We start from the raw sequence: 115,343 nt of genomic DNA, 5'->3' as shown, positions 1-115,343 counted from the left end.
CGCATCCGGCACCAGCTGCACCATCGCGGGGCTCGCCACGGGGCCGGTCACACTCACGCGCACGACCGCCTCGGTCACCTGGCCGGCCGAGTCGACGACCCGCGCGCGCGCGGGGTGGATGCCCACGCCGCTCGCCACGAAAGAAAAGCTCGCGCCGCTGCCCGTGACGCGGCCCTCGTAGTACGGCGACGAGAGCAGCTCCCACGTGATCGACGCCGTCAGATCGCCGTCCTCCATGTCGAGCGCGCTGGCCGTCACCATGACACTCGCCCCGTTCGCCACGCTCTGGCTGGCGGACACCGTCAGCTCGGGCGCGTCGTCCACCGGGCCCGCGTACGTGCTGCCCCAGCCCATGACCAACGCGTCCGCTTCATCCGTGAGGCTCGCGGCGCGCAAGATCGCGTCCGCATCGTAGTGGAACGGAAAGTTGGTGGTGTCGTTGCCGGGGTTGATCTCGATCTCGGCGCCCACCACCGTGCGCAGGCCGGCTGCCAAGATGAACACGGGCGTGGTCACGGTGCTCATGGTCAGCGAGCGCACCACGTGCGGGCGCACCTCGGCGGCGTCCCAGTCGTAGTCGCGCGTGATCACGTGCACGATGGGGCTCGCGCCGCGGTAGTCCACCACCATGCCGTAGTACTCGGTCTCGTCGGCGTCGAAGAAGCCCTGGAACATGCCGTTGTAGTCGAGGCCGCCCGTCGCGGTGACCCCGAAGGCCTGGTCCGTCGTGCCCACGCTCGTGCCGTTCAGGTTGTGGGTCGCGCTGCACACGCCCACGCCGTAGGGCCCCAGCTCGTCCGTGGTGCGGTGCCCCTCGAAGTAGAAGACGCCGGCGCCGGGCGGAATGGACACGTTCGAGCGCACACCGCCGAAGTCGAGGTCCAGATCGGCGCCCAAGAGGTCGTAGTCGCGCAGCCGCACGTCCGGGTCGCGGTCTGCCGCGTTGAGCGTCACGGGCGTGTGCCCCTCGAAGGTGGCGGTGAGCGTGCGTGCCTGACCCACCATGATCACGCACGGGCCCGTCCCGCTGCAGACGCCGCCGCTGTCGGCCCAGCCGGCGAAGGTGGAGCCGGGCTCGGGGGCCGCGCTGAAGGTCACCAGCTGGCCATGGATGAATTCATGGGTGCAGCTGTCGGTGCAGTCCACGCCAGTGGGTGTGGACGTGACCGTGCCCGCGCCGCTGCGCAAGCTCGTGACGTTCACGGTGTGCGTATAGCGACGCAGCGCGAAGCTGGCGGACACTTCGGTGTCGCGGGTGATGGTCAGCTCGCAGGCCCCCGTGCCGCCGCAGTCGCCGTCCCAGCCCTCGAACTCGGAGCCAGCCACCGCGCTCGGCGTGAAGCTCAGCATGGTGCCGTAGGCCACCACCTCCGTGCAGTCGCTGCCGCAGGTGATGCCGCTCGCGGCCACGCTGCCCATGCCGTCTCCGCTGCGGGTCACCAGTACGTCGTACTGCACCTGTTCGAAGCTGGCGGTGACTTGGATGTCCCCCGTGACCGTCACCTCGCAGGTGCTGGCGGTGCCCGCGCTCGCGCACGCGCCGCCCCACGCCAGCAGCGCGCTGCCGGCCTCGGGGGTGGCGTGCAGGATCAGCTCGTCACCATGGCCGACGTGGGCTCGGCACGTCCCGCCGCAGTCGATGGCGTCTCCCACCGACGTCACCGCACCGACTCCCGTGCCCAGCAGTGCCACCTCCAAGTCGTAGACGTGGGGCTCGAACGTGGCGACTGCGATGGATGCTTCCGCCAGTGTGACGGTGCACTGCGCGGAGGTCCCGGTGCAGGCACCGCTCCAGCCCACGAAGCTCGAGCCCGGCACGGCCACGGCGGTGAGCGTCACCGCCTCATTGGCTGGGAAGCGGGCGCTGCACTCCACGTCACAGTCGATCCCCGTCGGAGACGACGTGACGCTGCCGGTGCCCGCACCCGCGATGAGGACGGTCAGCGCCTCGAGTCCGTCGTCCACCTGGGCGAACGTCACCTCCACCATGATGTCGGCGTCCACCACCACGTCGCACGTGGCGCCGCTTCCGCAGGCGCTCGGGCTCCACGCCACAAGCGACGACCCCGAGTCCGGGCTGGCCTCGAGGTGCAGCGTCGCCCCATGCGTGAGGTTCGCGTAGCAGCGACCACCGCTCGCCGCGTCGCAGTCAATCATGCTCTCCCCGGTCACCCGGCCCGTGCCATCGCCGAGCACGCGCACCACCACCACGTGGGTCTCCGGTCCCGCATCCACGGGCGGAGCGACGGCGGCCTCGCCGCAGCCGGCCGACATCAACGCTACAACCCAGATCCAAGAGAACTTCGCGCGCATGGTCCACCCCGGTGAAGAGGGTTCTGATATGGGCCGAAAGTTCCATGTATGCAAGTGTGCGTGTCGGCCGTACGTGGCGAGACATCGTGGCTCTGAGCGCGCGGGAGGATAAAGTCCCCGCGGTGTCCGCTCCGCTCGAACCCTACGTGCGCGCTCGCGACCGCGGCATGTCCGACGAGGTACGCGAGCTCTCCACCCGGGTGATCGATCCGCGCGCAGCGTCGCTGGGCTTCCTGCTGGTGGCCGGGGTGGGCGCGTTCGTGCTGTGGTGGCTGGCCGAGTCGCTCTGGCGCGAAGCGGACCACGAGACGGCGGCGACCCGCGCGCTGCGGCAGCTGGCGGACCCCGAGCCCACGCTCACGGCGGGTCACCGCGTGCGCCCCATCGTGATCCTGCTGCTGGACGGCCTGCGCGTGGACGAGGCGGCGCGCCTGCCCGCGATGCGGGCGTTCCGCGAGGGCGCGCGTACCGGCAGCCTGCTCTTTCCGAACCCCACGCTTTCGACGGGGGCCTACCACGCGCTGGTCACCGGGGCGCCCAACCGGCTGACGGGGGTGTTCACCAACCGCTACCACCGCACGTCCGACGCTGGGGTGGCGCGCGTGGACACGCTCGGCGACCGCGTGCGCGCGCTTCACGGCCGAGAGCGCTACCTGGGCGAAGATCTCGACTGGCTGTTGCAGCTGCTGACCCCCTCACTCGCGGCCCGCGAAGTCCTCGCCACGCGCGACTTCGACGCGACGGTGCGGCGCGCCATGGCCGAGCTCGCAGCGACCGCGGAGCCTGGCCTCTTGGTGGCGCACCTCCTGGCCGTGGACGAGAGCGCGCACGCAGGTGGCGTGACCAGCGCGGCGCACCGCGAGGCCTTGCGGCGCGCCGACGCCCTGATCGCCGAGCTTCACCGACAAACGCGCGAACAGCCCGGCCTCGTGGCCCTGGTGCTGGCGGACCACGGGCACCTGGCTGTGGGTGGACATGGCGGCGACGAGCCCGAGGTGATGCGAGCGCCGTTTGCCCTGCGCGCAGATGGGCTCGCGCCGGGCCACATCGAGGACCTGCCGCCCGAGTGCGTGCCGCGACTGCTCACGTTGGCTAGCGGCCTGCCCACGCCGCGCTCGTCCACCTGCGTGCTCTTCGACGCACCCGCACCTGAGCGATTGCTCGAGCGCGCGGCCTTCGCGGAGGACGCCGCACGTCAACAGCGGCTGTACCACGAGGCGCGCACACTGGGTGTGCTGGGGCTCGCCATGCTGTTGGCGCTCATGGGTCTCGGAGCCACCAAGCGCAGCTTCACGGGGCTGGACGCGGGGAGCTTGCTGGCGCCCCTGGTGTGGCTGGCCGGCGTGGTGCTCGGGCACCGTCTGCTGCTGCAGAAGCCGTTCACCCTGAGCGCGCTCGATGTGGTCACTCCGCACCTCGTGAGCGTCGGGGTCCTGGGCGTGAGCTCGGGGGCGCTGGGGATTGCGCTCGGCGCGCTGCGAGCCACGCGGAACGGGCGTCCACCCACGCCTCCCAGGCTGGCCCTGCGGCGGGCGTCGGGCGCCCTGGTGTGGGCGTCGATCGCCGCTTTCGCCTTGGCCTGGGCGCGCATCGGGGGTTCGTACTCACCCTGGCCACTGACCGCTTTCGCGGCCTACGCCCCTGTTTTCCTGGCTGCTGCCGGCATCGGAGCGCTGATCGTAGCGGCGCTGGTGTTGTTGGGGACCGTAGCCAAACGGGAGGATCCGTACTATGAGCGGCCCACGGCAGACGGGGGACCGTCCACCGGCTCAGGAGACATCACGTGACGCAGCAGACCCCCCTCGACGCTCTCGCCGTCAACACCATCCGCGGCCTCTCCATGGACGCGGTGCAGGCCGCCAACTCCGGGCACCCAGGCACCCCGATGGCGCTCGCGGCGCTGGGCTGGACGGTCTTCACCAAGCTGCGCAAGCACGACCCGATCTCGCCGGAGTGGGCCGACCGCGACCGCTTCATCTTGTCCTGCGGCCACGCGTCCATGTTGCAGTACGCGCTGCTGCACCTCACGGGCTACGACCTCTCGCTCGACGACATCAAGCAGTTCCGCCAGTGGCACAGCAAGACGCCGGGGCACCCCGAGCTGCACGACACGCCGGGCGTGGAGGTCACCACCGGTCCGCTCGGGCAGGGCATCGCCAACGCGGTCGGCATGGCCATGGCCGAGCAGTTCCTCGCGGCGCGCTTCAACCAGCCGGGGCACACGCTGTTCGACCACAAGGTGTGGGTCATCGCGTCCGACGGAGACCTGATGGAGGGCGTCTCGGCCGAGGCCGCCTCCATGGCCGGGCACTTGAAGCTCGGGAAGATCATCGCGTACTGGGATGACAACAGCATCACCATCGACGGCCGCACCGACATCTCGTTCACCGAGGACGTGCTGGCGCGCTACCGCGCCTACGGCTGGCATACCGAGAGTGTGGACGACGGCGAGGACATCGAGGCCATCTTGGCCGCGTCGCGCAAGGCCGAGGCCGACCCGCGCCCCAGCCTGATCCGCGTGAAGACCATCATCGGTTTCCCGGCGCCCACCAAGAAGGACTCCCCCGCCGCGCACGGCGCGCCGCTCGGAGCCGCCGAGATCAAGGCCACCAAGGCCATCATGGGCTGGCCCGAGGAGCCCTTCCACGTGCCCGCCGAGCTCGGCGCCGCGCGTGACGCCGCCGTGGCCGCAGGCGCCAAGCACAAGGCGGCTTGGGACGCGCAGCTCGCGGCCTACCGCGCGGCCTTCCCGGAGCTGGCTGCTCAGCTGGACGTCGCGCTCGCCCAGGGCCTGCCGGAAGGCTGGGACGCGAACCTGCCCAAGTTCGAGCCCAGCGCCAAGGGCGTGGCCACGCGCAAGGCCAGCGCCACCGTGTTGAACGCGCTGGCCAAGGCCATCCCGCACCTGGTCGGCGGCTCGGCCGACCTCGCGGGCAGCAACGGCTCGGAGCTCAGCGGCCTGCCGTTCTACGGGCGCGTCGGCGCGGGCGAGGTGCCGCGCAACATCAACTTCGGCGTGCGCGAGCACGCCATGGGCTCGGCCCTCAACGGCATGGCGCTGCACGGCGGCATGATCCCCTTCGGCGCCACGTTTCTCATCTTCGGCGACTACATGCGCCCCACCATGCGCCTGGCCGCGCTCATGAAGCTGCGCACGCGCTACATCCTCACGCACGACAGCATTGGCCTCGGTGAGGACGGCCCCACGCACCAGCCGGTGGAGCAGCTGTCCACCATGCGCGCCATCCCCGGGTTCGCCACGTTCCGCCCCGGCGACGCCAACGAGACGCGCGAGTGCTGGAAGGCCGCGCTGCAGTGGGAGGGCCCGGCGGCGCTGGTGCTCACGCGCCAGGACATCCCCACCATGGACCGTGACGTCAGCGGCACGCAGCGCGGCGGCTACATCCTGAGCGAGGCCGAGGGCGGCGCAGCGCAGGTGGTGATCATCGCCTCGGGCAGCGAGGTGGAGCTGGCCATCAAGGCGCAGGCCACCCTCGCCGCCAAGGGCGTGCGCGCCCGCGTGGTGAGCCTGCCCTGTTGGGAGCTCTTCGAGGCGCAGGACGCCGCCTATCGCGACAGCGTCATGCTGCCCGACCTCCGCGCGCGTGTGGCCGTCGAGGCCGGCAGCGGCTTCGGCTGGGAGCGCTACCTCGGCATGCGCGGCCGCTTCGTGGGCATGAAGGGCTTCGGTGCTTCGGCCCCTGCCGAGCTGCTCTACGAAAAGTTCGGGATCACGGCCGAAGCCGTGGTCGAGGCGGCGCTGGCGCAGCTGAGCTGAGCTGGCGTGGGCCGCGTTGCTCCCCACGCTGGCTATGCCACCTCTCCCCGAGCGACATGGAGAACTTGCGCGGCATCCTCTTGATGGTGGCTTCGATGGCGGGTTTCGCCCTCGAGGACATGTTCATCAAGTGGACGTCCGCCAAGATGCCCACGGGGCAGATTCTGGTGATGCTCAGCGTCTCGGGCACCCCCATCTTCGCGGCGTTGGTCCTCCGCCAGGGTGTTCCGCTCTTCACGCGCGACCTGTTCCACCCCGCGGTGGTCGCGCGCAACGTGGGCGAGATGGTGGGCACCCTCGGGTTCATCACCGCCATCACGCTCACCCCGCTCACCAGCGCGACCGCCATCTTTCAGGCCACGCCGCTCGTCGTCACGCTCGGCGCGGCGGTGCTCTTCGGCGAAGAGGTCGGCTGGCAGCGCTGGCTCGCCATGGCGGTGGGCTTCGCGGGCGTGCTCATCGTCATCCGTCCGGGCCTCGATGGCTTCGAGCCCGCATCGCTGTGGGCAGTGCTTGCCGTGTTGGGCCTCTCGATGCGTGACGTGGCCACGCGCCGCGTGCCGCCCAGCATCGTCACCATGCACCTCGCGTTCTCCGGCTTCATCGCCGTGGGCGTGCTCGGCGCGGCGATGCTCCTGGTGAGCGGCGGCGCCATCGTGCCCACCGGCGTGCAGCTGGGCCACCTGACCGGCGCGCTCACCTGCGGCATCGTCTCCTACTGGGCCATCACGGAGGCCATGCGCCTCGGCGACGTGTCCGTCGTCACGCCCTTCCGCTACTCGCGCCTGATCTTCGCGCTCATCATCGGGGTCTTTGCGTTTCACGAGCGCCCCGATCTCCCAACGCTGTCGGGGGCCACCCTCATCATCGTCTCCGGCCTCTACACCCTCAACCGCGAGCGTCAGCGCCGCCGCAACTCGAGGCTCCCGACATGACCGAGTGGATAGGCTTCGTCGCCGCGTTCTGCACCACGGCCGCTTTCATCCCGCAGGTGGTGCAGGTCTGGCGCACGCGCCGCACCGATGATCTCTCGCTCGGGATGTTCTCGCTGCTGACGGTGGGCATCGCCCTCTGGCTCGTGTACGGGATCCTGCACGACAGCGCGCCCGTGTACCTCGCCAATGGCTGCACGCTGGTGCTGGCCGGGTACATCCTCTACATGAAGCTGACCGAGGGGTCGCGCCGCTCCTGAGGCGCCTGCTGCTGCGACGCTTCCGTCGCCCGCCCCGAGTATGGCAATCTGCTGCGGAAGGCGTCCTGCTGCGAAATCGAGGCCAAGGTGCTGACTAGTGTCCGTGTGCCAGAGGCGTTCGCGCCCATCTTCGAGAAGGCGCAAGAGTACGTCCAGCGCTACTTCTCCGGCGTACGCTTCAGCCCCGAGCACGGCACCATCGGCATCGCAGACGAGCGCTACGTCCTCGTGCGCGCCGGCTCGCTCTCGGTCGAGTTCTTCGACGTGGTGCGCGGTCTGTATGGCGACACGCGCGACGAGGGTGTCTCCGTGGCGCGCGAGATCCTGTTCGACCTCGCCCACGCCATGGGGCTGGCCGATGCGCGCGTCTTCGCCGAGAAGATGGGCGTGACCGAGCCCATCGACCGACTGTCGGCGGGGCCCATCCACTTTGCCTATGCGGGCTGGGCCTTCGTGGACATCCACCCGGAGAGCGCCCCAGCACCCGGAGACGACTACGTCCTGTACTACGATCACCCGTACTCGATGGAGGCCGACGGTTGGATCGCCGCGGGGCGTGTGGCCGACTTCCCCGTCTGCGTGATGAACGCCGGCTACTCCTCGGGCTGGTGCGAGTCGAGCTTCGGCATCCCCCTGGTGGCGAGCGAGATCACCTGCCGCGCCAAGGGCGACCCTCACTGCCGTTTCATCATGGCGCCGCCGCACCGCATCGAGGGGCGCATCCGCGAGTACCTGGCGGCCCATCCCGGCGTCGTGCCGGAGCCCACCGCCATCGAGGTGCCCGGGTTCTTCCGGCGCAAGTCCACCTCCGAGGCGCTGAGCGCGCGGACCGAGCAGCTGTCCGCCCAGAACGCCGAGCTCGAGCGCCGAGTGGCCGAGCGCACCGCCGCTCTCCTTCGCGCCAACGAGGCGCTCTCGCGCGAGCTGGTGGAGCGCCGCGAGACAGAGGCGGCGCTGCGGGAGTCCGAGGAGCTGAACCACCGCATCCTCGAGGCGGTGCCCAGCGGCATCGTGCACGTGGCGCTCAGCGGGGCCATCCAGTCGGCCAACGCAGAGGCCCAGCAGATCCTCGGGCTGAGCTACGACGCGCTCACCCAGCGGTACACCTCGGACTTCGCCAGCGTCACCATCTGGGAGAGCGGAGAGCCCGCAGCACCCGAGGACTACCCCGTGACCCGCGCGCTCGCGACCGGCCTCGCGCAGCCTCCGGTGACTTTCGGCGTGCGTCGCCCCGACGGGAAGACGTCTTGGGCCATCTTCCGCGCGGTCCCCGTGCGCGATCCGCACTCGCGCGAGGTCAGCGGCGCCATCGTCACGTTCGTGGACATCACGCAGCGCAAGGCGGACGAAGAGCTGCGTCGGCGCCTCGAAGAGAAGGTTCAGCGTTCGCAGAAGCTCGAGAGCCTGGGTCTCTTGGCCGGTGGCATCGCGCACGACTTCAACAACCTGTTGGTGGGCATCCTCGGGAACGCGTCCTGGCTGGCCAGCGGTAAGGCGCAGGGCACGCGCGAGTGGGAGGCCACGCAGCGCATCGTGACCGCTGGGCGGCGCGCGGCGGACCTCACCAAGCAGATGCTGGCGTACTCCGGTCGGGCGCGCCTCGAGACCGTCCGCGTCAACCTGCCCGAGGTGGTGCGTGAGATGCACGAGCTGCTGCACGCGTCCATTCCGCAGAGCGTGCGCGTGGAGTTCGAGCCCGTCGCGGATGCGCTGTGGGTGGAGGGCGACCCGGCCCAGCTCGGGCAAGTGATCATGAACCTGCTCACGAACGCGTACGAGGCCACCAGCGCGGCGATGCGCAGCGCTGGGAGCGTGCGCGTCTCCACCACGCGCGTGACGCTTCTCGCGGGTGCACTGGCGGACATGGTCGAGCACGAGCGCGCCCAGGCGGGGGAGTTCGTCTGCCTCACGGTCATGGACGATGGCATCGGCATGGACCACGAGACCATGCAGCACGTCTTCGATCCGTTCTTCACCACCAAGGAGCTCGGCCACGGGCTCGGGCTCGCGGCCGTCCTCGGCATCATTCGCGCACACCGTGGCGCGCTCGACATCGCCTCGGAACCGGGCCGTGGGACCACCTTCCGCGTCTTCATCCCCGAGGCGCCGGGCCCCTCGAACATGAGCCCGCCCCCGAGGCCCGACCGACCACCAGCAAAGCTCACGGGGCTCTTCCTGGTGGTGGACGACGAGCCCGTGGTGCGCGCCGTTGCTTCTGCAGTGCTCGCGCAGCTGGGTCTGACCGTCATCGAGGCGCGCGATGGCGCGGAGGGCATCGCCATCTATCGCCGCCACATGGGTGAGCTCCAGGGCGTGTTCCTCGACCTGACCATGCCCGTGCTGGATGGCTTCGAGGTCATGCGCGAGATCCGCGCGAAGGACCCCATGCTGCCCATCGTGCTGTGCTCGGGCTACGACCGGCACGAGGTCATCGCTCGCTTGCCTCAGGATCCCCGCTGTCAGTTCCTGGCCAAGCCTTTCACAGTGCACGAACTCGAGGACGCCGTGCGCACCCTGATTGGCGTCTGAGCCGCAGCAACACGTCGGGGACATGACCATTCTTCCCGGGGCCCCGTTGACATAATTTTCAACTGGTGTCGTAGTGAACTCATGCCGTTCTCCACTTCAATGGTTGGAGCCGCGCTCCTGGGTGCGATGATCTTCCTGTCACCCGCAGTGGCCAGCGCACAGACGCTGACGTCCATCTGGCGCGACTTCTACCAAGGGTGTGCGCAGGACGAAGAGCATCGCCAGCTGTGCGCCTGCGCGGCGACCGAGTTCATTCAGCGCTGTCAGGGCTTGGGCAGCGGCAGCCCCGTGCAGGTGGCGCAGTGCGTGCAGCGCAACCAGGACGCGTGGCTCGACCCGGTGGTGGAGCTCTGCCACGGGTACGGTGCCCTCCACGTCGCCGGGCCGGTGGCCACCCCCACGCCGCGCGCGGTGTCGGGCCGCGGCGCCACGATGTCGCAAGACGCCGTGTGGTCCGCCGCCTACGAGGGTTGCGAGCCCAACATGACGCCGGGCGCCCACCGCGAATACGCCTGCGCCTGCGTCGCGTCCTACGTGGTGCAGACGTGTGCCGCGAGCGGCTCGGTGCCGGCCCGGCACGTCTCTTCGTGTGTGCCGGCGATGCGGTCCGAGATCGAGCGCGTCACGCCTCTCTGCTCGCAGTTCGGGGCGCTCGCCACGGGTGCCGCGCCCGTGACGGCTGCCACCGCACCGGCGCCGCCAGCAGCACCGACCCACCCCGTGGCCGTCCAGCTCTGCAACGAGCTCGAAGATCTGCCGGACCCCACGCAGCGCCTCGAGTGCGCGCGTGTGATGACCACCGTGACCTCGTCGGACGTGCAGGCATTCCTCGGGTACCTGCCGTCTGCGGGCCGCGTGCGCCTCTTCCGAGACGCGGGCTCGAACCCGGCTGCGGTGCGTGCGCACTTCGCGCGCAACCGCGGCCTCGAAGTGGTGTTCAGCGGGCCCCGCCCGGCCGTCTACGTCATCCCGGGAGCGAGCCCGCAGCTCGTGCTCTTGGACTCTGACGTGGTGGATGCCCCCGCCCCCGAGGCACGTTTTCGCTGGAACGCACAGACCGTGAGGTGGGAGCTGGTCAGCATCGACTACGCTTCCGAGTGAGCCCATGACCTCACCGATCATCCTGACCCCCGACACTCACGTCTTCGTGCTGACCGGCGCGGGCATCAGCGCCGAGAGCGGCCTTGCCACGTTCCGCGACGCCGGCGGCCTGTGGGAGGGCCACCGCCCCGAGGACGTGGCCTCACCCGAGGCCTGGGCGCGCGACGCCCGCATGGTCTGGCGCTTCTACTCGGAGCGGCGCGCGAAGGCAGCGAGTGCACTGCCCAACCCCGGACACGCGGCGCTGGCCAAGCTCCAGCAGGAGCTCGACCCGGGTCACCTGTTCCTGTGCACCCAGAACGTCGACGGGCTGCACGAGGCTGCGGGGTCCACGGCGTTCCACATGCACGGCGAGCTGTTCAAGACGCGCTGCGAGAACGCGGGGTGCACGCTGCCGCCCTTCGAGGACCACGCCCTCTACTTCGACGTCATGCCCAGCTGTGAGCGCTGCTCCGCCAGGCTGCGTCCGCACATCGTGTGGTTCGGCGAAGAGCCCTTCGGCATCACGCGCATCAAGCGCGAGGTGCAGAGCTGCGACCTGTTCGTCACGGTGGGGAGCAGCGGCGTCGTGTATCCGGCTGCGGGCCTCGTGCGCGAGATCACCTATCGCAGGCAGATGGGCGACGACTGCCGGGCCGTGTACGTGGGGCTCGAGGAGCCAGCCAACGCCGACAGCTTCCAGGATGTCAGGCTCGGGAAGTCCGGCGCCATCCTGCCGGAGCTCTTCGAAGTGGAGCGTTGAGCGCGGCGCTCCCGGCCTCTGGCAACACGTCCTCCTGTGTCGTGCCTGCGCGTGGCCGCCGAGTGTCCCCTGGTTCCCCCGGACACTCCTCGGCGACCACCGCGCTGCATTCGAACGAAGACGCGCGCGACTCAGAGCGAGCCGCGTTGCCTCACTGACAGGCCGCGGGGACCGTCGCGCCGGGCATGGCCGCGAGGCCCTGACGCCAGCCGTCGATCGCCGCCTGGCAGCCGGGCTCCGCCGCGGCGCCAGCAGCGCCCGCCTGGCGCACGCCGGAGCAGGTGGTCTCGGCGTTGAGCGAGCCAGCCATCGCGGGGCTGAGCGCGACCATCGCCTCGATGTAGCCGGTGCAGCACGCGGCAGCGCGCTCACACACGCCACCACCACCACCGGCGGCGGGCGCCGCAGCGGCAGGCGCAGCGGCGGCCGGCGCAGCGGCGGCCGGAGCAGCAGCGGCAGCGGCGGGCTCGGCCGGAGCCTCTTCACCGCCACAGCCAATTCCCAGCACGAGCGCCCCCGCAAGGATGAGTTTCGAAATCTTGTTCATGGTTTCTCCTTCTTCTCGTTCAGCTCCGGGTTGGAGCGGGCGCCATGAAACCACATTTTCGGTCAATTGGGAGCCCTCTCCCCGCGGATTGCACCGACACACTGTCAGGTGCCCAGTGCAGGTCTTCGTGCCACACTCCCGTGACACTTTGGTGCCGCGCGGGTTGCGGCACGCAGAGTCTGGGGATCAAGGGGACCAAGCCGATGAGCGCAGAGACGCCCCGAGCTGCCCAGGATGCTTTTTTGGCCCGGGGATTAGGGACCTCGGCAGGGGGCGACCTTTGTTGCATTGCAGGGGTTCCGCCCCGTGATGCTTTGCAGCCGGTCGGCCACCCCGACTAGCCACGCCCACCGCACGGCTGAGGTAGGCTGCGGCGATGTGCTGCTTCTCCCAGCCCGTGCGCTTCGTGGGTGGAACCAAGATCTTCGCGCGTGGCCTGCCCGACGGACGGCAGGCGCTCGTGTACGCCATGGAGATCGAGATCGACTCGGAGCTCGCCATGGTGCTCCCCATCCCAGTGCCGCCGGGCTCACCCGACGACGCCGTCTCCTTCGTGTCGCTCGAGGGCTACGACCGCTTCTTCGACGACCTCGCGGCGGCGTTTCCGGCTGTGTACGCGGCCGCGCCGCAAGCCAAGGGAGGCTTCGCGCGAGGCGGCCCCGCAGCGCCCAAGCTGGTGGTGCACGACGTGGGGCTCTTCGAGGCCAGCTTCGTCCCCACGCGCGCCGACTTCGACCGCCTGGACCAGCGCTTCCGGATGCCCAAGAGCGTGTGGGACGAGCTGGCCGTCGTGCGCGACATGGGGTTCGCGGTGTTCCGCCTGAAGCCCAAGAAGAAGGGGCTGTTCGGGCTGGGCGGGGGCGGGCGTCAGCGCATCCACCCCATGGCCTTCCTGTTTCCGCGGCGCGACCCCCATGCGCTGTTCTTCCCCACGCTCCACGTCCACGACGGCCACGTGCCGGCCACGGCCCACTTCGATCACGCCCTCTATTGTCAGCCGGACGCTCTGCTCGGTGCGCTGCTGGCCTGGACGCCTTCGACCGAGCCGCTCGGACACAGCATGGACACCGAGAAGGCACGTGGGCTCATCGCGGCGGGGGAGCCTGGCCGGCAGCTCGCCATCTGGGGCGCGCAGCCCAACGTCGACTGCGTGTTGCGCGCGCCCGATGGTGTCCAGCTTGCGGACGTGATGGGGGCCGGCGCCACGCACCGCTACGAGCTGCGATTGCACGCAGCGTTCGGGGCCGCGCCCTCGGACGCGCGCCGGCAGGCCTGGCGCCACACTGCGCGGGAGCGTGCGCCGCAGCTGGTGTCGGCGCTGCGTGATGGCGTGTCAGAGCTCTGCGCCCGCCAGCAAGCCGCTTGGTCGCTCGCCGCGCTCGACCCCACGCTCCCGCCGCACTTCCTGAACGGGCGTCAGCTGTGGAGCGGGACCACCTACATGGACGGCCGCCCGGCAGAGGCCGGCGGACCGGGGCGGGTGGTCATGCAGGTCTTCACCGAGCGCGTGGAGCCACAGCTCATCGAGCTCGCGTTCCGGCGCCTGCCGGACCCGCAGCAAGTCAACGTCATCTTCGACGCGTTGGCAGGCCTGCTGGACCGGTCCGTCGCCTGACGGTGGGGGCCGCTCCGGCCCTCAGCGGGCGCGCATGCGGATGGGCAGCCCACCCGCCGGCGTGAGCGTGATGTTGCGGCGCTGCGTGCGCACCGTCTTCACCTCGGCCACCGGGGCGAGGTCTTTCAAGATGGTGGCCAGCACGATGCGCATCTCGTAGAGCGCGAACGCCTCACCGATGCAGCGCCGCAGACCGCCGCCGAACGGGAAGAACGTGTACGGCGTGGGCTTGTGGTCGATGAAGCGCATGGGGTCGAAGCGCTCCGGGTCCGGCCAGGTGTCGGGGTCGTAGTGCACCAGGTAGATGCTGCAGCCCACGGCCACGCCTGCGGGCAGGTCCACGCCGCCGATGCGCGTGGGGCGCTTCACCACGCGTCCCACGCCGGGGATCACGGGGTGCATGCGCAGCGACTCCTTGCAGACCGCGTCCAGGTACACCAGCTCGCGCGAGCGCTCCACGTCCAGCTCCTGTGCGCCGTCCAGCACACCATCGAGCTCGGCCTGCACGCGCGCGAGCACGTCCGGGTGAATCGACAGCCGGTGCAGCGTCCACGAGATGGCGGTGGCGGTGGTCTCGTGCCCAGCCACCAGCAGCGTGAAGAGCTCGTCGCGGATCTCCTCGTCGCTCATCGCCGTGCCGTCCTCGTGCTTGGCCTCGAGCAGCATGGACAGGATGTCTTCGCGAGGCCCTTCGCGCCGCCGCCGCGCGATCAGCGCGTCCATCTCCTGGTGGATCTGGCGGCGCAGGCGCAGAAACCGCCCCCAGGGCGACAGCGGCCCGAGGTCGCGCTGGAAGACCTGCACGATGTACAGGGGGTTGTCGAGGATGCGCAGCCCGCTCGCCAAGAGGCTGCGCATGCGGTCCTGATCGGCGCCGTCCTCCATGCCGAACACCGTGCGCAAGATGACCTCGAGCGTGATGGCCTGGCTCTCGGTCTGCATGGTGAAGCGCTTGTCGCGTGGCCACTCACGCGTGGCTCGCGCGGTGATGTCGCGCATGGCCTCGCCATAGGCGCGCATGCGGTCACCTCGGAAGGGCGGCAGCAGCAGGCGGCGCTGCGAGCGGTGGCGGGCACCATCCAGCACCAGCACCGAGTACGACCCCAGGAACGGCTCGAGGATCCCGTTGGCTTCGCCCGCGTGCATGACGTCGTCGCTGGTCGCGAACACCTCACGGATGGCCTCGGGCTCGCTGAACTGCACCAGCCGGGGGATGCCCGGGATGTGCAACGTGGCCGTTTTGCCGTACTCACTGCGCACGGCGCGCAGGAACGATTGCGGCGTCAGCAAGAACGACAGCATCTGCACGGCCGGCGGGGCGGTCGGGCCGTCAGGCAGGCCGTCCATCCGGGCGCGGGGAGTCCCGAGCGCCACGCGGCGCGCGAATTGGTCAGCGAGCGAGATCGGAATGTCCACCCGGCAAGCATGGCACCTCGCTCGGGCCACGTGCGCGGACTTTTTTTCACGCGGCGCCACGAAACCCCTGGGGAGCGGCCACCCATTCGACAATGCCCCGGCACAGTCATTCCAGTCTCACTGAAGGCGACGCGTCGGTGGCAGCTCGCCAGTTCCTCCGTGGTCGCGGTGCGTCTAGCTCGGCCTGGTGTGTCCTGTCGTGTATGGTGGCCGCCTGTGACGCGGGCACGCCCAGCGTGGAGGACGCCAGCGTGGACCTGACCTGTGTGCTGGACCGCGAGTGTCAGGACGGGGTGTTCTGCAACGGCGAAGAGCGCTGCATGCCCGGCGCCACCGACGCCAACGAGCGCGGTTGCGTTCTGGCGCTCGGGGTCACCTGCCCGCTGGGCTACGGCTGCGACGAGGAAGAGCGCTTCTGCCGAATCGAGTGTGCATCCGCCGCCGATGGCGATGGCGACGGTCACGTGGCCGTGGCGTGCGGCGGGGACGACTGCGACGACGCGGATCCCAACCGCTTCCCCGGGAACGCCGAGGTGTGCGATGCCGAGGGCCACGACGAAGACTGCAACCTCGAGACCTTCGGCTTCGTGGACCAGGACGGGGACGGCTCGGCGCTGGTGACCTGCTGCAACCAGGACGACGAGACCGAGCTCTGCGGAGACGACTGCAACGACGCGGACTCGCTGATCAACCCGCGCGCGGGGGAGGCCTGCGACCGCGTGGACAACAACTGCGACGGGCTGGCCGACGAGAACTGCCCCTGCATGCCCGGGACCTCGGAGGTCTGCGGCTCGACGGAAGCCGGAGACTGTCAGCTCGGGCGCCGCTTGTGCATCGACGGAATCCTGGGGGAGTGCATCGGCGCCATCTACGAGGCGGAGGAGATCTGCGACGGGAACGACAACGACTGCGATGGCCAGACCGATGAGGCCACGCTGCGCACGTACTACGAAGATCAGGACGGTGACGGCTACGGAGTCGGGGCCTCGACTCGCCTCGCGTGCAGCGTGCCGGACGGCTGGGCCTCGAACCCGCTGGACTGCGACGACGCGCGCACCTTCGTGAACCCGGCGGTCCCCGAGAGCTGCAATGCGCTCGACGACGACTGCGACGGAGACACGGACGAGGGGCTCGAGCGCACGTTCTACCTGGACGATGACGGTGACGGGTTCGGCGCCACCGCCTCCGCCAGCATGGCGTGCACGCCGCCCAGCGCGGACCACACGGAGCGCGGGGGTGACTGCGACGACGCCTCGGCGGCGCGCAGCCCCGTGGGGCTCGAGGCCTGCAACGGCGCCGACGACGACTGCGACACCAGCACGGACGAAGGCGTGCTGCGCACGTACTACCTGGACGCCGACGGTGACGGCGTGGGTGGTCTCACGACGCAGAGCGCGTGCTCGCCCCCCACCAACTACGTGGCCCTCGGCGGCGACTGCGCGGACAGCAACGCGGCGCGCTACCCGGGCCGCTTCGACGCGTGCAACGGCGTGGACGACGACTGCAACGGCTCCATCGACCCGGGCTGCGACTGCGAAGACGGGGACACGCAGACCAACTGCGGGCCCGCCACCGGCATGGGCGAGTGCGTGATCGGCACGCAGCTCTGCATCGGCGGGCAGTGGGGGGAGTGCGTGGGCGCCGTGGCCACCAGCCTAGAGACCTGTGACGGCCGCGACGAGGACTGCGACGGCGTCATCGACAACGGCGTGCGGGCCACGGGCTGCTTCGCCGACGCCGACGCCGACACCTACGGCACGGGCATCGCCACCACGCAGTGCCGTGACGCCGCGCGCCCCGCGCATGGCTTCTGCCCCGCGGGCTACACCAACCGCGGCGGCGACTGCAACGACAGCGACGCGTCGGTACGGCCGGGGTCGACCGAGGCCTGCAACGGCCGCGACGACGACTGCACGGGCAGTGCCGATGACGGCATGGGGATGGTCTGCATCGCCGGGTCGAGCCGTGCGGGAGTGGGCAACAACGGGTTCTGCGCGAGCGTGCCGGGGACCTACCAGTGCGTGGCGTGCACCAGCGAGGTCTTCACGGCGTCACCCCTGCCGAGACCTGCAACGGCCTCGACGACGACTGCGATGGCGCGGTGGACGATGCATTCTCCTGCGTTCGGAACTCGACGGCGCATGCGTGCGTGACGGGCTGCGGCACCGTGGGCACCCGCAGCTGCAGCGCCTCGTGCTCGTTCGTGGGTCAGACGTGCTCCGGCGTGGAGGTGTGCAACGGCTGCGACGATGACGCGAACGGTACGCCCGACAATGGCTTCGGCTGCGTGCTCGGCTCCGTACAGACGTGCTCCCGGACCTGCGGCGCGGCGACGCTCATGGGGACCCGGCGCTGCTTGAGTGACTGCAGCGGCTACAGCGCCTGCACGCTGGCCGAGCAGTGCAACGGCTGCGACGACGACGGAGACGGGACGGCAGACAACGGGTTCTTCTGTCCGCAGAACTCGGTGACCTTCTGCACGACACCGTGCGGCACTCCCGGCCAGCGCGTCTGCAACGGCACCTGCACGGCTCACGTGAACGCGGCTTGCAGGGCGGTGGGAGAGACCTGCAACTACTGCGACGATGATGGCGATGGCAACTACCAAGACGACAGCGGGCTCGCATCCACGTTCGTCGACCGCGAGCCCTCGTGCGTGAGCATGACGACGTCCAGCGCGATCACGTCGTGTCCCATCCCTGGGCCCATCAACGGTCACGTGGTCACCTTGGTCAACGGCACCGCCAATGACGCCGGGGCGACCTGGGTGGACGAGCACCTCGGCTGGGGTCTCGTACGACTCTCGGTCCTGATGCAGGTCTCGAAGCCCCTCGCGGCGGACCTTCCCGCAGATGGATGGGCGGTCGTTCTTTCGGACGGAGGTACGGGGACGCTCGGAGGCGTTGGCGGGGGGCTCGGTGTGCCCATGACGCGCACGGGCATCGCCGTCGAGTGGCGCTTCTACGGAGCCAATCCGAACGTGGACCAGCCCGACACCATCACGGTGCGACGGCTTACGGGTACCGGTACCGGTACGGTGCTGGCGACCGGAACGGTGACGGCTGCAGCGGACTTCGGAACCGGCGACATCTCGCTCATGCAGCGACTGGATGTCGAGTACACGCCGGATGATCTGAACACCATCGCCGACGAAGAGCGTCTGTACGTCTACGCCACGGGCTCGGGGTCGCCGATCATCATGCTCAGCTCGGCCAACTGGCTGAATGGTGAGGTGACGGCAGGGTCACCGATCTCGATCGGTGTCACCGCGGCAACCGGAGGGCGCACGTTCACTGGTGGAGTCATGTTGGGCCGCGACTTCGCGGAGAGTGCGGCCGCGTCCTATTTCGCGTTCGAGGACGTCTGCTACTGAACTGAATGGAGGCCGCGGCCATGGGGGCCGGCCCGAGATCCTCAGCGCCCGCGCAACACGATGCGCGCCATGGCGGCGCCCGTGCGCAGCTTGTCGCGCAGCCCAGCGGGTGGCCGCAGGTGGCGGTGGCCGCGCAGCAGCGTCTTGCTCTTCACCTTGGTCTGCACCTTCTCGGCGATGACCGGGTTCAGGTGCCCGTCCGCCGCCAGCTCCGCGAAGAGCGCGAACACGTTGCCCAGGTCGAAGAAGTCGCGCTGCTCGCTGAACTTGCCGTCGCCCGCGTAGCGGAACCACGAGCCGCCAACGCCGGCCACTTCATAGTCCGTTCCGTCAGCCCGCTTCACGGGCGCAATCTGCTTCCAGAACGCCACGATCTCGCCCAGCGTCTCGTCGATGAGCACGCGCTGGTAGGGGTACTCCCAACCCTCGAAGCCCTTCATCTGGTAACCGATGGCCACGTCCTCGATCTCGCGTCGCCCGCGGGCCTCGAACTCCTCGTTGGGCCCGATGTTCCAGCGGTAGACGGCGTCATCGGTGTAGAACGGCCCGAGGTGTGCGATCCAGTCGCCCGCGGCTTCGGCGCGGCGGTTGGCCTCGAGCCAGGCGTCCAGGGTCTGCTCCAGCTCCGCGCGCGTGAACGTGCGGGCGGGCTTCGGGTTGATGGCCTTCACGGTGGTCATGGCAGCTCCTTCACGGTCAGGTCGCGGGGTCAGGTCGCGAGCTCGAGCACCACTTCCGGCGCACCCGGTGGGCCGTAGGGCCCCTCGAAGCGCACCAGGCGGAAGGGCGCCTTGGTCTCGTAGGACATGCGGTACTTGGGCACCAACGGGCGCATGAGTTTCGCCACGGTGGCGCCCACGTTCACCCAGTCGTTGAGGTCCGGGTACATCTCCACGTCCAGCACTTCCAGCTGCCCGGCGGGCACCCGCAGCGTGCTGGTCTTGCCCTGCTCCACGTACACGCGCGCCACGAAGCGGTCGTTGATCCACGCGTGGAACGAGCGCGCCTTCTTGTCGTACGGCAGCCAGCCCAGCATGAAGGGCAGGGCGACCTCGGGGTACAAGTTGGGCGGGAGCCCCAGCGTGTTGGACTTGTGGTCGGCCTCCTCGAGGCGCACGCGGGTGTCCGTGTGGTCGAAGAGCTCGCGGCGGAACGCGCCGCCGCGGACGTTGCTCTGGTCCACGTGGCAGTGCAGGGACTCGGTGATGCGCCCGGTCTTGAGCGGATGCTCGAGCGCCAGCGAGAAGCCGTCGCCCGAGGGTGCGAAGGTCACGGTGCTCCTCCCGTTCCCCGCCAGATCCAGGATGTTCGCGGCGTCCAGCACCGTGTGGAACGCCCGCTTGGTGCGGGGTGTCAGCACATAGCTGCTGGACGTGAGATACCCGGGGGGCGGGGGCGGGAGGAAGTCGTGCATGACGTCAGCCGGCGCTCAGCGCGGCGTCGTAGTTGGGCTCTTGCACGATCTCGGGCACCAGCTCGGTGTGGACGACCTTGTTGTCGCCATCGAGCACCACCACGGCACGCGCCGTGAGGCCCTTGAGCGGACCGCCCAGCATGGTCAGGCCCCAGTCGTCGCTGAACGAGCTGCGGAACGAGGAGAGCGTGACGACGCCCTCGATGCCCTCGGCCCCACAGAAGCGCTTCTGCGCGAACGGCAGGTCGGCGCTGATGGCGAGCACCACGGTGCCCTCCTTGCCGGCGGCCTGCTTGTTGAACGCGCGCGCGGTGGCCTGGCAGACGCCCGTGTCGTAGCTCGGGTTGATGGTCAGGATCTTGGTCTTGCCAGCGAAGTCCGCGAGCGACTTCTCGCTCAGGTCGGCGCCCACGAGGGTGAAGTCGGGGGCCGTGCTGCCCACTGCGGGGAGCTCGCCGTTGGTGCTGACGGGGTTGCCCTTGAAGGTGATATTGGCCATCGGTTGACTCTTACTTTCGGTGTTCGATCTCGGGAGCACGCTTGAAGAACGCATTCGTGCTCGGGTCGTTGTACGTCTTGTAGTCGATGGTCCACGGCGCGACGGTCATGTCGTCCCCCACGTACGTGACGGTCATCGACTTGGGGGTCACGCTGCGATAGCTGGAGTCGGGGGGCAAGTCGCCGTTGTCCTCGCCCCCGGCGGAGAACAGCGTGATGAGCGTGATGTTCTCGTCGTCGTAGTTCTTGAGGAACCCCTCGTCCACCTTCTCGTGGCCGCGCACCAGCGTGTTGCAGCCCATGCGGTTCAGGAAGCGGGTGGCCTGCAGGCGGCCGAAGGGGAAGCGCGCCGACTGCTCCTGCAGCTCGGCGGGGATGACGTCGGCGGAGCTCGGGTCGCTCCACATCATCTGGAAGCGCATGTCCGGATCATTGAGGGCGGACATGTCGTGCCACTTCTCCTTGATCAGGCGGTCGCGCGGGATCCCGGCGTGCACGTACATGGTGCGCCCGAAGAGCAGCACGTTGGGCATCTTGTCGAAGAGCTTCATGTAATGCTGGAAGACCTCCACCGGGAGGTGCGGCTTCAGCGTGTTGATGGCCTCGGCCGGCTTCACGCCACCGAAGATCTGACCCTTGTACTCGAGGTAGTACTCGTGGTTTCCGCGCAGCACGTAGACGTGGTCGGGTGCGGTCACGAAGATCTGCATGACGCTGCGGAGCACGCCGTTCAGGCTGAACATGCCGCGGTCGATGTAGTCGCCCAGCAGCACCAGGATGGGCTTCTTCAGGCCTGCCGGGTTGGCCTTGTAGGCGGCCACCTTGGCGAAGAAGTCGGCCTGCATGACGGCGCCCTTGAGGCAGCTGTAGCAGCCGTGCACGTCACCCAGCACCGTCAGCTCGTAGCCCGCGCAATTGGGGTCGATGGGGTGAACGTAGGTGTGACCGTCCAGGAACGGCTCCTGGCCTGCGAACGCGTCCACCTTCTGGATTCCGTCGAGCTTGCCTTCGCCCTTCGCCGCCTGCTTGGCCAGCAGCTCGATCATGGTGTCGATCAGGTCTCGGTCGCCCTGGATCTGCTGCTTGATGGTCTCCGGGTCCGCCGAGTAGTGGTGCTCGAACTGGTCGAAGAACGGGTGCGTCACCTGCGACGCGTGCATCTCGATGGGCTCCTCCGAGATGCGAACCTTCTTGTCGGCGTCGGTGACCGCGATGTCGATGTCGATGTCGCTCTCGAACAGGTCGATGAGCTCGTTGCGGAACTTGAGCTCCGCCGGATGCAGCTCGCCGTCGGCGGCGATGAGGTCGTCCATGGCCTCGATGAGCACCTTCTGGTTGGCGTCGTCGAACTCCTGGAAGAGCTCGAAGCAGCGCAGCTTGAGCTTCGAGTGGATGAAGGCGTCCTGGTCTTCGTCCTTGGCCACGGCCTCGGTGAAGAGCTCGCGCACGTGCCGGTCGATGCCCTCGAAGACCTCGTGGAAGTGCTGGGTGAACTTGCCCACCAGCTCCAGCCGCAGCGTCTCGTCGGCTTGGGGCATGCCGCTCGTGACGCGCACCTCCACCAGCTTGCGGATGTACTCGCGGACGAAGTCCTTTTCGGCGCTGTCGAAGTCCCCGTCGATATATCCGAACGTGGTCAGGTAGAAGATGATCGCCTGCATCTGGCGCTCGGCGACTTTCGGATCCGTGCTGAACGTGAGCATCCGGCGATGATACACTGATCCGAGATGATCAAGCGTTCCCGTGCGCCCCAGGCTGTGCTCGACGAGGTAGAGCGGCGCGACAAGGAGGCCAAGCGCCTCGGGCTGTGGCCGCGCATGATCCGCGGGGGAGACTTCGAGCTGCGCCGTTTCGCCGGGCCCGTGCGCTGGGTGGAAGAGCTCGCGGGGCTGCGTGTCACGCACCTGACCGACCTGCACGTGGGCCGCGTCACCCCCATGTCGGTGCAGCACGAGGCCATGGACATCGTGAACGCCGAGGCGCCCGACCTGGTGGCGCTCACCGGCGACTTCGTGTGCCACAGCCTGAACTACCTGGACGAGCTCACGGAGACGCTGAAGCGCCTGAACGCACCCGCGGTCGCGGTGCTGGGCAACCACGACTACTGGGCCGGCGGCGAGGAGGTGCAGGCGGCCCTCGAGCGCGCCGGCGTGTTGGTGCTGCGCAACCAGAACACGCTGCTCACCCTGGCGGGCAAGCCGCTCCAGATCGTGGGCCTCGACGACGCGTACACGGGCCACGCCGACCTGAGCGCCGCCACCCTGGGCCTGCGTCCCGGCATCCCCATCCTCGGGCTCAGCCACATCGGCGAGGAGGCCGACGCGCTCTGGAGCCACGGAGCCGGGCTGGTGCTCGCGGGCCACACACACGCGGGGCAGGTCACGCTGGCCGGGCTCCATGAGCTCGCGCTCGGCAAGCTGATTGGGCACCGCTACGTGCACGGCATCTACGGCTCACGGCGGGAGCTGGCCGCGCCGCAGGGCGCGCTCTACGTGGGCGCTGGCGTGGGCGCCGCGGTCATGCCCCTGCGCCTCGGCGAGCGCGCGCGCCGCGAGGTCACCACGTTCGAGCTGGGCCTGGCGCCCGGTCAGCTGGAAGAGCACCACGACGACCAGCCCGCGCTCCCGGGGCGCGCTCCGTCGGCGGCCACGCGTGCCCGCCGGGCGGCCGTGGTCACCAAGAAGCGCGCAAAACGCGCGGCAAAACGGGGCTCCTGAAGTTCCGGCTCGACGAAAACTGAAACACGTTCTACTTTGCGCGGGCTATGAGCTCACGCACGACCGCCGCACGCCCTCGCACCAACGCCCCCGATCCGGCGCAGCCGCCGCTGGTCCTCGATGACCCCTCGGCCGAGCGCTGGGACGACACGGCTGACCTCGTCGTCGTCGGCTTCGGTGGCGCGGGCGTCTGCGCGGCCCTCGAGGGGCGCGAGCGCGGCCTCGACGTGCTGGTGGTCGACCGCTTCCACGGGGGCGGCGCCACGGCCATCAGTGGCGGGGTGTTCTACTCGGGAGGGGGGACGCACATCCAGCGAGAGGCCGGTGTCGAGGACTCGGTCGACGAGATGGTGAAGTACCTCGCGATGGAGACGCAGGGTGTGGTGAGCGAGGAGCTCCTGCGCGAGTTCTGCGAGGGCAGCGCGGACACCCTGCGCTGGCTCGAGCGCTACGGCGTGCCCTTCGAGGCCAGCCTGTGCCCCTTCAAGACCAGCTACCCGCTGGACAAGTACTACCTCTACTACTCGGGCAACGAGGGGCTCTACCCCTTCAAGGAGAAGGCCAAGCCCGCGCCGCGTGGCCATCGCGCGAAGGGCAAGGGCCTGCCGGGCGCCTCGTTCTACGCGCCGCTGCGCGAGTCGGCGCTGCGCCTCGGCACCCGCGTGATGACCGAGACGCGCGTCACGCGGCTGCTCGCCGATCGTGACGGCGCGATCGTGGGCGTGGAGGCGCAGCGCATCGAAGGCCCCTGGGCGCGGCTGCACCAGGAGATGGCCGCGCGCGCCATCCAGATCGTCCCCTACAACCCGGGGCTGGCCACCAAGCTGCGCGAACAGTGCTTCCAGCTCGAGAAGACGCGCAGCAAGACCATCCGGCTGCGCGGCACGAAGGGCGTGGTGCTCGCCGCTGGCGGCTTCGTCTACAACCGTGAGATGATCGAGCAGCACGCGCCCAGCTACCGCAAGGGCATGCCGCTCGGCACGCCCGCCGACAACGGCAGCGGCATCCAGCTCGGGCAGAGCGTGGGCGGCGGCATCGACCGCATGGGCCGTGTGTCGGCGTGGCGCTTCATCAACCCGCCCGTCGCGTTCGCCCATGGCTTCATCGTCAACAAGCAGGGCCAGCGCTACATCAACGAGATGCGCTACGGGGCGGCCATCGGTGAGGCCATGGTCGACCAGAACGAGGGCACCGCGCTGCTCGTCATCGACCAGCACCTGAAGGACCTGGCGCGCGAGCAGTCTCGCCCCGGCGAAGCGCAGTGGTTCCAGCGTGCTCCCGCGCTGCTCAACCTCTGGTTCAACTCCAAGAAGGGCAACACCATCGAGGAGCTGGCGGCGGCGATCAAGGTCCCGGCGGACGCGCTGCGCAAGACGCTTACGGCCTACAACCAGAAGGCCGACAGCAAGCAGTCCGACGAGTTCGGCAAGACGCCGGACACCATGCGCGCCATGCACCGCGGGCCCTACTACGCCATCGACTGCTCGGTCTACAGCAAGCGCTTCCCCTGCCCGACGCTCACGCTGGGCGGCCTCACGGTGGAGGAGCAGAGCGGCCTCGTGAAGCGTGAGGACGGCTCCATCGTGAAGGGCCTCTACGCCGCCGGTCGCTCGGCGGTGGGCATCTGCTCGCGTCAGTACGTGAGCGGCCTCAGCATCGCCGACTGCGTGTTCTCGGGTCGCCGCGCCGCGCGTCACGCGGCCGCCTGAGCCACGCCGCGGGCTCCTGGCGCTCCTCGGCAACTCCCGCCGCCTCGAGCAGGGCGCGCTGAGCCCTCTGCGGGCTGCACTTCCCGGAGCGAGCTGCTCCGCGGCCGGACCCTGGTGCGAGGGAGTCCCCGGCGCGAGCTTCCCAGCACCGCCGCTGCACCAGCCCCCGAAAGGGCGAGCACGCCACGGCAGACGCCAGCCCGAGCCCCAACGCGACCGCAGGGGCGTCGGCCGCAGGAGACCGCCAGGGCCGCTCCAGTCGACGAACGGCCCGGAAACCGACGGAGCTCGCCAGAGGCCCGCGCGTGGGGAGGACGCAGGCAGCACCCGGCCACCACGGCGCTCCAGGCCCGCCCCGGACCGAGCGGCGGGCCTTGGCGGTGCGTGAACACCGCGAGCACCGCGGTGGCGATGGGTGCCGGCGTCACGAGACCCGCGAGCCGCGGTCCGAGCGCGCTCGCCACTCCGGTGATCGTGAGCACGAGCGCCATCGTCGCCGCCGCGCGCGCGGGGAGATCCCCGGCGGACGGCGTCACGAGCGGGAGCGGGCCATCGGGCACCGGGAACGCCCGCAGCACGAGCCACCACAGCGCGAGCGGCAGCGCCACGGCGACGCCCACGCCGATGGGCAGGAAGCTGAGCGCGGCCGTAGCGACGGCCCAGAAGGCGTACGACACCGCGAGGCAGCCGAGCGGTGACAGGGCGCGGCGCGAGCCGCGTGTAGACGAGCGTGAAGACCATCGTCGTCCCTCCGCCGACCGCGCCGGCGAGCGCTGCCTCCGAGCCGAACGCGACACCCTGCTCGGCGACGATCAGGGCGAGGATCGGCCCGCCGACCACCGGCAACGCCGCCAGCATCCCCGCTACCGACGGGCCGAGCCTCCGCCCGAGGAGCGTCACGGCGACGACGAAGGCGGGTGCGACGACCAGCTTGGCGAGGACGAGCAGGGTCATGCGTTCCAGCGCGGGGTCGCTCAGTCCTCGGCGGCGGCGTCATCGCCGACGTCTTCCTCGACGGAGGGGTGCGTCGTCCCGCTCACCATCGTCGGGCAGTTGCTCCGCCGAAGACGGTCCGAGGCGCGTGATGGCCTCCTGACAGTACTGCCGGTAGGTCACCACCTCGAGGTCCCCCGTCCCGGCCATCAGGCAGCGCTCGAAGGCGCGCCGCGCGTACTCCAGCAGCACCTCGATGCGCTCCGCGGGGGCCGCCCGCACGTCGGCGCGCGGGTTCCCCGGGACGGGCAAGCGCACGCCGTGCAGCTGCATGGCCGTGTCTTCATAGAGATAGCCCAGTAGCGCAGAAGCTACGATGTGCTCGTTCTCCTCGCCGCCGCGTAGCGCGCGCATCTCCACGCGGCAGTCGGCGATGATGTCGCTGCGCAGCTGCACCCACGGCACGAGCTCCCGCTGCGCCCACGCCTGCACGTCCGCTTGCGTGGGCTCCGTGGGCAGGGGCACGAGGGGCGACTCGCTGGCGAGGCTGGCCAAGCGGTACACCCGCTGGAAGCGAAGCGACGTGGCCTCGAGGCTCAACGGGAGATAGGGCATGTCCGCGATCCCCGGGGTCTCGTCTGGGGTCGGGCTGGCCTCCCCACCGGGCGCGCTACGGTCCGCGGGAGGCGTGGTCTCGGAGCCGCCGCAGCCTGCCCCGAAGAGGATGGCGCTCACGAGGAACGAACAACCCCAGAACGAGCAACGCGCCCGGTGGCGTTCACCACGGGGCGCGTCTTCGTCGCGAGCAGTCTCCAAGAGCCTCAGCGCGCGGCCATCTCGTGCGTCTTGATGCGGGCCTCGGCCCACTCCTTCTCACGCTCGAGCTCCGAGAACTCAGGGCCCTCGTGGCGCTCGCCGAACGCGCGCAGCGCCTCGTTGGCCTTGGTGTAGTCGGCCTTGGCCACTTCGAGGTCGATCTCCTCGGGGAGCTCGATCATGTCGGTCAGCAGCAGCACCTTGTCGGGGCCGGCCTCGACGAAACCAGGCCCGATGGCCGCCACGTGCTTCTTGCCGTTGGCGACGTACTCGAGCACGCCGCAGCGCAGCGCGGCCAGCAGCGGAAGGTGGCCCGGCAGGACGCCGAACTCACCACGCACGCTGGGCGCCGCGACGGAGGCCGCTTCGGTCTTGAGCGCGAGGCCCGTGGGCGTCGCCACCTCCAGGTTGAGTACAGCGGCCACGGGTCAGTCCTTGCTGCGCTTGTTGTACGCCTCGAGGACGTCGTCGATGCCGCCCTTGAGGTAGAAGTCCTGCTCCGGGATGTGGTCGTACTTGCCGGCCAGGATCTCTTCGAAGGAGCGGATGGTGTCCTCGAGCGAGACCAGCTTGCCGGCCAGACCGGTGAACTGCTGCGCCACGAAGAACGGCTGCGACAGGAAGCGCTGGATCTTGCGGGCGCGGTCCACCGTGAGGCGGTCGTCTTCCGAGAGCTCGTCCATGCCGAGGATGGCGATGATGTCCTGGAGGTCCTTGTACTTCTGGAGCGTCTCCTGGACGCCGCGAGCGACGCCGTAGTGACGCGCGCCGAGGATGGACGGGTCCAGCATGGTGGACGACGAGTCGAGCGGGTCCACGGCCGGGTAGATACCGATGGCCGCGATCTCGCGCGAGAGCACGGTGGTGGCGTCCAAGTGGGCGAACGTGGTGGCGGGCGCCGGGTCGGTGAGGTCGTCGGCGGGCACGTACACGGCCTGCACCGAGGTGATGGAGCCCTTGGTGGTGGACGTGATGCGCTCCTGCAGCTGGAGCCCATCTCGGTGGCCAGCGTGGGCTGGTAACCCACGGCGGACGGGATGCGGCCGAGGAGCGCCGACACCTCGGAGCCCGCCTGCGTGAAGCGGAAGATGTTGTCGACGAAGAGGAGCACGTCCTGGCCTTCTTCGTCGCGGAAGTACTCGGCCACGGTGAGGGCCGAGAGGGCCACGCGGGCGCGGGCGCCGGGCGGCTCGTTCATCTGGCCGTAGACCAGGGCGGCCTTCGAGAGCACGGGCTCACCGGAGTCCAGCAGCGACTCCTTCATCTCGAGCAGGAGGTCGTTGCCCTCGCGGGTGCGCTCACCGACGCCGGCGAAGCAGGACACGCCGCCGTGGCCCTTCGCGACGTTGTTGATGAGCTCCATGATGAGCACGGTCTTGCCCACGCCGGCGCCGCCGAAGAGGCCGATCTTGCCGCCGCGCTTGTAGGGAGCGAGCAGGTCGATGACCTTGATGCCCGTCTCGAAGATCTCGACCTGGGTGCTCTGCTCGACGAAGAGCGGCGCCTCGCGGTGGATCGGCATGCGCTTGTCGGCGTTGACGGGGCCGAGCTCGTCCACCGGGTCGCCGATGACGTTGAGGATGCGCCCGAGGCACTCCTTGCCGACCGGCACGGTGATGGGGCCGCCCGTGTTGCGGACGTTCATGCCGCGCACCAGGCCGTCCGTGGAGTCCATGGCCACGGCGCGGACGGTGCTCTCGCCCAAGTGCTGCGCCACCTCGAGGGTGAGGTTCCAGCTCTTGTCGGAGATGGCGGGGTTGCTCACCTGCACGGCGGTGAGAATCTCCGGGAGCGCCCCCGCGGGGAACTCGACGTCGACGACGGGGCCGATGACCTGCGTGATGCGTCCGTTCTGAAGGTCTGCCATGGGATTTCCTGGTACGTCCTATTCGAGGATGAGGCTTGCGTCGGCCATTCGGTCGGTCGCGGGCCATGGGCTGGTCCGGCGAGCGCCAGACCGGCGTGAGTGAAGGGGGCGGGTGCGGGGCCGAGGGCCCACCGCGAGCGCGCCGCATCTAGCACGCGTGCTCGGGGTGGTCAACGGAGAGAGCGTGGGGGTGGAACGCCACGCGGCGGCCTTTTTTCTAGATCCACGCTTGTGGCCGCCGCGTCTCATCGCCTAGGGTCGCTCTCTCGGGCAGTCCAGCGCCGGCCAGTGCTGTACGAGAAATGCGCCCTTAGGCAAAAAGAGTTGCGGATTTCTCCGCCCCAGATGACAATGGCCCCAAAGGTTTCGTCCCTTGGGGGAATCGAAAAACCGAATTCATGGCTGACCCATCGCCCAAAACGTCGTCGAATACCGACACTCTCATTGGACGCGTCATCAATGACCGCTTTGAGATCATCGATCTGATCGCGCGTGGCGGCATGGGGCGCGTCTACCGCGCACAGCAGCGGCCGTTGGGCCGGCAGGTGGCCCTCAAGATTCTGGACCCCCGCTACAAGGGTGACGAAGACCCCGAGTTCCAGACGCGCTTCTTTCTAGAGGCCTCCACCGCCGCGAAGCTGTCGCACCCCAACACGGTCACCGTCTTCGACTACGGTAAGACCACCGACGAGATCTACTTCATCGTGATGGAGCTGGTGGAGGGCCGCACGCTCTCTGCGCTGCTCAAGGAGCTGGGGCCGATCGAGCCCGAGCGCGCCATCAACATCGCCGTCCAGATCGCGCGTTCGGTGCGCGAAGCCCACGGCATGGGCGTCATCCACCGCGACCTGAAGCCCGCCAACGTGCTGCTCACCCGGCACGGCGATGAAGAGGACTTCGTCAAGGTGCTGGACTTCGGTCTGGTAAAGGACGTCGAGGCCAACGAGGAACTCACGCAGGCCGGCCTGTTCATGGGCTCGCCCAAGTACATGTCGCCCGAGCAGATCCAGGGCGGCGACGTGGACGCCCGCACCGACATCTATGCGCTCGGCGTCATGTTGTACCTGATGCTCTGCGGCCGTGTGCCGTTCGACCGAGACAACCAGGTGCAGATCCTCATGGCGCACATGCGCGAGGCTGTGCCGCCGATGGTGCGCGACGACGGCGTGGCCGTCCCGCCCGCGCTCGAAGCGGTGGTCATGAACTGCCTCGAGAAGGACGCCAACAACCGCTACTCGGACATGAACGAGCTGGTGGCGGCGCTCAAGAGCGCCAGCGGCCAGATGGGGAGCCCGCTCAACACCAGCGGCAACTACGCCCTCTCGGGCGCTTTCGACCTCAGCGGCATGCGTGCCACCCCGGGGATCACCCCGAACGGCACGCCGGGACATGGCTTCCCGTCGTCCAGCCCCAGCAACGGCTTCGCGGCCGCCAGCGGTTCTCTGCCTGGCCTGGAGCGCGACCTGGACGGCGACGACCAGAAGGGGGGGTCTGGGAAGTGGATCGCCCTGCTGCTGGTGCTCGCTCTGGGAGGTGGTGCAGCCGCAGCCGTCCTCAGCAGCACGGCCCCCACGGGGGAGGAGGCGGCCCAGACGCCCGGGCAGGTGCCAGCCTCCCCCACCACGCCTCCCGAGGCGGGCGAGCAGCCGGCAGGCAGCCCAGCCACGGCGCCGAACGCGAATCCGTCTGCCGAAGAAGCGCCGCTCGCCAGCGTCGTCGTCGATCTGCGCTCGGATCCCCCAGGAGCCACCGTCCTGCTCGGCAGCCGAGCCCTTGGTGTGACACCGACTCAGCGCGAGCTGGTCGGTGAAGACGCCGTCCGCGGCCGTGAGCTGACCTTCACCTTCCAGAAGGCCGGCTACGACGTGCAGAACTCCGTGCGGGTGGTCACCGGCGAGCCCAACATGCTCGTGGAGGTCATCATGCAGCGCACGCAGGTGATCCGTCGGCCCACCCGGACCACCGGCACGGCCGAGCCGGGTATGGCTGCCATGGTGGACGGACCTTCCGTTCGCCCCACCGGCTATCACGACTCCCCGTATTGAGGCGCTTTTCCCTGCAGCGGCGAGCTCCGTGGCGGGGGTCGTTTGACCGCACCCCGCGACCTACGTAGGGTGCGCCCACCAATCCATGGCGGACACGGACCTCACTGGGCTCTCGGAGATCAACGCGCTGCTCGGCGCGGGTACCGAGTACGAAGGCAAGCTCGTCTTTCAGGGACGAGTGCGTGTCGATGGTCGCTTCGCGGGCGAGATCCACGGCAATGACGTCCTGATCCTGGGCGCCACGGCGGACGTCCGTGCCGACGTGCACGTCGGAGCGCTGATCGTTCTGGGCGGTACCCTCCGAGGAAACGTCGTCGCTCGCAGGCTGGTGGAGCTTCACGCGCCGGGCGCCGTGCATGGCGACATCGAGACGCCGCAGCTGTTCATCGACAAGGGCGCCACGTTCACCGGCTCGTGCACCATGGGGAGTGGGCCGGCGGAAGTGCACCCGCTCGAGCACGCCGTGGGCGCAGCGCAAAGCGCCCAGGCACCCGCTCGGGAGGAACTCAGCCCCCAAGTGGCCGACGTCGCCACCTCGGAGGACATGGCCACCGACGACGACTCTCCGTTTCTGCGTGCCCCAAACGACGAGGGCGCGCCGGTGACCGACGCGCCCTTTCCTGGTTCTCGGACCTGAGAGCTAGCTCCCTCAGGCCACCACGGCGACGCGGCGGCGCAGCGCGCGGATGGTGCGACGGGCGGCCTTCACGTTCTCGCCCGTGAAGACCGAAGCCGGAAGCGGCAGGTCGGGGTCCACCAGGATGCGGAACTCCACCATGGTGTGTCCGGCGTCCACCGGCGTGACCTCCCAGAGTGCGTGGAAGAGGTCCACGTTGCCGTCGGTCATGGTGGCCTCGATGACTCGGGTGTCCCCGCGGTTGGCTCGTGGGCGGATCCGCAGCTGCGCCCAGAGGGTGGCGGAGTTGCGCATGACGTTGACCTCCACGTAGACCATCGCGGCCGCGCCGCGCCGCGACAGGACCCGCGAAGCGGCGAAGTGCGGGAGGAAGGCGGCGTAGTTGGCGTAGTCCTCGATGACACCCATGACTTCCTCGATGGGCTCGTCCACGACCCCGCGCGCCGTCCCCCACTCGATGGAGGTGCCCGCCTGGCTGAGCTGACCGCTGACCAGGTCGTCTCCTGGGCCGGACTGGGCCCCAGCGTTCGATGCGAGGCCCGTGACCAAGGCGAGCGCGAGCGCGGCAGAGAATGAGGTGCGGTTCATCAGTGGCCTCCGTAGGCTGGGACAGACAGTGGAAAGAGTGGCGGCTTCGGGCCGTCCTGACCAGGGGATCGACGTGTGGGTCGGGGCGGCGATTCACCCAGACATACAAGTCTCGGGCCACACCTTCGTCGGGGTGTGCGCCATCGCATTACCCGTAGATTCGAAGTATGGGCGCCCGCCAAGACCGACCGCGGTGTGCCCGATCGTTCACAGCGCGGACGAGAACGCGACATGGAGGGCATGCCGAGGGGTCGTCCGGACCGGTCTCCCGGAGCGATTTCATACGCAATTGGCCATGAAACAAGGGACGGGATCACCTCCTCGATCGCGCACCGGCGCTTGACTCACCCCACCCACGCTGCTACGTACGCGCGCGCCGCCGGTCAGGCCATCCCTTGTCTTGCCTGCCGCGTTGGCCCCACGCCCTGCCGTGGTTGCCCCCACCCCGCGCATCCCGGTCACCCAGGCCGCGGCGCGCCGAGCCACCCCTTCGAGCCCGCGCTCGCCGCTCACCAAGAAGACTCCACCATGACCCTGTTGACGAGCACCCTCCTCTCCGGAGGCTCCATGATCGACCTGGACGCGACGCTCGTCGTCCAGATGGGGCTTTTCTTCGTCGCGCTGCTGGTCCTCCACACGCTCATCTTCAAGCCCTTGCTCAAGGTCTTCGAGGCGCGTGAAGAGGCCATCGACGGCGCCAAGGACGCTGCCAAGCAGTTCGAGGCCGACGCGGCTGGTGCCGGCAACGAGTTCGAAGAGAAGATGCGCGAGATTCGCGTGAAGGCTGGCGAAGAGCGCGACCGTTTGCGCTCCGAGGGGGCCAAGCTGGAGGCCAGCATCCTGTCCTCGGTCCAGACCGAGACCCAGAAGCAGCTCACGGACGCGGACGCACAGCTCGAGAGTGAAGCCAACAAGCTGCGCCGCGAGCTGCAGGCCCAGGTGCCCGTCCTCGCGCGCTCCATCGCCGGCAAGCTGCTGCAGCGAGAGGTTCAATGATGACGCGGTCCACGTCCTCTCTCCTCCTCGCGCTGGCCCTCGCGGCCCTCGCGCCGGCCGCGCTCGCGGGCGCCCAGCACGGCGAAGAGGCCGCCCACGAAGCGGCCCCGTCGGCCGACGCCCACGGCGGCGGTCACGGCGAAGCGCTCACCTTCGAGGGCCTGCTCCACAACGAGCACATCACCGAGCTGTACGGCTCGGTCTTCAACTTCCTCATCCTGTTCGGGATCTTCGTCTGGGTCATCAAGACCAAGGTGAACCCGCAGCTGGCGAAGAAGCGCGAGGACATGCAGGAGGCCATGGCCGAGGCCGCGCGCCTCAAGGCCGAGGCCGAGGCGAAGCAGCGCGAGTTCCAGAGCCGCCTCGAGCGGCTGGACGACGAGCTGGACGCCATCCGCACCGACATGGTGAAGGCCGGCGAGGCCGAGCGCGACCGCATCGTGGCCGAAGCGGAGAAGAAGGCGGCGCGCATCCGCAAGGACGCCGACTTCGTCATTGCGCAGCGCTTCAAGCAGCTGCGGGAAGACCTCACCAAAGAAGCCGTGGAGTCGGCCATGGTCGCCGCCGAGGCCGTGCTTCGCGAGAAGGCCACCCCGGCCGACCAGACGCGCCTGGCGGACGTCTACCTGGCTCGCCTCAACGAGGTAGCCGCCGAGGGCGCTGCCCAGGAGAAGCAGGCGTGAGCAACGCAACCATCAGTCGGCGCTACGCCAAGGCCCTGCTGGAGCTGGCCGAAGAGGCCAAGCAGACCCCCACGGTGCACAAGGCGCTGGCCGCCTTCGCCGAGACGTGGGCCAGCAGCGACACGCTCCGCGACCTGTTCGAGAACCCCTCGGTGTCCGCCGAGTCGCGCCAGAAGGTGCTGGACCAGGTAGCCACCCGCTTGGCTGCACCGCCGCTCCTCAAGAACACGCTCAAGCTGCTGGCCGACCGTGGCCGCATGGCGCTGCTGCCCGAGCTGGCAGCCGCGTTCAACGGGCTGGCGCAGACGGCCACGGGGCAGGTGGAGGCCGAGGTCACCACCGCGGCGCCCATGCCCGAGAAGTACTACCTCGAGCTCCAGAAGGTGCTCGAGAAGGTCACCGGCAAGAAGGTCGTCGTCGTCCGCAAGCAGGACCCGTCGATCATCGCTGGTGTCATCACGCGGGTCGGCGACAAGGTCTTCGACGGCAGCGTTCGCAATCGCCTCACCGAGCTCAAAGAGCAGCTCCTCGCTCAGTAAAACCTCAGCCTCACGGCCGCTCACCCTAGGGAGCCCCCAATGCAGCTTCGCGCCGAAGAAATCTCGAACATCATCAAGCAGCAGATCGCCAACTACGACAAGGCGGTCGACGTCGTGGAGACCGGCACGGTGCTCACGGTCGGTGACGGCATCGCGCGCGTCCACGGCCTCGAGAGCGCGATGGCCGGCGAGCTCGTCGAGTTCCCCGGCGGGTTGTTGGGCATGATCCTCAACCTCGAGACGGACAACGTGGGTGTGGCCCTGCTCGGCAACTCGCGCTCCATTCGCGAGGGCGACACGGTCAAGCGCACCGGCCGCATCGTCGAGGTTCCGGTCGGCAAGGAGCTGGTCGGTCGCGTGGTGAACTCGCTCGGCCAGCCCATCGACGGCAAGGGCCCGATCGAGGCCAAGCTCACGCGCCGCATCGAGCTGAAGGCGCCCGGCATCATCGGCCGCCAGCCGGTGACCGAGCCCATGCAGACGGGCCTCAAGGCCATCGACGCCATGGTGCCGGTGGGTCGCGGTCAGCGCGAGCTCATCATCGGCGACCGCCAGACGGGCAAGACCGCCGTCGCCATCGACGCGATCATCAACCAAAAGGGGCAGAACATGTTCTGCGTCTACGTGGCGATCGGTCAGAAGCAGTCGACCGTGTCGAACGTGGTCGAGAAGCTCCGCGCCGCCGGCGCGCTCGAGTACACCATCGTGGTGGTGTCCGGCGCCTCCGAGGCCGCCCCGCTGCAGTTCATCGCGCCCTACACCGGCGTGACCATGGGCGAGTACTTCCGTGACAACGGCATGCACGCGCTCTGCATCTACGACGACCTCTCGAAGCAGGCCGTGGCCTACCGCGAGCTCTCGCTGCTCCTCCGCCGCCCGCCGGGCCGCGAGGCGTACCCGGGTGACGTGTTCTACGTGCACAGCCGCCTGCTGGAGCGCGCCGCCAAGATGGCCGAAGAGTGGGCCGTTTTCGACAAGGACGAGGAGCCCACGCGCGCTGGCCGTGAGGTCTTCATGGGCGGCGAGGCCAAGCACGAGGCCGAGAAGGCCGCCAAGGCCGCTGGCGGCACCAAGGTCGCCAAGAAGATCCCGGACTCGGGCGGCTCGCTCACCGCGCTCCCCATCATCGAGACGCAGGGCGGCGACGTGTCGGCCTACATCCCGACGAACGTCATCTCCATCACGGACGGCCAGATCTTCCTCGAGTCCGACCTCTTCAACTCGGGTGTGCGCCCGGCCATCAACGTGGGTATCTCCGTGTCCCGCGTCGGCGGTAACGCGCAGATCAAGGCCATGAAGCAGGTGGCCGGCACGCTGCGCCTCGAGCTGGCTCAGTTCCGCGCCATGCAGGCCTTCGCGCAGTTCGCGTCGGACCTGGACGCCGCCACCCAGCAGCAGCTTGCGCGCGGTGAGCGCCTCACCGAGCTCCTGAAGCAGGGCCAGTACCAGCCGGTCCCCGTGGCCGAGCAGGTGGTCGCCATCTTCGCGGGCACGCACGGTTACCTGGACAAGCTCCCGCTCCACGCCATCAAGCGCTTCGAGTCCGAGCTGCTCTCGTGGCTGAAGTCCGAGCGCAAGTCCATCCTCGAGACCATCTCGAGCAAGGGCAAGATCGACGGCGACCTCGAGAAGGAAATCGAGAGCGCGCTCGAGGCCTTCTCCGCCACGTTCGAAGCCGGAAAGAAGTAAGCCGCCATGGCGAACCTCAAAGAGATTCGCAAGCGGATCGGCAGCGTCAAGAGCACGCAGAAGATCACGCGCGCGATGAAGCTGGTGGCCGCCGCGAGGCTCCGCAAGGCGCAGCAGGCCATCCAAGAGCTGCGCCCCTACGCCATCAAGACCTACGAGGTCTTGAGCTCGGTCGCGGCGCGCACCAACGAGGACGAGGCCGAGACCATGCACCCGCTGCTCCAGCGGCGTGCCGAGAAGAACGTCATGCTCGTGGTCATCACGAGCGACCGCGGTCTCGCGGGCGCGTTCAACTCGGGCATCACCAAGGCCACGGACCGCCGCTGGCGCGAGCTCGAGGCGGCGGGCGTGAAGGTCTGCTTCGCGGTCATCGGCCGCAAGGGTCGCGACCACCTGCGTCGCCGTGACGCGGACATCCGCCACGAGTTCACCGGGGTGTTCGAGAACCTCTCGGTCGAGCGCGCCGGAGAGATCGCTCGCTTCATCATCGACGAGTACACCTCCGAGAACCTCGACGCTTGCTACCTCGTCTACAACGAGTTCAAGAGCGCCATCTCGCAGGACGTGCGGGTGGAGTCCCTCCTGCCCATCGTGCCGGCGGAAGTCCCCGAAGGCGGCGACGTCGGTGGCGACTTCATCTACGAGCCCGGCAAGCCCGAGCTGCTGGACCGGCTGCTGCCCATGTACGTCGAGGTCGAGGTGTTCCGCGGCCTGCTCGAGTCCGTGGCCTCCGAGCACGGCGCACGTATGACCGCCATGGACTCCGCCACCAACAACGCCTCCGACATGATCGACCGGCTCACGCTCAAGTACAACCGAGCGCGTCAGGCGGCCATCACCACCGAGCTGATGGAGATCATCGGCGGCGCAGAGGCCCTCAAGGGCTGACTCCGGCGCGCGGGTCTGGTATCACACCGGTTCGCGAGCACTCTATGGCCAACCACACCGACTCCCTCGACACGCAGACCGTCGCCGTCTGGCTCAACCAGGCGGCCGGGTTCGCGAAACGCGACAACTTCTACGAGGCGGCGGCGCGCATGCGCTTCGCTTCGGAGCAGGTGGGTGCAGCGCTCGCTGCGGCCACGGCCCCGGCCGAGAAGGCGCAGTGGACGGCGCTTGCCGGCCAGATCGAGCGCTTGCTGGCGGGGTACTCCGCGCAGCACGAGGCCTGGAACGCCAAGATCGCTGCGGGACGGCAGGGGCGTACGGACGCCGCCGCCGAAGAGATGGCGCGTCCGCTGCCCATCCCCGCGGAAAAGTGAGCGGCGCGCGCTGCGCGCTGGTGAGCGCCGAGCAAGGCGAGCCGATGCTGGGCACCGCGCCCGAGGCGTCGGCTTTCTTGTTGGTGGAGGTACGCGGGAGCTGGGCCAGCAAGATTCTGGCGAGCGAGCTGCCCGAGGCCGTGCGCGCCTTCTTGGCAACCGTGGAGCAAGCCACCCGGGGCTCCGCCTGCAGTTCATCCGTGCGCCGCGGCGGACGCGCGGGAGCATCGCCGTGTACCTCTGTCGAGTCGGCCACTTCGTGTCGCGCCTCCCGCTCGAGCGCCTGGAAGACTTGCCCAGCGTGGACGTGGGTTCCTGGCTCACCAACGGCGCGCTGCCGGGCGCCACGCCCGAGGGCCGGGCGCTGACCCTCGTGTGCACGCACGGCCGCCGCGACGTCTGCTGCGCGCTGCAGGGCAACCCCCTGTTCGATGCGCTCGTGGCCGGGAGCGGCGCGCACTCCGCCTCGGAGCTTCCCGTCACCTGGCAGACGAGCCACCTGGGTGGACACCGCTTCGCGCCGGTGGTGCTGAGCCTGCCCGATGGGCACTGCTACGGGCGCGTGGGCGTGGACGAAGCCGAGGCCTTCCTGAGCGCCCAGGGACAGCACCGCGTGCACACTCCTGCGCGGCTGCGCGGCTGCACCAAGGACCCCGCGTGGGTGCAGGCTGCCAGCGTGGCCTACCGCACGGAGACCGACGAACGTGCCTTCGAGGCTGTGGTGGGCGAACTGCACTCGGTGAGCGTCGGCAGCACGCGGCAGGTCACGCTAGAGACCCTTGGCGGTGCGGTGCGGGTGGAGGTGGAGCAAGAGCTCCACGCCGAAGCGCTGCGCCCTGCCAGCTGCGGCGAGGCGCCAACACCCACCACCTGCTGGCGCGCCACGCTCGCGAGCGCCGCGCTGCTCCCGCGCGAGGCGCTACTCCTCGATGCGCAGCAGCTGGGTGGGGGCCACGATGGCGTCGTGCTGTTCGATGACGGCCAGGGCGGCCCGCACGTTGCGCTCCGTGGCGCGGTGCGTGAGCAGCACCACGGAGACGGGGCCGGTGTCGCTGCGCTTGCCGCGCTGCCAGCCGCCCTCTTGGAACATCTGCTCGATGGACACGTCGTTGTCGCCCAGGGCGCTGGTCACCGCGCCGAGCACGCCCGGGCGGTCGTCCACCGTGAGGCGCAGGTAGAAGCGGCCGCGATGGTCGCCGATGTCGCGCAGCTTGGCGTCGCTCAGCGCCACGCGGCGGAAGCCTCGCGCCGGCACGCGCGAGTGCGCGCGGCACTCGAGGTTGCGCGCGATGTCCAGCACGTCGCCCGCCACGCTGGTGGCGGTGGGGCCAGCGCCTGCGCCGGGGCCGCTCATGAGCACGGGGCCCAAGAGCGCGCCTTCGATGGCCACGGCGTTGAGGGCGCCGTGCACGGTGGCCAAGGTGGCCTCCACGGGGACCAGGGCAGGGTGCACGCGCAAGTCGAGGGCGTCGCCGGCCACGCGCGCCACGGCGAGCGGCTTGATGATGAAGCCGAGCCGCCGCGCGAAGGTGATGTCCACGGGCGAGAGGCGGTCGATGCCCTCGGTGGGGATTTGGTCGGCCGGCACGCGCTGCCCGAAGGCCAGCGTCGCGAGGATGGCGATCTTGTGGCACGCGTCGCCGCCCCCCACGTCGAGCGTGGGGTCGGCTTCGGCGTAGCCCGCGGCCTGCGCCTCGGCGAGGGCCACGTCGAACGAGAGCCCCTCCTCGGTCATGCGCGAGAGGATGTAGTTGCTGGTGCCGTTCACGATGCCGCGGATGGCCAGGATGCGCTCCGACGCGAGCGCCTCGCGCAGCACGCGGATGATGGGGATGCCGCCGGCCACGGCCGCCTCGTAGTAGAGGTCCACGCCCTGCTCTTCGGCGAGGTTCCAGATCTCGGCGCCGCGCTCGGCGAGCAGCGCCTTGTTGGCGGTGACCACGTGCTTGCCGGCCAAGATGGCGGCGCGCACCACCTCGTACGCCCGCTCGACGCCGCCCATGACCTCGACGATGACCTGGATCTCGGGGTCGTTCACGAGCTCCATCGGGTCCGTGGTGAGCTTCTCGCGCGGCACCAGCTCGCTGCGCACGCTCCCGATGTCGCGCACGGCGATGCGGCGCACGTCGAGCGGCACGCCGAGGCGGCCCTCGATGGCAGACGCGTTCTCCTTCAGCAGCTGGAGGAGCCCCGTCCCCACAACGCCACAACCCACGAGCCCGATACCGATCGACTTGGTCATCTGGGGCGACCGTAGCAGCCCGCTGCGGGGTGCGCACCGTGGCCGCGGCGCGGAGCCGCGCTTCAGGCGACGTCGGGCGCGACGAGCCGGGTGCGTGGAAAGGCCCCGCCGACGACCAGGCCCACGATGCCGCCGGTGAGCGCCCCGCCCAGCGCGCTGGCCGCGAAGCTGTAGCCGTCCGACGCGGCGGTGGGCACGAACTGCTCCACGAAGAGGGTGGCGACCAAGCCGGCGCACCAGCCGAGCGCGCTGTGCAGCGCGAAGCGTCCGGGCACGGGCGAGAGCACGCGCCGCTGGAGCAGGCCTAGGATGGCTCCGAGCCCAGCCCCCGCCAGCATGGCCACCAGCAAGTCGAGCCCCGGCGACGTGGGCACGGCGGGCTCGAGCGCCGCCAGCACCATGACCAGGCCCCACGCGATGCCCATCCCGAGCGTGGAGGCCAACGCGAACGAACGGACGTTGGTGTATCCGTGTCGCGCCAGGACCACACCCTGGGCCACACCCAGCATGAGCCCCTCGAGCAGCCCCCCCAGCACGCCCAGCAGCGGCAAGAAGCTCGCGGCCGTGCTGCCGGGCTCGACGGCGGCGTTGGCCACCAGCACGGAGAGCGCCCGCGCGACGACAAGGCCCAGGGCCTCGGCCAGGGCGGTAGCGATCACGAGCGCGGGCAGCAGCGGGAGAGGGCGCGCGGACATGGTCTCCCTATACCGCGTCACGAGCGGCGTGCATTCCCCAGGCGGCGTGGTGCGTCGCGCCAGCGGCCACCGGGGATGGGGAGAGCGTGGGTGATGTCGCCGACGTAGCGATAGCCCCAAGCCCACACTCGCCCGCTGACCGTGGCCACGGGGAGCACCACGCGCACGTACTCGGTGGGCAGCGTGTGGAACCCCGTGAAGTCCTCGATGGGGTCCAACACGGCCAGCAGCGGTGCGAGCTCCGGGGTGAGGAACAGCTCCCCGTGGACGCGACCCTCGCCGCCGACGAGGCCGGGCCAGGCGCCCAAGTGGACGAGCGCGCCCGTCACCCATCCGTCGACCGGGGCGACGGATGGCAGCACGCTGCGGATGGCTCCTTCGCGCTCTTCGCCGTGCATCAGCGTGCCGTAGACGAACACGCCGGCGACGGGAGGGGACGACACGCCGCCCAGCAGCGGCCCGAGCGACACGTCCAGCACTGTTCCGTCGCCACGCACCGCGCGCGCCGTGATGGTGGGCTGACCGGCGGCCGCTCCTGACTCCAAGCGGCCTGGCAGTGTGCCGCCCGTGGCCTGGACCAGCCGCGCAGCTGCGCCCTCGGGACCCTGCTCCACGCGGACGTCGCCCAGGAACAGGACGGTGCTCGGCTGGGCCTGCGCGAGCTCGCTCGCGGAGAGGGGCACGAAGCGGGGCAGGGCACGCGACACGCGGAGAGGGATAGCATGCATGGAAGCGAGCTGATACGCAGGCCCCATGAACCCGGCCGGCAGCGAGCGACGAGACAGGTGGTGGGCTGGGCCGGGCGCACGCGGAGCGCTGCTGTTCGTGTTGGGCGGGGTCGCCGGGGGGACCCTGTTCGCCACCTGGTCGGCCCAGCACGGAGCGGCCACGACGCCGGCGTCGGCGCCGTCGGGCAACAGCGTGAGTGTCGCCACCGAGCGCGCGGGCACGGTCGCGGGTCGGTCCTTCGCGGCCGTGGACCTCTCTCAGCGTGGGGTGCTGCGTTGGCTCGCTGTGGGTGGTGGCGCCGACCCGACCGCCACCCAGGTGCAGCTCGAGCAGGACCTCGCGCTGTTCGTCGAGCTGGCGGGCGCGCGCGAGGTGCCGGGGGCCGTGCTGTTCGCGGGGGGGCCGGGGGTGCGCGCCGTTCAGGTGCTGGACCCTGCGGCCGAGCCCGATGGCGACGCCCACCAGGGCCTGCGTGCCGAGCTGGGCAGGCTCCTCGACCCTCGCCCGGAGCGTGACGCGCGCTTTCGCATCCCGCGTCTGAAAGTGGACGCGCCGGCGGAGGCCGCCGCCGTGTTGGCCACCCTGCAGGGGCAGCTGGCGCTCCCAGGGGAGCGGCTGGACGTGTTCATCGCGGCGCACGGAGACGTGGGCGAGAGCCCCGCCGAGAACTACGTGTTGCTCTGGGAGGACAGCTCGTTCGACGCCCGCGAGCTCGCCGCCGCAGTGGCCAGCCCGGATGCACGGCGCAGCGCGCGCTTCGTCATCACGGCGTGCTTCGGTGGCGGCTTCGCCGAGCTCGCCTTCGCGGGCGCCGACGTCAGCGCGGGTCCGGCCCGGCATGGCGCGTGCGGGCTCTTCGCCACCTCGGCCGAGCACGAGTCCAACGGTTGCGACGCGAACCCCGACCGCCAAGCCCAAGAGGGCTACGCGCTGCACCTGCTGCACGCGCTGCGTGGGCAGACGCGTGACGGGCAGTCCGCCACCGGGATTGATCTGGACGCAGACGGACGCATCGGGCTGCTCGAGGCGCACACGCGCGCACGCATGGCTTCCGAGTCGATCGACATGCCGTCGACCACCAGCGAGCGCTTTCTGCGTTCGCTCGACCTCTCAGCCGCGGCGAGCAACGAGGTCCCGCCGACGAACTACAACACGCCGGAGGACGACGCCGTGATCGCCGCACTGGGCGCGCGTCTGGGGCTCGCCGAAGAGAGCGCTGTCGCCGCGGCTCGCGTGTCCGCCGAGGCTCAGCTGGACACGCTGGCCGCCCGCATCGACGAGCAGCTGGTGGCGGAGGAAGACGCGCTCCATGCCATCCGTCTGTCGGTGGCGACACGCTGGCCGGAGCTGCTGGACCCCTTCCGCGCGGACTTCGAGGCGACGCTGAGTGCGAACGCTTCTGCCGTGGCGGCGCTGCTCGACTCCCGAGAAGCACGCGTCCACGCCCGGCTGCAGGAGACGAGCGACCGCTTGCTGATGGAGGAGGACCCGTTGCGGCTCCGCTGGGTGCTGCAGATGCGGCTCGCGCGGGCCTTCGAGACGCGGCGGTTGGCGCGCGTCCTTTCGGCTCGGCCGCTCAGCGACCCCGCTCGGCGCTACTACGAAGCGCTCTTGGCGTGCGAACGTGCGCCCCTCGGCAGCGCGCACCTCTAGCCAGCGTTTGCGGGTCTGACTTTTCAACCCGGTGGGAATGGTGTCTCATGGGCGGACCCATCCATGGAATCCTCCTCGTTGCGAGAAGCCGTCGGAAAGGTCCCCGTGCGCGTCGGGCGCTACGACGTGGTCGGCCTCATCGGCCACGGGGGAATGGGTGACGTCTACGAGGCCATCGACACCGAGCACGGCGGGAGGGTGGCGCTCAAGACGCTGCGCGTGCGCGAGATCGCGCCGGACCGGCTGCTGCTCTTCAAGAACGAGTTCCGCGCGGTGGCGGACCTCTCGCACCGAAACCTGGTGCCGCTGTACGAACTGGGCTGCCACGACGGACTGTGGTTCTTCACCAATTCGCCGGACCATCGACGACGCCTACGTGAGCGGCCCTCGCGCGGTGCTCCGAGCGGCCGACTCCGCGACCCGGGTGGCGAGGCCGAGTGTCAGCTCGGACGCCGAGACGATGGCCGAGCCCGTGGGACCGAGGATCGACACGCCGGTGTGCGACCTCGAATTCTTCGGCCACACGCTGGCGCAGATCCTGGATGCGCTCGAGTACCTGCACCAGCGCGGCGTGGTCCACCAGGACCTGAAGCCCAGCAACATCCTGGTGGAGCCCAACGGCGACGTCCGCATCCTGGACTTCGGGCTCGCACAGCGCATCGGCCAGAGCACCCGGCTGCACAGCGAACGCTCGGTGATCGGGACGCCGCCCTACATGGCACCCGAGCTATGGATCGGCGCGTCGGCCACGCCGGAGTCGGACCTGTTCGCCCTCGGGTGCGTGATGTTCCAGCTGCTCAGCGGGCAACTGCCCGTCGCCGACAAGTGGGTCAACGTTCCGCAGGCGCCGCGGCTCGAGAACGTGGTCGCCGACGTCCCGCGCGAGATCGCGGACATCTGCCATCGTCTGTTGGCGCGTCATGCCGACGAGCGCCCCTCCATCGCCGAGATCCGCGGGGCCCTGGGCTTCGCTCGGCAGCACACGGCGGAGAGTATGTCGGGCCACCCCTTGGTGGGGCGCTCGCGCGAGCGCGAGGTGCTCCAGAGCGCGCTCGCGCGCGTGTGCGACGGGGCCAGCGTCGTCGCCCTGGTGCAAGGGGGCTCGGGGCTCGGAAAGAGCGCGCTGGTGCACAGCTGCTTCGACGAGCCGCAGGGTGGACGCGATGTGCTGGTGCTGCGGGGTCGCTGCTACGAGCGGGAGTCGGTTCCGTACAAGGCCTTCGACGGGATGATCGACGCGCTCGCGGTGCGCCTCTCCACGTATGACGAGCACGAGTTCGCGCGGGTCCTCCCTCCCTGGTTCGACGAGCTGACGCAGGTGTTTCCCGTGCTCGCTCGGCATGGCCGTGCGCGGGCGTCGGACGGAACCACGGTGCCCGCGCTCGAGCTCCGTCGGCGCGTCCTCGAGGCGCTCTACCAGCTGTTGGTGAAGCTCGCTGGGCAGCAGCCGCTGGTGCTCGAAATCGACGACCTACAGTGGGCCGACGCGGACAGCCTCTCGCTGCTTTGGAAGCTCCTGCACGGGGCGCCCCCGAGGCTCCTGCTCGCGCTGTCGCTGCGACCCAAAGAGGCCGCGGAGTCCGCGGACGCGGCGCGCTTCCTCACGACCGTGGGCGAACTGCCCGCGAGCCGCGCGGTGTTCCTCGAGCTGGGCCCGCTCTCGGCGGCAGAAGCCGAAGACCTCGCGCGCCTGACACTGCGCTCTCTCGGTCTGCCCGAGACGCTGGCAGGTGCCATTGCCGCCGAGTCGGGGGGTGTCCCCTTCTTCTTGGAAGAGCTCGCTCTCTCCGCCACGCAGCAACGCGGCAGCGACCCGAGGACCGTGCGCCTCGACGATGCCCTCGCGCAGCGGGCGCAGGCGCTGCCGGGTCCAGAGCGGGCGCTGGTCGAGGTGCTGGCTGTGGCCAACAACCCCATCCCCCGTACTGTGGCCTGCCGCGCTGCAGGGCTCGATGGCAATGTGCCCCGTGTGCTCTCCGCGCTGCATCGCGCCCACTTCGTGCAGAGCGCGGGCGTGCGCGCCGGCGATCGCGTGGGCATCTATCACGACCGCATGCGCGAGTCCGTGCTGGCCCAGCTGTCTTCCGAGCGCACGGCCGCCCTGCACCTCGCGCTCGGCCGATCGCTCTCCACCCTGGTCGAGGAGGCAGCGCCAGGTGCTTGGCTCTTCGACGCGGTGCGACACCTCGCAGCCGCCGGGTCGCTGCTGAGTGAACCTCAGGAGCGCATCGCAGCAGCGCGGATGCACCTCTTGGCGGGGCGCCAGGCGCGGCAGGCCGCGTCGTTCCCCCTGGCTCTGCGCTGCTTCGAAGACGGCATCGCGCTCTTACCGGACGACTGCTGGACGAGCGACTACGAGACCAGCTTGGGGCTGCACGCCGGTGCTGCGGAGGCAGCGTATCTCAACGCCGCTTGGGCGGTCATGGACGAGCGCATCGCCCAGGTGAAGGCGAACAGTCGCACCCTGTTGGACCAGATGACGGCCTGGGTGGTGCAGATCGACGCGCTCGCCGGCCGCCATGAGTACATCGCGGCCATCGATGCCGGGCTCGCCGTGCTCGGGCTGCTGGGGGTGCACCTTCCACGCGATCCCGACGAGGCGTCCGTGGGTGCCGCTTTCGGTCGTGCGCTCGAAGACCTGACGCGTGTCGGACAGGAGGGCCTCGCGGCGCTGCCCGACGCGCGCGATCCTCAGGTGCTGGCGGCCATGCGCATTCAGGTACGCCTCTGCCCCGTTGCGTTCTTCGCTCAGCAGCGGCTGCTCGCACTGATGGCCTGCAACCTGGTGACCACGTCCATCGAAAAGGGGCTGTCCACGGCCACGCCCAACGCGCTGGCGTTGTTCGGGCTGATCCTCAACTCGGCCGGCATGTTCCCGGTCTCTCACGGCTGGGGGCAGCTGGCCATCAAGCTGCTCGACCGCTGGGAGGACCGCAGCCTCGAGGCCGCTACGCGCCACGTGGTGTTCAACTTCGTGTGCCCTTGGATCGTGCCGCTGCGCTCCGTGGTGGTCTCGTCGCGCGCGGTCTTCGACCTGGCCCAGCGCACGGGGGACTTCGAATATGGCTCCTATGCGGCGCACATGTCCACGTACATGGCCTTCGCTGCTGGGCAGAGCCTTGCGCCGCTGTGCGATGATGCGCTGTGGCTCGGCCAGCAGATCCGGTCGTTCGGGCAGATCAACGCCATCCACCTGCACGCCCCGTTCGAGCAGCTGCTGAAGGGGCTGACCGGGGCCAAGCCGGAGCCATGGAACCTGGACGACGAGCGCTTCTCGGAGGCTGCTGCCCTGGCTGCCGCCGAGGCCACCGACGCGCGCGGGAGCATCTGTGTGCATCGTGTGGCGATGGGGATGGCGCGCTTCTACTTCGGGCGCCCCCGTGAGGCGTCGATGCACCTCGAGATCGCCCGCGCGCATCTCGACGCGGTGCCCTCCTGTTGGATGGTCCCACTGTGCCATCAGTTCGCGGCGCTCTCGGCCGCAGCCGCGTGGGACGAGCTGAGTGACGCCGAGCGCGCACACATCCGGCCGCGCATCGAAGAGAGTCTCTCCGCCCTGCGTGAACTCTCGGGGCAGGCTCCCATCAACTTTGCTCACCGCGTGCTGCTGGTGGAAGGCGAGCTGCATCGCTTGGACGGTGACCTGCAAGGGGCCCACCGCGCCTTCGAGGAGGCTCTGACACAGTCCGTGGCGAACGCGTGGGTGGTGGAGACCGTCACCGCGCACGAATTGTTGGAGCGCAGCCTACGGCTCCTCGGTCGGCCGGAGGAAGCCGCCCACCATCATGCCGCCGCGCGGACGACGTGTGCCGCGTGGGGGGCCCGCGCCAAGCTCGACCACGCTTCCTGAGCGGATCCGCTCTTTCCCCGCGCGAAACGGGCGAGTACACTGACCCGATGGATCGCTTTTCGTGCGGGGCGCCGTGGCGCAGGTTGGTGCTGGGGCTGGGTCTCATGGGCGCGCTGGTCGGGGGCTGCGGCAGCTCCGATGGCAACACCATGGACATGGGCGTGGGCGACAACGACGTCTCCGACATGGACGTGGATGGCGGTCCGCAGCCGCCTGCGGTGCGCGCGGTGTTCGCGCTGCCGCGTGACCCCGCGACCCATGCCTTCTTCGACCTTCCGTGGCCCAGCGACGTGCGCCGCAACCCGGATGGCACCCTGGACGTTTCCGAGTTCCCCCAGCCGCGTGAGAACCAGCTGGTGCGACGGTACCTGAACGCCATCGAGGCCGACACGCGCGGCTACTCCATCAACGGCGGCACCTACCTGCGCTTCTCGGCCAGCGTGGACACCAGCACCCTTCCGGCGGACGCCGCAGCCGCGCAAGACGCGGACGCGTCGGTGTTCCTCATGAACGTGGACGCGGACAGCCCGAACGTGGGCACGCGCCACGCGGTGAACGTGAGCTACCGCGACGAGGCCACCCGCTACTGGCCGCAGCACTGCGTGGCGGTCTTGCCGGTGTTCGGCGTCCCGCTCGAGTGGGACACCACGTACGCCGTGGTGGTCACGCGGGACGTCAAGCCCGACGCGGGTGGCGACTACGAGCGCGACCTCGACTTCGAGGCCCTGCTGGGCGACGACACCAGCGACGCCAACGTGGTGTCCGCGCGTGCCATCCACGCGCCTGCACTGACCGCGCTGGCCAACGCTGGCGTCGCCGAGGCCGACATCCTGAGCATGGCCGTGTTCACCACCAGCGCGGCCTACAACGAGCTCCTCGCGGCCCGCGACTTCATGATGGACGAGTACGAGCTGCCGGTGGCCGACCCCGACGAGTGGCAGCCCAACGCCAGCGCCAGCACGCACGTGGAGCTGCTCGGTCGCTACGGTCCCTCGCCCATCTTCCAGCAGGGGGACCTGCCCTACGACTACGTCGAGGACGGCGGAAACTTCGTCGTCGAGAACGGCGTGCCCGTGGTGCAGGACGAGTTCGACGTGCGCTTCTCGCTGACCATCCCACCGTCCACGGTGCCGATGCCGGCCGAGGGCTACCCCATCGTGCTCTACGCGCACGGCACGGGCGGCGACTACCGCAGCTACGCACGCAACGGCGTGGGCGCCATGCTCGCCGAGCAGGGCATCGCCGTCATGGGCGTCGACCAGATTCACCACGGTGAGCGTCTGCCCGGCGGCGGAGACCCTTCGATCCCCGTGTTCAACGTGCTCAACCCGCTCTCGCTGCGTGACAACGCGCGGCAGTCGGCGCTCGACGTGGTGCAGCAAGCCCGCTTGATCGACGCGCTCGCGGTGCCCATCACGGTCACGGGTCGCGCGGCGCCGGTCACGTTCGACACCAGCAAGATCTACTTCTACGGCCACTCGCAGGGTGGCGTGAACGGACCCCTCTTCCTGGCCATCGACGACCAAGCGCAGGGTGGTGTGCTGAGCGGCGCCGGCGCCGTGTTCGTCATCGCGGTGGTCGACAAGACCGAGCCGATCAACATCGCCGACATCCTCACCCTCGCGCTGGGTCTACCCGGTGTGGGCATGGACCCCCTCGTGCGCGAGCACATGGTCTACGAGCACCCGCTTCTCGCGTTGCTCACCACGTGGGTGGATGTCGCCGACACAGCCAGCTACGCCCACCTGATTCACCGCGCCCCGCGCCCAGGCTTCGCACCCAAGAGCATTCTGCAGACCGAGGGCGTGTCGGACCCGTTCACCCCCCCGCTCACCATCGAAGCGTTGGGGCTGGCGGGTGGGTTCCCGCAGGTGTCGCCGTACCTCGCGCGCATCCCGGATCACCAGGCGCATGGGCTGCCCTCCGTGGCCGCTCCCGTCATGGGCAATGGCAGCGGTGCGATGCACACCGTGGGCCTCGTGCAGTACGCTGGCGGGCACTTCGTGTCCACGGACCCGCCGGGCGAGGCGCTCATCACGGAGTTCTTCACCAGCTGGGTGGAGGACGGGGTCCCTACCATCGCCGCAGGGTCGCCGGCGCCCTGATCGACACTCGGGGGGTTTACGCCGATAGATTTGGTGGTCATCCTGTCCGCCCGTGCTGACTTCCCCCCCCAGCCGCCGGCCCCGGGCCAGCCTCACCCGACGCATGCCCAGCGCGCTCTTGTTGGCGCTCGCGGCTTCGCTCGCAGTAGGTAGCACCGCGGGGGCAGCGCCCGACCTCATCTCCTCGCTGCCCGAGCCGCTGGACCCGGTGCACGCGCGCTTTCCCGTGAAGCTGGCGCTGCCGCGCTTGGTGCTGACGGGCTCCGCGCTCGAGCCGGCGGTGGCTCCCGTAGAGGGCGGCCGCGTGGCCAGCGGCTTCGGCTACCGACGGGCGCGCCTGAGACGGCGACGACAGTTCCACGCGGGGCTCGACTTCAACGCCGAGCGCGGGGCGGCGGTGCTCGCGGCGAGGCGCGGCATCGTGCTGAACGTGGCGTCGGACGCCGAGCGTCTGCACGGGTTCCTGGGCTATGGGAACGCCGTGGTCGTCTACCACCCCGAGAGCGACGACTTCAGCTTCTACGCTCACCTCGACGAGGTGCTGGTGGAGGTGGGACAGGCGCTCGCGGCAGGCCAGAAGCTGGGCCGCGTGGGCAACTCGAACAACGGCAAGTTCCGGGGCATGTACCCACACCTGCACTTCGAGGTGCGGCAGCGCGGAAGGGATGGCCGCGCGCCGTTCCCAGGGCCCTACCGCGACAACGCCATCGACCCGCTGGCGTGGCTGGTGGAGCACGGCATGGAGCGGCCCTGACGCCGCCTCGCCAGCGCATGCGTCCCGCGCGAACGCGGTGTATGGTCCGGGCGCCCGACCACCCGAGCCGGTGAGCGAACACCGCGGTAGCCCGGTTGGGTAGAGGAGCCCCCTGGTGAGCGCACGTCCCTTCAAGGTCCTTGGTATCCAGCAGATTGCCGTGGGCGGTCCCGACAAGTCCGCGCTGCGCAAGCTGTGGGTGGACACCCTGGGTCTCACGCTCCACGGCAACTTCCAGAGCGAGAAGGAGAACGTGGACGAGGACATCGCCGTGCTGGGCAGCGGGCCCTTCAAGGTGGAAGTAGACCTGATGCAGCCCATCGACCCCGAGAAGAAGCCGCGCGTGGACCAGCCGGCGCTCAACCACATTGGCCTCTGGGTGGACGACATCCACGTGGCGGTGGAGTGGCTGACGGCGGAGGGAATGCGCTTCACGCCGGGTGGCATCCGCAAGGGCGCGGCGGGCTACGACGTGTGCTTCATCCACCCGAAGGGCAACGAGGCCACGCCGCTGAGCGGGGAGGGCGTGCTCATCGAGCTGGTGCAGGCGCCGCCCGAGGTGGTGGAGGCGTTCTCGAAATTGGCGTAGATGTTGCGTATGTTGCGGCGCACCATGCGGAACGGACCGAAGCTCGACAATCCCGTGAACGCGCGTTCTCGCGCCGCGTCTCCGCACCTCTCGGAAGTCACAGCGTCGGGTCGCCGCGGAGCCGCCGCGCTCGCGCTCATGCTGCTGGCGCTCGGGTTCGCTCCGGGGGTCGCCCACGCCGACCGCGTCGTGGTGGTCACGGCCACCGGCGCCGGGGATGAAGACCAGCACGACGCACTCACGGACGCGGTGTCCGAGGCGGTGCGCGCGCTCGGGCATGACGCGGTGACCGAGGCAGGCGCCATCGACGCCACCCAGCACGAGGTGCCCGAGGGTGCGAATGACTTCCGTGCCGTGGCCGAGCTCAACCGCGCCGCGTGGGTGGTCGTGCCCGTCGTGCACGACATCACGGCCAACGGCTATTGGCTGACCCTGCGCGTGGGCTATGCGCGCGACACGCGCGTGGAAGAGATCGACGCCGAGGTGCTGCGCCCCCACGAACGCGAGCGCTTGATGGCGCTGCTGCAGGCGCTGCTGCGGCCCGAGGGCCTGGGCGACGACGTGGGCCGCCTGGCAGGCGCCGACACGACCGGCCGCGATGCCGAGCAGCGCGCGCAGGAGGAGGCCGAGCGACTTGCGCGCGAGGCAGAAGAGCAGGCAGCTCGCGAGCAGCTGGACGCCGAGGCGCGCGCCGAAGCCGAGCGCGCCGAAGCGGAGCGCACGGCCTTCGCCGACCGCGAGCGGTATGGCGCGGAAGATCACATGCTCTTCGAGGTGGGCCTCGGGGTGCACCCCCTGCTTCGCGCGGGGTCGAACGGCTCGGGAGGCACGCTCGGCACCGCCGAGGTGATCTTCGGCTACGCGCTCGGCGACACGGGGCTCGAGCTGCGCGCTGGGCTCGACATCTTCTTCGGTGCTGCGGGGGGCTTCGCGCTGCACGGTGGCGCGGCCTACTTGGCCAGCCCGTTCCGCGCGCCGGTGCACCTGGGCGCGGGCGTGGACCTGGGCATGTTCATGGGTCTGACGGGAAACCGTGTGCCCTCGCTTTATGTGCGCGCCGGCGCCTTGGTGGTCTATCACGCCACCAAGGCGCTCTACCTCGAGGCGCAGCTGCCCGAGATCACGGTGCTGAGCGCCAATGGCGGGGCGGTTTCGCTGGGGCTGTCGGTGCGCGCTGGCACGCGCTTCTGACTCGGCCCTTGACCGCTCGCCGGATTCCTCTCAGAGTCGGCGCAGCGCTTGGGTCGCGGCTGCTCACATGAGGTGAAGGTCGCGCGAGGCCACTGCGGAGACATGCGGTGGTCGAAGAGGGAAGTCGGTTCCATGCCGACACGGTTCCCGCCACGGTATGCGATCGAACACCTCGTCATGGTGCCACTGGCGCTGCCGCTCTCTGCGAGCGGCGGTCTGGGAAGGCGACGGGGTCTAGGGTCGCGAGTCCGGAGACCTGCTCGAACGCCTACCCTCTGCTGCGGGACACAGCTCCGAGGGCCACGCGTCAGGTCGCGTTGCCTTCTTTGGTTGTGTCGTCCGCACGGGAACCCGCCCGATGCCAGGACGCCTCTCCACCCCCAAGATTCTCGCGAGCTTCGTGCTGGCGTGCGCGCTCGTGGGCGCGGGGGTTGGCCGTGTGCGGGCTCAGGCGGAGGGGGATGACGAGGAGGGCTTCGGTGCGGTCGCCGAGGTGGAGCGCGCGCTGCCCTCGGACAACGGCCTCGACGCCACGGCGTCCGGGACCCGCGTGGACCTACGCGAGCGCAGCGCGGCCGGCGAGACGATCGTGGACGTGCTCCCGGAGCTGCCCGGCGCACAGCTGCAGAGCCTCGGGGGCCTCGGCGCCTTCTCGGGCCTCGGTCTGCGCGGCGGTGACGCGAGCCAGACGGAGGTGGTGCTGGACGACCTCCCGATCCACGACGTGGACGACGGCGCGTTCGACTTCTCGCTGCTCCCGCTGGACGCTTTCCACGCGATCGAGGTCTACCGCGGTGGCGCACCGGCACGCCTCAACGTGGCACCCATGGGGGGCGTGGTGCGCTTGGTCCCCGCGACGGTGCTCGGGACTCGGCTCGTGCTGCGCGCGAACGCCGGCAGCTATCGCACGGGCGGCGGCGGGCTGGAAGTCAGCCTGCGGCGCGGGAACGTGGAGGTCTTCGCCGTGGCGGGGGCGCGCGGCTCGCGCTCCGACTACCCGTACCTGGACGACGGCAACACGCGCTTCGACTACACGGACGATGTGCGTCGCCGCGTGCGCAACGCCGAGGTGGTGGACACCTCGTCGTTCCTGCATCTGCGAGCGGTCCAAGGCGAGTGGACGCTGCGCGCGGTGCTGCTCACCATCACGCGCGACGCGGGGGTACCCGGGCCGCTCTCCGCGCCATCGCTGCAGACCGAGCAGACGCGCAGCGACGTGCGTGGCGTGCTCGGGCTCTCACGCTCGTTCGCGGGCCGCGCCGACGCGCGCCTGGCGCTCCAAGCGCTAATGAGCGGGCGTCGCAACCGCTTCGACGACACGCTCGGGGAGTTCGGTGTTGGCGCGCAGGACACCGACGACCACGGGCGAAGCTGGCGTACGCGCGGGACGCTCCAGCTGTCGCCGCACCCGCTGCTCGACACCACACTGGTGCTGGAGGCGTCTGGCTACCGCTACGACCCCGAGGACGGGCTCAACGCCTTCGCGGAGCCCACGTCGCGGCGTGAGGGGGTCTCCGGGACTCTCGAGGCCAACCTGCACGGAGGCCGGCACGGGCGGCTCTGGTCGCTGCGCCCTTCGGTCCGGGTGCTGGGCACGTTCGGGCATACGCGTGAGCTGCGCCTCGGTCGCATCCAGACGTTCACCGCGCGCGACGTGCTCCCGACCTTTCGCTTGGGGGCAGCGTTCAGCCCTTTGCGCGGGGTGTCGATCACGGCGTCGGCGTTCCGTGGGGCGCGGCTGCCCAGCCAGCTCGAGCTGTTCGGCGATCGTGGCATGGTGCACGCCAACCACGCGCTGCGCCCCGAGACGGGCCTCGGCGGAGACATCGGGCTGCTCCTGCAGTCGGGTAGCGACGACCTCTGCGTGCGCTTCGAACTCCGCGGGCACGTGCGTCGTGACGACGACCTGATCCGCGCGCGGCGCACGAGCCAGTCGCAGACCATCTTCGAGAACATCGACTCCGCGCGGGTGGCCGGCCTCGAGTCCAGCGGCGAGCTGCAGCTGAGCGAGCACCTGCTGGTGGCGGGCATGTTCTCGTTCTTGCACTCACGCGATGCGCTCGGGAACGCGCTTCCCTACCGCGCGCGCACCACGGGCTTCCTGCGCGTGCAGCTCGGCACTGGCGAGCTTCGCTCGGGGGTGGTCGGCACGCTCTACGCCGACGTGCGCCATCAGGGCCGGCTGTACGCCGACGGAGCAAACCTGATTGCGATCCCCGCGCGGGCGTGGCTGGGGGTGGGCGCGCGTGTCGCCTATCGCGGCCTCGAGCTCGCCCTCTCGCTCCGCGACCTGCGCAACCGCGCGGGCTCGGATGTTCTCGGCTATGCGCTCCCCGGACGTCGTGTCGCGGTGAGCGCGGTCTACTCAAAGGAATGGCAATGACTCGCTCGAAGATGATTTGGATGCTGGCTCCGCTCGCGGCGCTGATGGCGCTCGGCTGCGCGGACGACGGCGCTTCCACACGGACACTCGCGGTGGACGCCGCCGGTGGCACGCTGGTGCTGGGCAATGCGTCCGTGGTGGTCCCCGCGGAGGCCCTTGCGGAGTCCACCACGCTCACGCTCACGCGCCTCGCGCAGACCGACGTCACGGCGCTGGGCGCCGGCGAGGAGTTCACCGGGCAGCCCTTCGAGCTGGCTCCGACCACCACCGTGTTCGCCATGCCCGTGGCCATCACGCTCCCCTATTCGGGGGGCGACGAGGACCTCTTCGTGTTCGCGGCCAGCGGCACGGATGCGCCGTGGGCCATCGTGGCCGGCGCCACCTTCACGGATGGCGTCGCGAGCTTCAGCCACGGCAGCGGCGGCGTGTTCGTGGTGGTGCGAGCGCTCGCCACGGACCTTCCTGCACTTGGCGCGACGCCAGCGTTCGCCGTGGTCAGCAGCGACTACAGCAGCACCGCCATCGCCATGCTGGACGGCGAGGGCGACGCGCTCGACGCGGAGTGGTTCACGTCGGCCGACGCCCTGGCCGGATTGGTGGCCGCGCTCGGTGGTGACGTGTCGCTGCCGACCACGCCCGAGGCCGGCCACGTCGTGGTCCTAGACCGCTTCCGCGTGGACGTCATCACGCGCGTGGCGATCCCCGGCGGCGAGCTGGTGGGGCAGCTGCGCACCCACAGCACCGCAGGCGTCGCGGGCTTCTCCAGCAATCCGCAGGACTACCTGGCGCTCGGCAGCGACCGCGCGTGGATCAGCCGCTTCGGTCAGAACCCCGACGCCGCGGCGGAGGCGAGCGAGGCGGGCACGGACCTCATCGAGATCGATCCGACCACCATGGCGCGCACCGGCGCGCGCGTGGACCTGTCCAGCTTCAGCACGGTCGTCGGTGAGACGGACGTGCTCGCGCGCCCCTCGCGCATGCTGCGGCTCGGAGACTACGTAGCCGTGGGCTTGGGCCTGCTGAGCGCGGACTTCAGCGCCTCGGCAGATGGCGTGGTCGTGCTGGTGGACCCAGCGGACGCGTCGCTCACGAGCGTGACGCTTGTCGGCCTGCGCAACTGCGGGACCATCGTGCCGGTGCCCGAAGACGACACGCGCGCGCTGGTCGCCTGCACCGGTCACTCCGGGACGTTCGACGCGGCCGAGGTGCGCGCCACCGCCGGCGTGGTCGTGGTGCACCTGAACGGCGCTGCCCTCGAGGAAGAGGCGCGCTGGGAGGCGAGCGTGGACATGAGCGCAGCGGTGGCCGTCAACGGCATCACGGCCATCTCGGCGGACGAGTTCGTCGCGGCGGAGTACGGCGACTTCATCGCGCCCACCAACGACGCGGTGTACCGCGTGGTGATCTCCACGGGCGTCCAGACGCAGCTCGGCACCGCCGAAGGCCAGTACCAGGTGGGCACCATGGCGTTCGACGCGGCCAGCGGCCTCTTGCTGGTGCCCGACGCGAGCGAGGGCCTGCGGCGCTTCACGCTCACCGAAACCACTGCCACGGAAGGCACCGCTGTGGCGCTGACCATGGCGCGCGGGTTGCCGCCGCGGCACGCCACGCTCGTGGCCCGTTAGCCCGGCAGGCTGGGCGCCGGCATCAAGCGCACACGCGCGATGGCGCCACCCTCTGGGCGGTTCTCGAGGGTCACGCTGCCGCCGTGCGCGTGGATGGTGCGCGCCACGATGGCGAGCCCGAGGCCGGTGCCGGCGTGCTTGCTGGTCTTGAAGGGCCGGAACGCTTCGCGCAGCATTTCGTCGTCGAGCCCGGGGCCGTTGTCCGTGAGTCGCAGCTCCACGCGGGACACCTCGTGCTCGGAGGCGTCGGGGGTGGCGGGCGGCGCAGGGATGACCTCGAAGCCCAGCTCGCCACCCTCCGACATGGCCTCGAGCGCGTTCTTGAACAGGTTGAGCAGCGCCTGGCGCAGCTTGGCTCGCTCGGCCATGACCGCGAGCGCGGGGGGACCCACGTAGCGGCACGTGACCGCCATGGCCTCCGCCACGGGGGCCTGGGCCGCGAGCAGCTCGTGGATCAAGGCCACCACGTCCGTGGGCTCGAGGCGCGGCACGGGTGCGCGCGCCATCTCGAGGAATTCGTCCAGCAGGCCGGCGAGGCCACGCAGCTCGCGCTTGATGACGTCGCTGGTCTCGCGCACCACCTCCTTCGAGGGGCTGTCTCCTGCGCGTTCGTTCGCACGGATCAAGAGCTCCAGCTGCAGCAGTGCGCCGTTCAGGGGGTTGCGGATCTCGTGCGCCAGGCCCGCCGTGAGGCGCCCCATGGCGGCCAACGACTCGGCTTCACGGGCCGTGCGCTCGGCGTCGAGCTGCTCCGTGATGTCCACCCCCACGGCCATGACCGCCACGGCGGCGCTCTCGCCATGGGCGCGGTGTGGCACCGGCGTCAAGGTCCAGCGCACCACGCGCGGGGTGCCATCTGCTCGCCGCAGCGCGGCGTCGAGGTCGTTCTCGCGATCACCGGCCAGCGCCGAGCGGAGCGCCCGCTCCATGGTGTCTCGGTCCCGCGCGGCCACGAAGTGGTCGAGGAAAGGCTGACCCACCACCTGCGTGCGTGCGTCACGCGAGGTCCCGAGCGCGCGCAGCGCATGGGGACCGGCGAAGCCCACGTCGCCATGTGGGCCGATCCCCACGAGCAGCGCCTCGGTGTGCTCCACGATGGCACGGTGCAGGGCCTCCGATCGCTCCAGCTCCTCGGCCAGCCGTTGGCGCTCGCTGCGCAGGCGCACGTGAGCGAGCACGCGGCCGCCCAATTCCAGGAAGTCCTGCGCGTCGAACGGCTTGAGCACATAGGCGAAGGCCCCCTGGCGCAGCGCGGTGATGGCCGAATCGAGCGTGCCGTGCCCGGTCATCAGGATGACCTCGCCGCCGGGGCAAAGCTCGCGCAACTTGGGCAGGAGCGCGAGGCCGTCGTCCCCTTCCGCCAGGCGAATGTCCACCAGCGCGATGTCGAAGCCGGACCGCACGGCGATGTCCATCGCTCCGCGTGTGCCGCGCGAGAACACCACGTCGAGCTGGTCGTCCAGGTCCTCGAGCAGCTCCGCGATGTTCTCGGCGAGCTCGACGTTGTCGTCGACGACCAGGACGCGCAGCCTCATGCGCTTCGCCCGAGGGCCTTGACCAGCGTGGAGAGGTCGAGCGGCTTCACCAGCACGGCGTCGACGTGGTCCAGCAGCGGGTCGAGCTGAGCGTCTTGGGTGAAGGCGCTCATCAAGATGAAGCGCGCGTCCGGGTGGCAGGCGCGCAGGAGGCGCATCAGCTCCACGCCGCCCAGAGCCGGCATGCGGACGTCCAGCAGCGCCGTGTCGAAGTCGTGGGTGCGGCCCCAGGCCAGCGCCGCAACCGAGTCCGAGTGCGCGTAGACCTGTGTCTGATCGCTCGCCAGCAGCTCGGCGAGGTTGTCCGCCAGCTCCGCGTTGTCGTCGACCAGGAGGACTCTCATGACCCCTCTTTTTGCGCCACTGGCAGGACGATGTCCACCCTCGCCCCGCGCGGCTCGTGGTTGACCGCCGAGAGCGTGCCTCGGTGCTTGGCGATCACGCGCTGGCAGAGCGGCAGCCCGAGGCCGATACCCCGGGCCTTGGTCGTGAAGAGGGGCTCGAACAGGTGCTCGAGCGCCTCGGCCGAGAAGCCCTCGCCACAGTCTTCGACGCGGATGCGCAGCGCTTCTTCGCGCTGCTCGACTAGCGTGGTGCGCACCACCTCGATGCTCACGACACCCGGCTCGCTCATGGCTTGCGTCGCGTTCTGCAGCAGGTTCACCAGCACCTGGCGCAGCTGGCTCGCGTCCGCGCTGAGCACTGTCGCGTCGTCTGCGATGTCGAGCCTGAGCGAGTGTTGGCTGGCCTGCACCTGTGCCCAGGCGAACTCGAAGAGTGGCCGCAGCTCCACGGTCTCGAAGCTGGGCGGCCGGTCACGGGCAAGCGCCAGCAGGTCGTCCACGATCTGTCCACAGACGGAGATCTGTCGCTCGATGCGGTCGACGTGACGCAGCACGTTCGGCTGGTCGCCGGCGTTCCGGCGCAGCAGGTGGCTGGACGTGCTCAGCACCGCCAGCGGGTTGCGCATCTCGTGGGCCAACGTGCCGGCGAACTGCCCCAGCGTGGCCAGCCGCTCCGCCGTCCGGAGCGCGCGGTCGTAGTCCTCCCGGTAGGTCTCCAGCATGATGGCCAGCTCGACGTCGCACAGCCGGTGGATGGACTGCTGGAGCGCCACGGCTTCTTGGCCATCCCTCCCGCCGGAGGCAGCGACGGCCTCGATCAGCCCCGACCGGATGACGTTCATGGACACGAACACGTAGCGTTGCGGGAGTCCGATGCGGACGTGCGCACGACCGATGCGTGCGCGCTCCTCGAAGTAGCTGTCGTCGTACGGGCCGGCGAAGAACCGCACCAACCACGAGCGCAGCAGCTTCTTCTGCCGCGCCACCTGTGCCTCGTCCGTGAAGACTGCCCGCGCCTCCGGGTTGGCCTCGATGGCCACGTAGAATCGGTCGACGATGGCGTCGAACGCTGGGGTGAGGGCAGCTGACGCGCCGATGAGCCGAGCGCCGTCCTCGGGTCCGAAGCCCACGTACCGGAAGAGCTCGTCGAGCAGCGTCGCCATCCCGGGAGCCTACCCCGGGCGCGATGCCTTGGGTAAACGCAAGCGCTGCGCATCCATCGACCTGCGCGCAACCCCCGCTGCGCGAGCACCGCCAGAACCCTTGAGAAATGCAGTCAAGCAGGCCGGGCACGTGGATTGCACCATCGGTCATCCATCATGGGCAGCATTTCCTACGTCCAGTCCCCTCCTAGGGAGCTGTTGGGTCTCGAATCCATGGCAGCGCGTCCCCTCCCGTCCTCAGCGGCCACGCTCGCGGAGCTGATCTCGTACGTGTACGACGCCTTCCACGTTCCACTGAGGCAGGATCTGCGGCTGCTGGAACACCTCACGGAGAGCGCGGCGCTCAGCCAGCACCCCGCTGCCAGGGCGATGCACACGCTCGCCTGCCGGTTCGCCGACGACGCTCGGCTGCACATGAGCCGCGAGGAGAACGAGATCTTTCCCCGCATCCTGTCGGGGCAGGGTCCCCGCTGCGCCAACATCATGGCCGCGCTGCACGTGGACAACCACCAGAGCCACGAGCGCGGGCGGGGTCTGCGGCGGCTGGCTGCGCTGTGCGCAGAGGCGGTGGGTGCACCGTCGGCATACAGCGAGGCCGCGCCCCTCGATCCCCACCTGATGAGCGAGCTCCACCGCCTCTTGGACAAGCTCGAGCTCCAGCTGGCCGAGCATCACCGCATCGAGGAGGACCTGCTATTCCCGCGGGCCCTGAGCGGCGAGCCTCCCTACGGCGACGAGGACTGACTCGCGAAGCAGCGCCACCGACGCCGCTTCAGTCGGCGTCCTCGTCGGCCTCGTCGTCGTCGGCCCCGCTCTCGCTGCCGCCTTCGCGCCACTGCTTGATGCGGTGCTGGAGCGTTCGGCGGCTCATGTCCAGCATCTCGGCGGCCTTGGCCGTGGAACCCCCCACGGCCCCCAGCGTGCGCTCGATGGCGATGCGCTCGAGCTCGGCCATGGTGATGCCGGGGATCATCTCGTCGAGCCCCACGCCCGTGCCCTTCTTGGGTACCCGCCGCAGCAGGGGGAAGGCGTCCACGTCGATCTCGTCTTCTTCGGTGAGGACCACGGCGCGCTCGATCGCGTTCTCCAGCTCGCGCACGTTGCCCGGCCACGAGTGGCTGACCAGCGCGCGCAGCGCCGCTTCGCTGAAGCCCACGAAGGTGCGCTCGTTCTCTTTCGCGTAGCGCTCGAGGAAGTGGTGCGCGAGCAGGGGGATGTCCGTGCGTCGCACGCGCAGCGGCGGCACCTCCAGCTGGACCACGTTCAAGCGGTAGTAGAGGTCCTCCCGGAACGTTCCGTCTTCCACCGCGTTCAGGAGATCGCGGTTGGTGGCGGCCACCACGCGCACGTTCACGCGCACCGTCTCGTTGCCGCCCACGCGCTCGAAGTCCTTCTCTTGCAGGAAGCGCAGCAGCTTCACCTGCACGGACATGGGGATCTCGCTGACCTCGTCCAGGAAGAGCGTCCCTCCGTGCGCCGACTCGAAGCGGCCGCGACGCTTCTGCAACGCCCCCGTGAACGCGCCGCGCTCGTGTCCGAAGAGCTCCGACTCCAGCACGGACTCCGCCAGCGCCGAGCAGTTGAGCTTGACGAAGGGCTGGTCGGCGCGCGGCGAGTTCTGGTGGATGGCCGCCGCGATCAGCTCCTTGCCCGTGCCGGTCTCACCGTGGATGAGCACGGTAGCCTGGCTCTTGGCCACCTGCGCCATGGCCTTGAAGAGGCGCTGCATGGACGGGTGGTCGCCGATCAGGTTGCGCGCGTCCAGGCGCTGCCCCAGCTGCTCGCGCAGACGCGCGGAGTCCCGCCGCAGGCGCGCGTGCTCCACGGCGCGCGCCACGAGCACCGTCACCGCCTCCATGTCGAGCGGCTTGGTCAGGTAGTTCTCGGCGCCCAGGCGAATGGCAGCGACGGCCGAGTCCACCGAGCCGAACGCGGTCATGACCAGGAACGCGGTGTGCGGGGACTCGGTGCGCCCCTGCTCCACCAGCGTGAGTCCGTCGATGCCCGGCATCTTGAGGTCCGTGAGCACCACGTCGGGCTCGAACGCGCCCAGCTTCAGCAGCGCCGCGCGTCCGTCGGCGGCCGACTCCACCTCGTAGCCCTCGAGCGAGAGCAGCTGGTGGAGCGCGCTCCTCGCGCTGGGCTCGTCGTCGACTACGAGAATTCGTCCGCGATCTGTCATGGTGCGCTCATGGTCATCGGGGGGCTACGAAGGGTACCTCGGCGAGGCGTGTCTCGTCGTCGTACTGACTGGTGATGCGGACGCGCACCCGGCTCGGAGGAGCCTCCCGTGCGGCGTCTTCGTGGTCGTCGTCATCCCCGTCTTCCGAGCGCTCCCACGTGGCGACCACGCTCACCCGTTGGCTCGCCAGGGGACCGAGCGTGACCGTGGGTGTCGGGAGCCGATAGCGCAGCCCGTCGCGCTCGTCGGCCGGCGCGATGTCGAACGTCACCGGCTCATCGCGCTTGTTCACCAGGTGGAGGTTGAGCATGTTGAGCACGTCGCCCTCCGCGTCCACCACGAAGGGGGCGCCGGTGCGCAGCAGGTTGCCCTCGAAGCTCTGGTGAGAGCGCAGCGCGAACGTCATGACGGTCAGACCGACGAGCCCCATGAAGGCATAGAAGTAGACGCGTGGGCGCAGGAAGTGGGCCTTCTTGCCCTCGAGGCCGTTGAGCGAGTCGTAGCGCACCAGGCCCGGCGCGCGGCCCAGCTTGAGCATGACCTCATCGCACGCGTCCACGCACTGCGCACAGCCCACGCACTCCATCTGGAGCCCGTTGCGGATGTCGATGCCCGTGGGGCAGACCACCACGCAGCGGTTGCAGTCCACGCAGTCGCCGTTGGCCGGGTCGCTGGCCTTGCCGCGAGGCTCGCCGCGACCCACGTCGTAGCCGATCACCAGCGTGTCGTTGTCGATCAGCGCGGACTGCAGGCGGCCGTAGGGGCAGATGGCCAGGCACAGCTGCTCGCGGAACCACGCGAAGTTGAAGTAGATGGCGGCGCTCATGGCCAGCATCCACGCGAAGGCCTCACCGTGCGCGCTGGGCCCGCGCTGGATCATGTCCAGCAGGGCCGGCAGCGAGGTGAAGTAGCTGAGCACGAAGTGGCTCATCAAGAACGCCGTGCCCAGGAAGACCGCGTGCTTGAGCACCTTGCGCCAGAGCTTGTCGAAGCTCATCGGCCCCTGATTGCGACGCATGCGCACGTTGCGTGGACCTTCGATGAGGCGCTCGATGGGGCGGAAGACACCCTCGAGGAACACCGAGTGCGGGCAGGCATAGCCGCACCAGATGCGGCCGTAGAGTGTGGTCACCACGAAGAGCGCGAAGCCGACGCCGCTCAGCACGAAGAACGCGAGCCAGAAGTCCTGCGCGTTCATGCTGAGCCCGAACAAGAAGAAGCGCCGGTGCTCAACGTCGAGGAACACCGCTGGGCGCCCCCCCACCTGAATGAACGGCAGCGCCACGTAGACGGCGATCAGGATCGCGAACACCACCCTTCGGCGGGTCATGAAGCGCCCCGTCACATCGGCGGGGTGCACGTAGTTGCGCCGGCCGTCCGTGCGCAGCGAGCTGGCCGGTTCGTCGATCACGGGGAGCTGGCGCTTGGTCATGACTATTCGCCTTGGGAGGGAGCGGCGGCAGGTGCAACCGCCGGCGTGGGAGCCGGTTCGGTGGGGGCCGGGGCAGCGGCGGGGGGCGCGGCGGGTGCTGCCTCCACCACGGCCGCGTCGGTCGTGGTGGTCACGCCACCGTCCAGCGTGTCCACGGGCAGCACGGGGACACCCAGGTCACCGAGGGTAGCGTCCAGCACGCCTGCGTCCACGGTGGCTGGGTCGGCGGCGCCGCTGGGAGCCCCGCCTTCGGTCCAGACCTCACCCTGTGGCGCCTTGCCGTCGGCCACGTTGGTGTTGCGCAGGGTGACCACGTAGGCGGCCACCTGCTGAACGGCCGTCGGCCCCAGCATCGCGCCCCAGGCAGGCATGGCTGCCGACGTGACGCCGTCTCGGATGGTGTTGTGGATGTTCAGCGGGCTACCGCCGTGGATCCAGCTCGTGTCCGTCAAGTTGGGCCCGATGTTGCCGCCGCCGTCCTCACGATGACAGACGGCGCACTGGGCCGTGAAGACCTCACGCCCTGCGGCGACGGCGCTGGGGTCGATGGCCAGCGCCTCGATCAGCGCGTCGTTGACCTCACCGCCCTGTGATGCCTGCTCGCGCAGCTCGGCGGCGTAGGCCTGCATGGGCGAAGCTCCGACGTTGAAGCCCTCGTAGTAGAACCAGTAGAAGATGCCGAAGATCACCGCGCCGTAGAACGTGAACAGCCACCACAGCGGGAGCTCGTTGTCGGCCTCCTCGATGCCGTCGTAGACGTGGATGATCTCACCCTGGATCTCGTCATGCCGGTTGCTGTCAGACATGGCTCTCATCTTTCTCGGAGGCGACGCGCTCGGTGTCTCGGGTCATGGGGAGGTCGGCGAGGCTCTGCACCTCGCTGGCCGGGAGCTTCAGAGCACGCACGGCCATCACGGTGAAGAGGGTCATGAAGAGCAGCAGCGCGGCCACGGGGAGGGCCAGCACCGGGCTCTGCGAGAAGAAGTCGGAGGCGAGCCAGCTGATCATGGGGTTACTCCTGTGGTGGCAGCGACCGTGTCGCCTGCCGGGGCGTCGTACATGCCGTCCGCGGGGATCTGCCCGAGCCGCTGCAGGTAGGCGATGACCGCCGTCATGCGGCTGTCCACGACCAGGTCGCAGGTCTCGGGGTCTTGCGTGTCACCGGCGCACAAACGCGTGCCCGCTTCGCGCGCGAGGAAGTCGGCGATCTCTTGGGCTTGCGCGTGGGCGCTCTGCTCGCTGCGCTGGATCTGCTCGGCCGTGTAGGGGACACCCACCGTGCGGAGCGCGCGCATCTTCGCGGCGGTCTCGGAGAAGTCGAGGCCCTCCCCCGCGAGGTGCGCGAAGGGCGGCATGTTGGACTCGGCCGAGATCTCGCGCGGGTTCACCATGTGGCGGAAGTGCCAGGTGTGCGAGTACTTCCCGCCCACGCGGGCGAGGTCCGGACCGATGCGGCGCGAGCCCCACTGGAACGGGTGGTCGAAGATGGAGTCGTCCGGCGTGGACACCGCGCCATAGCGTGCGGTCTCCCACGTGAAGGGGCGGATCATCTGCGAGTGGCAGGTGTAGCAACCCTCGCGCAGGTAGACGTCGCGGCCCTCCACCTCGAGCGCGCTGTAGGGCAGGTTGGTGGTGCTGGTGATGGCCTCGGGGGCCGCCACCACGCTCGGCACGATCTCGGCCACACCACCGACCAGCGCCGCCAGGATGGTGAGCCCGGTGAACACGCCCGAGCGCCCCTCGATGAGCGAGTGCCAGGTGGGCTTCCCGGGCTGCTTGCTGATGCTGAGCAGCAGCATGGCGAAGAAGCCCACGGTGAACGCCAGCACCACGAAGGTGAGCGACGCGACGACCTCGAGGTAGCCGGCGACGACGATCATCGCGATGACCAGCGCGCTCACCAGCACGGGCGGCGCGAACACCAGCTCCTTGAGCGTGGCCTTCGGTCCCTGCTCCTCCGGTGTGGCGTCCACGGCCACGTCCACCTGTCCGTTGACCGGGGCGCCGCTGCGCGCGGTCATGAAGAGGTTCCACGCCATCATGATGAAGCCGACCAAGTAGATGGTGCCGCCCACCAGACGCATCCAGTACATGGGGCGGAGCGCCGTCAGCGTCTCGACGAAGTCGGGGTAGGCGAGACCGCCACCGGGCGCCATCTCGCGCCACATCAGGCCCTGCTGGATGCCCGCGGTCCACATCGAGGTGACGTAGAGGAGGATGCCGAACGTACCGATCCAGAAGTGGAAGTTGGCCGCCGCGACCGAGTGCAGCTTGGTGCCGTAGAGGCGTGGCACCAACCAGTAGAACATGCCGGCCGCCATGAAGCCGTTCCAGCCGAGGGCGCCCGCGTGCACGTGACCGATGATCCAGTCCGTGTAGTGCGCCAGCGCACTGACGCTCTTGATGGAGAGCAGCGGACCCTCGAACGTGGCCATGCCGTAGAAGGTCACGCCGGCCGCGAAGAACTTGAGGACCGGGTCCGTGCGCAGCTTGTCCCACGCGCCGCGCAGCGTGAGCAGGCCGTTGAGCATGCCGCCCCAGGACGGCGCCCACAGCATGAGGCTGAAGACCATGCCCAGCGTCTGCGCCCAGTCCGGCAGCGCCGTGTAGAGCAGGTGGTGCGGGCCGGCCCAGATGTAGATGAAGACCAGGCCCCAGAAGTGGATGATCGAGAGCCGGTAGCTGAAGACGGGCCGGTCAGCCGCCTTCGGCAGGAAGTAGTACATGATGCCGAGGATCGGCGTGGTGAGGAAGAAGGCGACCGCGTTGTGGCCGTACCACCACTGCACCAGCGCGTCCTGCACGCCGGCGAACACCGAGTAGCTCTTGAGCCCGCTCACGGGAATGGCGAGGCTGTTCACCACGTGCAGGATCGTGACCGTCACGATGGTCGCGATGTAGAACCAGAGCGCGACGTAGAGGTGCTTCTCGCGGCGGTTCTTCAGCGTCCAGAAGTAGTTGGTGGCGAAGACGAGCCAGACCACCGCGATGGCCACGTCGATGGGCCACTCGAGCTCGGCGTACTCTTTGGCCTGCGTGAAGCCGAAGGGCAGGGTGGCCACGGCCGCGACGATGATCGCCTGCCACCCGAAGAAGTGGAACCACGAGAGCTTGTCCGACGCCATGCGCGCCTTGGTCAGGCGCTGCGTGGAGTAGTAGACGCCCGCGAAGAGCATGTTGCCCACGAACGCGAAGATGACCGCGTTGGTGTGCAGGGGGCGGAGGCGGCCGAAGCTCAGCCAGGGCGCCGCGTTCGCGGGCCACCACGCGAGCTGCAGCGCGACGACGACGCCCACGAGCATGCCGACGATCCCGAAGATCACCGACGCCCATAGGAACGCCCTCACGATGCGGTCGTCATACTCGATTCGTTGGGTCTGCATTCTCGATTTCCTGTTCCGGCGCGACACTCTGCCGCGGGGGGTCTTGGGGGTCCTCGAGCGGCAGCAGGGCAAGCCGCTCGGTGTGATCGAAGGTCCCGAGGTGCGCGCTCTTGAGGAACGCGAGCGCCGCGGTGAGTACGAACACGACACCGATGAAGAGCAGCAGGGACATCACCTCCATGAGAGGCTCCCGTCTGCCGTGGGGAGCGCGCGCGCGCTCGGCACCTGGCGGCGTCCACGCGTCATGGCGTGGACGGTGAAGGCCACCGTCAGCAGCGAGCTGGCCGGCATGAGGATGGCGGCCAGCCACGGGCGCATGGCGCCGCTCATGGCGATCAGCACCGCGCCCACGTTGTAGACGACCGCGATCATCAGATCGATGCGCACCACGCGTCGCAGGTGGCGCGCCACATCGAGCGCGTCGCGGATGCCGCCGAGGCCCACGCTCGTGAGGTAGAAGTCGCAGCGGCTGGCCACGAACGGGCGGTCGCTCACGGGAGTGGCCGACACTTCGGCCAGGTCGAGGGCCAGCGCGTCGTTGAGACCGTCGCCCACCATCAGCGTGCCCTCGCCGCCCAGCGCCTCGATGAACGCCGCCTTCTCGTCCGGTGAGGCGTCGCCCAGCGCGCAGCCCGCCGGCGCCCCGCCGTCGCTCGCGCGGCTCATGCCCACGGACGCCGCCAGCGCATCCACGCGCGCCTGACGGTCACCACTCAAGATGTAGGGCGTCACGCCGCGCTCGCGCAGGTCCGCCACCAGCTGGGCCGAGCCAGGGCGCACGGTCTCGTGGGTCACCAGCGTCAGCAGCGGGTGCCCGTCGCGCGCGAAGACCAGATCCACCTGCTCGGGCACGCGGAGAGGAGTGGCCCAGGCGGGCGCGCCCAGGCGGTAGCGCGCGCCCTGGTGCAACACCTCCACACCGCGCCCTGGGACCTCCACCACATGGGACGCGATCTCGGCGTCGTACGGGGCCGAGCGAAGCGCCTTGCGGAGCGCCACGCTCTTGGGGTGATCCTGCGCCCCCACCAGCGCCTGGAGGGCGCTCTGCGCTGGGCGGGGCAGGCTGGTGTCGAGGGCACCCGGATGGTTTCCCACGGACGACTCCACCCGCAGCGCGCCCGTGGTGAGCGTGCCGGTCTTGTCGAACACCACGCGCCGCACCGCCAGCAACCGGTCCAGCACGCCCGGCTTGCGCAGGAACACGCCGTGGCGCCGCAGCTCGGCGTGCGCCAGCTCGTGCGCCAGCGGGACCGCGATGCCGAACGCGCACGGGCACGTGACCACCAGCACGGCGGTCGCGATGGCCAGCGCCTCCATGGGGTCACCGCTGCGAAGGTAGGCGAGCGTGAAGCCCAGCGTGGCCGCACCCAGCACGCCCACCACGTAGTAGCGCGAGAGCAGCGTCCAGAAGGCGTCCTGGCGCGGCGTGGTCTGCCGGTCGCGCTGCAGCAGCCGGAGCACGGCGGAGTCGGCGAAGCGCTCGGTGGCGATCACGCGGGCGGGCGCGCTGCCCACGTAGAACGCACCGGCCGGGAGGGTGGCCCCCTCCTCGAAGCGTCGCGGCTCGCTCTCGCCCTCGATCCAGTCGAGCGAGCAGGCCGTGGACGCGAGCGCGCGGGCCGCGACGGGCACCAGGTCGCCGCGCCGCAGCACGATGGTGTCGCCGGCCTCGAGCGCGTCGCACGCCACCAGCTCTTCACGCTGGGTCTCCGCCACGAGGCGACGCGTCAACAGCGAGCGATGGGAGTCGTCGCTCAGCAGGCGCCGGCGCGAGCGCTCGAGGGCCCGCTCCTGCAGGTAGCGCCCAAGCACCATGAACGCGATGAAGACCGCGACCGTGTCGAGGTAGGGGGTCTCACCGTCGCCCAGGAAGAAGCGCACGGCCGCGCCGCTGTAGGCCAGCGCGATGCCCAGCGCGATGGGCACGTCGAAGTGCAGCACGCGCGCGCGCAGCGACGCCCACGCCGAGCGCAGGAACACGGTGCCGCCGATCAGCACGCTGAGCGTCGCCGCCCCGAACGTCATGAGGTGCACGTGCCGCGCGAGCTCGCCGCCGCTGAGGCCCGCGTATTGGGCCAGCGAGAAGAGCATGATGTTCCCCGCCAGGGCGAGGCACAGCCCAGTGCGCATGAGGAGCCCCGAGCTGGTGCTGCGGCGGTCGTCGTCCGAGGCTGGGCCCGAGCGGTAGCCGAAGCGCGCCAGCTCCTCCAGCCACGCGCGCAGGGGAAAGCGCGGCGAGAGCTCGAGCGAGGCCCTCGCCAGCGCCGGGTTCACCACGATGTGCGCGGGTGTTCCAGCCTGCTCGGCGTGGCGTGCGAAGGTCTTCTCGATCAGCCACACACAGGCACCGCAGTGCAGCCCGTCGATGTCGAGCTCCGTCCGGAAGGTCTCGTTCGGGCGCTCCAGCTCGGCGCGCGTGAGCTCGTCCTCCAGCAGCTCCAGCCACGGCCCGGCGGCGAACGCGCGCTCGTCGCTCTGGGGGCGCCCCACGCCGCGGCGCAGGTCGTAGTAGCGCGCGAGCCCCTCCGCGTGCAGCAGGGCGTACACGTTGGCGCAGCCGTCGCAGCAGAAGCGCTCGCCGGCGACGTTGACCGGCAGTCCGCAGTGGTCACACGCGGTGGAGCGGGCGGCCGTGCTCATCGCGGCGCCTCGCGTCCGGTGGCGATGGGGTCGGCGTGGCATGCGGCCCCGCCTTCGGTCATGGGGGCCTGGCCCAGCAGGCCCGGCATGGCGCGCACGGTGACGATGCCGGCGCCGAGCACCAGCACGCCGGCCACGAGCAGCGAGCCCGCGCGCGACTGACGCAACAGCGTGCTCGCCCACACGCTGGTGGCCAGGCCTGCGCCGGTGGTGGTCGCGAAGGCCACGCCGATGAGCGCGCCCGCAGTGGCGCTGCCGCTTGCGCCGGCCAGCACGCCCATGTTGAGGAGCGCGGCGCACGGCAGCAGCGCACTCAGTGCGCCCACGAGCAAGGGAGACGCCAGAAACGGACGGACCAAGCGCACCCAGCGGGAGGGAGTGGGAGCGCTCTTCGGTTTGGTGCGGAGCGGGACGAGGACGCCGCTCAGCTCGACGTCGCTCGCCTCACCGCCAGGGGCCGCCATTGCACGAGGGGCGCTGGACGCGAGGCGGAACGCGACCCAGAGCAACCCCAGCGCCATGGTCACGCCGAGCACCTGTGACGCGAACTCCACCGGCAGCGGTCTGACGGTCAGGGCGACCAGCCCGCCGGCCAGCCCGCCGAGGAGCCCGTAGGAGAGCGTCCGACCGGCCTGATAGCGGAGCCCCTCGCGTGGGCCCGCGCAGACGCCGGCCACGAGGGGACCGCACATCCCCATGCAGTGCGGGACGCTCGCCAAGCCGGCGACGGCACCCGCAGCGACGACACCCAGCAAGTGGGCGGCGCTCATCGCATCCTCGTCATGGGGGGGAGGGTGGACACGAAGTGCGCTCTAAGCAACCCTCGGGCCAAGCCTCTTTTGCCGGGGAACGCGCACCCTTTGCGCCAATCTCACTCACCAATCCAGCAATCGGCGCAGTGTTGGCGCGGTGCGCGGGGTCTGCGCAAGAGGTGCGCCACGCGTGCCGCGCCTCCCGCTCACCCCTTGGCCAGGCGGTCGCGCAGCCGCACCAGCTCGCTCTTGAGGGTGGTGCCCGCGTGCTCGAGGTCCTTGCCCACGTGCTTGAGGTCATCGCCCACGTGCTTGAGCCCGGCGCCAACCTGCTTCAGCTCGGAGCCGATGCTGGTCTTCACCTTCTCCGCTCGCTGCTCGAACTCGTGCACCTTGGGCTCGAGGTCACTCCATGCGTCCTTGGCCTCGAGGCTGCCCAGGTGGATCTTGACGCGCACCTCGTCGGCGATGGCACGCAGGTCCGTGCGCCAGCGCTCGAGCTCCTCGCGCAGCCGCGGGGCGGCGTCACCGACGGGGGACGTGGACGGGTCGTTGGGGGTCTTGGCGCTGCTCATGGGTCGTACTCCTGAGAGGGTGTACCGCCCTCTCGAAGCATGAATCGAGCCACGCGGTGGCCTGCGCGCTGCGCACTTCAGGGACGCATGGCGAAGCGGAGGTCTCGTGTCGCGAGGGCCTCGTCGAGCGCGTGGCGAAAACGCGAGACGCTTCCGTCGCACGCCTCGAGCGCCGCCGCGTCCAACAGCAACACCAGGCCGTCTGCCGTGTGCCCGACGACACACGGCGTTCGCCCCTCGGTGAAGCGCGCAACCTCGGGTGACCGCTCGTCGAGATGCACGTTGCGGAGCGGGACCGGAAGCGCCTCACGGCACGCCGCGAAGCCCTTCTTCTCGCGCACCGAGCCGTGTGTGATGTCGCAGAGCGCACAGTGCGCGCTGCCCAGCAGCTTGCCCACCACGTAGCGCAGCTCGCCGCTCAGGGATCCATCTGCCTGATACACGCCTGTCAGCGCCGTCACGTCACTCGTCATGGGAGGCAGTCTCCCACTTGGCGACCCGCCCGTGCCAGTTCATAGCGTGGCGCATGAGCCAGACGCACTCCCCGAACAAGCTCCACCGCATCGTCGCCAAGACCGAGGCGCTCCCCGCGTTCGCGCGCGAGCAGCTGCTCACGCTGGCCTTCGGTCGCCTGATCCCCTACGTGCGCACGAGCGGCGTGCGCGTCGAGTCGCTGAGCGCCGATCGGTGCGTGGTCTCGATCCCGAACGCGAAGCACGTGCGCAACCACATCGGCGGCTTGCACGCGGTGGCGATGGCGCTCGTGGCCGAGTCCGCCACCGGGTACCTGGTGGGCATGAACGTGCCGGACGACGCGGTACCCGTCATCAAGAGCATGCGGATCGACTACCCGAAGCGCGCCAAGGGAGGCCTGCGCGCCGTCGCCACGCTCACGCCCGAGCAGCTCGCGTCCATCCGCACGCAGCCGAAGGGAGAAGTCACCGTGGCCGTGACGGTCACCGACGAGAGCGAACGTCAGCCCATCGAGTGCGAGATGATCTGGGCGTGGACCCCCAAGCGCCGCGGCTGAAGGGCAACCCCGCACGCACCGGTCAGCGTGGCCAGCCCAGCACGATGACCACGGCAATGGCGTTGGGGGGCTGGTCGGGCCGGTTGCCCTGCGCCACGCCGATGCCCAGCGTGGTGACGTCGGGGTCGAAGGTGGGCTCGAGGCGCCCCGCGTCTTCGATGCGCGTGACGATGGTCATGAGCGCGCCCACGCGCCGGTAGGCGATGGCGAAGCGGCGCAGCGCGGCGCTGGCGCGGTCCGTCACGTCTTGCTCGGTCAGCGTGGGGTCGGCGAAGTACGCCTCGGCAGCCTCTTGGGCCGCCTGGGCCAGCAGCTCGTCGGACTCCACGGGCCCGGCGCGGCGGGCGCGACGCCCCTCGTTGATGGCCTGCACCAGCTGCGCGGGAGCGGCCGCCGTGTCCACGCGGGCGGTCATCTGGGTGAAGATCTGCGTGACGAGGAACGCCGTGCGGTCGCCGTCCTGGACCGCCACCACGGCGATGCCCAGGTGCGTGACGCGCGCGTCCACGATGTTCGCGCGGTGGCCCGGGCTGTCCATCAAGCCGCTGTGCAGCTCGCTCGCGCTGTAGCCACGCCCCACGTTCTCGAGCATGAGGCCGCTGGCGAGCCCCGCCGCGGTGATGCGCATGGCCGGCGTGCCGGTGGAGGGGGAGTCGTGGCCCACGAAGCCGCCCGTGACCATGTCGCGGCAGTGCGCCTCGGCCACGGCGGCGAGCCCGTCGTGGAGCTCGAGGGGCGGCGCGCCAGCCCGAACACGTTCTTCTGCGATACGCTCGACCAGGGCCTGTTGCACGTCTTGCGCGGAGGCGATGCCCGGCGAGTCGGCCGCGCTGATGGCGAGGCGCGTGGGGACGGCTTCGTCCACGTAGACCGGGAAGTTGGCCAGCACCGTGATGCCCGCGCTGCCACGCGCCAGCACCTCCACCGCATACACGCCAGCGCTCGGCAGCAGCAGCCGCACCTGGAAGCGTGGACCCGCGCCCGCTGGCGCCCGCTGCGTGTGGCCATCGGGGTGCAGCAGCACCACCTCGGGGTTCTGCAGCTCCCCCAGCAACGTGCCCGAAAGCAAGAGCGCGCCCGTCGCGCGCGTGCGCTCCACGGCGGTGAGCTCGAGGCCACGGTGCGTCATGACCAGCACCGCCAAGTGCCCCTCGGGGTGCGGCAGGGTGGCGACGCCCACGTGGGTGAAGGTGTCGCGGCTCAAGAGGTCCGTCACCTGCACAGCGAGGCTCGCCATCACCGTCTCGCTGTCCGCGTAGGTCACATAGGCCACGGCAGGCACAGGCTCCACCAGCCCGAGGTGCCGCGCGAAGAACTGCACCACATCGGGCGTGGGCGCGTTGCCCTGGGTGACGATCTCACCGCCCACCATGGACGCCAGCCGCGAGAGCCGGGCATCCAGCGTCAGGGTGTGCCCGGCGCCCGCACCCAGCTCGATGGCCGCTTGCCCAATGCGCCCTGCGTCGTCGTCCGCCGGGGTCTCGGCGGCCACATCCGTGGAGTAGTGCGTAGCCCCCGGACCCTCCACGCTGACGTAGCGCGTGGCCCGCCCGGTGGTGGGTCCGGCGGTGCTACCGCCACCGCACGCGGGCACGGAGCTGAGCACCAGCGCGAAGACGAGACGAAGCAGGGGGTGTGTCGATGGCATAGGGCGACTCAGCGGTCCCACGGATCAACGACGTCCGGCGCGCGAACTGCGGCGGGGACGGGGACGGGGGCGGGGGTGACCGGGGCAGGGGTTGCCGCAGAGGGGGTGGCGGTCGGGCGTGTGTTGCTCGCGCTCCCGCGACGACCTCGGGAAGCGTCGCCGCTGAGGCTGACCTCGATGCGGTCGGGTGAGTGCGTGGACACCGACACGCGTGCGTCCTCGTAGCCCGACAGCGAGATGGCCAGCTCGGTAGACGCGCTGCTGTCGGGTCGCGGAAACTCGAGCGGGGTGTTGCCGATCAGCGCGCCATCGTGCTCCACCATGGCCCCGGTTGGATCCGTCAGGATCAAGATCATGGAGCGCGGGGCTTCGAGGACCACCTCGTCTGCGCCGGGCGCTGCAGCCGCAACGGGGGTTGGCACGGCGGTGGCTGCCGCGGCGGGGAGCGGTGCGTGGGGCGCAGAGTCGGGCGCGGCCACGCTGGTCACGCGCGGGACCTCTGCCATGGCCCCTGCCGCCTCGTCACGCGGCTGCATCAGCGCCATGGCGGCGCCCGCCACACCGCCCAGCAGCAGTAGCACCATGACTATGCCCAGCACCACCCAGCGGCCCGTGCCTGCGCCCGAGCCCGTGGCACCCGTGGCGGCGGCTTGCCGAATGCGCCCAGCCGGCGTGTGGATCTTGCCCGCGACGTTGCGTGGCGGCGCCTGACTCGCTGACTTGCCGATGGCCACGGGCGCTATCGAGTCCACCGAGCGCAGATCCCCGATCAGCGCGTCCATGCTGGGGTAGCGATCCTCGGGGCGCTTGGCGAGACAGCGCAGGATGATGGGCTCGGCCGGCAGCTGGGCGGCCGCCACGCGCTCACGTGGCGGCACGGGCGCCTCGAACATGTGCTTGCTCAAGATGCCCATGAAGGTGTCGCCATCGAACGGCACCTGTCCGGTGAACATCTCGTACATGATGATGCCCAGCGCGTAGATGTCGGTGCGCGCGTCGATGGTCTGACCCGCCGCCTGCTCGGGCGACATGTAGTAGGGCGTGCCGAAGACCATGCCGGTCTTGGTGAGCTTGCTGTTCGCGCCGCCCACCTTCGCGATGCCGAAGTCCAGCACCTTCACGAAGTGGTTCTGGTGGCCTCGCTTCACCAGGAAGATGTTGTCTGGCTTGAGGTCGCGGTGGATGATGCCGCGCCCGTGGGCAGCGCTGAGCGCCGACGCCACCTGCTCGATGATGCCCAGCGCCTCGTCTCCTCCCATGGAGCCGCCTTGCTCGATGAGCTGCGTGAGCGACTGGCCCTCGAGGTACTCCATGACGAAGTACGAGGTGCCGTCCGGCAGGCGCCCGAAGTCCGTGATGTCGATGATGTTGGCGTGGCCGATGGAGGAAGACGCCTGCGCCTCCTGCACGAAGCGCTTCACCACCTCGTCGTCGCGGGCCATCTCGCCGCGCAGCACCTTGAGCGCCACGCGCTTGCCGAGCGTGACGTGCATGGCGGCGTACACCACGCCCATGCCGCCTTCACCCAGCACGCGGTCTACTCGATAGCGGCCATCCACCACCGAGCCCAGCAGCGGGTCCACGTTCTCCTGCTTCTCGTCCGGGAGCTGCTGCGTGGGCTGCCCATCCGTGGGGCAGAACCTCACGTCTTGGGAGAAGCGCGAAGCGCATGCGGGACAGAAGCGCATGCGCCTAGTTTACCATCGCTCGGCCCGCGTGGGGGCGAGAAGCCGCAGTCGCGACGGGCTGCCGAGCCGTGGCTCCGCCCGTCGCGCTTGCTTCGCCCGCAGGCCAGCTCGGCTCAAGCCGGGTAGCCCGTGCCGCAGTTCATGCAGAACTTCGACCCGGGGGCGCCAGGCGTGCCACAGGACGGACAGAAGCGCGGCGCCGGGCTCAGGTTGGTGCCGCACTCCGCGCAGAACTTGCCCGGGGCGACGTTTGCCTTGCAGCCGGGACACTGAACGGTGCCGCCCGCCGAGGGCGCGGCTGCGGGCGCTGCCGGTTGCTGAGGCTGCTGCCCCTGCCCTGGCTGCTGCATGGCGCCCATCATCATGTTCGCCATGCCGAAGCCCGCGCCGAGGCCCGCGCCGGCCATCATGCCGCCACCACCGCCTTCGCCGCCGCCTCCCTTGGCCATGCCCTCGCCAGCACCCATCATGGCTGCACCGGCAGCGTATGCGCCGAAGTTGCCGCCCGCGAGGCCCTGCACGTAGCGCGCGTCCTGTTGGAACTTCTGATCCAGCTCGAACTGCTTCTGCGCGGCCTGCGCCTGCGCGGTCCCGATGCCGATCTGTGCGGCCCGTGCCTGGCGCTTGGCCGTACCGATCTCGGCCTGCGCGGCCTTGAGCTGGGCCTCCTCGGCCTCGTCCAGGTTGACGCGGAACTCGCCCACGTCGGTGATCTGCACACCGATCTCGTTGAGGTCCGGGCAGCGCTGCAGGAACGTCTGCGCCAGCTGCTGCTGCAGCCGCATGAGCTGCAGGATGCTCTTCTGCTCCGACTCCATCACCTCACCGATGACGGTGGTGACCGAGTTCATGAATTTGCCGGTGAGCCAGCGTGAGACGTCCTCGTTGCTGCCCGGGTTCTGCAACCCGACGTAGTTCACGATGAAGCGCTCGGGGTCGAAGATGCGGAAGGCGTACTCACCGAAGATGCGGGGCGACACCATCTCGCCCAGCATGGGGTCTTCGATGTAGCCGAGCGCGCCACCGAAGCGCTGCCCGTAGATGGGGCGCATGGTGACGAAGTACAGGTCGGTCAGGAAGATGTTGCCGCCCGTGACGCTGTCCACCAGGCGGCCGAGGATGGGGATGTTTTGCGACGTGAGGGTGTGGCGCTGGCCAACACCGGCCGTGCGGAGCGCACCGACCAGCCCGCCGTCACGAAAGAACACCGCGGCCTCGTCGGCATCCACGGTGAGCTGCGCCCCTGTCGGGATCGTGTTCTCCGGATGCTTGTAGACGATCAGGTTCTTCTTGTCGTCCGGACGCTGGATCAGCATCTCTTGGATGCCGTCCTTGACGAAGTTCATAACCCTTCCGAAGACCATTCGAAACTCCTCTCGCGCACGATGATGGGAGTGCGCGTGACCGCAACATACCGGACCGCGCGGCGCCTGACTACCGTGCACCGCGCGCACGAAGCGCTTTGGTGCCTAGTTTACGTATGGCCGTCCCCTCTATTCCCAGTCTCTCGCGGTTCCTCGGCAGCCTTTCCGCTCGCAGCGTTCCGCGATACACCTCGCTTCGATGTCGTTCTTCGAGTTGGTGAGGCCGGCGGGCGTTCCGGGCCCGGTGATCGTGGAGGTTCCGCACGCGGGCCTCGCGGTCCCCGAGCAGGTCGCCGACGAGCTGTTCGCCCCGAAAGATGCGCTCATGCGTGACGCCGACCTTTGGGTGGATGCGCTGTTCGAGCAGGCACCGTCGGTCGGCGCGACGCTGCTGTGCGCCAAGGTCTCGCGCTACGTGGTGGACCTCAACCGCAGCGCGAACGACGTGGATCCGCTCTCCGTGCTCCACGCACCGAGCGCTCACCCCACGGGAGGTCGCGGGGTCATCTGGCGCATGGCGACGGACGGTGCGCCAGTGCTTCGTCGCCCCCTCAGCACCGAGCGCTATGCACGGCGTCTCGCCCTGTTCTACGAGCCCTACCACGCGCAGCTGCGAGCGCTGATCGACGAGACCGTGGCACGCCACGGCTACGCCATCCTGGTGGCCGGGCACTCCATGCCTTCGGTAGGGCGCGACGTGCGCGGTGGGCCCATCCTCACGCGCGCCGACGTGGTGCCCGGCACCCTCGGGCGCACCTCGGCGGCCCCCAGCGTGATTGACGCCGTGGACCGCCATTTCCGCGCCCTCGGCCTGAGCGTGGCGCACGACACACCCTACCGCGGCGGGCACAGCACGGCGCACTATGGGAGGCCTGCGGCTGGCGTCCACGCCGTGCAGCTGGAGCTCAGCCGTGCGCTCTACATGGACGAGCGTGACAGCCGCCCCAAGGAGCCCGCCATGAGTGAGCTGCGCCGTACGGTCACCGACTTGGTCGCCGCGCTGGGGCAGCTGGCGGAGCCCGAAATCCTCCGTGCCACGCGCACCGGCCGCTCGTGAGCTACTCCTTGAGTGGCGTGGCTTTCAGCGCGGCCTTGCCGCCCTTGGTGTAGACCGTGAAGCGCACGCGGGCGGCCTCGTGGCGGCCCAGGATCGCGTCGCGGTTCTTCTGCAGCGTGACCTCGAACTTCTCGAAGGTGAGGCCCGCGATGCTCTCGCCGCACTCCTGCTTCAGCGCGACGAAGCGGTCGTAGACCTCGCGGAAGTGGCGCTCTTCTTCGTTGGCAGCGCTCTCGCTCGAGCTCTGCGCCAGCAGCTCCTGGGGGATGGACGCGACCATCGTGGCGTCCTCGTCGTCGCCGTCGTCGTCGTCGACCGGTGGGCGCGGGCGAACCGGAGCCGGGGGGGCGGGAGGGGGCGGCGCTGCGGCCTGCACCGGCGGCGCGGGCGGTGCCGCCGCAGGGGCGGGCGGGGCGGCGGGGGCTGCTGCCACGGGCGCGGGTGGCGGCGGTGCCGCAGCTTTCGGAGGCGCGGGCGGCGGCGCCGCTTGAGCGGGAGTGGGCGGGGCGGGGCGTGGGGGCGGCGGCGCAGCGGCGGCCACCGGAGCCGGAGGCAACGGCGCGGGAGCCTGGGCCTTCGCAGGCGCAGGAGCCATGGCCGGGGGCGCTGCGGGGATGGCGTCTATGCTGGCCTTTCCGTCGGTCGCGAAGCCGAAGTACGGCACGGAGTCTCGCTCGGCGGGCGCGGCGCCCAGGATCTCGTCCAAGTTGGCCGACACGCGCGGCGCCGCCGCACGGCCCTCCGAGGCCACCTTGTCGAGCGCGGTGTTGATGTCGTCGGCCACCTGCCGCAAGCCACCGGCATACGCCGCGATGTCCAGGCGGTCCACCTCGCGGCGCGCCAGCACGCGGACACCTTCGCGCAGCTTCTTGAGCGGACGGTCGTGCTCCAGGAAGCTGAAGCCGATGCCGAGGAGTCCCATCACCAGCGCCACCACGATGATGAGCGGCAGCGGCACCTGATCGCGGTCTTCGGGGGTGGCGTTGTCGAAGATGGCCATCGGCGACTGCACCGCGTGGTTGGGCCGGCCCACCACGTATCCGGCGCCCACGTGCGTGGCCGTGCCGGTGACCGGGGCGTAGATGGCGACCGCGGTGGTGCCGAGGGGCAGCGGCGCGCTGCCGTTGCCCGCCACGTATTGTTCGTCGGCGCGTGCGGCGGCAAGGCTGGCGGTGAACTCGGGTGTGCCCGGGGCGTTGGCGACACCGGACGGCGTCGACGAAGCCACCACACGCTCCTCCGCGAAGAAGCCCACGCTCGCCCCGGGGATGCGCCCGGCCAGGCGCTCGGCGAAGGTCTGGTTCATCTCCGCGGTGTGGACCACGGCGCCCACGTAGCGCCCGTTGTGGGCCACGGGGTGCGCGGCCACGCGGTAGAGCTGCTCGTTGTACGTCCAGACGTCATCGGTGGCGTAGCCCTGCAGCGCGCGCACCACGACCGGGAACTGCTCGAGGCTCGCGCCGGGCGGCGGCGCCGTCCCACCCACCTGGCCGATGATCTGTCCCTGCAGGTCCACCGCGAACAAGATGTCCGCCTTGCCCTCTTGGAGCGCGTCGTTCAGGCGCGTGAGCTGGCGCTCGAGCCCGGTGCGCAGCGCCGCGTCCACCACCGTGCGGTCGCGCCGGTCGGTCGCCGTCGCCAAGGCCACGCGCACGTCGCCGTTGGCTCCGAGCGGCGCGATGGCGTCGAGACGCGTGCGCGCCTCGAGGCGCAGCCAGAGCTCGAGCTCGGTGCGATCGCGCACCAGGTCGTCGCTGAGGCGGGCCGCGAAGGTGCGGTTGTAGGCGTTCTGCGCGAGCATGGTCGCCATGAGCGCGGCGGCGACCAACGCGGCCAGGACGATGTACCAGAGGCGAGAGAGCATGTTCTTCAGTTACCCGTGAGGAGGATGGGTTCGACGACCACGTCGCGCGCGTTGGCGGCGACGGTCAAGGGTGCGGCGTGTGCCTCTTGGCCCGCGCGATAGACTTTGAGCGTGTAGGTGCCCGGAGCGACATCACTGAAGCGCCACTCACCACGCGGCGTGACGGTGGCGCAGGCGGCGAGGTCGGGGATGGACACCAGGTGCCCAACCAGCTGGGGGTACTCCCGGTCGCGCAGCTCCCAGCGCCCGGCGTCGGGGACGGCCACCTCACGCGCGCGCCCTGGCGCGGTGCGGAGCGGAGTGAGGCCCGGCAGGGTGTCCGAGTACACGCGGTGCGCCGTGCCGTCCCGGTTCTCGAGCGAGATGCGCGTGTTGGCCTGCGCCACCAAGGTGCGTGGGAAGAGGTCACCTCCCTCGATACGGTACGAGCAGCCCCGCGAACGGGGGTTGGCCTCGCCGGTCAGCACCACACTCACCTCACGCTCGGTGGGCACGCGCGGGCTGGCGGGGTCCAGCAGCTCTGCCCAGACGTTCCAGTAGTGATCACGGCGTGTGCGCTCGGCCGCCGGGGCGGGGGCGGCGGCGGGCGGACGGGGAAGGCTGACGATGCCGTGCACGGGCACGGCCGCGACACGGGGGGCGGCGAGGGCGAAGGCGATCAGCGCGAGCGCGATGAGCCCTGGCGCACGCACGAGAGAGGACTGGGCAGGCATGCAACCCCTTAGGTTCACACAGGTTCGGGTCGGGATGCTACCGAAGCATGGCCCTCGCGGTCAACGCATCCGCTCAGATGGGAGGAGGCGCGTAGAAGTCCACCACGGCGATGGGCTCGGGGTACAGCCTGGCGTGGATGCAGCGCGACGTCCCGGCCGCGTCCCCCCCGATTTGCACCGGCAGGATCTCATCGCTCTCGATGCGCACGGCGTCCACCAGGAAGTCCACCAGCCGCGGTGTGCGGAAGGTCCCGTTCCAGATGCTGCGGATGTGCAGCGCCACATCCATGGACTCGAGGTTCACGATCCGCAGGTTGAAGCGGTCTTCCCGGTCGTCCGCGAACGGGAAGATGCGCGACCCGAAGCCCCAGTAGGGAATGGAGGAAAACGTGACCGCGCGCGCCAGGCCCTCGAAGACCGTCTCGCCGCGCCGGATGGGCGGGCCCTCGGGCTGCCCGTTGGCCCCCACGCGGTAGGCGTCCTCCCCCTCGTTGATGACGCGCATGTGGGCGTGCGAGCGCACCAGCACCTCGGGCAGGGTGCGACCCGCGATGGCCACGAAGTAGCTGAAACGCCCCCGCCCATAGCGTCCCAGGACCGGGATCTTGGCGATGACGTCGCGCACCTCGTTGAAGTGGCGCAGCGCCAGCGCGTCCACGCCCACCCCAGCGAACGGCGCGAGCGTGCCCTCCACCTCCAGCAGGCGCAGGTTGCGGTGACCTCCCTCACGGCGGAGGCGAGCGAGGTCGGCCACGACGCCGCGGTGGTGCTTCTGCGCCCCCAGCACCCAGGCCAGCGCGTTCCCCGTCCCCAGCCGCAGCAGGCCGAAGCGCGGGAGCGGCCGCCCCTGGTCGTGGCAGCCGTGCACCACGGCGGTGACCATCTGTGAGAAAGTGCCGTCGCCGCCGCCCGTCAGCACCGTCTGATAGCCGCGCGACACGATCTCGAGGGCGATCTCGCGCCCCTCTTCGAGCGAGCGGGTGACGAAGAGGTCACCGCTGGCGATGATCTGGTCGAGGACGTCGACCAGCTCGCGCGTCACGTCCTTGGCGTTGCCATTGATGACGACCGCGACGCGGTCTCGGTGAATCTCGGACACGGGTTCGAGGCAGCGCCCGCGCCGCTCAGAGGCGGACGAGCCCCGCGCCCCAGGTGAAGCCCGCTCCGAACGCCGCGAAGAGCACCAAGTCGCCTTCCTTCACGCGACCCTCGCCGATGGCCTCGCTGAGGGCCAGAGGGATCGAGGCGGCGGTGGTGTTGCCGTACTTCTCGATGTTGTGGATGACCTTCTCGGGCGGGATGTTGAGCTTCTGCGCCACGAACTCGTTGATGCGCCGGTTGGCCTGGTGCGGCACCAGCAGCGCGATGTCGTCCACGGTCACGTTGTTGCGCGCCAGCACCTGCTCGGCGACCTCGGGCATTTTGCTGGTGGCCCAGCGGAACACCTTGGGCCCGTTCATGGACGGCCACACGCTCCGGTTGTCGATCATCTCGTGCGTGATGCGCGGCATCTCGCAGCTGGCGGGGGACTCGATCCAGAGCAGCTTCGCGCCGCTGCCGTCCGAGTGGACCTGCACGTCGATCACGCAGCGGGACGCGTCCTCCGTGGGCCCGAGGATGGTGGCGGCGGCGCCGTCGCCGAAGAGCACGGCCACGTCACGGCCTTCGTTGGTGAAGTCGAGGCCGGTGGAGTGCACCTCGCCGCCCACCAGGCACACGCGCTTGTACATGCCGCAGCGGATCCAGGCGTCGGCCACCTGGAGGCCATAGAGGAAGCCGCTGCACTGGTTGCGAATGTCGAGCGCGGGGACGCCCGGCAGCCCCAGCTTGTCGCCCAGCAGCACGCCGCTGCCCGGGAAGGTGTAGTCGGGCGAGAGCGTGGCGAAGATGATCGCGTCGATCTCGGAGACGTCGATCTTGGCGCGCTCGCACGCCATCTTCACGGCGGGCACGGCCAGATCGCTGGGGCCGCACGGGACGTGGTCGATGTAGCGACGCTCCTTGATCCCCGTGCGCTGTTGGATCCACTCGTCGCTGGTCTCGAACATCTTCGCGAGGTCGTCGTTGGTGACGACCTTGCTGGGAACGTGATGGCCGACTCCTAGAATCGCGGTACGCAACATGTGATCTCCTGGTGGGGGCTCCGCGTGCGCGGTGCTGGCCTGCTGCGGCGCATACTGCGGCGCAGCGGAAGTAGCGGGCGAGACTAGCAGCACGCTCGCGGAATGGCATCCCTTGGTCGGAACTGAGCAAAACGAAAAACCCCCTGAGCCGAAGCTCAGGGGGTGGAAATAGGTCAGGCCCGGGGGTGCAAGGAGGGGAGGGACTGCAGTATGCCCGGGCCTGCGCACGCCAACCGGTCAAAGGCCTACGTGCACCCCTTAGGTAGCAATCCGGTTTCAGGGTGTCCAGCAGTTTTTTGACGACTCGCCAGAGAAATTTTCGCCGTGTCAGCCACAGCGGAATCTGGCTACGCTCAGGCATGGATCACGGCTCGCGTGGCAAGCGGTTCAGCACCCTCGGCGGGTGGGGCGGGCTCCTCTCGCTGCTGCTGTGCGGACTCCCCACGATGGCCGCCGCTCAGGTCCGGCCGGCCTTCTTCGACCAGCCCTCGGAGGTGCGGGTCATGGGCGGCAACCCCGCCCCCGGCGAGGCCCTCCCGGTGGTGGTCTTCCTGGCCGCCACCAACGGCACCTCCGCCGGGCAGCTCGAGTGGCTGGGTCGCGCGGTGCCCTTCGCGCGCTACATCGCCGTCCTACCTCCGGGCCAGCCCACCACCGCACACTACCTACCGCGCTTCGGCTCCTATGTGGACTGGATGGAGGAGCGCCTGGACACCGATCTCGCGGCGCTGCGCGAACGCCTCCCCGTCGACGCCACGCGCATCTATCTCTGCGGGTTCTCGTTGGGCGGCGACACCAGCTGGGCGCTGCTCGCCCGTCGGCCCGAGCTGTACCGCGGGGCGGTCGTGCTCGGCGCGCGGTCCAGCGCGCGGACACGCGGCAACGCGCTGAACGTGATGCGCACGCGCGGGGTTCGCGTGGCCTTCGCCATCGGCTCGGAGGACAGCGACACGCGCCGCACCGGCATCGCCCGCACGCACCAGGCCATGGTGGCCGCGCGGGTTCCGACGCGGCTCGACACCTATCCGGGCACGCACACGCTGCCCACCGATCCGGCCGTGCTCACGGCGCTCTTCGCCTTCGTCATGGCCGCTCCCTGAGGCGTGCACGCGGGAGGCCCAAGGGCCGGGCGGTCTAGGGTATCCTACGGGTCATGCACCCGACTCCGCGTCGCCTTGGTCCCCCGCGCTCTCCCGTGACGCGAGGCCTGCTCGTGGCTGCGCTGGCCGCGTTGGGACTCGCTGCCTTCACCGTAGCCTGGCTCTCACCGGCGCGCGTGGCCGCCATGTGCGGCATGATGGTGAGGCCGCTGCCGCGCTCGGGCCCGCCGGTGGAGCGCGGCGCGCTGCCCAACCGTGAGACGGTGGTGGTCATGCTCCGCGAGGGCACCCGCACGGTGCTCGCGTTCCAGAACGACTACCTGGGGCCCGCCGAGGACTTCGCGCTGATCGTGCCGGTGCCCGTGGTGCTGCAGGAGGGGGATGTTCACACGCTGCACCCCTCCGTGTTCGCCACCGTACAGGCGGCGGCTCAACCTCGCGTGGTGGAGCTGTGGGAGCAGAACCCATGCCCCATGTCGGGGCGCGGTGGCGGCCGCGGCCTCGGGGCCATGGCCACGTCGGCGGCCAGCGCCGAGGGGGTCGGGATGAGCGCGGCCCAGGTCGAGGAGCCTCCCACCGTGCGCGTCGAGAGCCAGTTCCAGGCCGGCGAGTACGACATCGTGGTGCTCAGCGCGAGCGACTCGCTGGGCCTCGAGACGTGGCTGCGCGAACAGCGCTACGCCGTGCCCGAGGGGGCGGCCGCTGCGTTCCGCCCCTACCTCGAAGAGGGCATGAAGTTCTTCGTGGCGAAGATCAACGTCGGCCGCCTGGCTGCGCTCTCGCCAGCCCATGCTGCGTCGCTCCAGCAGGGGCGCGTCATGCTCTCGCCGCTGCGTTTCCACTACGACAGCGAGCGCTTTGCGCTGCCGGTGCGCTTGGGCCTGGCCAACAGCCAGGGGGAGCAGGACCTCGCCATCCACATCCTGTCGCCGGAGGGTCGCTACACCACCGCCAACTACCGCAACCGCTTCGTGCCCACCAACCAGCGCTACGGCGAAGCCTCGGCCGCCGACTTCGAGGCCATGTACGAGCGGCTCTTCGCGCGGCTCTCGCGCGCCACCCCGCGCTCGGTCTTCACGGAGTACGCGGGGCCCATCACCCCGCGAGGGTCGGACGCCAGCTGCCTCGGCTGCGCACGCGCGGGGGTGCCCACCACCGCGCTCGACGCGCTGGGTGCCACCGAGCTGCCGGGCCACATGCCCTGGACCTCGGAGCCGGGCCAGGCCCGCTACGCTCAGTTCACGCTCACGCGCCTGCACTACCGCTATGGGCCGAGCGGACTCCCTGACGACCTGGTGTTCCAGCGCGGTCGCCCCATCGCGGGCGGGTTCGAGAACGCGGCGACTGCGCGTGCCCTGCCGCGCGCCCGCAACGCGTCGCGCAACCAGTTCGGCGTGCGCTTCATCATCAAGCACCGCTGGACGGGGGCGCTGCAGTGCCGCTCACCACGCCGCAACCAGTGGGGTGGGCCCCCGGGCCAGTTCGGTCGCCCCGGCCGGCCTGGACCCTCCCCCTTCGAGACCGACTTCTGAGGCCGGAGCGCGGTGACCCCCACCGCGCTCGCGTGCGCTACATCAGCTGGAGCAAGCGCTGCGCGCGCGAGGTGGCCATCTCGCGCAGCTCTTTGGCTTCCGCCTCTTCGAGGTGCAGGCGGTTCTGGAGGTCGTCCAGCAGGGCCAGCTCCTCGGCGCTCTGGTCCCCGTCGATGAACGTGACGATCACCGCGTGCTGCAACAGCATGCGGCGGTCGTGCAGGCTCAGCTCGGTGAGCGGGATCTCGTCGAGCGTGCGCGGCGTCTTCGCGAACTCACGGATCGCGTCGGCGTCGGCGCCCTCGAGCTCGAACGCCGAGATGAGCGCGTCGATGACCTCGGTCTCTTCGTCCTCCACCTTACCGTCAGCCCAGGCGACGGCGATGAGAGACTTCACCATGGCTTCCTGATAGTCCTGCATGGGCCGACTCTACCCGAACGCCCCGGGCAGCGGAAGAGTGATTGCGCGCTGCGTCAGCGAGTGCGGCCTGGTATGGTGCCAACTTCATGACATCCCGATACCAGGCACCGTTCGCTCCCGGGGGCAGCGCTCCCATCGACCGCGCGCTCGCCGAGCGCCTCCTCGCGGTGGCCCTCGAGCAGGGCGGGGACTACGCGGACCTCTTCTTCGAGTACGCCGTCAACGGCAGCTACGGCTACGACGAGGGGCTGCTCAAGTCCGCCGGGCGCTACGTCACCATGGGGCTCGGCGTCCGGGTCATGCAGGGTGACGCGACGGGCTACGCCTATGTGGAGAGCCTCGACTGGGACGCCCTCACGCACGCGGCCCGCACGGCGTCGCAGATCGCACGCGGGGGAAAGAGCGTCGCGCCCGTGGCGCTCACGTCGCAGACCCTGCCGGTGCGCTACCCGGTGGTGCAGCACTCGCTCGACGTGGAAGGTGTGGCCAAGCGGGCCCTCCTCGAGCGTGCCGATCGCGCGGCGCGGGCGCTCGACGAGCGCATCGTGAAGGTGACCGCCAGCCTCAACGAAGAGCTGCGCGAGATCCTGGTGGCCACCAGCGCCGGCCACTTCGCCTGGGACAGCCAGCCGCTGGTGCGCTTCGGGGTCAACGTCATCGCCGAGGCCGGCGGCAAGCGTCAGACCGGCTCCTCCGGCGGCGGTGGTCGCACCGGCATGGAGTACCTGGAGACTCACACGCCCGAGGCGCATGCCGCCGAGGCGGTGCGTCAGGCCCTCGCCATGCTGGACGCTCGCGAAGCGCCCGCCGGCGAGATGGAGGTGGTGCTGGCCCCCGGCGACAGCGGCATCCTGCTGCACGAGGCGGTCGGGCATGGCCTCGAGGCGGACTTCAACCGCAAGAAGACCAGCAACTACGCGGACGCCATCGGCCAGCAGGTGGCCAGCGAGCTCTGCACCGTAGTGGACGACGGCTCGCTCATGTCGGGGCGCGGCACCATCAACGTGGACGACGAGGGCTACACCCCCACCAGCAGCACGCTCATCGAGCGCGGGCGCCTGGTGGGCTACATGCAGGACCAGCACTCGGCCAAGTTCTTCGGGGTCACCCCAACCGGCAACGGGCGCCGCGAGAGCTTCCGCAGCGCGCCCATGCCGCGCATGACCAACACGCTGCTGCTCAACGGTGAGAGCGACCCCGACGAGATCATCCAGAGCGTCAAGCGGGGCGTCTACGCCCGCAAGTTCGGCGGCGGCCAGGTGGACATCACCAACGGCGACTTCGTCTTCTCGCTCACGGAGGGCTACTTGATCGAAGACGGACGCATCACGGCGCCGCTCAAGGGCGTGAACCTGATCGGCAACGGCCCCGACGTCATGCGCAAGGTGGCCATGCTGGGCAACGACATGGCCGTCTCGGACGGCATCTGGACGTGCGGCAAGGACGGGCAGTCGGTGCCGGTGGGCGTGGGCTGCCCCACGGTGAAGATCTCGGCGATGACCGTCGGCGGCACGGACCTGGGAGGCTGAAGCCATGAGCCAGAACGACACAGCAGCAGGTCGCGCCGAGCAGCTCCTCCGCCTGGGAGACGAGATCGTGGCCCGCGCCATCGAGGGCGGCGCGAGTGTGGCCGAAGCCAGCGTGCGCGAGGGTGCCCACCTCTCCGTGAAGGTGCGCTTGGGGGAGCGCGAGCTGGTGGAAGAGGCCGGCTCCCGCGCCATCGGGTTGCGGGTCATGGTCGGCCAGCAGGTGGCCGTCAGCTACACCAGCGACCTCACCGAGGCGGGTCGCAAGCGCTTGGTGGAAGACGCACTCGAGCTCGCGCAGCTCAGCGAGCCGGACCCGTTCGCGGGCGGGCCCGAGCCCAGCCTGCTCAGCCGCGAGGCCGACTGGCCGGCGCTCGACACGTGCGACCCGCTGATGGGCAGCCTCACCGCAGGCCGCGCGCTCGAGCTCGCCCTGCGCGCCGAGAAGGCCGCTCTCGACTTCGACCCGCGCATCATCAACAGCGAGGGGGCCACCGTGTCCCGCGCCGTGGGAGGCAGCGCGCTGGTCACCAGCGGGGGCTTCCGGGGCTACGGCGAGGGCTCGTACGTGTCGCTGGTGGTCAACCCGCTCACCGAGGACACCGACGGAAAGAAGCGGCGCGGCTTCCACTGGGCCGCGCGTCGCTTCCTGGCCGAGCTGGACGACGAAGTGGAGGTCGGCCGCGAGGCCGCCCGACGCACGCTGCGCAAGCTGGGCGCCAAGAAGATCGGCAGTGCCGAGATGCCCGTGGTGTTCGACCCGGACGCGGGCAGGGCCATCCTCGGGCTGCTGTCCAGCTGCGTGAACGGCGGCAGCATCTGGCGCAAGAGCAGCTACCTGGTGGACAGGCTGGGCACGCTCGTCTCGAGCCCGTTGGTCACCATCATCGACGACCCACTCATCAACAAAGCGCCGGGCTCGCGCGCCTTCGACGGCGAGGGCCTCGTCTCCCGCCGCAACGTGGTGGTGGAGCGTGGCGAGCTGAAGACCTACCTGCTTGACTCGTATGCTGGTCGCAAGCTCGGCATGCCCAGCACGGGCAGCGCCTCGCGCGGCAGCTCGGGGGGCGTGGGCATCGGCACCACCAACTTCGTTCTGCAGCCGGGCGAAGAGACGGCCGCGGAGCTCATCGCGCGCACGCCACGCGGCCTCTACGTCACCGAGATGATGGGCTTCGGCTTCAACGCGGTGACGGGTGACTTCAGCCGCGGCGCGAGCGGCTTCCTGATCGAAGACGGCGCGCTCGGGCCCGCCGTGAGCGAGGTCACGATCTCGCTGAACCTCGACGAGCTGCTCAAGCGCATCGACGGAGTGGCCAACGACCTCGACCTCCGCACCAGCGTCGCGTCGCCCACGTTCCGGGTGAGCGCCATGACCATCGCGGGCCGCTAGGGGGCGAGGCGTCGCCAAATCGCCCGGGCGCGGCTTACGTCCGCGCGGCCGGGCTCGAAATGCGGGAGCATTCCTTCGCCCGTCCGCGGTGGGCGCGCTCGCGCTCGGACGATTTTTCGACGCCTCGCCACGCGTGGCGTCATTCGAGGGGGTCGGAGTCCACGAAGGCCTCGACCTGCTCGTGGCGGCGGCTGGCTTCGCGGTCTTCCACGTAGTGGACCAGGCGATCCACGTAGGTCTCGAACGACGGGCAGGTGATGCCGGCCCCCTCGAGCGCGCGACGCGCCTGGCGGTCGTCGTAGACCACGTCCGTGAGCAGGTGCTCGAGGAACGTGCGCGGGATGTTCGCGAAGCGCTCGAGGCCGGGGGTGCGCATCAGCGTGGTGGCCCAGCCCGCAGGGACGAACCCACGGGGGGGCTGGCGTCCGGTGCGCGCCGCGATGAGCTCGAAGATGCGGCGCGTGGTCAGCGGCTTCGGGTCCACCAGGTGGAAGGTCTCGCCCACTGAGCTGGGCAGGGAGGCGATGTGCAGGCCCGCGTCCACCACGAAGTCGATGGGCACCAGGTTCAGCTTCACGTCGCCCGGCCCAGGCATGGGGATGCGCAGGTCGCTCGGGGCGTGCAGCATCAGCGTGACCAGCAGGTAGGGGCCCTCGAGGCGGTCGATCTCGCCGGTGAGGGAGTCGCCCACGATCAGGCTCGGGCGCAGAATGGTGACCGGCAGGCCTCCGTCGAGGGCCTCGCGCGCGATGCGCTCCGCCTGGAAGCGCGTCTTCTCCACCACGTTGCGGAACCCGCGGCTGGCGTCCAGGTCCTGCTCCAGCACGTAGCCACGCTTGGCGCCGCTGACGAGCGCGCTCGACCAGTGCACCAACCGCTCGAAGTTCGGCGCGGCTTCGGCCAGCTCCACGGCCTCGCGGATGCCGCCCACGTTTGCTGCGGTGGCGAACTCACGCTCGGCTCCCAGGTACGTGACGGCCATGCAGTGGTGAATGATGTTCACCTCACCCGAGAGCGCCACCCACTCGGCCCCGGACAGCCCCATGTCGATGCTGGCGGCGTCGCCTTCGAGGACGTGCACGCGCCCAGGCGTGGCCCCCTCCATGTCAGCCAGCAGCTCTCGCGCGCGCTCGAGCGACTTGCTCTGCACCACCAGGCGGAGGCGGCTGTCCGGCGTGTCCCGCAGCAGCTTGCGCACGACGCGCAGCGCCAAGAAGCTGGTCGGAAAGCCGGTGACCAAGATGCAGGGCGGACTCATGGCAAGAGTCTACCCCGCCGGAGGAGCTCTTCGTGGAGTGCATCCACGGCGGCCCGCGTCTCGGCCTCGCTGCCCCCGTTGTCGATCACCCAGTCGGCCAGCGCGACCTTCTGTTCGAGGGGCATCTGGCTCGCGATGCGCGCGCGCGCGTCCGCTTCACCAGCCCCGTCGCGCGCCATCAGGCGGGCCAGCTGCACCTCGGGCGACACTCGCACCACGATCAGACCGGCGAAGTTCTTGTGTGCCCCCTGCTCCACCAGGATGGCCGCTTCGTACAACAGGTAGGGCGCGCTGCTCTGCTGGAGCTCGATGAGCCGGCGCATCCCGAGCGCGGCGATCCGCGGGTGGGTGATGGCATTCAGCTGGGCGAGGGCGCTGGGGTTCCCAAAGACCAGCTCCCCGAGGACCTTCCGGCGCAACTCCCCGTGCTCGTCGAGGACGGCGTGACCAAAAGTGATCGCGATCTCCCGCAGCGCGTCGGTGCCAGGGAGGACGACTTCGCGCGCCACCAAGTCTGCGTCCACCACACCCACACCGTGCTCTCGGAACATCGCCGCGACGGTGCTCTTGCCGCAGGCGATGCCTCCCGTGAGGCCATAGACAGGCTTGCTCATGCGGTGGGTGTACGCCGGACCGAACGCGCAGCGCAAGCGCGAGCCTGCGCCCTACCGCCTGCGCTCGCAGTGCCGATCCCGTGTTGGTCGTTCACACTCCGCTGCATGAGAGCGGTGATCCAACGGGTGAGTCGAGCCGACGTGGTGGTGGAGGGAGAGACCGTGGGGGCCATCGAGCGAGGTCTGCTCGTGTACCTCGGCGCGGGGGCGGACGACGGCCAGAGCGACGTGGACTACGTGGCCCAGAAGATTCGGGGCCTGCGCGTCTTCGTGAATGAGGAGGGCAAGATGTCCCGCTCGGTGGAGGACGTGGAGGGAGCGGTCCTGGTGGTCTCCCAGTTCACGCTCTACGGAGACGTCCGCCAGGGCCGCCGGCCGTCGTTCTCGAGCGCTGCGCCGCCCGCGCTGGCGGAGCGATTGTACGAAGAAGTCGTGGCCGCGCTGCGGGCGGCGGGCCTCGTGGTGGCCACCGGACGCTTCCGGGCCAGCATGAACGTCCGCTGCGAGGTGGACGGGCCCGTGACGATCCAGGTCGACAGCCGCCGCCTCTACTAAAACGACACCCTAAGTCGTTGGAAATTCGCGGAAAAGGCACGCATCGACAAAGAAGTGAAGGATCATCCTTGCGCCCCCAGATGCCGATGCTAGAAACGGCTTCCCTTGAGGGCGCGAGCCAACAAGGGGCCCTGACAAGCCACAGCACGAGTCTTCACGGCCGACATCGAACGGCCCGGTTCCAGAGGAACGGACTCGAAGAAAAAGACTTGACAGGGAACGGGCCCGGGACTACTAACCGCGCCCCACCAGCCCCCCAGCAGGTGAGTCACTCGAGAGTGAGTGACAGGTACGTCGGTCGTTGAAAACTGAATCGGAACTACTCGCAAATTTGCGCGGGTCCCAAGTCAGCGAAAGCTGACAAGGTAATAAGAACCGTATCCGAGAAGGATGTCTGCAAAGCAGGCATCTAGGGACACATCTTTGAGGTGTCCCGAAGCAGGATGCTCAACAGTTTTAACTGGAGAGTTTGATCCTGGCTCAGAGCGAACGTTAGCGGCGGGCCTAACACATGCAAGTCGAACGCGAAAGGTCTTCGGACTGATTGAGTGGCGCACGGGTGAGTAACACGTAGGTAATCTACCCTTTGGCGGGGGATAACGTTCCGAAAGGGACGCTAATACCGCATAAGACCACGTGGTCTCCGGACCGTGTGGGAAAAGGTGGCCTCTTCTTGAAAGCTACCACCGGAGGATGAGCCTGCGTCCCATCAGCTAGTTGGTAAGGTAATGGCTTACCAAGGCGAAGACGGGTAGCTGGTTTGAGAGAATGATCAGCCACACTGGCACTGGAACACGGGCCAGACTCCTACGGGAGGCAGCAGTGAGGAATATTGGGCAATGGGCGAAAGCCTGACCCAGCCACGCCGCGTGAGTGATGAAGGCCTTCGGGTCGTAAAGCTCTGTGGAGAGGGACGAAAACCCTGGTTTCAAATAGGCTCCAGGCTTGACGGTACCTCTTTAGCAAGCACCGGCTAACTCTGTGCCAGCAGCCGCGGTAATACAGAGGGTGCAAACGTTGCTCGGATTTACTGGGCGTAAAGCGCGTGTAGGCGGGTTCGCAAGTCGGACGTGAAATCCCTGGGCTCAACCCAGGAACTGCGTTCGAAACTGCGAATCTAGAGTAGTGGAGAGGAAAGTAGAATTCCCGGTGTAGAGGTGAAATTCGTAGATATCGGGAGGAATACCAGTGGCGAAGGCGGCTTTCTGGACACTTACTGACGCTGAGACGCGAAAGCGTGGGGAGCAAACAGGATTAGATACCCTGGTAGTCCACGCTGTAAACGATGTGTGCTAGGTGTCGCGGGATTTGACTTCTGCGGTGCCGTAGCTAACGCGTTAAGCACACCGCCTGGGGAGTACGGCCGCAAGGCTAAAACTCAAAGGAATTGACGGGGGCCCGCACAAGCGGTGGAGCATGTGGTTTAATTCGACGCAACGCGCAGAACCTTACCCAGGCTAGAAAAGTAGAGAAGTCTGTAGAAATACGGATGTGCCTTTCGGGGAGCTCTAATCCAGGTGCTGCATGGCTGTCGTCAGCTCGTGTCGTGAGATGTTGGGTTAAGTCCCGCAACGAGCGCAACCCTTGTCATTAGTTGCTAACGGTTCGGCCGAGCACTCTAATGAGACTGCCGGGGTTAACCCGGAGGAAGGTGGGGATGACGTCAAGTCCTCATGGCCCTTATGTCCGGGGCTACACACGTGCTACAATGGTCGGTACAAAGCGCAGCGAGCCCGCGAGGGGGAGCGAATCGCAAAAAGCCGGCCTCAGTACGGATTGCAGTCTGCAACTCGACTGCATGAAGGCGGAATCGCTAGTAATCGTTGATCAGCAGGCAACGGTGAATACGTTCCCGGGCCTTGTACACACCGCCCGTCACACCATGGGAGTCGAGTGCTCCAGAAGTGGCTGCGCTAACCCGCAAGGGAGGCAGGTCCCCAAGGAGTGCTTGGTAACTGGGGTGAAGTCGTAACAAGGTAGCCGTAGGGGAACCTGCGGCTGGATCACCTCCTTTCTAAGGAGCATCGACATCTTCGGATGTCACAGCTCGGTCAAACCCGCGCAAAGAGTAGTTTCCGTTTCAGTTTTCAGCGACCGACAGCGTTCCGTCACAGGAGCGCGTCGCTCGTTGACAACACGCGAAAGAATCCTGAAACCACCTCGAGGCGTAGCCGCCTCACCGGTTTCCCCGGGGCACTAGCTCAGGTGGTTAGAGCGCACCCCTGATAAGGGTGAGGTCGCTAGTTCGAGTCTAGCGTGCCCCACTATTTCGACCCCCTCGAGAGAGGCGGAGAGAAGTAAGTCAGATAGACCCCTTGGGGTTGTAGCTCAGTTGGGAGAGCACCGGCTTTGCATGCCGGGGGTCATCGGTTCGAACCCGATCAGCTCCACCAGTAGTTTCGATTTCAGGATTCCTTTGCTTCTGCGCACGTACCTCATGGGTAGGTGCGCAGAATCGAGAGAGTCCGCTCTTTCGCGTGTGATCTTTGACAACAGAATACGATGGAGAGAACTCGACCCACGCAAGTGGGAAGAGAGCTCATGATTAGAAATTCCTTTCTAGACGGCGAGTCAAAGTACTCGCTGTGAGAAGTGAAAGTTCTGGGTAAAGGACATGGGCCAAAGGCTCGTGACTCGAACCCTGGACTCGAACGCAAGATACGAAACGTGCCTTAGGGATACGGTCAAGCTAGAAAGGGCACACGGTGGATGCCTAGGCGTCGAGAGGCGAAGAAGGACGTGGATAGCTGCGAAAAGCTCCGGGTAGCTGCGAACAAGCGTTGAACCGGAGATCTCCGAATCGGGCAACCGAATGCGGTCATACGCATTAGCGCAGGGCTGAATACATAGGCTCTGCGCGGCCAACCCAGGGAACTGAAACATCTAAGTACCTGGTGGAAAGGACATCAAATGAGACTCCCCTAGTAGCGGCGAGCGAACGGGGACCAGCCTAAACCGATTCAGTGTAAGCCTGGTGGCGTTGCTGAATGGGTGTTGTGGGTCTGATGATGGAGTGCACCAGCGCTCTGACAGAGTTAACAAATGTATGGTTAGTAGAACAGCTTGGAACGGCTGGCCAAAGAGGGTGACAGCCCCGTAAACGAAAACGATACATCTCTGCATTGGCACCCGAGTAGCGCAGGGCACGTGGAACCCGGCGTGAATCTGGGAGGACCATCTTCCAAGGCTAAGTACTCCTCGACGACCGATAGTGAACAAGTACCGTGAGGGAAAGGTGAAAAGCACCCCGGCAAGGGGAGTGAAATAGTACCTGAAACCGTGTGTCTACAAGCAGTTGAAGCACTATGTATTCGTACAGTGCGACAGCGTACCTTTTGCATCATGGGCCTGCGAGTTACGCTATGTCGCAAGGTTAAGCCGTGAGGTGTAGCCGAAGGGAAACCGAGTCCAAATAGGGCGATTGAGTGGCATGGCGTAGACCCGAACCCGAGCGATCTATCCATGGGCAGGCTGAAGCGTGGGTAAAACCACGTGGAGGGCCGAACTCACCACAGTTGAAAATGTGGGAGATGACCTGTGGATCGGAGTGAAAGGCTAATCAAGCTCGGAAATAGCTGGTTCTCCGCGAAATATATTGAGGTATAGCCTCGGACGAATTGCACCGGAGGTAGAGCACTGAATGGGCTAGGGGTCTTACCAGACTACCAAACCCAATCAAACTCCGAATGCCGGTGACAACTATCCGGGAGGCAGACTGCGGGTGATAAGGTCCGTAGTCGAGAGGGAAAGAGCCCAGATCTACAGCTAAGGTCCCCAAATCCAGTCTAAGTGTCGAAGGATGTGGGAGCGCTCAGACAGCCAGGAGGTTGGCTTAGAAGCAGCCACCCTTTAAAGAAAGCGTAATAGCTCACTGGTCGAGCGAGCCTGCGCCGAAAATGTAACGGGGCTAAAGTCTGGTACCGAAGCTTAGGGTTCTACGCAAGTAGAGCGGTAGCGGAGTATTGTCAGGTAGATACAAGCCATACCGTAAGGAGTGGTGTCGGACCTGAGAAGAGCAAATGCAGGCATGAGTAGCGATAAACAGGATGAGAAGTCCTGTCGCCGTAAGCCCAAGGTTTCCTGGGGAAGGATAATCCTCCCATGGGTTAGTCGGTCCCTAAGCTGAGCCCGAAAGGGGTAGGTGATGGCAAGCAGGTTAATATTCCTGCACCACTATATATCCGTTGACCTGAGCAGGGACGGAGAAGGGTAGGCTGAGCCAGCCGTTTGGTTGTGCTGGTTCAAGCGCGTAGGCGGTTCCCGTAGGACCCAATAGGGACAAACGCGGGGGCAACGCCGAGACGTGATGAGGAGGAGCTCCGGCTCCGTAACTCAGTGATCCCATGCTTCCAAGAAAAGCTGCGCGTGGAGCTTATGAGGTGACCGTACCGCAAACCGACTCAGGTGGGCGAGGTGAATATCCCAGGGCGCGTGGGAGAACACTGGCTAAGGAACTCGGCAAGTGGACACCGTAACTTCGGGCGAAGGTGTGCCCCCATTACGTGAAAGCCCTGCGGCCGTAGCGGAAGGGGGGTTGCAGAGAAATGAGGGTTGCGACTGTTTACCAAAACACAGGACTCTGCGAACTCGTAAGAGGACGTATAGGGTCTGACGCCTGCCCGGTGCTGGAAGGTTAAGGGGAGATGTTAGTCTTCGGGCGAAGCTTCGAACCGAAGCCCCAGTAAACGGCGGCCGTAACTATAACGGTCCTAAGGTAGCGAAATTCCTTGTCGGGTAAGTTCCGACCTGCACGAATGGCGTAACGACATCCCTACTGTCTCGGCCAGTGACCCAGCGAAATTGTATTGGGGGTGAAGATACCCTCTACCCGCGGCAAGACGGAAAGACCCCGTGAACCTTTACTGCAACTTGGCAGTGAAGCTCGGGACATTCTGCGTAGGATAGGTGGGAGACTTTGAAACCGGGGTTCCGGCTTCGGTGGAGTCAACCTTGAAATACCACCCTGAATGTTCTGGGCTTCTAACCCAGCACCGTTATCCGGTGCGGGGACACTGTCTGGTGGGCAGTTTGACTGGGGCGGTCGCCTCCCAAAAAGTAACGGAGGCGCGCGACGGTTCCCTCAGCCTGATTGAAACCAGCCGTAGAGTGCAAAGGCATAAGGGAGCTTGACTGTGAGACCGACAGGTCGAGCAGGTGCGAAAGCAGGTCTTAGTGATCCGGTGGCTCCGAATGGAAGGGTCATCGCTCAACGGATAAAAGGTACTCCGGGGATAACAGGCTGATCGCGCCTGAGAGTTCATATCGGCGGCGCGGTTTGGCACCTCGATGTCGGCTCATCGCATCCTGGGGCTGGAGCAGGTCCCAAGGGTTTGGCTGTTCGCCAATTAAAGCGGTACGCGAGCTGGGTTCAGAACGTCGTGAGACAGTTCGGTCCCTATCTGCCGTGGGCGCAGGATACTTGAGAGGATTTGACCATAGTACGAGAGGACCTGGTTGAACGTACCTCTAGTGTTCCGGGTTGTCCTGCCAAGGGCATAGCCGGGTAGCTATGTACGGAACGGATAACCGCTGAAAGCATCTAAGCGGGAAGCCGGCCTCAAGATGAGGTATCCCGGACCTTCGGGTCCCTAAAGGCCCCTTGTAGACTACGAGGTAATAGGCAGGGTGTGGAAGTGTGGCAACACATGGAGCTGACCTGTACTAATCGGCCGTGCGGCTTGACCTATCTCTAAGGTACGAGTCGTTTCAATGTTCGAGTTCAGGGTTGGAGACATGAGTCCCAGTGCGAAAGCCGGGACCACCCAACCTGGATACGTCTAATCAACCTTCCAGAGCTGTTGCTCTCCATTTGTTTCGGTGGCGATGTCGAAAGGGTCATACCCGATCCCATCCCGAACTCGGTAGTCAAGCCTTTCAGAGCCAATGGTACTGCAGCGGAAGCGCTGTGGGAGAGTAGGACGCCGCCGGATTTATCGAAGCCCCTCGCTTAACTGCGGGGGGCTTCGCCTTTTTAAGCGCCTCGCTAGGCGCGTGAGGGCGTGTTACACGTCGCTCGTGATGCAGGCGGCGGCGTGCGCGTTTCATGCTCAGCGGGAGGCGCTCGGCGTCTGTGTCGCGTGCCGTTCGCGCGTTTGTGCGGAGTGCACCACCAAGGTCGAAGGCATCAACTACTGTGTTCGATGCCTGGCGCAGCGGGCCCGCAGCGAGGCCGAGCCCGTGACCCTCGTGGCAAGCTCGTCTCGCGGTCGCGCGGCGGTGGGAGCCCTGTTCTGGGCGGCACTGCTCTGGCTGTTGCTGTGGGGGCTGCTGCAGATCGCGCTTCCGGAGGCCGCGTGAGCGCGCTCGACTGGCTGGACCGGGCCTTCACGCTGACGCGGCGCGGTGGCCATGGCTTTCGGGGACGCGCCTGGCTGGCCGGGGCCCCGCTCGCGTTCCTGGCCGTGTTCGTCTTCTACCTCGAGCGCGTGGAAGGAGTCCGCAGCTTGCGAGGTGTGCTCGCGCTGGGCCTCGGGCTCGCGTGGTGGTGGCGCACTCTCTTTCTCGGCCGAGCGTGCCGCCTGGCCATGGAACACCTCGACGATCCGGTCGATGCCGAGCCGGGCCCCTTCCGCACCATGGGGATCGCGGCGGTCGGTGGTGTGCTGCTGGCTCTGGCGCTTTTGCCCGCCGCGCTGCTGGCCCGAGGAGGGGCGTTCGGGATCGTGGTGGGCCTCGTGCTTGCGCTGCCTGTAGCGCTGCTCGCGCCCAGCTGGGTGGCGCGCGCTGCCGCCGAGGGTCAGCAGGGCGGGGCGGCTTGGATGACAGCGTTCCGGGACGGTTCCTCGCTGCGTGGGAGCGCCCTGCTGGTGCAGGGCTTCTTGCTCGTGGGCACCCTCATGCTGTTCGTGAATCTGCTCGCCGTGGCAGGCATGCTCCTCGGCGCGCTCCAGGGACTCCTCGGCGTGGAGGTCGCTGCGCTCACGTCGTTCATGTCTTTCGAGAACGACTTTGCCATGTTGGTCGTTGGCGTCGTGTCGCTGTGGGTGGCCGAGCCCCTCCGCGCAGCGCTCGCGGTCATCGCGCTGGTGCATGCGCGCTCGCGGCGTGATGGCGCAGATCTGCGTGGCATGCTGGGTGCGCTCGCGTCGGGCCACTCGCCTGCTGCTCGCGCGACCCATCGGAGCGACCACGGGCGCGCGGCGATCCTCTTGGTGGGCTTCATGCTGAGCGCACAGCCGGGCCGCGCCCAGGCGCCCCTCGAGCCATACACCGAGCTGCCCACGGAGGTTCCGGCCGACGAGCTGGGCAACACGGGCGACTCGGACGAGCCCGACATCTACTACGGGGCAGACCTGCCCGAGCTCGGCCCCGAAGACCAAGCGACGGAAGACAACGTGGCCTCCATTCTGTCGGGGGCTGAGTTCCGCGAGTTCAGCGACGCGAGCCACGGCGGCGCCGCCGAGGCGGACGGGCCCTCGTGGCTGAAGCGCCTGTTCGAGGCGCTCATGCGTTGGCTGGAAGATCGCGAGCAGGACGAGGCCGCGGGCGCCGACATGGGCGCACCCATGCTGCTTCCTCCCGCGTGGGTGTTCGTGGCGCTGGCGGGCGCGCTCTTGGTGGCCGTGGCCGCGTTCCTGCTGCTCTCTCGGCGCAAGGACGAGCAGGCCAGCCCCGTTTTGCCCGATGCGCTCGGGGTTCCGCTCGACCCGCGCGAGCGTGCCCCCGAGGAGCACTTGGACGAGGCCGCGCAGCTGGCGGCCCGCGGCCTGCACCGAGAAGCGTTCCGCTCGCTGTATCTGGCCACGCTGGTGGCGCTCGACCGACGCGGCGAGATCGACTTCGACCCCGCCCGCACCAACTGGCACTACCTTCGTCAGATGGGTGCCAGCGCGCGCACGGCCGCGTTCCGCACGTTCACCCAGCTGTTCGACCGCAAGTGGTACGGCGACGAGCACACCACGCGAGAGGAGTACGAGCGCGGCCGGCTGCTGGCGACGTCCCTCACGGCGCCGAGGGAAGACCGGGCACCGGCAGGTTTCGAGCCTGAGGGCGCGGCGCCATGAGGCGGTTTCTGGCCCGCTCGTTCGTCGCGTTGGTGGTGCTCCTCGCCCTCGGCGCATCGGGGGTGATGTGCGCGCGCGTGGCGGACCGCGGTCGCTACGCCACGGCCTACTCCACGTACAGCGCGGGTCCGGAAGGGGCCCGGGCCATCTACGAGCTGGTGCGGCGCGCCGGTCACCCCACGCAACGCTGGGTCGAGGACCTCGAAGGCTTGCCCGAGCGCGGCGTGCTCATGGCGCTCGGGGGCTGTCTGGCGTCACAGCGACGCCCCTTGTCGCGCTACGAGCGGGAGTCGCTGCTCGCATGGGTGAGGCGCGGCGGGACGCTGATGGTGTTTGGTGCGGAGAGCTATCTGCCCGAGGACTACCCGGCGCACCTCGAGCGCTATCCCGGAGAGTGCGCGCGCGAGACGCTCCAAGAGCTGATGGACGAGCTGCAGGGCGGTTCGGCCCCCGCCGAAGGGGATGACGCGCCCATCGAACCACCGCTCGACGAGCCGCTTGGGGAGGATGCCCTGCCTCTCGAAGACCAGGCCCAAGAAGAGGCCGCGCGGCGCGCCGCCGAGGAGGAGCTCGAACCCTGGCGGGCCACTTGGGACGACCAGCAGCCGGTCTTCATCGCGCGCACCGCAGACGGGCCGCTCGCGAACCTCGAGGGAGTCCACATGGTGCAGCCCGCCCAGGTCGAGGTGGCCGCGGGGCGCTCCCCCACACGCCTGGCCCACTTCGGCGAGCGCCCGAGCGCCGTTCAGCTGAGCGAGGGCGACGGCAGCATCGTGGTGTTCGCCTCGGCCAGCATGATGCTCAACCAGGCGGTCTTGGAGCAGCGCGGCGGTGTGTTGCTGACGCGCTTGCTGGCGGCCTACGCGCGGCCGGACGCTCCCGTGGTGTTCGACGAATACCACCTCGGCACGGGCGGCGCGCGCTCGCTGGTGCGCTACCTGCGGCAAGCGGGGGCTGGGGTGGTGCTGCTGCAGATCCTGGTGCTGCTCGCGCTCTGGGTGCTGCGCTCCGGGCGGCGCCTCGGTGAGCTCGAAGACCCGCCACGCGAGCCGCCGGGCGGGACGGTGTCCTACGTGGCGGCCACCAGCGCCCTCTACTCGCGCAGCGCGGACCGTTCTGGCATTGGCCGCGTGCTGCTCGTGCGCGCGCTCGAGCGCATCGCCAGTCACCACCGCGTGCGTGCGCGCGAGCCCCAGCAGGTGCTGGACCAACTGCGTGAGATGCGCCGCGATGACGCCGCCGGGGCCTGCTCGGAGCTCTTGGGCCTGTTCTCCGCGAGCGTCGACGGCGAGAAGGGGCTGGTGGCCCTGGCGTCGCGCGTGGATGCCTTGGTGCAGCGCGCCAACGCGCCGCGCTCGTTCGAACCCCTCCAACCACGCGACGCGCGCCAGCCTTCGCTTCCCTCCACTGAATCGCGACCATCATGACGGACCTCGATCTCGCCTCGCCGCTCAGCGGCCCTGCTTCACCTCCCCCTCCCCATCAAGAGCTCGACTTCGAGCCGGTGGTGCGCCTGCGCCACGCCATCACTCAGGAGGTGCGCAAGGTGGTGGTCGGGCAGGAGGACGCCATCGACGGAATGATCGTGGCGCTGCTCGCCCGCGGCCACGTCTTGCTCGAGGGCGTGCCCGGGACCGCCAAGACGCTCATGGTGCGCACGCTGGCAGCCAGCGTGGGGCTCGCGTTCGGGCGCATCCAGTTCACGCCCGACCTGATGCCCAGTGACATCCTCGGGACGCACATCTTCGACCTGCAGACGGGTGCTTTCCGCATGACGAAGGGGCCCATCTTCGCGCAGCTGCTGCTGGCCGACGAGATCAACCGCGCGCCCGCCAAGACGCAGAGCGCGCTGCTCGAGGCCATGCAGGAGCGGCAGGTCTCCATCGATGGCCAGCGCCACGACCTGGGGCAGCACTTCACGGTCTTCGCGACGCAGAACCCGGTGGAGCAGGAGGGCACCTATCCGCTGCCCGAGGCGCAGCTCGACCGCTTCCTCCTGAAGATCAAGGTGGGGTATCCGAGCGCCGCGGAAGAAGACCGCATCCTCGCGGCGGCAACGGCGGCGGTGGGCTCCGAAGACGTGGCGCAGAGCGGCGTGCAGGCGGTGGCAACGCCCGCGATGCTGGACCAGGCCCGCGCGCTGGGGGCGCACGTCCGCGTGGAGGAGCCCGTGCGGCGCTACGTGCGAGACCTCGTCCGCGCCACGCGCGAGAGCTCGATGGTGGTGCTTGGCGCTGGCCCGCGTGCTGGAGTGCACCTCATGGTGGCGGCGCGTTGGGCTGCGGTGCTCGAGGGGCGAGCGTTCGTCACGCCCGACGACGTGGTGCGCATGCTTCCGTCGGTCATCGCCCACCGCCTGATCCTGTCGCCCGACGTGGAGCTCGACGGGCTCGATGGCCACGCGGTGCTGCAGCGCATCGCCGCGACCGTGGACGTTCCGCGGTGAGCGATGCGCTCCAGACGGCAGCCGCACCCGACAGCCTGGTAAGGCCTCCCTCCGCGCCGCGCGAGGGATGGTTGCCCGGGCGGCGCCTGTTGTTCTTGGCAGCGCTCGGCCTGCCGTTGGCGCTGCTGGACGGTGGCTCCGGCCTCGGGCTCTTGGCCGCGCTCGGGTACGATGCGTGCCTGCTGGCCGGGGCGCTCCTCGAGGCGCGCGGCCTCGCACGGCGCTTGCCACGCGTGGAGCGTCACGTGCTGGACCGCTTGGTGGTGGGCCGCACCGCGCGCGCGGAGCTCTTGGTCCACAATACTCAGCCCGGGAAGCTGCGCCTCCGGCTGCGTGACACCCCGCCTCCCGCGCTGGTGCTGGGCCCCGAGGAGCTGGCTGCCGACATGGCGCCGCACGCGCGCGCGCGGCTCGCCTACACCATCACGCCGTCTCGGCGCGGCAGCTTCCAGCTGGGTGACGTGTACCTACAGCTCGAGGGGCCGCTGGGCCTCGGCGCGCTGCGCACGCGCGTGCCCCTTCGCGAGACGGTGCGAGTGTATCCAGACGTGCTCGGGGCACGCGGTGACGAGCTGCAGCTGCGCCTGCGCGACCAGCACAGCGCCGGTGCCCGACAGGTGCGCCAAGTGGGCGGCGGGGGCGAGTTCGCTCAGCTGCGCGAGTATGTGGCGGGCGACCCGTTTCGTGACCTCGACTGGAAGTCCACGGCCAAGCGCCGCCGGCCGGTGACGCGCGTGCTGCAGCAAGAGCGCAGCCAGACCATCCTGCTCTGCCTCGACGTGGGCCGCATGATGGCCGGCCGCATGGACGACGGTGCCACGCGCGCGGGGGTCACCAAGCTGGACCACGCGCTCGACGCGGCGCTGATGCTCGCGTGGTTCGCGCTGCGTCAGGGCGACTACGTGGGGCTCGTCATCTTCGGCGCGGGCGTGTCGGCCTTCGTCCCCCCAGGGCGCGGGTCGGGTCACTACGCCCGCTTGCTCGAGGCCAGCTTCGACGCCGAGGCGCAGCCTACGTTCGTCAATTTCAGGACTCTTGTGGCGTTCGTGCGAACTCGCGTGAAGAAGCGGGCGCTTGTCGTACTCTTCAGCGACCTCCTGGACGAAGAGCACGCCATGCCCTTGGCCGAGAACGCCGCCGTGTTGCGACAAAAGCACCTCCCCCTGTGCGTGACCCTCGAAGAGCCCGTGGCGGTGCGCCTGGCCGATGCGCCAGTGAGCCACGCGAGCGACGTCTACGCCCGAGCGGCTGCGGCGGACTTGTTGATGGACCGCGAGCGCGTGAAGGCGCACCTCACCAAGAACGGGGTCGGGCTGGTGGAGGCTCCGGCCTCCGAGCTCGCGCTCTCGACGGTGCGTCGGTACCTCGAGATCAAGGCCAAGCACGCGCTATGAGCGTCACGCCCATCGATCTGAGCCTCGCCGAGCCGGGAGAGCTCTTCCTCAACCGCGAGCTGTCCTGGCTGGAGTTCAACCAGCGGGTGCTGGACGAAGCCAGCGACGAGCGCGTCCCGCTGCTGGAGCGCCTCAAGTTCCTTGGGATCTGCGCCAGCAACCTGGACGAGTTCTTCATGGTGCGCGTGGCCGGCCTGCTCGAGCAGCGCGCCGAGCAGATCGAGAGCGGGACCCCCGACGGGATGACGCCGGCCCAGCAGATCAGCGCCATCGCCGCGCGTGTGAAGCGCCTGATCGGGGAAATGTCCACGCTGTTCTGCGAGGGGCTCGAGCCCGCCCTGCACGCCCACGGCGTGGCCCGCGTGGACCCTCGCACGCTCGAGGGCGAGGAGCAGCGCTGGCTGCGCGAGTACTTCGAGACGCAGGTGTATCCGGTGCTCACGCCGCTGGCGCTCGACCCGGGGCACCCGTTCCCGCACATGCGCAACAAGGACCTCCAGCTCATCGTGATGCTGGCTGGGGAGCGCGCGGGAGAGCCGGCCTTCGCCTTGTTGCAGGTGCCGCCCGTGCTGCCGCGGGTGGTCGCGCTCCCCGACGACCTCGGTGGTGACGGCGGCGAGCCGAAGGGCAAGCGCTTCGTCCTGCTGGAGCAGCTGGTGGCCCAGCACGCGAACGAGCTGTTCCGTGGCTTTCGCAGCCTCGGCGCCTGGCCGTTTCGGGTGCTGCGCAACTTCGACCTCAGCATCGACGAGGAGGAGGCCGAAGACCTCCTCGAGGTGATCACGGAGGAGGTCCGCCGCCGCGACCGCGGCAACACCGTGATGCTGACCGTGGCGCACGACTGCCCCGACCAGGCCATCACGCTCCTCACCGAGGCGATGGAGCTCGACCCGGCGTTCGTCATCCCGAGCGTGGCTCCGCTGGCGCTCGAGCAGCTGGTGGACCTGGGCAAGCCGCTGCGTGGCATGCGCGAGCTGCGCGACCCGCCGGCCAGCGGAGTGCAGGTGGCGGCGCTCATCGACGGAGACCCGTTCGACGTCATCTCGCGCGGCGACGTGCTGCTGCATCACCCCTACGAGGCCTTCGACCCGGTGGTGGAGCTGCTCGAGCGCGCGGCGCGCGACCCCGACGTGCTGGCCATCAAGCAGACGCTCTATCGCACGAGCGGTGACAGCCCGGTGGTGGCCGCGCTCGTGCGGGCGGCCGAGCAGGGCAAGCACGTGGTGGCGCTGGTGGAGATCAAGGCGCGCTTCGACGAGGAGAACAACATCCACTGGGCCGGCAAGCTGGAGCAGGCCGGGGTGCACGTGGTCTACGGGCTGGTGGGGCTCAAGACGCACTGCAAGGTGATGCTCATCGTGCGGCGCGAGAGCGGCCGCTTGCGGCGCTACGTGCATCTGGGCACGGGCAACTACAACCCGCACACGGCGCGCCTCTACACGGACTTGAGTCTCTTCACCGCGCAAGAGGCCTTTGGCGAGGACGCCACCTCGCTGTTCAACCTGCTCACGTCGTGCACGGGGCCCGAGGAGTGGAAGCGCCTGGTGGTGGCGCCGCTCGGGCTGCACGAGCGCGTGCTGGGGCTCATCGCGCGCGAGTCGCAGAACGCCACCGAGGGGAAGCGCGCGCGCATCATCGCGAAGATGAATTCGCTCGTGGACCCCGAGGTCATCCTGGCGCTCTATCGCGCCTCGCAGGCGGGCGTGGAGATCGACCTGATCATCCGCGGCATCTGCTGCTTGCGCCCCGGTGTGCCGGGCCTGAGCGAGCGCATCCGCGTGCGCAGCATCGTGGATCGCTTCCTCGAGCATGCCCGCGTGTGCTTCTTCGAGGCCGGCGGCGAGAAAGAAGTGTACCTGGGCAGCGCCGACTGGATGCCGCGCAACTTCCAGCGGCGCGTGGAGGTCATGTTCCCCGTCGAGGACCCGAAGCTCAAGCAGCGCGTCTACGACCGGGTGCTGGGCCTCGGCCTGCGCGACGACACCAAGGCGCACGAGCTGCAGGCGGACGGAAGCTATCGTCGCGTGGTCGGGGAGGGGGCCTGCCGCAGCCAGACCGAGCTCCAGCGTGCGGTGCTGGAGTCGGCACGCCGCGCCGACGCCGAGAAGCGTGAGGAGCGGCCGTTCTTCGTGCGCCCGGTGCGCATCCGGCCCACCAAGCTGGCCGTGCCCACGCCCAGCGTGCCACCGCCGGCGAGCGCGGTGCCTGCGCCGCCTCCTACCACGCCCGACGCCGCGGGCGAGGGGTCGGCATCCGGTGGGCTGTCGGCTCCGGGCGACGACCCTGCGGCCAGCTCCGAGTAGCGGGCCGGCCAGAAAACGCGCCGCGCCGCCTCAGGCGTCCGTGTTCTTGCGCTTGCCGGCGAGGTGTTCGGCAAAGCTGCCAGCCTTTGGCCCAGGCGGAGGCTGCGCGGCGCGTGACGCCTCGGGCTTGTCCTCGGGGCCGTCGTCCAGCGCCAACAGGAAGCGCCCCATCAGCCCGTCCACCATCAGGTCGCGCTCGTGCGTGCCGAACTGTCCGGCGCGGAACTCCGCCAAGACGCGCTCGTGGTCGGTGCGGTAGGCCACCACCAGCTCGCGGATGCGCTCTTGCTTGGCCCAGACGCGGTCGTGGTTCTTGGCGTAGACGGCAACCAGCGACACGAGCGAAGCGCCGGTGAGCAGCACCCCGATGGGGCCACCCAGGAAGAGGCGCAGCAGCACGGTGACGCCAGCGACACCAGCCGCCCCGCGCAGCGCCTTCTTGCCCACCTCCACGTCCAGCGTCTTGTCGAGGGCCACGCCCCAAGCCTCCCGCGTGGCGAGCAACAGCGCCAGGAAGGTGACCTTGCTGGCACCGCGGCGCTCCCAGTACTGCGTGATGGCGCTGCGCAGGAACCCCTGGAAGGTCGCGTAGGGCGAGTGGTGGGCCGGCATCTCCCGCGCATTGTAGTGGGTTTGCTGGGAAGTACACGCCGGCGCGGCCCGGCCCCGGCTTTAGCTCGCGGCCGATGCATCCTGGCTCGCGGGCCCGTATCCTTCGCCTGCATGTCTCGCTCTCGCGCCCGTAGCCTCCGCCTCGTCTTCCTGTGGTCGACCCTGCCCACCTTCGTGTGGGCCTGTGGGGGCGGCTGCGGGGGCGGCGCACCCACCACCGACACCACCGGCACCGGGGAGCGTGATGGGACCAGCGCGGAGGTGAGCCCCGACGCCATTCCTCTGCCCACCATGCCCGACGCGCCGGCGGACGAGGCCGAGGCACCGCGCACGCCGCCCACGCTCACCACGGTGGATGACGGCACGCGCGCGCTCTCGCAGGGCTTCTACACGCAGGTGGCCGACCGACTCGACGCGCTGCAGGGCAGCGAGGCGGCGCGCGCGCTGCTGCGGGCGCGGCTGCTGCTGGTGACGGGACGCTACGACGATGCGGTGACCCGCGCGCGCGAGGCGGCGCGTGACGCCAGCCTGCGCAACGAGGCGGTCATGCTGGAGGCCGAGGCGCACTTCGCCCGCGGTCGGCTCGAAGACGTGGACCGGCTGCTGGGGGCGCTGCCTGCCACGCACGACCGGGCCTCGCTGTTTCTGGCGCGCGCGGCCGAGCGGCGGGGCCGCTCCGTGGAGGCGCGCAGCTTCTACATGCGCATCATCGAAGGCTACAACTCGGAGCGCATCAACGCGCGCGACGCGGCTGGGCTGGCCTACGTGGGCAGCGCGACGCACGCGCTCGGCAGCGTGCGGGACGCCAACACGGCGTTCCAGGAGTCCATCGCGGCTGACCCGCAGCGCGTGGAGACGCAGCTCGAGTGGGCGCAGCTGTTCCTCGAGAAGTACGACGCGGGCCACGCCGAGGAGTGTGTCCAGGACGCCCTGCGCGTGAACCCGGAGCACCCCGTGGCGCACACACTCTACGCGCGCATCCGCATGGAGCAGAGCTACGCGTTCGTGGAGGCCGACCGGGATCTGCAGCGCGCGCTCGCGGTGAACCCCAACCTCGCCATGGCGCGCGTCACGCTGGCCGGGTTGGCGCTCTATGACCTGGACGTGGCCACCACGGACCGCATCCTGGGCGAGGTGCTGGCGCAGGACCCGACCGACCTCGAGGCGCTCAGCGTGCGTGCCGCGGGGCGCTTCCTGGCCGACGACGCCGCCGGTTTCGAGGCGGCCAAGCGCGAGGTGCTGCGGCGTCACCCCACCTACAGCCAGCTCTACACCATCATCGCGCGCTACGCGGAGTGGGAGCACCGCTACCCGGCCATCGTGGACATGGCGCGCGAGGCCATCGCGCTGAACCCGCGCGACGCGGTGGCGCAGGCCACGCTCGGCATCAACTTGCTGCGCATGGGCGACGAGGACGCGGGGCTCGCGGCGCTGCGCGAAGCTTGGCGCCGGGACCGCTACAACGTTCAGGTCTTCAACACGCTGAACCTCTTCGAGGACGTCATCCCGCAGCAATACGCGAGCTTCGAGGAGGCGCCGTTCCGGTTCCGCATGCACCAGGAAGAGCGCCCGGTGCTGGAGCGCTACGTGCCGCGCCACCTCACGGCCGCGTATGCGGGGATGGTGCGCCGCTATGGCTTCACCCCGGAGGGGCCGCTCGCCATGGAGCTCTACGCCGACGTGCAGCACTTCTCGCTGCGCACCACCGGGCTGCCCAACCTGGGCGTGCAGGGCGTGTGCTTCGGCAAGGTGGTCACCGCCATCTCCCCGCGCGGAGGGCCCTTCAACTGGGGGCAGATCACGTACCACGAGCTGGCCCACGTCTTTCACATCCAGCTCAGCCACAACCACGTGCCGCGCTGGTTCACCGAGGGGCTGGCCGAGTACGAGACCATCGTGGCGCGGCCCGAGTGGCGCCGTGAGATGGACCACGACCTGCACGCGGCCATCGCCGCCGACCGGCTGCCGGCCATCGTGGACATGAACCGCGCGTTCACGCACGCCCGGTCCGCCGAGGACATGATGGTGGCGTACTACGCCAGCTCGCAGATGGTGCTCTTCATCGCCGAGCGCTACGGGTTCGAGAAGCTGCCGCGCATGCTGCGCGAGTGGGGCGCGGGCCGCACCACGGCGCAGGTCATCGAGCGCGTGCTGGGCGTGGCTCCGGCCGAGCTGGACACGCTGTTCCGCACGCACACGCGCACTCGGCTCGCCGCGCTCGACGGGCAGTTCAACGTGGACATGTCCGCCTACACGGACCTCGAGGCGCTCGACGCGGCGTCCACGGCGGCTCCCAACGACGCGGCTGCGGCCGCACGAGTGGCGGCGGCGCGGCTCATCCACGGCGACGCCGAGGGGGCCAACGCCGACCTGGCGCGCGCGCTGCGGCTGAACCCGAACGAGCCGCTGGCGCTCTACCTGACGGCCCGTCTGGCGCTGGCGCAGGAGCGCTTCCCGGACGCGCGCGCGGCGCTCGAGAAGATCGTCACCGCAGGGCGCGACGGCTTCGACCTGCGCCTGCTGCTGGGCCGTGCCGCGCTCGCGGCCTCCGACGTGCCTGGCGCGCGGGCCCACCTCGAGGCGGCCACGCGCCTCCAGCCGTGGCGTGCGAGCGCGTGGCAGGGCCTGCTGGAGATCGGCATGCAGACGGAAGACGCCGCCCTGCGCCGCACCGCGCTCATGCGCCTGGTGGACCTCGAGGAGCACGACCGTGAGCTGCACGCCCAGGCGCTGGACTTGGCCATCGAGGAGCGTCGCTTCGAGGACGCCGTGCTGCTGGGTCAGCGCAGCATGCTGGTGGACCCGGGCCGCGTGGAGGCCCACATCGCCCTCGCGGGAGCCCATGGTGAGCGAGCCGCCCACGCCGACGCGCTGTACGAGTACGACAGCGCCCTGCTGCTGACCCCCGCCGCGCCGGCGCACGTGCAGCTGGCCCGTGCGCGCCACCTGCTGGCTCTCTCGCGCCGCTCCGAAGCGGAGGCCGCCGTGGCCGAGGCCATGCGTCTCGACGCGACGACCGCCGAAGAGGGTGCACGCATCCTCGCGGCCGCAGGAGGCGCTCGGGCGCAGCCCTGATGCCCCTTCGCTCGCCGCCGACCCAGGCCTCCTCGCTGCGCAGGCCGTCCATCCCGACGCGCATCTTCCTGGGGTTCGCGCTGGTGCTGACCGCGTTCGGCGCGGTGGCCATCTTCAGCCTCACGCAGCACGCGCGCACGGTGCGCACGCTCGGCCTGCTGAACGAGGGGCTCCTGCCGCTGGCGCTCACGCTGGGCGAGGCCAAGGCCACCCAGGCCGTGTTCGCCACGCTGCTCAACCAGATCGAGAGCGAGGACGCGGTGTCTCGCCGTGGCTGGCTCAACGCGGCGCGCGCCGTGCGGCCTGCCACGCTGCGCCGTGCCTTCCATGGCCTCGACCGCGCCGAGCAGCTGGCGGTGGTGGCGGGGGGCGAGGAAGCGCTCGCGCGCGTGCGGGCCTCGCTGAACGACGTTTCGGCCGCCTACCGGGCCAGCGACGCGGACTACGAAGCGCTCGAGGCGGCACACACCAGCGGGGACCCCCAGCGCGCCGAGCGCATGCTGCGCTCCATGAGGCTGCGCGAGCGCGACGTGCAGCGGCACTACCGCGACGGCTGGCGCGAGCTGCAAGAGGCCATCGCCAGCACCAGCTCCATCGCGGCCGAGCACGAGCGTCGCGCGAGCATCGTCTTGGGCGTGCTGGTGCTGCTCTCGCTGAGCCTCGGGGTGCTGGTCACGTGGTGGTCGCAGCGCATCCTCAAGCCCATCCCGGCGCTGCAAGAGCGGGTGGAGGCCGTGGCGCGCGGTGACCTCTCCACCACACTGGACCTCGGCGGGGACGACGAGCTGGGGCGCTTGGCGGCGGCGTTCGATCGCATGGTGAAGGCGCTGGCGCTGCGCGACGCGAGCCTGCGCGAGCTCCAGCAGATGCAGCGCGAGATCGTGGAGGGCCTGCGCGCTGCGGTGGTCGTGGTGGACACCGAGGGCCTCGTCCGGGTGGCCAACCCCGCGGCCCGTGACCTACTCCGAGTGGCGACCGAGCAGCGCGCGGAAGAGAGCCTCGGCGCGGTGCCGGGGTTGCTGGCTGCCATCGAGCAGGTGCGCACCACCGACCAGCGCGTGGCGCTCGGGCGCGTGAACGTGGCGCGTGGGACCCAGGAGGTCGTCCTGGACGTGTCGCTCGCGCCGTTCGGGCGTGGGGAAGAGGGCGCGTCGGTCGGCTCGGTGTTGGTGGTGGTCGAAGACGTCACGGACGAGCTCGCCACCGCGGCGCGCCTGATCCAGACGGAGCGCCTCGCTGCCATCGGACGCATGGCCGCGCACGTCACACACGAGGTGCGCAACCCGCTCTCCAGCATCGGCCTGAACGTGGAGCTGCTCGAGGAGGAGCTGGTGCATGCCGGCCCCGAGGCGGCGGCGCTGCTGGCGTCGGTGCAGCAAGAGGTGGACCGGCTCACGGGCATCACGGAGCAGTACCTGCGTCTATCGCGCGTGCCCCAGCCTCAGCTCGAGCTGGGCGACCTGGGCAGGCTCGTGCGCGACATCGCCGCGTTCATGGCCGAAGAGATGCGCGCTCACGGGTCGCGTCTGGTGGTGGAGCTGGCCGAGCCACTGCCGCAGGTGGCGCTGGACGCGGGGCAGCTGCGGCAGGCGCTCCTGAACCTGCTGCGCAACGCTCGTGAGGCCATGCCCGGAGGCGGCGAGGTGCACGTCTCGGTGCAGCCCGCGGCGCCCGGGGTGCGGCTCACCGTGCGAGACCACGGCAGCGGCATCAGCGACTCGGTGCGCGAGCGCATCTTCGACATGTTCTACACCACCAAGGAGCGCGGGACTGGCCTCGGGTTGCCGCTCACCCAGCAGATCGTCACCGCGCACGGCGGCACCATCGAGTGTGTGCGTCCCGAGGGCGGCGGGACCGCGTTCGAGCTATGGTTCCCGGCATGAGCGAGAGCCCCGCGAGTCGCCCCGATGGCCGCGCGCCCACCGAGCTGCGCAAGGTGGAGATCGAGACGGGGGTGCAGCGCTACCCCGAGGGCTCGGTGCTCTACCACGCAGGTCAGACCACGGTGCTGGTGTCCGTCTCGGTCGCCGACGGCGTGCCGGCGTGGATGCAGAGCGTGCGCGGTGGCTGGCTCACCGCCGAGTACGCCATGCACCCGCGCGCCAACAAGCGGCGGCAGCGGCGCGATGGCCGCGGCTCCGGCGGCGTGGACGGGCGCAGCGCCGAGATCCAGCGGCTGGTCGGGCGGGCCTTGCGCGCCTCGGTGCGCCTCGATCAGATTGGGCCGCGCACGGTGACCGTGGACTGCGACGTGCTCGACGGCGACGGTGGCACGCGCACCGCATCGGTCACGGCCGGCTTCATCGGCATCGCGCTGGCGCTCGAGAACCTGCGGCAGCGCGGCGTGCTGGGCCGCGGCGTCATGCGCGAGCCCGTGGCAGGCGTGAGCGTGGGCTACTCCGCCGGGCGAGCGCTGCTGGACGTCTGCTACGAAGAGGACCGCGACGCCGAGATGGACCTCAACATCGTGGCGACTCGTGGAGGGGCCATCATCGAGGTGCAGGGCACCGCCGAAGCCAGCCCCATCCCACGCGCGCGCTTCGACGAGATGCTGGCGCTCGGGCTCGCCTCCATGCCGGCGCTCGCCGCGATCCAACGTGCGGCGCTCGAGCGCGCCGGGGTGGCGGTGGACGAACTCTGCGCGCCATAGAACGCGAGCCCGCTATCGCGTGGCTGAGCGCCCCCCGTCAGAACGTGAGGTGCAGGCTGAGGCCGCCGAGGGTAGGCGACAAGCGGGCTTCGGTCTCGGGCTCGTCCCAGTAGGCTTCGCGCGGCGCGTCGTCTACGTAGCGATCCCAGCAGAAGCCCGCGCGCGTCCGGACCCACGCTTGCGTGGCCCAGTTGGGTGCGGTCAGGATGCGCGTCTCGTTCATGACTGGCCCTCCCAGGAAGGCTATGGCGGAGACCAGCGGCTTGTCGAACTTCACGCTCAGCAGCGTGCCCCAGCCCACGCTCCACACGACCGCGCTCGCGTGCGACAGCGCGCTGTGGATGATGCGGTCGCCGTTCGCCGCCAACTCGAGTGCGTCGAGGGCGTAGCGCAGCTGTGCGCGGCGCTGCTCCGGGGTGTCGCTGGGCATACGCTCGATGCGCCGACGTGCCCAGACCTCGGGCATGGGCAACGCCACCAGCTGCACCATGGCGGTAGTGGCCCCGACGCCGCTGATGTACGCGTTCCAGCGTTGGGCACCCTCGGCGCGCGGCCCGATGAACGCGAACTCGGCGACTGCGAACACCGCGAAGAGGCTCATCCACCCGAAGCGAAAGGCGCGCGCGTGTCGCTCGTGCGAGCGAAACTCACGGGCGATGGCGCTCGTCCGGCGCGCGACCTCGTCGTCGTCCAGCTCGTCGACGCACCCATAGGCGTCCTGGGCCGCAACGCGCGAGGGTGCGCTCGCTGCGAGAGCGACGGAGAGCAAGAGAGGCAACGCGATGACACGCTTCCGGCGGAGGCTCGTGGGGGTGTTGGTCACGTGCCTTCAGTCGGCTTCTCGGGCGTCTTCGCGCGGGCTCGGAAGCGTGCGGCGTAGCCTTCTTTGTTCTGCTGGCGGGTGCGCGCCACGGCCAGCGCGTCGGGCGGGACGTCCCGCGTCACGGTGGTCCCGCTGGCCACATAGGCCCCCGCGCCCACGGTGACCGGCGCCACCAGCTGGCTGTCGCTGCCGATGAAGACGTTGTCCTCGAGCGTGGTGGTGTGCTTCCGCACGCCGTCGTAGTTGCAGAAGATGGTGCCGGCGCCGATGTTCACGTTCTTGCCGATGACGCCGTCGCCCACGTAGCTCAGGTGGTTTACCTTCGAGCCCTCGCCCAGCTTGGTCTTCTTCGTTTCGGAGAAGTTCCCCACCTTGGACCCGCGGCCCAGCTCGGTGGCCGGGCGCAGGTGCGTGAAGGGCCCCACCGTGGCCTCCTCGCCGATGACGCTCTCGCTGGCCACCGTGTACGGCAGCACCTCGGCGCCCTCACGCACGATGACGTCCGTCAGCACGGCGCCCACGTCGATGCGCGCGCCGGTCTCGATGACGCAGCGCCCTCGCAGGTGCACCTGCGCCTCGAGCACCGCGCCCGGAGCGACCTCGCAGTCCGCGTCCACGTAGACGGTGCGCAGGTCGCGCACGGCCACACCGTCTCGCGCCAGCGCGGCGGCGATCCGCAGGCGGCGCTCCTCGGCGCACAGCGCGAGCTCGTAGCGGTCGTTCACGCCGCGCAGATCGGCCATGTCCCACGCCACGTCTCGGACACCACCGGCAGCGGCGGCCTGCTCGACCACGTCGGTCAGGTACAGCTCGCCCTGCGCGTTGTCGTCGCTGAGCCGCGCGATGGCGTCCCGCAGGAACCCCGCTCGCACCGCGTAGAGGCCGGGGTTGACCTCGCGCACGGCTGCCTCGCCCGGGCTGCAGTCGCGCTGCTCACGGATGGCTCGCACGCGCCCCTCGGCGTCACGCAGGATGCGACCATAGCCCCGCGGATCGGGCAGGTGCGAGGTGAGCATGGCCAGCGACGCGTCCGCGTCCAGCGCGTTGATCAGGGCGTGCACGCTCTCCTTCGGGATGAGCGGGCAGTCGCCGTAGAGGATCACCACGTTGCCTTCGAAGGTGGCGAGCGCAGGCGACTCCATGGCGCAGCGCACCGCGTGGCCCGTGCCGCGCTGCTCGGCCTGGAGCGCCGTGCTCACGCGCCCACCGAAGCGGGTGTGGAGCGTGCTCTCGACCTGCTCACGGCCATGACCCACCACCGCCACGCAGCGCTGCACCCCCGCGTCGAGCGCCGCGGCGATGCTCCACGCGACCAGCGGCCGCCCGGCGATCTCGTGCAGCACCTTGGGCAGCGGACTCTTCATGCGCGTGCCCTGCCCGGCGGCGAGGACGATGGCGACCCACTCGGTGTTGGTCTGGTTCTGGCTCACGCGGCGCCTGCCGTGCCGGTGAGGTACGAAGCAACGCGCGCTAGCGCGGCGAGATCGTGCACGTCTTCTTCGAAGGCCGGCACCTCCACGAACTGCACCCGGTCGCCGCCGCGCGACTGCCGGATGTGGTTCTGCAGCCGGTCCGACTCGATGCGGTCCGCCACCGCCTGCAAGCGCTCGTCTTGGAGGGCCTGCATCATGCGCTCCACGGTGTCCGCGGCGTCCATGCCGGGGAGGTGCGGGGCCAACTCGGTGGCCAGCGCTGCGTCGCTGATGCTCGGCTCGGACAACAGCACGTGCACGCCGTTGATGACCACCGCGTCGCGGCGCATGCCCGCGTCGGTCAGCTTGTCCGCGAAGTAAGTGGCCTCGCGGATGGCCATGGGGCTGGGGCTGGTGACGACCACGAAGGCCACCTCCGGGCTGCGCAGCGCGGCGCTCACCGCGGTGGCGTGCTCACGGAAGCCGCCGAAGAGGTCGTTGATGCCCGTCACGAACCCGGCCACCTCTTCCAAGAACTCGATGCCCGTGAATTTAGCGAGGCCCTTGATGAGCACGGTGGACGCGCTGGCCATGAGGCCCAGCCCGAAGCGGCCCTTGCCCGGTTCGATGGCCTGCATGAACCAGCGCACGGCGGGCGAGTCGATGGCGTCGATCAGCCGCTCCGGCGCCGTGAGGAAGTCGAGCGCGTTGCTGGTGGGCGGCGTGTCCAAGACGATCAGGTCCCAGTTGGACTGCTTGCGCACGGCGTGGAGCTTCTCCATCGCCATGTACTCCTGCGTCCCCGCGAGCGAGCCCGCCACGTACTGGTAGATGCGGTTGGTCAGGATGCGGTCGCGTGCTTCGGGGCTGCTGGCGTGCGTCCTCACCAGCTCGTCGAAGGTGGACTTGGTGTCCAGCATCATGGCCGCCAGCACGCCACCGGGCGGCAGCGGCAGGTTGTTCTCGTGGAACAGGCGCGCCGGCACCTCCTGCTCGCTCGTGGTCATCTCGTCCAGCCCGAGGCTGTTGGCGAGGCGCCGCGCGGGGTCGATGGTGAGGCACAGCACGCGCTTGCCCTGCATGGCCGCATGCACCGAGAGCGCGGCGGCCGTGGTGGTCTTGCCCACGCCGCCGCTGCCGACGGTGACCACCACGCGGTTGCTCTTCAGGACGTCTGCCAAGCTCATGGGTGCCTCTGCGTGCCTCTGCCGACTTTGGGAGCGTGAAAAGGGGGACGCTCCCGTGGGTAGACCCTCTCGCAGACCCGCCGGGGCCCAGACTCGGGTGCGTCGTGATATCGCAGGTTGGGGATGGGGTCAAAGCCCGGTGTTGCCGAGAACTTGGTCGCTCGAGCGCGTCTGTCTACACTTACCTACATGTCGCACGATATCTTACGTGCGCAAAGGCAGGTACGCGATGTGGATGCTTCAAGAACGACGCCAGCAACGAACCTCCGAGCGCGAAGCGGCCCTGCGCTTCCAGCTGGAGCACAGCCGGGCCCGTGGTGGCCTCGAGGCGCTGGTCCTCGCCGACCAGCAGGGCATGATCGTCGCGAGCGCCGGGGAGGCTGGCATCTGTGAGGAGCTGGGCGCCATCGCGCCGCTGATGAGCCGCGCGGTGATGGGCATGCCGCTGCCCCCGCTGCTGCGTGGGGGCGAAGTGGTGGTGCGGCCGCTGCGGCTCTACGGGCAGGAACTCTACCTGGCCTGCGTGGGCGGCGGCGTGGCCCGCGACGCGCTCATGAGCAATTCGGTGAGCGGCGTGCAGCGCATCCTCGCGGCCAACTGACTCTGCGCCGCGTGCAGCGCTCAGCGCGCGCGCGCCACGAGCTGCACCAGGGCCTTCGGCTGCACCACGCAGTCGGCGAGGGTGACCGTGTCGAGGTGCGCCAAGAAGGCTTCCTGAGCGCTTGCGAGCGCGCCAGCCAGGCCACAGCCGCGCGTGAGCGAGCACGCGTCCGCGCTCTCGAAGCAGGGCACCAGCTCGCTCGGCTCGAGGGCGCGCACCACCTGTCCCACCTTCAGCGCTGCCGGGTCGCGCGCCAGCACGAGCCCCCCGTCGCGGCCCCGTCGCGCCGAGACGAAGCCGTGCTGCGCGAGGCCCTGCGACACCTTCGCCAGGTGATGCGCGCTCACGTCCAGCGCCCCCGCGATGGTCTGCACCGACGCGCACGGCTCGCCGCGCCGCGCCGAGATGGTGAGGTACATGAGCGTCCGCAGCCCGTAGTCCGTGAAGGACGTCAGGCGCACGCGGGCCGCGCCTCCTCGAACATCGCGCCGCTCAACCGCCCGGCGATGCGCCTTGCGCGCAGCAGGATCGCGTCGGCCACGGGCGGCTCGAAGATCTCGCCCAGGGTCTCGCCAAAGAGGCCGAGCCAGCGCTCGAAGTCCTGCGGTGCCACGCCCGTGAGCTCGCGGTGCTTCTGCATGGGGTTGCCCATGAAGCCTGGCGCGGCCAGCAGCACGGCGCTCCAGAAGTGCACCATGCGCGTGAGGTGCGGCCCCCAGTCGGCGATGCGCGCGTCGAAGATGGGCCCGAGCACCACGTCCTCGCGGATGCGCCCATAGAACGCGAGCACCATGCGCTCGATGGTCGCGGCGTCCACGTACGGGGCGAGCGCCTCCGCGCGCCGCGGGGTCAGCCAGCGCGTGCGACCATCACCCGCCGTGACGCGATACGTGGTGGAGCCCCAGCGCGTCCGCGCGACCTGCGTCACTTCGAAGAGCTGGTCGTCCAGGAGGACGTGCTCGCCAACTTGGTGGGTCATCCATGCGCTCATCGGAGGCCTCCGGGAGTAATCAGGTATATCACATGCTTGATTGCAGACGCGCGGCGTCGGGTCAAGGCGTCTGGCGCCGGGTCATGGGCACCCAGCTGAGACTAGAGGATCTCGCCAGCGGCCGATGTGCCTTGTGGCAAGGCACAATAGGCACCCCCGGCTTCCAGCCCTTCCAGCCGGGGGTGCCCATAGAACCTTGCAGCAAAGCGAATCGGCCCCCTCGCGAGATGTGTGAGATCATGAGGCCCGAGCCGTGGGTGCCCATATCGCCTTGCCGCAACGCAGCGAACCCGCCCCTCTCGAGATGCCCAGAGGCCCCGCTCAGTTGCTCGTCAGCTCGCGGCGCAGCACGGCGGCCTCGGCTTCGCGCATCAAGCGCTGGGCGCCGCGGGCGATCAACCCCTCGGCCACCTCGCGGCCGAGCGCGCGTGCCTCTTCGCAGCGGGCATCCTGCGTGCGGCCGCGAAGGTAGATCTCGCTGCAGCCGGAGAGAGTCTCGTCGGTCTCCACCCCGCCCACGAAGCCGTCGAGGCGCATGCGCCCGGACACCGGGTCCAACGTGGCGTGGCCGGCCAGCGGCACGCGGCAGCTGCCCTGCATGCAGCGCAGCAGCTCGCGCTCGGCTTCGGTGGCCAGCCGCGTGGTGGGGTCCTCGAGCGGCAGCAGCAGGTCGATGAGCGCCTGGTTGTTGGCGCGCGCCTCGATGGCCAGCGTGCCCTGCCCCACGGCCGGTAGACACACCTCGCGGTCCAGCACCTGGTGCGCGCGCGACCCGAGCAGCCCGAGGCGGCGCAACCCAGCCGCGGCCAACACGATGGCGTCGAACTCGCCGCTGTCCAGCTTGCCGAGGCGCGTCTCCACGTTGCCGCGCAGGGTGGCGTAGTGCAGGTCCGGACGCTGCACGCGCAGCTGCGCGACGCGGCGCAGGGACGTGGTCCCCACACGAGCCGCCGCCGTCAGCGACATGAGGTCGATGCCGTCACGCGTGAGCAGCACGTCGCGCGGGTCTTCACGCTCGGGGAGGCACACCAGCGCCATGCCCTCGGCCAGCTCCACGTCGCCCGGGACGTCTTTCAGCGAGTGCACCGCGAAGTCGGCCTCACCGCGCGACACGCAGGCTTCCACCTCGGACACGAACA

General features: G+C 69.4%; 87 protein-coding genes, 2 tRNA genes, 3 rRNA genes, 3 pseudogenes and 1 riboswitch (2 of these 96 cut by a window edge). Of the genes and pseudogenes, 51 read left to right on the top strand and 44 right to left on the bottom strand.

Annotation, left to right across the window (positions count from 1 at the left end):
• The coding region annotated (locus tag IPI43_21670; protein MBK7776708.1) for a hypothetical protein crosses the window boundary (this coding region is incomplete at its 3' end): on the bottom strand, positions 1-2,313 show 2,313 of its 2,781 nt. The annotated region extends 468 nt beyond the left edge of the window.
• Positions 2,314-2,480: 167 nt separating this feature from the next.
• Between IPI43_21670 and IPI43_21665 the strand changes: the two genes are divergently transcribed.
• From IPI43_21665 to IPI43_21635, 7 genes are all read left to right on the top strand, one after another.
• Complete coding sequence (locus IPI43_21665) at positions 2,481-4,100, top strand: alkaline phosphatase family protein (GenBank protein MBK7776707.1); 1,620 nt, start codon at positions 2,481-2,483, stop codon at positions 4,098-4,100.
• The gene (tkt, locus tag IPI43_21660) at positions 4,097-6,091 is read left to right on the top strand and encodes a transketolase (protein MBK7776706.1); all 1,995 of its coding nucleotides are present in this window, start codon (positions 4,097-4,099) and stop codon (positions 6,089-6,091) included. The genes IPI43_21665 and tkt overlap by 4 nt, the downstream gene beginning before the upstream one ends.
• A 56-nt stretch (positions 6,092-6,147) precedes the next feature.
• Positions 6,148-7,026, top strand: a complete 879-nt coding sequence (locus tag IPI43_21655) for a DMT family transporter (GenBank protein MBK7776705.1) — start codon at positions 6,148-6,150, stop codon at positions 7,024-7,026.
• Positions 7,023-7,283 (top strand): SemiSWEET transporter, encoded by a 261-nt coding sequence (locus IPI43_21650; protein MBK7776704.1) that lies wholly within the window; start codon positions 7,023-7,025, stop codon positions 7,281-7,283. The genes IPI43_21655 and IPI43_21650 overlap by 4 nt, the downstream gene beginning before the upstream one ends.
• An 87-nt stretch (positions 7,284-7,370) precedes the next feature.
• Complete coding sequence (locus tag IPI43_21645; protein MBK7776703.1) at positions 7,371-9,812, top strand: response regulator; 2,442 nt, start codon at positions 7,371-7,373, stop codon at positions 9,810-9,812.
• A gap of 126 nt (positions 9,813-9,938) precedes the next feature.
• Entirely contained in the window at positions 9,939-10,913 is a 975-nt protein-coding gene (locus tag IPI43_21640) for a hypothetical protein (protein ID MBK7776702.1), read from the top strand.
• A gap of 4 nt (positions 10,914-10,917) precedes the next feature.
• The gene (locus IPI43_21635) at positions 10,918-11,655 is read left to right on the top strand and encodes an NAD-dependent deacylase (protein MBK7776701.1); all 738 of its coding nucleotides are present in this window, start codon (positions 10,918-10,920) and stop codon (positions 11,653-11,655) included.
• A gap of 151 nt (positions 11,656-11,806) precedes the next feature.
• Here the strand turns inward: IPI43_21635 and IPI43_21630 are convergent, their stop codons facing one another.
• Positions 11,807-12,202: a hypothetical protein gene (locus IPI43_21630; protein ID MBK7776700.1), complete on the bottom strand. Its 396-nt coding sequence runs from the start codon at positions 12,200-12,202 to the stop codon at positions 11,807-11,809.
• Between the two features lie 376 nt (positions 12,203-12,578).
• On the opposite strand from IPI43_21630, the gene IPI43_21625 reads away from it, so the two are divergent.
• The gene (locus IPI43_21625; GenBank protein MBK7776699.1) at positions 12,579-13,817 is read left to right on the top strand and encodes a hypothetical protein; all 1,239 of its coding nucleotides are present in this window, start codon (positions 12,579-12,581) and stop codon (positions 13,815-13,817) included.
• A 21-nt stretch (positions 13,818-13,838) separates the two neighbouring features.
• Here the strand turns inward: IPI43_21625 and IPI43_21620 are convergent, their stop codons facing one another.
• Positions 13,839-15,233, bottom strand: coding sequence for a cytochrome P450 (locus IPI43_21620; protein MBK7776698.1), 1,395 nt, complete (start codon positions 15,231-15,233; stop codon positions 13,839-13,841).
• A gap of 203 nt (positions 15,234-15,436) precedes the next feature.
• On the opposite strand from IPI43_21620, the gene IPI43_21615 reads away from it, so the two are divergent.
• Positions 15,437-17,386: a putative metal-binding motif-containing protein gene (locus tag IPI43_21615; GenBank protein MBK7776697.1), complete on the top strand. Its 1,950-nt coding sequence runs from the start codon at positions 15,437-15,439 to the stop codon at positions 17,384-17,386.
• Between the two features lie 14 nt (positions 17,387-17,400).
• Positions 17,401-18,606, top strand: coding sequence for a hypothetical protein (locus tag IPI43_21610; protein ID MBK7776696.1), 1,206 nt, complete (start codon positions 17,401-17,403; stop codon positions 18,604-18,606).
• Between the two features lie 41 nt (positions 18,607-18,647).
• On the opposite strand, the gene IPI43_21605 is transcribed toward IPI43_21610, so the two are convergent.
• Genes IPI43_21605 through IPI43_21590 form a run of 4 tightly spaced genes read right to left on the bottom strand, consistent with a single transcriptional unit; the run spans position 18,648 to position 22,221 of the window.
• Entirely contained in the window at positions 18,648-19,286 is a 639-nt protein-coding gene (locus tag IPI43_21605) for a nuclear transport factor 2 family protein (GenBank protein MBK7776695.1), read from the bottom strand.
• A gap of 29 nt (positions 19,287-19,315) precedes the next feature.
• Entirely contained in the window at positions 19,316-20,020 is a 705-nt protein-coding gene (locus IPI43_21600; protein ID MBK7776694.1) for a hypothetical protein, read from the bottom strand.
• Positions 20,021-20,024: 4 nt separating this feature from the next.
• Positions 20,025-20,519 carry a thiol peroxidase gene (gene tpx / locus IPI43_21595; GenBank protein MBK7776693.1) on the bottom strand — a complete coding sequence of 165 codons (495 nt, stop codon included), beginning with the start codon at positions 20,517-20,519 and terminating at the stop codon, positions 20,025-20,027.
• Positions 20,520-20,529: 10 nt separating this feature from the next.
• Entirely contained in the window at positions 20,530-22,221 is a 1,692-nt protein-coding gene (locus IPI43_21590) for a metallophosphoesterase (GenBank protein ID MBK7776692.1), read from the bottom strand.
• A 114-nt stretch (positions 22,222-22,335) separates the two neighbouring features.
• Between IPI43_21590 and IPI43_21585 the strand changes: the two genes are divergently transcribed.
• On the top strand, positions 22,336-23,235 hold the full coding sequence (locus tag IPI43_21585) for a metallophosphoesterase (GenBank protein ID MBK7776691.1): 900 nt from the start codon (positions 22,336-22,338) through the stop codon (positions 23,233-23,235).
• A 47-nt stretch (positions 23,236-23,282) separates the two neighbouring features.
• Positions 23,283-24,944, top strand: coding sequence for an FAD-binding protein (locus tag IPI43_21580; GenBank protein ID MBK7776690.1), 1,662 nt, complete (start codon positions 23,283-23,285; stop codon positions 24,942-24,944).
• Positions 24,945-25,937: 993 nt separating this feature from the next.
• On the opposite strand, the gene IPI43_21575 is transcribed toward IPI43_21580, so the two are convergent.
• From IPI43_21575 to atpD, 3 genes and pseudogenes are all read right to left on the bottom strand, one after another.
• Positions 25,938-26,612 (bottom strand): hypothetical protein, encoded by a 675-nt coding sequence (locus IPI43_21575; GenBank protein ID MBK7776689.1) that lies wholly within the window; start codon positions 26,610-26,612, stop codon positions 25,938-25,940.
• 86 nt (positions 26,613-26,698) lie between these two features.
• Positions 26,699-27,118, bottom strand: coding sequence for an ATP synthase F1 subunit epsilon (gene atpC, locus IPI43_21570; GenBank protein ID MBK7776688.1), 420 nt, complete (start codon positions 27,116-27,118; stop codon positions 26,699-26,701).
• Between the two features lie 3 nt (positions 27,119-27,121).
• Positions 27,122-28,560 (bottom strand): annotated as a pseudogene (gene atpD / locus IPI43_21565) (F0F1 ATP synthase subunit beta).
• Between the two features lie 398 nt (positions 28,561-28,958).
• Between atpD and IPI43_21560 the strand changes: the two are divergent.
• Both IPI43_21560 and IPI43_21555 read left to right on the top strand, forming a co-directional pair.
• Positions 28,959-29,840: pseudogene (locus IPI43_21560) on the top strand (serine/threonine protein kinase).
• Positions 29,841-30,690: 850 nt separating this feature from the next.
• The gene (locus IPI43_21555; protein MBK7776687.1) at positions 30,691-31,242 is read left to right on the top strand and encodes a polymer-forming cytoskeletal protein; all 552 of its coding nucleotides are present in this window, start codon (positions 30,691-30,693) and stop codon (positions 31,240-31,242) included.
• 12 nt (positions 31,243-31,254) lie between these two features.
• Here the strand turns inward: IPI43_21555 and IPI43_21550 are convergent, their stop codons facing one another.
• The gene (locus tag IPI43_21550) at positions 31,255-31,830 is read right to left on the bottom strand and encodes an SRPBCC family protein (GenBank protein MBK7776686.1); all 576 of its coding nucleotides are present in this window, start codon (positions 31,828-31,830) and stop codon (positions 31,255-31,257) included.
• 528 nt (positions 31,831-32,358) lie between these two features.
• Here IPI43_21550 and IPI43_21545 point away from each other — a divergent pair.
• From IPI43_21545 to IPI43_21520, 6 genes and pseudogenes are all read left to right on the top strand, one after another.
• A complete protein-coding gene (locus tag IPI43_21545) occupies positions 32,359-32,826 on the top strand; it encodes a H(+)-transporting ATPase (protein MBK7776685.1) in 468 nt (155 codons plus the stop codon).
• Positions 32,826-33,509 (top strand): ATP synthase F0 subunit B, encoded by a 684-nt coding sequence (locus tag IPI43_21540; protein MBK7776684.1) that lies wholly within the window; start codon positions 32,826-32,828, stop codon positions 33,507-33,509. Before IPI43_21545 ends, IPI43_21540 begins: the two co-directional genes overlap by 1 nt.
• The gene (locus IPI43_21535) at positions 33,506-34,048 is read left to right on the top strand and encodes a F0F1 ATP synthase subunit delta (GenBank protein MBK7776683.1); all 543 of its coding nucleotides are present in this window, start codon (positions 33,506-33,508) and stop codon (positions 34,046-34,048) included. Before IPI43_21540 ends, IPI43_21535 begins: the two co-directional genes overlap by 4 nt.
• 39 nt (positions 34,049-34,087) lie before the next feature.
• Positions 34,088-35,737 (top strand): F0F1 ATP synthase subunit alpha, encoded by a 1,650-nt coding sequence (locus tag IPI43_21530; GenBank protein MBK7776682.1) that lies wholly within the window; start codon positions 34,088-34,090, stop codon positions 35,735-35,737.
• Between the two features lie 6 nt (positions 35,738-35,743).
• Complete coding sequence (atpG, locus tag IPI43_21525) at positions 35,744-36,625, top strand: ATP synthase F1 subunit gamma (GenBank protein MBK7776681.1); 882 nt, start codon at positions 35,744-35,746, stop codon at positions 36,623-36,625.
• 15 nt (positions 36,626-36,640) lie between these two features.
• Positions 36,641-37,639: pseudogene (locus IPI43_21520) on the top strand (sucrase ferredoxin).
• Between the two features lie 279 nt (positions 37,640-37,918).
• Here IPI43_21520 and IPI43_21515 read toward each other — a convergent pair.
• The 3 genes from IPI43_21515 to IPI43_21505 all read right to left on the bottom strand — a co-directional run bounded on the left by IPI43_21515 (position 37,919) and on the right by IPI43_21505 (position 40,643).
• Entirely contained in the window at positions 37,919-39,241 is a 1,323-nt protein-coding gene (locus tag IPI43_21515) for a homoserine dehydrogenase (GenBank protein MBK7776680.1), read from the bottom strand.
• 62 nt (positions 39,242-39,303) lie between these two features.
• Complete coding sequence (locus IPI43_21510) at positions 39,304-39,936, bottom strand: hypothetical protein (GenBank protein MBK7776679.1); 633 nt, start codon at positions 39,934-39,936, stop codon at positions 39,304-39,306.
• Between the two features lie 17 nt (positions 39,937-39,953).
• Positions 39,954-40,643: a gamma-glutamylcyclotransferase gene (locus tag IPI43_21505; protein ID MBK7776678.1), complete on the bottom strand. Its 690-nt coding sequence runs from the start codon at positions 40,641-40,643 to the stop codon at positions 39,954-39,956.
• A gap of 46 nt (positions 40,644-40,689) precedes the next feature.
• Between IPI43_21505 and IPI43_21500 the strand changes: the two genes are divergently transcribed.
• The 8 genes from IPI43_21500 (at position 40,690) to IPI43_21465 (ending at position 54,815) form a co-directional block, all read left to right on the top strand.
• Positions 40,690-42,318 (top strand): hypothetical protein, encoded by a 1,629-nt coding sequence (locus IPI43_21500; GenBank protein MBK7776677.1) that lies wholly within the window; start codon positions 40,690-40,692, stop codon positions 42,316-42,318.
• A gap of 376 nt (positions 42,319-42,694) precedes the next feature.
• Complete coding sequence (locus IPI43_21495; protein MBK7776676.1) at positions 42,695-46,168, top strand: AAA family ATPase; 3,474 nt, start codon at positions 42,695-42,697, stop codon at positions 46,166-46,168.
• 47 nt (positions 46,169-46,215) lie between these two features.
• The gene (locus tag IPI43_21490; GenBank protein ID MBK7776675.1) at positions 46,216-48,273 is read left to right on the top strand and encodes a hypothetical protein; all 2,058 of its coding nucleotides are present in this window, start codon (positions 46,216-46,218) and stop codon (positions 48,271-48,273) included.
• A gap of 52 nt (positions 48,274-48,325) precedes the next feature.
• Positions 48,326-49,027, top strand: a complete 702-nt coding sequence (locus tag IPI43_21485; protein MBK7776674.1) for a M23 family metallopeptidase — start codon at positions 48,326-48,328, stop codon at positions 49,025-49,027.
• A gap of 115 nt (positions 49,028-49,142) precedes the next feature.
• Complete coding sequence (locus IPI43_21480) at positions 49,143-49,616, top strand: VOC family protein (GenBank protein MBK7776673.1); 474 nt, start codon at positions 49,143-49,145, stop codon at positions 49,614-49,616.
• A gap of 24 nt (positions 49,617-49,640) precedes the next feature.
• A complete protein-coding gene (locus IPI43_21475; protein MBK7776672.1) occupies positions 49,641-50,807 on the top strand; it encodes a hypothetical protein in 1,167 nt (388 codons plus the stop codon).
• Positions 50,808-50,875: 68 nt separating this feature from the next.
• Positions 50,876-51,086: riboswitch (cobalamin riboswitch) on the top strand.
• A 79-nt stretch (positions 51,087-51,165) separates the two neighbouring features.
• Positions 51,166-53,190: a TonB-dependent receptor gene (locus IPI43_21470; GenBank protein ID MBK7776671.1), complete on the top strand. Its 2,025-nt coding sequence runs from the start codon at positions 51,166-51,168 to the stop codon at positions 53,188-53,190.
• Entirely contained in the window at positions 53,187-54,815 is a 1,629-nt protein-coding gene (locus IPI43_21465; GenBank protein MBK7776670.1) for a hypothetical protein, read from the top strand. Before IPI43_21470 ends, IPI43_21465 begins: the two co-directional genes overlap by 4 nt.
• Here the strand turns inward: IPI43_21465 and IPI43_21460 are convergent.
• The 3 genes from IPI43_21460 to IPI43_21450 are packed head-to-tail and all read right to left on the bottom strand — an operon-like array spanning position 54,812 to position 57,857.
• Complete coding sequence (locus tag IPI43_21460; GenBank protein MBK7776669.1) at positions 54,812-56,350, bottom strand: response regulator; 1,539 nt, start codon at positions 56,348-56,350, stop codon at positions 54,812-54,814. The two genes, IPI43_21465 and IPI43_21460, sit on opposite strands and share 4 nt — an antisense overlap.
• On the bottom strand, positions 56,347-56,694 hold the full coding sequence (locus IPI43_21455; GenBank protein MBK7776668.1) for a response regulator: 348 nt from the start codon (positions 56,692-56,694) through the stop codon (positions 56,347-56,349). Before IPI43_21455 ends, IPI43_21460 begins: the two co-directional genes overlap by 4 nt.
• On the bottom strand, positions 56,691-57,857 hold the full coding sequence (locus IPI43_21450) for a histidine kinase (protein ID MBK7776667.1): 1,167 nt from the start codon (positions 57,855-57,857) through the stop codon (positions 56,691-56,693). The genes IPI43_21455 and IPI43_21450 overlap by 4 nt, the downstream gene beginning before the upstream one ends.
• Positions 57,858-58,070: 213 nt before the next feature.
• Between IPI43_21450 and IPI43_21445 the strand changes: the two genes are divergently transcribed.
• The gene (locus IPI43_21445; protein ID MBK7776666.1) at positions 58,071-58,601 is read left to right on the top strand and encodes a hemerythrin domain-containing protein; all 531 of its coding nucleotides are present in this window, start codon (positions 58,071-58,073) and stop codon (positions 58,599-58,601) included.
• A gap of 28 nt (positions 58,602-58,629) precedes the next feature.
• Here IPI43_21445 and IPI43_21440 read toward each other — a convergent pair whose 3' ends face one another.
• The 10 genes from IPI43_21440 to IPI43_21395 form a co-directional block, all read right to left on the bottom strand.
• Positions 58,630-60,039: a sigma-54-dependent Fis family transcriptional regulator gene (locus IPI43_21440; protein MBK7776665.1), complete on the bottom strand. Its 1,410-nt coding sequence runs from the start codon at positions 60,037-60,039 to the stop codon at positions 58,630-58,632.
• A gap of 13 nt (positions 60,040-60,052) precedes the next feature.
• Positions 60,053-61,471: a cytochrome c oxidase accessory protein CcoG gene (gene ccoG / locus IPI43_21435; GenBank protein MBK7776664.1), complete on the bottom strand. Its 1,419-nt coding sequence runs from the start codon at positions 61,469-61,471 to the stop codon at positions 60,053-60,055.
• Positions 61,472-61,473: 2 nt separating this feature from the next.
• Positions 61,474-62,235: a c-type cytochrome gene (locus tag IPI43_21430; protein MBK7776663.1), complete on the bottom strand. Its 762-nt coding sequence runs from the start codon at positions 62,233-62,235 to the stop codon at positions 61,474-61,476.
• Positions 62,236-62,269: 34 nt separating this feature from the next.
• Entirely contained in the window at positions 62,270-62,479 is a 210-nt protein-coding gene (locus tag IPI43_21425) for a hypothetical protein (protein ID MBK7776662.1), read from the bottom strand.
• Positions 62,476-64,854, bottom strand: a complete 2,379-nt coding sequence (gene ccoN / locus IPI43_21420) for a cytochrome-c oxidase, cbb3-type subunit I (protein ID MBK7776661.1) — start codon at positions 64,852-64,854, stop codon at positions 62,476-62,478. Before ccoN ends, IPI43_21425 begins: the two co-directional genes overlap by 4 nt.
• A complete protein-coding gene (locus IPI43_21415) occupies positions 64,829-65,026 on the bottom strand; it encodes a hypothetical protein (GenBank protein ID MBK7776660.1) in 198 nt (65 codons plus the stop codon). The genes ccoN and IPI43_21415 overlap by 26 nt, the downstream gene beginning before the upstream one ends.
• Positions 65,026-67,494 (bottom strand): heavy metal translocating P-type ATPase metal-binding domain-containing protein, encoded by a 2,469-nt coding sequence (locus tag IPI43_21410; GenBank protein ID MBK7776659.1) that lies wholly within the window; start codon positions 67,492-67,494, stop codon positions 65,026-65,028. Before IPI43_21410 ends, IPI43_21415 begins: the two co-directional genes overlap by 1 nt.
• Positions 67,491-68,264 (bottom strand): sulfite exporter TauE/SafE family protein, encoded by a 774-nt coding sequence (locus tag IPI43_21405; GenBank protein ID MBK7776658.1) that lies wholly within the window; start codon positions 68,262-68,264, stop codon positions 67,491-67,493. Before IPI43_21405 ends, IPI43_21410 begins: the two co-directional genes overlap by 4 nt.
• Positions 68,265-68,452: 188 nt before the next feature.
• Positions 68,453-68,821 carry a hypothetical protein gene (locus IPI43_21400; GenBank protein MBK7776657.1) on the bottom strand — a complete coding sequence of 123 codons (369 nt, stop codon included), beginning with the start codon at positions 68,819-68,821 and terminating at the stop codon, positions 68,453-68,455.
• Positions 68,822-68,898: 77 nt separating this feature from the next.
• On the bottom strand, positions 68,899-69,294 hold the full coding sequence (locus IPI43_21395; protein MBK7776656.1) for a hypothetical protein: 396 nt from the start codon (positions 69,292-69,294) through the stop codon (positions 68,899-68,901).
• A 53-nt stretch (positions 69,295-69,347) separates the two neighbouring features.
• Between IPI43_21395 and IPI43_21390 the strand changes: the two genes are divergently transcribed.
• Complete coding sequence (locus IPI43_21390; protein MBK7776655.1) at positions 69,348-69,851, top strand: DUF4442 domain-containing protein; 504 nt, start codon at positions 69,348-69,350, stop codon at positions 69,849-69,851.
• A 22-nt stretch (positions 69,852-69,873) separates the two neighbouring features.
• Here IPI43_21390 and IPI43_21385 read toward each other — a convergent pair whose 3' ends face one another.
• The 3 genes from IPI43_21385 to IPI43_21375 form a co-directional block, all read right to left on the bottom strand.
• Positions 69,874-71,499, bottom strand: coding sequence for a CAP domain-containing protein (locus IPI43_21385; GenBank protein ID MBK7776654.1), 1,626 nt, complete (start codon positions 71,497-71,499; stop codon positions 69,874-69,876).
• An 8-nt stretch (positions 71,500-71,507) separates the two neighbouring features.
• Complete coding sequence (locus IPI43_21380) at positions 71,508-73,187, bottom strand: serine/threonine protein kinase (protein MBK7776653.1); 1,680 nt, start codon at positions 73,185-73,187, stop codon at positions 71,508-71,510.
• Between the two features lie 113 nt (positions 73,188-73,300).
• Positions 73,301-74,533, bottom strand: a complete 1,233-nt coding sequence (locus IPI43_21375; protein ID MBK7776652.1) for an SPFH domain-containing protein — start codon at positions 74,531-74,533, stop codon at positions 73,301-73,303.
• Between the two features lie 217 nt (positions 74,534-74,750).
• Between IPI43_21375 and IPI43_21370 the strand changes: the two genes are divergently transcribed.
• Positions 74,751-75,608 (top strand): N-formylglutamate amidohydrolase, encoded by an 858-nt coding sequence (locus tag IPI43_21370; GenBank protein ID MBK7776651.1) that lies wholly within the window; start codon positions 74,751-74,753, stop codon positions 75,606-75,608.
• Position 75,609: 1 nt separating this feature from the next.
• Here IPI43_21370 and IPI43_21365 read toward each other — a convergent pair whose 3' ends face one another.
• From IPI43_21365 to IPI43_21350, 4 genes are all read right to left on the bottom strand, one after another.
• On the bottom strand, positions 75,610-77,472 hold the full coding sequence (locus IPI43_21365; GenBank protein ID MBK7776650.1) for a hypothetical protein: 1,863 nt from the start codon (positions 77,470-77,472) through the stop codon (positions 75,610-75,612).
• A 5-nt stretch (positions 77,473-77,477) separates the two neighbouring features.
• Entirely contained in the window at positions 77,478-78,185 is a 708-nt protein-coding gene (locus IPI43_21360) for a hypothetical protein (protein ID MBK7776649.1), read from the bottom strand.
• Positions 78,186-78,258: 73 nt separating this feature from the next.
• Positions 78,259-79,275: a hypothetical protein gene (locus IPI43_21355; GenBank protein ID MBK7776648.1), complete on the bottom strand. Its 1,017-nt coding sequence runs from the start codon at positions 79,273-79,275 to the stop codon at positions 78,259-78,261.
• Between the two features lie 34 nt (positions 79,276-79,309).
• A complete protein-coding gene (locus IPI43_21350) occupies positions 79,310-80,308 on the bottom strand; it encodes a ketoacyl-ACP synthase III (protein MBK7776647.1) in 999 nt (332 codons plus the stop codon).
• A 359-nt stretch (positions 80,309-80,667) separates the two neighbouring features.
• Between IPI43_21350 and IPI43_21345 the strand changes: the two genes are divergently transcribed.
• Together IPI43_21345 and IPI43_21340 are read left to right on the top strand one after the other, a co-directional pair.
• Positions 80,668-81,408 carry a dienelactone hydrolase family protein gene (locus tag IPI43_21345; GenBank protein MBK7776646.1) on the top strand — a complete coding sequence of 247 codons (741 nt, stop codon included), beginning with the start codon at positions 80,668-80,670 and terminating at the stop codon, positions 81,406-81,408.
• A 53-nt stretch (positions 81,409-81,461) separates the two neighbouring features.
• A complete protein-coding gene (locus IPI43_21340) occupies positions 81,462-82,940 on the top strand; it encodes a DUF2330 domain-containing protein (GenBank protein ID MBK7776645.1) in 1,479 nt (492 codons plus the stop codon).
• Positions 82,941-82,977: 37 nt separating this feature from the next.
• On the opposite strand, the gene IPI43_21335 is transcribed toward IPI43_21340, so the two are convergent.
• On the bottom strand, positions 82,978-83,361 hold the full coding sequence (locus IPI43_21335) for a TerB family tellurite resistance protein (protein ID MBK7776644.1): 384 nt from the start codon (positions 83,359-83,361) through the stop codon (positions 82,978-82,980).
• Between the two features lie 86 nt (positions 83,362-83,447).
• On the opposite strand from IPI43_21335, the gene tldD reads away from it, so the two are divergent.
• Together tldD and IPI43_21325 are read left to right on the top strand one after the other, a co-directional pair.
• Entirely contained in the window at positions 83,448-84,890 is a 1,443-nt protein-coding gene (gene tldD / locus IPI43_21330; GenBank protein MBK7776643.1) for a metalloprotease TldD, read from the top strand.
• Between the two features lie 4 nt (positions 84,891-84,894).
• Entirely contained in the window at positions 84,895-86,280 is a 1,386-nt protein-coding gene (locus IPI43_21325; protein MBK7776642.1) for a TldD/PmbA family protein, read from the top strand.
• A 139-nt stretch (positions 86,281-86,419) separates the two neighbouring features.
• On the opposite strand, the gene IPI43_21320 is transcribed toward IPI43_21325, so the two are convergent.
• Complete coding sequence (locus tag IPI43_21320; protein ID MBK7776641.1) at positions 86,420-87,538, bottom strand: SDR family oxidoreductase; 1,119 nt, start codon at positions 87,536-87,538, stop codon at positions 86,420-86,422.
• A complete protein-coding gene (locus IPI43_21315) occupies positions 87,535-88,152 on the bottom strand; it encodes a dephospho-CoA kinase (protein MBK7776640.1) in 618 nt (205 codons plus the stop codon). The genes IPI43_21320 and IPI43_21315 overlap by 4 nt, the downstream gene beginning before the upstream one ends.
• A 105-nt stretch (positions 88,153-88,257) precedes the next feature.
• On the opposite strand from IPI43_21315, the gene IPI43_21310 reads away from it, so the two are divergent.
• From IPI43_21310 to ppk1, 12 genes are all read left to right on the top strand, one after another.
• On the top strand, positions 88,258-88,707 hold the full coding sequence (locus tag IPI43_21310) for a D-tyrosyl-tRNA(Tyr) deacylase (GenBank protein ID MBK7776639.1): 450 nt from the start codon (positions 88,258-88,260) through the stop codon (positions 88,705-88,707).
• Positions 88,708-89,164: 457 nt separating this feature from the next.
• Positions 89,165-90,721 (top strand): 16S ribosomal RNA (locus tag IPI43_21305).
• Positions 90,722-90,897: 176 nt separating this feature from the next.
• Positions 90,898-90,971, top strand: a tRNA-Ile gene (locus IPI43_21300).
• 53 nt (positions 90,972-91,024) lie between these two features.
• Positions 91,025-91,100: transfer RNA gene (locus IPI43_21295), tRNA-Ala, on the top strand.
• 289 nt (positions 91,101-91,389) lie between these two features.
• A 23S ribosomal RNA gene (locus IPI43_21290) occupies positions 91,390-94,393 on the top strand.
• A gap of 127 nt (positions 94,394-94,520) precedes the next feature.
• Positions 94,521-94,637 (top strand): 5S ribosomal RNA (rrf, locus tag IPI43_21285).
• The 16S, 23S and 5S rRNA genes sit together here with 2 tRNA genes alongside, the layout of an rRNA operon.
• Before the next feature lie 85 nt (positions 94,638-94,722).
• The gene (locus tag IPI43_21280) at positions 94,723-95,004 is read left to right on the top strand and encodes a hypothetical protein (protein ID MBK7776638.1); all 282 of its coding nucleotides are present in this window, start codon (positions 94,723-94,725) and stop codon (positions 95,002-95,004) included.
• Entirely contained in the window at positions 95,001-96,710 is a 1,710-nt protein-coding gene (locus IPI43_21275; protein ID MBK7776637.1) for a DUF4129 domain-containing protein, read from the top strand. The genes IPI43_21280 and IPI43_21275 overlap by 4 nt, the downstream gene beginning before the upstream one ends.
• Positions 96,707-98,137: a DUF4350 domain-containing protein gene (locus IPI43_21270; GenBank protein MBK7776636.1), complete on the top strand. Its 1,431-nt coding sequence runs from the start codon at positions 96,707-96,709 to the stop codon at positions 98,135-98,137. The genes IPI43_21275 and IPI43_21270 overlap by 4 nt, the downstream gene beginning before the upstream one ends.
• Positions 98,134-99,156 (top strand): MoxR family ATPase, encoded by a 1,023-nt coding sequence (locus IPI43_21265; protein ID MBK7776635.1) that lies wholly within the window; start codon positions 98,134-98,136, stop codon positions 99,154-99,156. The genes IPI43_21270 and IPI43_21265 overlap by 4 nt, the downstream gene beginning before the upstream one ends.
• A complete protein-coding gene (locus tag IPI43_21260) occupies positions 99,153-100,550 on the top strand; it encodes a DUF58 domain-containing protein (GenBank protein ID MBK7776634.1) in 1,398 nt (465 codons plus the stop codon). Before IPI43_21265 ends, IPI43_21260 begins: the two co-directional genes overlap by 4 nt.
• Entirely contained in the window at positions 100,547-102,853 is a 2,307-nt protein-coding gene (ppk1, locus tag IPI43_21255) for a polyphosphate kinase 1 (protein ID MBK7776633.1), read from the top strand. The genes IPI43_21260 and ppk1 overlap by 4 nt, the downstream gene beginning before the upstream one ends.
• A gap of 30 nt (positions 102,854-102,883) precedes the next feature.
• Here ppk1 and IPI43_21250 read toward each other — a convergent pair whose 3' ends face one another.
• The gene (locus IPI43_21250) at positions 102,884-103,465 is read right to left on the bottom strand and encodes a hypothetical protein (protein MBK7776632.1); all 582 of its coding nucleotides are present in this window, start codon (positions 103,463-103,465) and stop codon (positions 102,884-102,886) included.
• A gap of 111 nt (positions 103,466-103,576) precedes the next feature.
• On the opposite strand from IPI43_21250, the gene IPI43_21245 reads away from it, so the two are divergent.
• The 3 genes from IPI43_21245 to rph are packed head-to-tail and all read left to right on the top strand — an operon-like array spanning position 103,577 to position 109,190.
• Positions 103,577-106,540 carry a tetratricopeptide repeat protein gene (locus IPI43_21245; protein MBK7776631.1) on the top strand — a complete coding sequence of 988 codons (2,964 nt, stop codon included), beginning with the start codon at positions 103,577-103,579 and terminating at the stop codon, positions 106,538-106,540.
• A complete protein-coding gene (locus IPI43_21240) occupies positions 106,540-108,423 on the top strand; it encodes a HAMP domain-containing protein (protein ID MBK7776630.1) in 1,884 nt (627 codons plus the stop codon). Before IPI43_21245 ends, IPI43_21240 begins: the two co-directional genes overlap by 1 nt.
• Positions 108,420-109,190 carry a ribonuclease PH gene (gene rph, locus IPI43_21235; GenBank protein ID MBK7776629.1) on the top strand — a complete coding sequence of 257 codons (771 nt, stop codon included), beginning with the start codon at positions 108,420-108,422 and terminating at the stop codon, positions 109,188-109,190. Before IPI43_21240 ends, rph begins: the two co-directional genes overlap by 4 nt.
• Before the next feature lie 37 nt (positions 109,191-109,227).
• Here rph and IPI43_21230 read toward each other — a convergent pair whose 3' ends face one another.
• The 3 genes from IPI43_21230 to IPI43_21220 all read right to left on the bottom strand — a co-directional run bounded on the left by IPI43_21230 (position 109,228) and on the right by IPI43_21220 (position 112,579).
• Complete coding sequence (locus IPI43_21230; protein MBK7776628.1) at positions 109,228-110,013, bottom strand: hypothetical protein; 786 nt, start codon at positions 110,011-110,013, stop codon at positions 109,228-109,230.
• Positions 110,010-111,377 (bottom strand): bifunctional UDP-N-acetylglucosamine diphosphorylase/glucosamine-1-phosphate N-acetyltransferase GlmU, encoded by a 1,368-nt coding sequence (gene glmU, locus IPI43_21225; protein MBK7776627.1) that lies wholly within the window; start codon positions 111,375-111,377, stop codon positions 110,010-110,012. The genes IPI43_21230 and glmU overlap by 4 nt, the downstream gene beginning before the upstream one ends.
• 62 nt (positions 111,378-111,439) lie before the next feature.
• Positions 111,440-112,579, bottom strand: a complete 1,140-nt coding sequence (locus IPI43_21220) for an ArsA family ATPase (protein ID MBK7776626.1) — start codon at positions 112,577-112,579, stop codon at positions 111,440-111,442.
• Positions 112,580-112,847: 268 nt separating this feature from the next.
• Here IPI43_21220 and IPI43_21215 point away from each other — a divergent pair, with 268 nt between their 5' ends.
• Complete coding sequence (locus IPI43_21215) at positions 112,848-113,213, top strand: hypothetical protein (protein ID MBK7776625.1); 366 nt, start codon at positions 112,848-112,850, stop codon at positions 113,211-113,213.
• A 20-nt stretch (positions 113,214-113,233) separates the two neighbouring features.
• On the opposite strand, the gene IPI43_21210 is transcribed toward IPI43_21215, so the two are convergent.
• From IPI43_21210 to hemC, 3 genes are all read right to left on the bottom strand, one after another.
• Positions 113,234-113,632, bottom strand: a complete 399-nt coding sequence (locus tag IPI43_21210; GenBank protein MBK7776624.1) for an Rrf2 family transcriptional regulator — start codon at positions 113,630-113,632, stop codon at positions 113,234-113,236.
• Between the two features lie 32 nt (positions 113,633-113,664).
• Positions 113,665-114,192, bottom strand: coding sequence for a group III truncated hemoglobin (locus IPI43_21205; protein MBK7776623.1), 528 nt, complete (start codon positions 114,190-114,192; stop codon positions 113,665-113,667).
• A gap of 333 nt (positions 114,193-114,525) precedes the next feature.
• Positions 114,526-115,343 carry the 3' portion of a hydroxymethylbilane synthase gene (hemC, locus tag IPI43_21200; protein MBK7776622.1) on the bottom strand. It continues 172 nt past the right edge of the window, so only the last 818 of its 990 coding nucleotides appear in the window; its start codon lies beyond the right edge, outside the window; it ends in the stop codon at positions 114,526-114,528.

The organism is Sandaracinaceae bacterium, from assembly GCA_016706685.1.
Lineage (GTDB): Bacteria > Myxococcota_A > Polyangia > Polyangiales > Houyiibacteriaceae > JADJJE01.
This window is presented reverse-complemented; position numbering and strand designations above follow the sequence as displayed.

Bases quoted from the DNA above. Each gene is read 5' to 3' on its own strand.
- IPI43_21665 (MBK7776707.1), top strand. From the start codon at position 2,481: ATGTCCGACGAGGTACGCGAGCTCTCCACCCGGGTGATCGATCCGCGC.
- IPI43_21655 (MBK7776705.1), top strand. From the start codon at position 6,148: ATGGAGAACTTGCGCGGCATCCTCTTGATGGTGGCTTCGATGGCGGGT.
- IPI43_21650 (MBK7776704.1), top strand. From the start codon at position 7,023: ATGACCGAGTGGATAGGCTTCGTCGCCGCGTTCTGCACCACGGCCGCT.
- IPI43_21640 (MBK7776702.1), top strand. From the start codon at position 9,939: ATGATCTTCCTGTCACCCGCAGTGGCCAGCGCACAGACGCTGACGTCC.
- IPI43_21635 (MBK7776701.1), top strand. From the start codon at position 10,918: ATGACCTCACCGATCATCCTGACCCCCGACACTCACGTCTTCGTGCTG.
- IPI43_21630 (MBK7776700.1), bottom strand. From the start codon at position 12,202: ATGAACAAGATTTCGAAACTCATCCTTGCGGGGGCGCTCGTGCTGGGA.
- IPI43_21625 (MBK7776699.1), top strand. From the start codon at position 12,579: ATGTGCTGCTTCTCCCAGCCCGTGCGCTTCGTGGGTGGAACCAAGATC.
- IPI43_21615 (MBK7776697.1), top strand. From the start codon at position 15,437: ATGGTGGCCGCCTGTGACGCGGGCACGCCCAGCGTGGAGGACGCCAGC.
- IPI43_21605 (MBK7776695.1), bottom strand. From the start codon at position 19,286: ATGACCACCGTGAAGGCCATCAACCCGAAGCCCGCCCGCACGTTCACG.
- IPI43_21600 (MBK7776694.1), bottom strand. From the start codon at position 20,020: ATGCACGACTTCCTCCCGCCCCCGCCCCCCGGGTATCTCACGTCCAGC.
- tpx (MBK7776693.1), bottom strand. From the start codon at position 20,519: ATGGCCAATATCACCTTCAAGGGCAACCCCGTCAGCACCAACGGCGAG.
- IPI43_21590 (MBK7776692.1), bottom strand. From the start codon at position 22,221: ATGCTCACGTTCAGCACGGATCCGAAAGTCGCCGAGCGCCAGATGCAG.
- IPI43_21585 (MBK7776691.1), top strand. From the start codon at position 22,336: ATGATCCGCGGGGGAGACTTCGAGCTGCGCCGTTTCGCCGGGCCCGTG.
- IPI43_21580 (MBK7776690.1), top strand. From the start codon at position 23,283: ATGAGCTCACGCACGACCGCCGCACGCCCTCGCACCAACGCCCCCGAT.
- IPI43_21555 (MBK7776687.1), top strand. From the start codon at position 30,691: ATGGCGGACACGGACCTCACTGGGCTCTCGGAGATCAACGCGCTGCTC.
- IPI43_21550 (MBK7776686.1), bottom strand. From the start codon at position 31,830: ATGAACCGCACCTCATTCTCTGCCGCGCTCGCGCTCGCCTTGGTCACG.
- IPI43_21545 (MBK7776685.1), top strand. From the start codon at position 32,359: ATGACCCTGTTGACGAGCACCCTCCTCTCCGGAGGCTCCATGATCGAC.
- IPI43_21540 (MBK7776684.1), top strand. From the start codon at position 32,826: ATGACGCGGTCCACGTCCTCTCTCCTCCTCGCGCTGGCCCTCGCGGCC.
- IPI43_21530 (MBK7776682.1), top strand. From the start codon at position 34,088: ATGCAGCTTCGCGCCGAAGAAATCTCGAACATCATCAAGCAGCAGATC.
- atpG (MBK7776681.1), top strand. From the start codon at position 35,744: ATGGCGAACCTCAAAGAGATTCGCAAGCGGATCGGCAGCGTCAAGAGC.
- IPI43_21515 (MBK7776680.1), bottom strand. From the start codon at position 39,241: ATGACCAAGTCGATCGGTATCGGGCTCGTGGGTTGTGGCGTTGTGGGG.
- IPI43_21510 (MBK7776679.1), bottom strand. From the start codon at position 39,936: ATGTCCGCGCGCCCTCTCCCGCTGCTGCCCGCGCTCGTGATCGCTACC.
- IPI43_21500 (MBK7776677.1), top strand. From the start codon at position 40,690: ATGAACCCGGCCGGCAGCGAGCGACGAGACAGGTGGTGGGCTGGGCCG.
- IPI43_21490 (MBK7776675.1), top strand. From the start codon at position 46,216: ATGGATCGCTTTTCGTGCGGGGCGCCGTGGCGCAGGTTGGTGCTGGGG.
- IPI43_21475 (MBK7776672.1), top strand. From the start codon at position 49,641: ATGCGGAACGGACCGAAGCTCGACAATCCCGTGAACGCGCGTTCTCGC.
- IPI43_21470 (MBK7776671.1), top strand. From the start codon at position 51,166: ATGCCAGGACGCCTCTCCACCCCCAAGATTCTCGCGAGCTTCGTGCTG.
- IPI43_21465 (MBK7776670.1), top strand. From the start codon at position 53,187: ATGACTCGCTCGAAGATGATTTGGATGCTGGCTCCGCTCGCGGCGCTG.
- IPI43_21460 (MBK7776669.1), bottom strand. From the start codon at position 56,350: ATGAGGCTGCGCGTCCTGGTCGTCGACGACAACGTCGAGCTCGCCGAG.
- IPI43_21455 (MBK7776668.1), bottom strand. From the start codon at position 56,694: ATGAGAGTCCTCCTGGTCGACGACAACGCGGAGCTGGCGGACAACCTC.
- IPI43_21450 (MBK7776667.1), bottom strand. From the start codon at position 57,857: ATGGCGACGCTGCTCGACGAGCTCTTCCGGTACGTGGGCTTCGGACCC.
- IPI43_21445 (MBK7776666.1), top strand. From the start codon at position 58,071: ATGGCAGCGCGTCCCCTCCCGTCCTCAGCGGCCACGCTCGCGGAGCTG.
- IPI43_21440 (MBK7776665.1), bottom strand. From the start codon at position 60,039: ATGACAGATCGCGGACGAATTCTCGTAGTCGACGACGAGCCCAGCGCG.
- ccoG (MBK7776664.1), bottom strand. From the start codon at position 61,471: ATGACCAAGCGCCAGCTCCCCGTGATCGACGAACCGGCCAGCTCGCTG.
- IPI43_21425 (MBK7776662.1), bottom strand. From the start codon at position 62,479: ATGATCAGCTGGCTCGCCTCCGACTTCTTCTCGCAGAGCCCGGTGCTG.
- ccoN (MBK7776661.1), bottom strand. From the start codon at position 64,854: ATGCAGACCCAACGAATCGAGTATGACGACCGCATCGTGAGGGCGTTC.
- IPI43_21415 (MBK7776660.1), bottom strand. From the start codon at position 65,026: ATGTCCCTGCTGCTCTTCATCGGTGTCGTGTTCGTACTCACCGCGGCG.
- IPI43_21410 (MBK7776659.1), bottom strand. From the start codon at position 67,494: ATGAGCACGGCCGCCCGCTCCACCGCGTGTGACCACTGCGGACTGCCG.
- IPI43_21405 (MBK7776658.1), bottom strand. From the start codon at position 68,264: ATGAGCGCCGCCCACTTGCTGGGTGTCGTCGCTGCGGGTGCCGTCGCC.
- IPI43_21400 (MBK7776657.1), bottom strand. From the start codon at position 68,821: ATGAGCAGCGCCAAGACCCCCAACGACCCGTCCACGTCCCCCGTCGGT.
- IPI43_21395 (MBK7776656.1), bottom strand. From the start codon at position 69,294: ATGACGAGTGACGTGACGGCGCTGACAGGCGTGTATCAGGCAGATGGA.
- IPI43_21390 (MBK7776655.1), top strand. From the start codon at position 69,348: ATGAGCCAGACGCACTCCCCGAACAAGCTCCACCGCATCGTCGCCAAG.
- IPI43_21385 (MBK7776654.1), bottom strand. From the start codon at position 71,499: ATGCCATCGACACACCCCCTGCTTCGTCTCGTCTTCGCGCTGGTGCTC.
- IPI43_21380 (MBK7776653.1), bottom strand. From the start codon at position 73,187: ATGCGCTTCTGTCCCGCATGCGCTTCGCGCTTCTCCCAAGACGTGAGG.
- IPI43_21375 (MBK7776652.1), bottom strand. From the start codon at position 74,533: ATGAACTTCGTCAAGGACGGCATCCAAGAGATGCTGATCCAGCGTCCG.
- IPI43_21370 (MBK7776651.1), top strand. From the start codon at position 74,751: ATGTCGTTCTTCGAGTTGGTGAGGCCGGCGGGCGTTCCGGGCCCGGTG.
- IPI43_21365 (MBK7776650.1), bottom strand. From the start codon at position 77,472: ATGCTCTCTCGCCTCTGGTACATCGTCCTGGCCGCGTTGGTCGCCGCC.
- IPI43_21360 (MBK7776649.1), bottom strand. From the start codon at position 78,185: ATGCCTGCCCAGTCCTCTCTCGTGCGTGCGCCAGGGCTCATCGCGCTC.
- IPI43_21350 (MBK7776647.1), bottom strand. From the start codon at position 80,308: ATGTTGCGTACCGCGATTCTAGGAGTCGGCCATCACGTTCCCAGCAAG.
- IPI43_21345 (MBK7776646.1), top strand. From the start codon at position 80,668: ATGGATCACGGCTCGCGTGGCAAGCGGTTCAGCACCCTCGGCGGGTGG.
- IPI43_21340 (MBK7776645.1), top strand. From the start codon at position 81,462: ATGCACCCGACTCCGCGTCGCCTTGGTCCCCCGCGCTCTCCCGTGACG.
- IPI43_21335 (MBK7776644.1), bottom strand. From the start codon at position 83,361: ATGCAGGACTATCAGGAAGCCATGGTGAAGTCTCTCATCGCCGTCGCC.
- tldD (MBK7776643.1), top strand. From the start codon at position 83,448: ATGACATCCCGATACCAGGCACCGTTCGCTCCCGGGGGCAGCGCTCCC.
- IPI43_21325 (MBK7776642.1), top strand. From the start codon at position 84,895: ATGAGCCAGAACGACACAGCAGCAGGTCGCGCCGAGCAGCTCCTCCGC.
- IPI43_21320 (MBK7776641.1), bottom strand. From the start codon at position 87,538: ATGAGTCCGCCCTGCATCTTGGTCACCGGCTTTCCGACCAGCTTCTTG.
- IPI43_21315 (MBK7776640.1), bottom strand. From the start codon at position 88,152: ATGAGCAAGCCTGTCTATGGCCTCACGGGAGGCATCGCCTGCGGCAAG.
- IPI43_21310 (MBK7776639.1), top strand. From the start codon at position 88,258: ATGAGAGCGGTGATCCAACGGGTGAGTCGAGCCGACGTGGTGGTGGAG.
- IPI43_21270 (MBK7776636.1), top strand. From the start codon at position 96,707: ATGAGGCGGTTTCTGGCCCGCTCGTTCGTCGCGTTGGTGGTGCTCCTC.
- IPI43_21265 (MBK7776635.1), top strand. From the start codon at position 98,134: ATGACGGACCTCGATCTCGCCTCGCCGCTCAGCGGCCCTGCTTCACCT.
- ppk1 (MBK7776633.1), top strand. From the start codon at position 100,547: ATGAGCGTCACGCCCATCGATCTGAGCCTCGCCGAGCCGGGAGAGCTC.
- IPI43_21250 (MBK7776632.1), bottom strand. From the start codon at position 103,465: ATGCCGGCCCACCACTCGCCCTACGCGACCTTCCAGGGGTTCCTGCGC.
- IPI43_21245 (MBK7776631.1), top strand. From the start codon at position 103,577: ATGTCTCGCTCTCGCGCCCGTAGCCTCCGCCTCGTCTTCCTGTGGTCG.
- IPI43_21240 (MBK7776630.1), top strand. From the start codon at position 106,540: ATGCCCCTTCGCTCGCCGCCGACCCAGGCCTCCTCGCTGCGCAGGCCG.
- rph (MBK7776629.1), top strand. From the start codon at position 108,420: ATGAGCGAGAGCCCCGCGAGTCGCCCCGATGGCCGCGCGCCCACCGAG.
- glmU (MBK7776627.1), bottom strand. From the start codon at position 111,377: ATGAAGAGTCCGCTGCCCAAGGTGCTGCACGAGATCGCCGGGCGGCCG.
- IPI43_21215 (MBK7776625.1), top strand. From the start codon at position 112,848: ATGCTTCAAGAACGACGCCAGCAACGAACCTCCGAGCGCGAAGCGGCC.
- IPI43_21210 (MBK7776624.1), bottom strand. From the start codon at position 113,632: ATGTACCTCACCATCTCGGCGCGGCGCGGCGAGCCGTGCGCGTCGGTG.
- IPI43_21205 (MBK7776623.1), bottom strand. From the start codon at position 114,192: ATGACCCACCAAGTTGGCGAGCACGTCCTCCTGGACGACCAGCTCTTC.